We start from the raw sequence: 94,079 nt of genomic DNA on the forward strand, positions 1-94,079 counted from the left end.
TGACATTGTCTATCCTAATCCGGAATTTCAGGAAGGAAGTTTTAACAACGCCTTGACAGAAAACCAAGGATATAATACCGAGTGGACTTGGACAAACACTTTGAATTATAAACCGAAACTTGGTGATGACCACAGTTTGAATGTATTGTTGGGTACAGAGGCTTTTAAAAGCCGCAGTCGACAATTAACTGGAGGTAGGAATAACTTCTTTATCTTAAATAGCCTGGATTATCTTTATCTAAGTCAAGGAAGCTCTAATATTAGCAATAACAGTTTAGGTAACGTAGGTTCCCTATTCTCTTTATTTGGTAAGGCCGACTATGCTTTTAAAGACCGTTATTTATTAAGTTTAACTGTACGTCGTGATGGTTCGTCTAACTTCGGTCCAGATAATCTTTATGGGGTATTTCCTGCAGCTAGTGCAGCTTGGCGGCTATCTGAAGAGGAATTTTTGAAAGATGCTACTTGGTTGTCTGATTTGAAAATCCGTGCAGGGTATGGAGTTACAGGTAACCAGCGGATTCCAACCTTTCAATACCTCAATCGCTTTTCTTCCACTATTGCGCAATCTTCTTATCCGATGGGAGGAAGCTCATTTGTAACGGGTATTTACCAAAATGCTTACAGTAATCAAGGTATCAAATGGGAAGAGGTGAAATCGCTCAATTTAGGACTTGATTTTACTTTATTGAATGGTGATTTTGACGGGTCGTTTGATTGGTATAACCGTAAAACGAGCGACATGCTTTATCAATTGCCTTTGCCTGCCATTGCGATCGGTTTAGGAACTTCTCCTTATGTGAATGTGGGTGATATGCAAAACAAAGGAGTAGAATTGTCGCTAGGATATCATTATGGCAGAAGTCAACAAAAACCATTTACGTTGGATGTTACAGCAAATATATCGCGAAACGTAAACGAGGTGGTTTCTTTAGCGCCATCCGTAACGCAGCAGGTATATGGGAATTTTAGAAGCTTGCAAACCACTATTTTGAAAGACGGCGCGCCTTTTGGTTCGTTTTATGGTTACAATATGATCGGTATTTATCAAGACGAAGAGGATCTTGCGAATAGCCCGACTTATTCTGGTGCACGTGTGGGGGGACCAAAGTATGCAGATATTAGTGGAAACGGAACCATCGGTCCAGAAGACCGTGATGTCATTGGTAACCCACATCCTGATTTTGTTTATTCACTAGGTATTAATGCTGCCTACAAAAATTTTGATGTTCAAATGTTCTTTAATGGTTCACAAGGAAATGACTTATATGAAGCGACGCGTTATTTTACGGATTTCGGGACTTTCGCTGGGCAAACCAGTACTCGTTTGTTAAACGCTTGGAGTCCAACAAATACCGGCAGCATGACACCTTCGCCTTATCAAGGGGCTTCAGATTTTGAATATGCTTCCTCTAGTTATTATGTACAGGATGGAAGTTTTTTCCGAATGAAGAATTTTCAGATAGGCTATAACTTTCCTGTGAAGACGCTTTTTGGAGCCAATACTGAAATCAGTAGATTCCGCGTTTATCTCGGTGCAACGAATTTATTTACCATCACAAATTATACTGGCCTTGATCCGGAAGTCTCACAAACCAATAGCACCTTTCAAGCTTTGGGAGTTGACTTTGGTGTTTATCCGGTACCACGTCAATATATGATAGGGTTAAATATTGGCTTCTAATAATTAATGTTTCTGATGAGGCCTATAAGTTATCAGATTAATAACAAAAAACGTATCCGATGAAAAAGAATAAAATTGCAATATTGATAAGTATTTCTCTCTTAGCACTAGGCTCTTGTAGTAAGTCGTTTTTGGAGAAAGTTCCCCAGGGGCAGCTGTCAGACCCGCAGGTGATAAGTAGTGAAGGGGTGGAAGGCTTACTAGTTGGGGCCTACGCACTTTTGAATGGTAATCAGGATGGGACTTGGGGAAATTATGCTTCTGCACCAAGCCAATGGTTATTTGGGGAGGTAGCCTCTGATAACGCGCATAAGGGAAGTGATGGTACTGACCAGCCTAACATGAATCTTATTGAGGTATATCAGCCTACAAGTACCAACGATAACCTTTCTGTTATGTGGACCCGTTATTATGAGGGAATTGCTAGATGTAACAATACATTGCGGGTGTTAGCGGCTGATCAAGCTGGAAATAAGACAATTAGCGCCGATCGTGCTGCTCAAATTCAAGGCGAGGCACGTATGTTAAGGGCTCATTATTATTTTTTCCTAGTAAGAGTATTTAAAAACATCCCGTATGTGGACGAAAATACACCGCCGGATGAGGCGAAGACTAAACCAAATGATACCGATGTATACCCAATGATTGTTGCTGATCTTGAGTTTGCGGTGGAAAACCTACCCGTGGAAAAAATAAACGGACAGGTTGGTCGGGTAGATAAAATGGCGGCTGAAGCCTATTTGGGGAAAGTATTGTTGTACCAAAAACAATATGCAGAAGCTCTGCAGCACTTTACAAATGTAATGGCAGGAAAAGATATTACGTCCATGCCTTATGAGAATAATTTTGATGTAACAACAGAAAATGGTCCGGAATCTATTTTTGCTGTCCAACATGCTATTAGTCCAGACGGAACTGGAGATAACGCCAATGTAGGTGATATGCTGAGTGGCCTGTATGGCACTTCACCGGTAGGTTGCTGCGGATTCTTCCAGCCAACCTTCGACTTGGTTAATGCCTTTAAAGTGAATGAACAAGGCTTGCCGTATTTAGACGGATCTTATCGCAGCAATCCCTACAAGTCGGACTTTGGTTTGAGCGGGGCCGCAAAGGATAATTACCAATTAGACGTTAATTTACGTTTTGACCCTCGTCTGGATTATACGGTTGGTAGGCGAGGAGTTCCTTATTTGGATTATGGTACCATGCCTGGTGATGCTTGGATTCGTTTGGCTAGTTATGCAGGTCCCTTTGTGGGCAAGAAGAATCAGGTTCCGGTCGCGCAGTTCCCTTCACATACGGTTTCCGGTGCAGCCTACATTAATGATCTGAACGTGAACCTAATTCGACTGGCTGACGTTGTTTTAATGGCGGCCGAATGTCAAATTGAATTGGGAAATTTAAGTGAAGCACTTCGCTTAGTAAATTCAGTTAGAGCAAGGGCGGCTACCATAGCGCCGATTTCGATAGGAGATACACCAGCTGCTCAATACGATGTAAAACCTTATCCTTCCTTTCCAAGTGTAGAATACGCTCGCAACGCGGTGCGGTTTGAACGTCGATTGGAATTAGCTATGGAGGGACATCGGTTCTTTGACTTAGTTCGATGGGGCGTTGCCAAGGATGTGCTTGAAAGCTATTCGGGATTTGAAGGTGGATTTTTACAATCTTACCGTAATCTTACCTTTAGTTCACGGAACGAATATTTCCCAATACCGCAAGATCAGATCGATCAAAGTAGCGGAACTTTAAAGCAAAATGAAGGTTACTAATTCATACTTCGCTTGAACAAGAGGGCCGTTTCTATCTATGAAACGGCTCTTCTTGTTTAAATGGGACTAGTGCTTGCCTTTAATTTGGAAAAGAAATATTAGGTTTGTGGTAAAGGAAACGACTTGAATGAAACTAAACGATAAATCAACCATTAGGGCCTGGGCCATGTTCGATTGGTCGAACTCCGCTTATAATTTGGTAATCACTTCTACTATTTTTCCAGCCTATTACACGGCGATTACTACTACGCAGGATAAGGGTGATCAAGTTAATTTTTTTGGTTTTCAATTTATTAATACCGCATTAGCCAATTACTCGCTTGCCTGTGCTTATTTGATCATGGCCATCGTACTGCCTGTTCTTTCTGCGATTGCCGACAATAGAGGAAACAAAAAGTCATTCATGAAAGTCTTTACTTATTTGGGAGGCCTTTCCTGTATTGGACTGTTTTTCTTTAAACTAGATACTTTAGAGTGGGGGATTATCTGTAGTACGCTTGCTGCGATGGGTTATATCGGGGGTGTGCTTTTCAATAACTCCTACCTGCCGGAGATAGCAAGCATTGACGAACAGGATCGGGTAAGTGCACAGGGCTTTGCTTATGGTTATATCGGAAGTGTTTTATTACAGATCATCTGTTTCGTATTTGTTCTTAAACCGGAATGGTTCGGTATTCAGGATGCTACTTTTGCCCCCCGTCTTTCATTTTTATTGGTTGGGCTCTGGTGGATGGGTTTTTCTCAAATACCGTTCAAGAAGCTACCATCAGGAAAAGCGAAGCCGGCCAAAATAAATACACATATTTTAAGAAGCGGTTTTAATGAGCTGAACGCGGTGTGGATTAAAATTAAGGGGTTACAAAATCTTAAAAAGTTTTTAGGCGCTTTCTTTTTTTACGCAATGGGTGTGCAAACAACCATGTTGGTAGCGGCTGCTTTTGGCGAGAAAGTTTTGCATTTGGGAGCATCGAAATTAATTGCCACGATCCTGATTATTCAATTGGTAGCTATCGTAGGCGCTTTTTTAATGTCTACTTTGGCCAAAAGAATGGGTAATGTACGGGTCTTGATTATAGCCGTGTTGTTGTGGATCGTTGTCTGTTTTAGCGCTTATTTGATACAAACAGAGACGCAATTTTACATCTTAGCAGCATTGGTAGGACTTATCATGGGAGGAATCCAGTCGTTGTCTAGGTCCACCTATTCCAAATTAATACCCCGTGAAGAAGAGGATACAACGGCTTTTTTTAGTTTTTATGATGTAACGGAAAAACTCGCCATTGTCATTGGGCTTTTCTTTTTTGCTTTTATCGAAGAACAAACAAAAAACATTCGATATTCTGCGTTATCGTTAGCATTGTTCTTCGGCATAGGTATGTTCTTTTTGATTCGACTTCTCCGTCAGAATAATAAAGAGAATGTTTCGTTGAATTAGGGTATATTAAGATTAAAGGAACGTTTATTTTAACTTCTTTCTTTCTCCGCGAAAGAAAGAAGCAAAGAAAGCTCGCCGCTGCCTGCCTACCGCAGGCAGGCAAAATTTACAGGAGTGTTAGTGCCTCCCAGTGCTAGTTGTAAATTTTGGAGGCGGCATTTTAGTAAAACGGAGAGCTTTTGCGAGCAGCCAATAAGGGCTGGAGAAAACGGCCTTGGAGGACACCGGCTTTGACAACCGGAATAGAACCTATCAAAAACAATTATTACCTTTGAAACAAATGGAATACCTATGGAAGTAAGCTTATTTATACCCTGTTTTATTGATCAACTATATCCAACAACCGCTTTTAATACAATTAAAGTGTTGGAGAAGGCAGGGTGTAAAGTACAATACAACCCTGAACAGACCTGTTGCGGGCAGCCGGCCTACAATGCGGGGTTTTGGGATGAGGCTAAGGTTATTGGCAATAAATTTCTCGACGATTTCGCGGAAGCTAAATATATAATATCCCCTTCGGCGTCTTGCACAGGTATGGTGAAAAATGCTTATAATGATCTTTTTACCAATTCAATGGTGCATAATAAGTGCCGTAGCATTCAATCAAGTATACACGAACTATCAGACTTCTTAATAAATATAGTAAAAAAGGACTATTTTGGAGCAGAATTGGAAGGGCGAGCGGTCTATCACGACTCATGCTCAGCCTTGAGGGAGTGTAGAATAAAAGAAGAACCTCGTCAGCTATTGGCAAAAGTAGATGGGTTGGAGCTTGTTGAGATGCGCGACCAAGATACCTGTTGTGGTTTTGGCGGAACCTTCGCGGTTAAATTTAGTGGAATATCTTCTGCCATGGCTGAACAAAAAGTAAATAATGCGCTTGCTATGGATGCTGAGTATATCATCTCAACAGACGCTTCATGCTTATTGCATCTTCAGGCCTATATTGATAAGCAAAATCTTCCCATAAAAACGATGCACTTAGCGGATGTGTTGGCTAATGGATGGGGAAACGTATAAATAGTTTGTAAAAATGATTTGACAATTAGGCGTTCCATATTATTTTTGTCTTACAAAAGCCGACGTAGCTCAGCTGGTAGAGCAACGCATTCGTAATGCGTAGGTCGCAGGTTCGATCCCCGTCGTCGGCTCTCTTTAATAGAAAAGTCTCCCTATCAGTTTTTTGTGCTTTTTATGGGGCAAGTAATCTGTAAAAATTAACGTACATTATTTCTGAATAAAAGATTGTAAACGTAAGCCTAAGGTTCGTAATTGGCATTAAATATTCTTCGGCAATAGAAATCTTTCCTCTTTTTTTTCTAAATTGCCTGCCTATACAAACCAAAAAATCATGAGTAACAGAAGAGAATTCTTAAAGCAAATGGGGGCAGGAGCTTTAGGCCTTACCGCTTTATCTAATTTACCACTAGACCTTTTCGCATCTACCAACGGGAAGTATTTTTTTGATATATCCTTGGCACAATGGTCGTTGCATAAGACGTTATTTGGTAAACAAATGGATAATTTAGATTTTGCGGAAACTGCGGCAAAGAAATATGGCATTTTTGCTGTAGAATATGTAAATCAGTTCTTTAAGGACAAAGCGAAAGATCAAGCTTACCTTAAAGACATGTTAAAACGATCGAAAGATAATGGCGTGAAGAATGTACTGATTATGGTTGATGGAGAAGGAAGCCTGGGGGCGCCTGACGATGCGGAACGTAAGACGGCCGTGGAGAATCATTATAAATGGGTGGAAGCGGCTAAGTTTTTAGGCTGCCATGCAATACGAGTAAATGCTGCCGGGAAAGGCTCTGCAGAAGAGGTGAAAGGCGCTGCCATTGATGGTTTAGGAAGGCTAAGCGAGTTTGCGGCTAAACATAAAATTAATGTGATCGTAGAGAATCATGGGGGTATGTCTTCAGATGGACAATGGCTGAGCGCTGTTTTGAAACAAGTGGGTAAAAAGAACTGCGGAAGTCTACCGGACTTTGGTAATTTTTACGAATATGATCGTTATCAGGGCGTTACAGACTTAATGCCATTTGCCAAAGGCGTAAGCGCTAAAACTCATGATTTCGATAACGAAGGTAATGAAACGCAGATTGACTACCTGCGTATGATGAAAATTGTGAAAGATGCCGGATATAAAGGGCATGTAGGCATAGAGTACGAAGGAAGTAAATTGAGTGAAGACGAAGGGATAAAGAAAACCAAGCTTCTATTGGAAAAAGTGGGAGCTGCTCTAAGTTAGTTGAAAGATTGCATAAATTACAAAGATACTTTCTGTTGTCAAATCAGAAAGTATCTTTAGCTTTAAACGGCGCGCTATAAGGGCTCAAAATGAGATTGAGCGTTTTATGAAGACCGATAGATAACCAATTAATAAAAACATAACCTTAACGTAATATCTGAGGATTTTTTGTTTGCTATTTTGGCCGAATATTTTTTTCAACCTGTTTGATGAATAGTCGAATTTCGATCTAGAGATGGATAATCTAAACGAGCGTGCATTTTGGAAAGCATTTATCAAAGGCAACGACCGAGCTTTTGAAAATATTTACAAGCTTTATGCCGATCGGCTTTTTGCATTCGGCATGAAATATCATGCTGACCGCGATGTTATCAAAGACTGCCTACATGATCTATTTGTTAATCTTTTTCATTATCGAAGCAAGCTAAATCCAGACGTTAATCCGCTTTCTTATCTTTTTACTTCTTTGCGGAATAATGTTTTAGCTCGATTAAGAAAGGATAATAGAAGTCAAGCGCTCGTGGAACGGATCGATTATCCCTTTGATCTGGAATGGAGCCCCGAAACGGTGTGGATCAAAAAGGAAGAAGATAGGCAGCTTGTTGTTAAGCTTCAGCAGCTGATCAAACGACTGCCGGCACGTCAAAGGGAAGTCATCTACCTGAAATTTAATGAAGAGCTGTCATATGAGGAAATAGCAAGTATGCTTGATATTTCTATCGCGAGCTGTCGCACCTTAATATATCGTGCAATCAAGCAATTGCGAGAGCATGTAGAAGACATACCACTAGTGCAGGTATTTTGCCTTCTGTTATCTAATGTTCGTTATTAGCTGCTTCTTGATTTTAGTTATATTGATCCAGCAATAAATTTGTTTAGATTTGTCTAAGTGTTTTTAATCGCTTCGGAGATCTCTTCTCCCCTCTGTAATCCATCCCAACACCATAATTGTACTTTTCAGGTAATTGCTTCGAATTTACTACAAATACTATCTATGTGCCATCCAGGGTGAGTCCAGGTTTTTACCTTAAAAACCTGGACTCACCCTGGACCCAATGTGGACTCACCCTGGACTCACCCCGAAGAAAGTACCTAGCATGTCTTATCCTGTGTCTTGTTAAAATAGGCTGGTGGTTGTTTAATTCAAAAGAAATTCTTGACTTTAAAGTTCGATGAAAGGACGCAAACAAGATAACGATTTACAAGCTAAACTTGAAATTTTTATGATAGTATGCGTCTCATTATTTGTCAAATATTAAATCGTTTTTTTGAAAAAAATTAAAAATTTAGTCTATAAAAATTAACTGCTTTACTCTTACCTATAAAAGACAATCTTAAATGGGAAAGAAAAAGGCCGAAGATATTTTGAATGAGGATAAACCAGACGTGAACATGCCTAGCGATGATAAGCAGGCATCTTTGGCCAACGCGATTGTCGATACAGTAAAAAACGTTAAGAATGCATCTTTTTCGGAAGAGGAAAATGCAGCGCTTTGGCATGAAATTCACCATACGATTGAGCCTCGGAAAAATACAACTCCCTCTCTACGAAAAGGCTTGGTGGCCGCTATCGTGCTTTTTCTGATCGGTGCTGCTCTTTACTTATATCATGTCAATATACCAGAGGTTGATATTCAAAAGGTTGCGATTATTAATAAAGGATACCTTTCGAAATCAGATGATGTGCAATTTATCAACGCTGATAAAAAAACACGGGTGCTTCACGATACATTGGTTGTTTACAAACAATTTGTAAAACAAGAGCATGTTTCACAAAACGAGCAGGTGCGTTATAATTCAATTGGCGTACCTTACGGAAAACGGAGTGAAATCGTTTTGGAAGACGGAACAAAAGTTTGGCTGAATGCCGGTTCCATATTAACGTTTCCTGAAAAATTTAACGAAAAAGACCGAGCCGTTTATCTGGAAGGTGAGGGTTATTTTGAGATTGCTAAAGATGCCAACAGACCTTTCTTTGTCTTATCAGAGGTGATGAAAATACAGGTACTTGGTACGAGTTTCAATCTTAGTGCTTATGCCGATGATGATTATGTGTCGGTGCTTTTATTGACGGGGAATATCGCGTTGTTACCAAATGGAAATCGGTCTTTTGAACGCCGGATGCTAAAACCGGGGACAGAGGCTCGCTTCGGAAAAAGCCGACAAAAGCTGTTGATTCAACCGGCCTCTGAAAGCTCGATTTCATGGACTAATAGGAGATTGCTTTTGAATAGCATGAACTTAGAGGAGATGCTAAAGAAATTAGAGCGTTTCTATAATGCGGAAATTGAGCTGCCCAAGCCAGCCATCGAGGATGAAACCTTTTCAGGGAGCCTGGATCTGACTCAAACATTGCCTGAAGTGTTGCAAAATGTATTTGATGTTTCAAAATATACTGTCAATCAAATAGGAAGGAGGGTATACATCCAGACGAAGTAAGATAATCAACCAAAATTCAAATAGGGAAGGTGCTGCAACACCTCCCCATTCACAAAAAATTAACTGGAATAATTAATTAATCGATCTACTAAAGTATGAATTTTTTTTACACCTGCCAATCACCATCCAAGCAGGTTGATACTGTCATTAAAATTTTTCGAATGTTAAAATTGGCTGCATTTTTAGTTTGCATTAACATCGTGGTAGTGCATGCTAACTCGTACTCCCAAGGTAAAATCAGTGTTCGAATTAAAAACGGTGCATTAAGCGATTTTTTTAAAGAAATTCAAACACAGACGAAATACGCTGTTTTTTACAGCGATAAGCTTGTTGCCGGTAAAAAAATCAATATTGATGCAACGAACAGAGATTTATTGCAAACACTGGATCAGGTGTTGAAAGAAACAGGATTGAGCTATACGGTCTCAGGTAATCAGATCAGAATTCAGGCTCGAGCCATCGTACCGCTCCGGACTGGTGCTACACAAGATTCCGTACTTACTGTGAACGGGCGTGTATTTGATACAAAAGAACCGGCCACTCCTCTAATTGGCGTTTACGTTCGCAATAAAAATCGCCAAGGAGGAACTACTACAGATGAGAATGGAAATTTTTCGTTGTCCGTTAAGCAAGGTGATATCTTGGTATTTACTTCCATGGGCTATCAAGCGGTGGAACGAAGAATTACGGGAAATGATGCAAATTTCAATGTCTTCTTAGAAGAAGACGTAGCATCGCTTGAAGAGGTTGTTGTTGTGGGGTATGGCACCCAGAAGAAAATCAATCTAACGGGAGCGGTAACTGCTATGACCGCTAAAGACTTAGAAAGTAGGCCAATTACTAATGTTGGTCGCGGTATGCAGGGCATCCTACCCGGAGTTACCGTTAGGAATACAAACACAGTTCCAGGGGGAAACGCACCGTCCATTCGAGTAAGAGGCATTGGTACTTGGGGAGATGCATCACCCTTAGTGGTCATAGATGGGATTCCCGGAGGCGATCTTAATATTTTGAATCCGGATGACATCGAAAGCATTTCGGTATTGAAAGATGCTGCTTCATCTTCGATATACGGTGTTAGAGGAGCAAACGGCGTGATATTAGTCACTACCAAAACCGGAAAGAAAGGCACGCCACCCAATATTTCGCTGAATAGTTATTATGGTATACAGACGCCAACGGCTTTACCGGAGTTTTTAGGCTCTCCTGAATTTATGGAACTCCATAACGAAGCTACGCAAAATGCAGGGCAAACACCCGTTTACTCAGCTGAGCAAATTGAAATTGCCCGCAATGGATCCGATCCGAATTATTTCGCCAATACCAATTGGATAGAAGAAATTTACAAAGACAATGCGCCACAACAGAGCCATAATGTCAATATTAACGGTGGAGGCAACGATATGAGCTATTTCTTGTCTTATGGTTACCTAGGTGAAGGAGGTCTTGTGGTTGGCGATCAATTTAAAGCAAATAGGCATAATGTTCGCGCCCGTATTAATACGACGTTACTTGACCGATTGAAGCTAGATGCTAATGTGGGCTACATTGATCGCGATGTACAAAGCAACGCCGGAGGTGATGGAGGACGCGCTCTACTGGCTTCAGCAACAAGTATCACACCCCTTGTACCGGTTCGTTTTACAAATGGTAGCTGGGGCTATCATGGCGGTCAGGCTAACCCAGTGGCGATAGCAAATGATGGAGGATACAATGACTTCGGTTCGCAGGAAGTGACAGCCAATTTAAGCGCGACGTTAACGATTGCTGATGGTTTGGATATTAAGGGACAATATGGATTGGTTCGTTCGAATTCCAAACGAACTGTATTAAGTTCGACTATAAACTATTATAGTCCGGATGATAATGAGCTTATTTATCAAACGAACTATCCAAACTCCATTAATGTGACTGATTATACGAATCTCTATCAGACCTTTATTGGTACGGCGAATTATACGAAAACTTTTAACGAAAAACATGAAGTAAACGGTTTACTGGGAGTTTCACAGGAAGAGAATATCAATAATAGCTTTACAGCAAGTAGACAGAATCTCCCGGTAGATATTCCGTCTTTGAATCTAGGCGTTGATAATCCATTGAATAACAGCAGTGGTTATCAATATGCATTGCAGTCTTTTTTTGGAAGGGCAAACTATGCATATGACAGCAAATATCTATTTGAAGGAAATTTTCGATATGACGGCTCTTCTCGTTTTGCGCCGGAAGTACGTTGGAATTGGTTTGGATCAGTTTCAGCAGGATGGGTGTTCTCTGAGGAGGATTTTTTTGATAAATGGCGAACGACCTTTCAAACTGCCAAACTGCGGATTTCTTATGGTACGCAAGGGAATGATCGTATAAGAAGAGGGGATACCGATCTCTATTATCCCTATATGTCTATTCTGGAACCTGCACAAGTTGGATCCAATAATCCTATCGGAAATCAACCGCGTATTGGTTATCGTCAAACGGAGTTTGCCAACCGTATCGTCACATGGGAACAGGCCGAAAAATTCAATGTGGGATTGGATCTAACGATGCTAAAGGGACGTTTCGACGTGACTGCGGATTACTTTATAAATAATACGAACGATATTCTGTTAAATCCGCCATTGCCGGATGTTATTGGTATGGGGACAAACTATCCTTCCCAAAATGCCGGCGCAGTACAAAATAAGGGCTGGGAAATTAACCTTGCTTGGCGCGATCAAATAGGTGAAGTCAAGTATGGCGTTAATCTCAATTTATCGGATGTTCGGAACAAGATTACGCGCTTAGACGATTATGCGCAAAACCTAAGTGACCGCGTGCGTTTAGTGGGATATCCTATCGATGCGTTATATGGCTTTATTGCAGAACGTATCGCTCAAATCGACGATTTCGACTTGATTGATGGAGAATATGTGCCGAAATTTCCGTTTCAGGCAGGAGATTTGGTAGCTCCTGGAGATCTGATCTATCGCCCAGCTAGCCCGGAAGATGAAGCCATTACGGTCGGTAAGGATCGACATGTATTAGGCAGTGATATTCCACGATATACGTACGGCTTTAGGGGAGATCTAGCTTGGAAAGGATTTGATTTCAGTTTTTTCTTACAAGGAGTGGGCAAGGCCGATGGTTGGTTAACCGGTTCCGCTAGGCATCCTTTCATTAACAATAGCGCCATGCCTCAGCGAGTGCATTTAGACCGGTGGACACCTGAAAATCCAGATGCAAGTTATCCTCGTTTTGTATTCAATCGACAACATAACACCCGGTTGTCATCTTATTGGATAGAGAATGCAGCTTATCTGCGACTAAAAAATATCCAGTTGGGCTATACCTTACCTAGTCGGATTACCGAAAAATTTAGAGCCAGTAAGTTGCGCTTCTATGTGTCGGCGGAAAATCTTTTCACTTTGACCGATTTCTTTTATGGGTACGATCCTGAAGCACCGGTCGCGCAAGGGGCTAATTTTTATCCACAACTAAAAACGTTTGTTGTAGGCTTGAACGTAAATTTTCGATAGCAAAAAAATAGTTAAAAAATGAAGAGCTTAATGATCAGGCAGTGCGTATACTATACAGGGATACTGGTATGTTTTTTCAGTATAACCGGATGTAAAGATTATTTAGACCGTGAACCTTTGGATGCAATACCGAATGAGCGCTACTGGAAAAATACAGAGCAGCTCGAAATGGCAATGACGGCTATTTTTTCACGGGTAAAAGCAAAGAATACTGTTGATATGGAGAATATGGGCGAGAACACCATGTGGCCTTCTACAAATCAATATAAGGATATCGGTTCGGGAGTGTTTCCGGTTACACAACCGACAGTAAATGATGAATGGCGTAATATGTATCGAGACATTCGTGAGTCTAATACTTTTCTGGCAAATTATCGAACTGCAGCAGAGACAAGCCCTGGCGCGAACGAGCTGCTGGCAGCGGAGGTCAGGGTACTAAGAGCGCTTGCCTATAGTTTCGTCGTTTCTTTCTGGGGCGATGTTCCATTAGTTTTGAGGCCTTTAGAGCTTGGCGATGAAGAGGTGTATGGAGAACGTACGCCCCGTGAGGAAGTCGTGGATTTTATATTGGCAGATTTAGATAGCGCGGCAGCCATTCTGTCACCGACAATTCCGACAGGTAATCGCTTAGGAAGAATAAATAAAGGAGCCGCACTTGCTTTAAAGGCACGTATTGCCTTGGCGGAAGGGCGATACGATGTAGCTGAAGAGGCGGCGAAAGCTGTAATGGATTTGGGTGTGTATCGCTTGTATAGCAATGGTAATCCAGCCACATCTTATTGGGAATTGTTCACCAATGCCGGTAAATTGGCCAACGGCCGTAACCAAGAGACCATCCTTGCGCGGCTACATCTAATGGATATCATTATGCATAACCTTAGTAGGGAGATCCAAGTACCCGATCAGTCGGCACGTTTTGTACCAACACGCTCGTTGGTGGATTCTTACCTATGTACCGACGGTTTGCCAATCAATAAATCGCCTATGTACCAAGATAGTACCTACGAAAGTATTTTTCGAAATCGCGATCCTCGAATGACGCAAACGATTTTGGTTCCAGGCGATACCTGGGGAGGGCGTTATGACGGCAGACCGATTAATGAGAACGATAATCCAAGTGTTTTCATGCGACCGAAATTCAATCAAGATGGCCGTGGTTGTATGACTACGACAGGTTATTATTATAAGAAATATGTGACACCTTCAGCTGTTGGACTGGTTGGAAGGGACGACAATGATATTCATTTAATACGATATGCTGAGGTTCTGTTGACGTATGCGGAAGCCCGCTTTGAGCAGGGGAAATTGACCCAGGAAGATTTAGATAGGTCTATAAATCTTCTTCGAGACAGGGTAGGTATGGTTCATATGGATTTAGGCTTTATGGCCGCTAACGGCCTGGATGTTCGCACAGAAATCCGGCGCGAACGGCGTGTGGAGTTGGCATTGGAAGGACAGCGCTATTTTGATGTAAGAAGGTGGAAAGAGGGTGAACGATTGGCTGCACCCATTGAAGGAGTAAAAGCCACATGGTTTCCTGAATTGTCACGCGGTTCTTTCCGTATCAGTCCAGAAGGGTATTTGCAAGCGCAATGGAATAGGCGCTTTGAAGATCCGAAAAATTATTTATGGCCGATTCCGCAGCCACAACTCGATCGGAATCCCAAGTTGGGGCAGAATCCTGGATGGTAATAATTTAAAAACAGGTCGGAGCAGCGCTAAAACGCCCCGACCTGTTTTTTTTCTGCGGTAGACTTTATGTTTTTAAGTTTCCACCAATAAACATATAGGAAAAGATAACCGTATGTTGGATAAAAGCGATTTGTCTTGCATGCGATGATAAAATCGCTATATTTGTTTTCGTCAGATTCTACTGATATAACCAATTATGCCTGGTATTGACTACGGGATAAAGCAATAGTAAAATGTCGTATTCGAAGTTTTGCTGATTGTTCAACAAGGATTTTATGATATGGGTTAAAAGGAAATAACTTTTCCAATGAACAGCTATGTCCATAAAAACCATTTGAGTGAGTTTGAATCGTGTAAATTAACACAAATACATTGTTATTTATTGATTTTAAGAAAGGAGGTTAATTAAGCAACAAGAAAGTTCGGTACTAAAACTCAATTCAAACATTTTATCACTTATAAGCTCAAACCGTATGAACAAAACACATTTTAGATCCCGTAGCGTTAAATGGACCTACATGGGAACTTTATTTCTCTTTTGTCTATTTAACTTTTCATTCGTGGTTGCGAGTAATTACTCGCTCCATCAACAGCAAGATTTTGTGATCAAAGGAATTGTAAATGATAATGCGGAACCGCCCAATCCCGTCCCGGGAGTCAGCATTCGCGTAAAAGGAAGCAGTAAGGCAACTGCAACCGATGTAAATGGTACCTTTACCTTGTCTGTAAAAAAAGGTGATGTGCTTGTATTTACCTCGGTTGGTTATCAGGCCCGTGAACTTGTCGTTAGTAATCAAACTAGCTTAAATGTAACCCTTAATCAAGATTTAAACACTTTGGAAGAAGTGGTTTTAACCGGGTATTCAACCCAGGTTAAAAAAGATATTACGGGTGCCGTTTCAGTCGTTAATGTTAAAGAACTCACTAAAGTTCAGGCGCCTAACGTAGCACAACAATTGCAGGGTAGGGCGGCAGGTGTTACCGTAACCAGCAATAACACACCTGGTGGTGAAGCTACTGTTCGGGTACGTGGCTTTAGCACCATCAATAATAACGATCCCCTTTATATTATTGACGGTGTGCCAACGAAAGGTGGATTGAATAGCATTAATCCAAATAATATCGAATCGATGCAAGTACTGAAGGATGCTTCCTCTACCTCCATCTACGGGTCGCGTGCAGCCAACGGTGTCATTATCATTACCACCAAAAAGGGGAGTGCCGGTGATTCCAGAATAACTTTTGACACACGGGTAGGGGTACAAACCGGTCATGTAAATTTAGGCCTAATTAAAGATCCCTTGCAATTTGGCCAACTGCTATGGACGCAACGTCGAAATGCAGGCATCCTGACCAATGGCAATCCATCGCATCAACAGTATGGTAACGGCCCCAATCCGGTTGTACCGGATTATATCCTGGCAGGCTCCAGTTATGGCTTATTCGAGGGAGATCCCCGTGTTGATCCTTCCTTGTACAGTTATAACGCGGATAATTTTTATCAAATTGTCCGGGCTAATAAGGAAGGCACCGACTGGCATAAAGAAATATTAAGACCAGCCATTGTTCAAGAATATAACCTAGGAGCTACAGGAGGATCCGATAAGGGTCGCTATGCCTTATCACTCAATTACTTAAACCAGGAAGGGGTGTTGGAACATACATCATTCGATCGGTATTCACTTCGTTCCAATACCGAATTTAATATTAAGAAAATCATTCGCTTGGGAGAAAATCTGGAAGTAAGTTATACCCAGAATAAAGGGTATTATTACAATAATGGAACAGCAAGTTCAACCAACAATCAAGATGGCAATCCCATTGGAAACGGTTATCGGATTCCATCTATTATACCTGTTTACGATATCATGGGGAATTTTGCAGCAACGCGAGCTGCAGGCTTAGGACCAGCGACTAATCCACTTGCTCAGTTATATCGCACAAAAGACAATCAAGCCAAAACGTTGAGAGCATTTGGCAATGTTTTCGCGGAAGTGGATATTATCGAGGGTTTGACCGGTCGTACAAGCTTAGGGTTTGACTATACGAACACCAACCGAGTGAATTATGTATTGATGGATCGGGAAGAGGCGGAAATTGAGGCGGCAAACTCCATGACTAAAGCGAATATCAATGATATCAACTTAACGTGGACGAATACATTAAATTACAAAAAGTATTTAATGATATACACAGCCTAAATATTCTGGCGGGTACCGAAGCAATAAAAGGATTCGGTGAAGACTTCTCAGCAGTCAGGACAACCTATTTTTCGGAGGATCCGGATTTTATGGATCTTAATTCGGGAACAGCCGGGATCAACAATAGTGGTAGCCGATACGAATGGGCGCTGTTTTCAATATTTGGAAAAGTGAATTACAGCCTTAAGGATAAATATTTGCTGGAAGCGACTGTAAGAAGAGATGGCTCGAGTCGATTCGGTAGTAATAACCGCTATGGTACGTTCCCCGCATTTAGCGGCGGTTGGCGGATTTCTCAAGAAAGCTTCTTGTCGGAATTAAAATGGTTGGATAATTTGATGATTCGCGCAGGCTGGGGACAAACCGGTAACCAAGAAATCGGGAACTATAACGGGTTTAATACTTATCGCTCCTCGCTTAATTTATCTTCTTATGCCATTAACGGATCAAACAATGCAGTTAAGCCCGGATTTGATACGGATGCTTTCGGAAATCCCGATGCAAAATGGGAAACCACGACGCAAACCAATATCGGTTTAGATATGACGATCTTAAAGGGAATGCTTGGCTTTAATTTGGATGTTTATAATCGAACCACATCCGATATGTTATACCAATTGGCATTGCCTGCAACGCAAGGAACGGCAACCGTGCCCTTTGTTAATGTAGGCGAAATGAACAACAAGGGGATTGATTTCGCAGTGAACTTCCAGAATAATACAAGCAAAGATTTCACCTATGGTATTAGTGCTAATATTTCGGCTTATAAAAACAAGGTCGTTAAGTTGAACAACAATGAATCTGCTATCTTGCTAGGTCCGAATATCAGAAGTTATGTTTGGACACGGTCAACCGTAGACCAACCCTTGTATTCCTTTTATGGTCACGTAATCGATGGAATTTATCAAAATGAGCAAGATTTAGCGAATGGCCCTGCGTATCCCGGTTATGCCGCAGTGGGGAAATACAAATATAGAGATTTAGATGGAGATAACGTAATTACCGATAATGACCGCACTTTTATTGGAAATCCGCATCCCGACTTTACGTATGGATTGAACATTAATTTAGGTTATAAGAATTTTGATCTTTCTGCATTTTTTCAAGGGGTTCAGGGAAATGATATTCTAAACATGGTAAAACGATGGGTTGATTTCAATAACCAAGCCGGTAATCGCAGCTTACGCATGCTTAATGATTCATGGACTCCTGAAAATCCTGATGCCGTATTACCGATATTGGATGCCAATGATAGTAGAAGTCAACAACCATCATCCTATTTTATTGAAAATGGTTCTTACTTCCGCTTAAAAAATCTGACCCTGGGCTACACTTTTCCGGCTGATCTTTTACAGAAATTAGGATTGCAAAGTGCTAGGATATATGTGCAAGGGCAGAACCTATTTACTATCACTGATTACTCCGGTATTGATCCTGAAATCACATCGGTGGGTTCAACGCCAGGTACCACTACATTGGGTGTTGACCAAGGGAATTATCCATTAGCTAAAATGTATCAGTTAGGAATAAATGTTGGATTCTAAGGAATAAAAAGCATATTATGAAAAGATCAAATTTATCGATATATATACTGTTGGCCTTTTGCGTTATGCAGGGCTGTGGTAAAAGTTTTCTGGAAAAGAAACCATTAGGTTTAGCAAATGAAGAATTGCTGGCTACGAAGTCGGGCGTTGATGCCGTCTTAATTGGCGCATATAGTTTGTTGGACGGGGTAGGTTCCGGTTATACATTCACATCGTCAGCTAGCAATTGGATTTATGGATCGGTGGCATCTGATGACGCCTATAAAGGAAGCGATGTGGGCGATCAGGCGCAGATAACAACCATTGAACGCTATGTTAGTCAACCGGATATCGCTGCCTTTAATGAAAAATGGATTACAGTATATGATGGCGTCTCTCGCGCCAATGATGTGCTTAAGTTAATCAAGAAAACGACCGATATGACAGAGGCTGAGGTCGCACAGGCAACAGCGGAAGCACGCTTCTTACGTGCATGGTATCATTTTGAAGCAAAGAAGATGTGGAATATGGTGCCTTACGTTGACGATAACGTCACGGACTTTATCAACTTGCCAAATGACAAAGATATTTGGCCTATGATTGAAGCTGATCTACAATTCGCCGTAGATAATTTATCAGCTACAAAGAAAGATGTAGGGCGGGCAAGTCAATGGACGGCAAAGGCAGTGCTTGCTAAAGTACATATGTTTCAGCAAGATTATGAAGCGGCACGACCGCTATTGGATGATATCATCAATAACGGTCCTTTTGAATTAGTAAGTAATTTTCATGATAATTTTAAAGTGGCAACCGAAAATAATATTGAATCGATTTTGGAAGTCCAAATGTCTGTTGGCGACGGAGGAAGTGGACAAAACGGCTTTTGGGGCGATAATTTGAATTTTCCCTATGGCTCTGGACCAGGGGGGTGTTGCGGTTTCTTTCAGCCTTCTCAAAACTTAGTAAATGCTTTCAAAACCGATGAAAGTGGCTTGCCGTTATTGGACAATTTTAATGATGTCGATGTTAAGAATGATGAGGGCTTAGCTTCTTCTGATCCATTTGAACCCTACACAGGTAATTTGGACCCTCGTTTAGATTGGACCGTTGGTAGACGTGGTATTCCTTTCCTTAACTGGGGGATTCATCCGGGACGAAATTGGATCCGCGATCAAAGTTTTGCCGGTCCGTATACTTTCAAAAAATTCTTTGCGGCCAATGGCGATAATGCCGGAGCGGAATCACCCAGGGCAAATTCAAATAATTATCGCGCCTTACGATATGCCGACGTCCTGTTAATGCGTGCAGAAATTGCGGTGGAGGATGGCGACCTCACTAGCGCGTTGGATTTGGTGAATCAAATCAGACGAAGAGCAGCAAATGAAGTGGTAACAAAAGATGATGGCACACCGGCAGCCACTTATGTCATAAGAGAGTATCCATCATTTCCAAGTCAGGATTACGCACGAAAAGCCGTTCGATTTGAAAGAAGGCTTGAGTTAGCGTTGGAAGGACATCGCTTTTTCGATTTAGTACGTTGGCATGTTGCTGCTGAAACATTAAATACTTATCTTGAAAAAGAGAAGCAAAAACGAACCTATCTACAGGGTGCTAGTTTTACGGCTGGAAAGAATGAGTATTTTCCGATTCCGCAAGCACAGATTGATATTATGGGTGCAGATGTGTTGAAACAGAATCAGTAGATTATTTTTAACCGATAAGGGTGTCTCCTACATGTGCTTACAACAAACATAGGAGACACCTCATTTTTAAACTAAAAGATCATGATAAAAAGTATGCATGAACATCGAAGAAGTTTTCTGAAGAAAGCTTCGATGGCTGGATTGGGAGCCCTGATTAGCCCATACAATCAAGTTGAATCAACTATCGGGAAGTCGACAAATGTTAAGCGCAATCCGATCAGTGTATCCACGTATTCGTATTGGCATTTTAAAAAGGAAAAGTTTCCCATTGAGCAGGTAATTGAACAGGCAGCGACGTTGGGTTTTGATGGTGTAGAAATACTACATCGTCAAATGGAAAACGAAACTACCGGATATATGAATAAATTAAAGCGTCTTGCTTTCGAAAGTGGTTTGGCCTTACCTATGCTATCGATTCATCAGGATTTTGTATCACCTGATAAAGAAGACAGAAAAAAGAACATCGCACATACCAAGCACTGCATCGATCTGGCTGTGCAGATGGGAATCCCTTGTGTCCGGTTGAACTCAGGTCGATGGAACACAGCAGGAACCTTTGACGAGTTGATGGCCGTAAAAGGAAAGGAAACGCCCTTAGCGGGATATACCGATGATGATGCCTTTAAATGGGTAATAGATGCGACGGGAGAATGCCTGATAAAGGCAGAGCAAGAGGGTGTGATTTTGGCCATCGAAAACCATTGGGGACTTACGACACAGGTTGAGGGCTTATTACGAATATACGAAGCCTTAAAAAGCTCACTGGCCATGGGACTAAATCTGGATACCGGTAATTTTGCCGGCGACCCGTATAGTCAGTTCGAACAGTTAGCACCTTATGCTACCATTGTTCAAGCGAAGACCTATTACGGAGGTGGAGAATGGTATACGTTAGATTTAGATTATCAACGGATCGCCGGCATATTGCGTAAAGTGAATTTTAAAGGCTATATTTCATTAGAGATGGAAGGAAAAGAAGACCCATTAACAGCAGTTCCTAAGAGCTTAGCCGTTTTGCGGAAAGCTTTTTACTAACGCAACCGTTTGCGTGATGAATAAATTGGCAATCCTATTATTTTATTATTAAATTAACAGCCATTTTGGTCGAACATCATCATTTTATCGATCTTAAACTGCAATATTTAGCTAAATCAAACTTGGTATTATGAGCCATCTGGTTATTTATTGGTGCCACTGATCATGTCCTTCATTTATCGGATAAACGATAGTATATCCGAAAAAAAGGTCATTTTGTCTGTCCGGTTAATTAAATAGAGAATAATAAAGAGACTTTTAATTGCAGAGAAAATCATCAAGCATAGTCAATACTTAAAACAACAAATCGAATGGATTTTTCTTAAATCGAACTTATTTTTTGAGAGAGGATCCTGAAACCAAAAATTAAAGCACAAATGAAAGAAAAAAGTACCTCGAGAAGGGATTTTATCAAGAAGTCTGCCCTAGCAGCGGCAGCATTTAGCATCGTCCCGCGGTTTGTACTGGGAGGACAGGGATATTTGGCTCCGAGTGACCACCTAACAAAAGGTATTATTGGTGTTGGAGCTATGGGACGCGGTCATTTTTCCTATGCCGGCACCAAAACCGTTGCTATTTGTGATGTTGATACCAGACATTTAGCGATAGCTATGAAACAGCTGAATGATAGTGGTGTTAAGCAACTGTCAGATTTCCGTGAATTGATCCAACTTCCGGAAGTGGATATCGTTCATATCGCCACACCGCCTCATTGGCATGGTATCATGGCCGCTGAAGCTGCACGTGCCGGAAAAGATATATGGTGTGAAAAACCCATGACGCGTACAATAGGAGAAGGTAAACGTGTAAAAGAGGCTGTGCAACAACATGGGCGGATTTTTAGATTAAACACCTGGTTTAGATTTAAGGATAATTTCTACGGAATGGCCGTTCCGGTAAAGAAGATCAAGAAATTAGTGGATTCCGGTATGCTCGGCTGGCCACTGAAAGTTACTGTAAGTAGACATACGGGATTTGATTGGAAATTCTATTGGGTCGGAAAAGAGAATTTGACGCCTGAACAAGTGCCTAGCGAATTGAATTACGATATGTGGCTGGGGCCTGCTCAATACAAACCGTATAATGCACATCGTGTTCATCAAACCTTCCGGGGCTATTGGGACTATGATGGAGGCGGTTTAGGTGATATGGGACAACATTACCTAGATCCAATACAGTATTTCCTAGGGAAGGACAATGAAAGCCCGATTTCGGTTGAAGTAGACGCTCCACAGCAACACAGCGACGCAGTTGGCACGTGGCGACGAATTGAATATACCTATGCTGATGGATGTAAAATTATCCTCGACGGTGAAGGGAAAGATAAAGATGTGCCTTATATCGATGGGCCTAATGGTAAATTATATCCCGGGTTTAAATCGGATATCCCGGACATGGAACGTAAACTAGCGACATTCCCCGAACCGGAAGAGCAAGTGGTCGACTTTGTTGAAGCAGTGAAAAAGAGACAGAAATTTGCATTAAACGAGGATAATGGTTATCGTTCTTGCACCTTGGTAAATATGGGTTTAGCATCTGTAAGGTTAGGTAGATCCTTAAAATTTGATCCAGAAAAGCAGCTATTCGTTGATGATGAAGCCGCTAATCGTTTAATTGACCAACCGATGCGTGGCCCATGGACTATCTAATGTATTTAATTATCACGAACTATTAAAACCAATATGAAGAATTATATATATGCTTCTATCCTTGCTTTTATGCTCGCCAACCCACCGGCTTTTGCGCAGCAAGATGATAGGCGTACAGCGACGACCAAAATAGCAGACTTGTTAGCCACACAGCCCGCTCAGAATGCCGATAAGCTGAATGCTGCAATGGCCCAATTAGACAATTTTACGGCTGCTGATATCAGCGCACTGCTTTTATCTTTAAAGCCTCAAGGCGGAGACAACGCAAAAATCGAATATGCAACCAACAGCTATTCCTATTTTGTTATGCAGAATGGAAAGGAGTCAATGCGTTCCAAATTTGTCCAGGGCGCTTTGGATGCCTTGGGGAAAATGCAGGATAAAAATAATAAAGGGTACGTGCTGAATCTACTCACTAATGCAGGAAAAGACGATGCCGTGTCTGCCGTTTCTACGTATTTACAAGATGAATATTTAGGGGATCGTGCTGCACGGACTTTGGCACGAATTCGTTCCGATGAGGCGGGAAAAGCTCTTATGGCTGCGTTACCGTCTGCAAAAGGAAGAAATATAACCTACATACTGGAAGCTATTGGCGATGCCGATTATGTGCCTGCAGCACCCACCATTGTTTCATTTGCCACCGCAGAGGAATTAACGGTTAGGAAAACAGCGCTCTATGCATTAGCAAAATTGGCTGACCCATCTTCTGAGGAAGTTTTAAAGGCGGCAGCTGAAAAGGTTAACTTCGGTTATGATGAATCAAAAGCGACCGCTTCTTATATTAATTACGCAAATAACCTACTCCTCAAAGGGAATAAGGAGCTAGCTGAAAAAGTAGCAAAAACTTTGTTGAAAGTAGATGATGAACATACACCTACGCGCATTGCAGGGCTTAATATTTTAACGCACATTTACGGAGCCGAATATGTTCCGGATTTGGTAAAAGCGTCTAGGGATAAGGATAAAGCATACAGCATTGCCGCTTTAAAATTAGCGCAGCCATATTTAAATGGCGCTGCTGTCGAAAAATGGGGGAAAGCAGTAAAGAAAACGAATCCCGAAACGCAAGCAGCTATCATAAAAGCTTTATCAAATACAAAAGACGATAGTGCACTTCCTTTTGTTGAAAAAGCCCTAAAGAGTGATGATACCCTTGTGAAAGTTACGGCTATTAAAGCTTATGGAAAACTAAAAGGGGTAGAAGGTACGCCTGAATTGTTGAAGTTATTATCAGAATCCAACCAAGTAGAGCGAGAAGCAGTAAAGGAAGCCTTTTTTACATTGAAAGGCGAAGGTTTAACGGGTAAGTTAGTGACTTCCTTAGCTGCAGCAGTACCGGCAGATCAGGTGACAATTATGCAAGTACTAGCTAATAGAGGCGCAAATGAAAGTTTCACCGCAGTTACTGCCTTGCTGAAAAGCAGTGATCCGACGGTAAGAGATGCTGCATATAATACATTGCCCGCCATTTCGAAATCCGAAAATCTTGCCTCATTAACCTCTTTATTATCTACAGCAGGTAACGAAAACGAGATAAAATTAGTACAGCAAGCTATAGTTGCTGCCGTTCAGGGGAGTCCACAAAAGGAGCAGGATATCCAATCATTATTGGCCAGTTATCAATCGGCAAATCCGAACGGAAAAACGCTTTATTTGAACGTTTTTTCAGGAATAGGTGAAGGTAAAGCTCTACAGCCGGTTGTTGAAGTACTTGATGGAAATGATGCGAACTTAAAAGCTGCGGCAGTTGAAGCACTCGCTAATTGGAATGATCACGACGCGTTGCCTGAATTAATCAAGTTGAGTCGGACGACAAGCGACTCAAAGCAATTGAATCAGATCTTAAACGGTATTGTACGATTGACCGCACAAAGCGACTTCCCGGCAGAGCAAAAAGTATTACTCCTAAGGGATGCTATGGGAGTTGCACAAAATACGCAGCAAAAAAGAATGATATTGGGTGCATTGAGCAATAATTTTACTTATAATGCACTCATCTTTGCCGGAAAATATTTAGACGACCCGGAGTTGAAATCCGCTGCAGCCATGGCGGTGTTAAACATCGCATTATCAAATCCTAGCCTCTATGGTGAAGAAGTGAGCGCCATCTTGAATAAAACGGTAGACGCGTTAAGCGGACAAGATAGCGATTATTTAAAACAAGCCTTAATTAAACATATCAATGAATTACCCAAGGGTCGTGGTTTTGTGTCACTTTTCAATGGCAAAGATTTAACAGGTTGGAAAGGTTTAGTAGAAAATCCCATTAAGCGAGCCAAAATGAGTGCGAAGGAACTATCTGTCGCTCAGCAAAAGGCTGATGAATTGATGCGGCGTGGCTGGTATGTAAAGGACGGGGTGCTTTACTTTAATGGAAAAGGTGATAATATTGCAACCATTAAACAATATGGTGACTTCGAAATGCTGGTAGATTGGAAGTTGAGTACCGTTGGTAAGGAAGGTGATGCAGGTATTTATCTTCGGGGAACACCTCAGGTCCAGATTTGGGATACCTCCCGCGTAAACGTTGGAGCCCAAGTAGGTTCCGGTGGTCTTTATAATAACCAACAGAACGAAAGCAAACCTCTTAAAGTAGCGGATAATGCACTGGGAGAATGGAATACCTTTCGTATTATTATGAAAGGCGATAAGGTGACAGTATATCTTAATGGGCAGCTAGTAACTGATAACGTTACCTTAGAAAATTACTGGGATCGAAGTCAACCCATTTTTCCTATTGAACAGATAGAACTACAAGCTCATGGAACTGAAGTCGCCTATCGGGACATCTATATTAAGGAAATACCTAGAAAAGAGATTTTTACTTTAGGCAATGAAGAAAAGGCTGCTGGTTTCAAAGTACTGTTTGACGGTTCGAACTTAGATAGCTGGACAGGGAATACAACTGCTTACACAATCAGTGACGAAGGAACGCTGGCTTGTTATCCCGTTAAGGACTCAGGAGGTAATTTGTATTCAAAAGAAGAGTTTGGTGATTTTATCTATCGCTTTAGCTTTCGTCTAACTCCCGGAGCGAATAATGGCATTGGTATCAGGGCCCCTTTAGAAGGCAACGCGGCGTATGAAGGAATGGAAATTCAGGTATTGGATAATGAAGCGGACATTTATAAAGATCTTAAGAAATATCAATACCACGGATCGGTTTATGGGGTAATTCCTGCTAAAAGAGGCTTTCTTAAACCGGTGGGAGAATGGAATGAAGAAGAGATTTACGTAAAAGGAAATAAGATCAAAGTCACGCTAAATGGCACCGTTATTTTAGAAGGTGACATTGCCGAGGCATCAAAAAATGGTACGTTAGATAAACTCGATCATCCGGGACTTAAACGAAAATCCGGTCATATAGGGTTTTTGGGTCATGGATCAGAGGTACATTTTAAAAATATCCGTGTTAAGCGGTTGTAGTTATCTGGTTATTAGTTACTGGTTATTAGTTGTTAGTTATTTGTTTCTAGTTATTAGTGTCGTGTGTTACTATTAACCTCTGTGACATATAAATAACGATTCGTAAAACAAATTCTTCAACTTATTGTTCTACCAACAAGGTTTAGGTTGGATAAAAGCAGAAAGCCCGGCGTTCCCAAGCGTTTGGGCTTTCTGCATTTTTTGTATTGCCAGATCAGGAAGTAGTATCTTCTGTCATTAATGACTCGCAAAAAAATGTAGAATTATTTATCTAGCTACAGGGAATTCGCCTTTGGCCTATAGATGAAGGTGTATATATTAAAAGAGATTTCCCTAATCTAGCTAAAGTAATTTGCATTTAAAAAGCAATTTATCTAAGTTTGTTTAACTCATTTTATAGTCTTCCAAAAATAATACGCTGACCAATTATTTATCATATAAGCGTTGCGGGACCTTCGTGTTTGGTTAAAAATAGTAATGCAAATAATATCATTGACTTCATAAGGAAGCATGGTGACGTAACGAATTTTTTATGGTTTAAAGCTTGATTATGAAAGATTTAACAAAGTTTTCTGATGAAGAACTTTTCCATGCCTGTGTAGACGGGAGCGAATTATCCTTTGAAGAGCTATACAATCGTTATTGGTATAAATTATATGCCGAGGCGCTGAGACGGTTAAGAAAGGCTGAGTTAGCAGAGGAAATTGTACAGGATCTGTTCACTAGTATATGGCTGAACCGCAAACGAATACAGATTCATAGTTCCGTTGCTGCTTATCTTTTTACATCTGTTAGGTACTTGGTAATAAGTGCTATACAAAAGGAAATAGTTAGAAAGAATTACAAAGAATTCTACAAAGGCAATTTTAGGGATTACGATAATTCTACCGAAACACGGCTAGCCTTTAATGAGTTACAAAATCAAATTGAAAACCATGTTCGATTATTACCCGACCGCTGTCGTTATATTTATGAGCTAAGCAGAAAAGAGTTTAAAAGTAATAAGGAAATAGCTGATTTGCTTGGCATATCGGAAAAAACGGTTGAAAACCAGTTGACCAAAGCATTAAGTAGGCTGAAAGTAGCTATGAAGCTTTATTCGTTTCATCTTTTATTGCTGTATTATTTATGTTAGATATGTTTAGAATTTCGTTGTTAAACGAACTCTTCGCCTTTTGTTTCGATCTTAAGGGTGACCAAAACCCAAGAGCGAAGCGATGAGCTCCCTACAGTCGACGTTGGTTTTGTGGAAGAAGTAACACGAATTTTTAAAGAAAATTGACCAAAGAAAGCCTTTCCTTAATTCTAATATCGCAACCATTTTGGCTTGTAGCTTAAAAAGATAATTTTTTTTACAACGGCGTAGGGGATAAAGGGCTTTGGGCCGACTATACAAATGGAAGCTATTATAAATAAAAGATATACTATAAAATGAAGAGCGAAATTTCCGAGGCTTTAATAGAAAAATACCTTAATAAGCAATGTAATGCAGAGGAAGTGAAACTAGTGGAGGCGTGGTACGATGCGATGGGTAACTCGTTATCAGCCGAAGAATTCGATCAAATACGGAAAAATAGCCTTTTGAAAGCACGGATGTTGTATAATATCAAAAGGAGAAGTGGTCTGTCTCTCCATAATGACAGTGAGGGCGCGCCTTTTAAGAAAGTACATCGTAAAAATCGCTCTACCGGCGTTTGGGCCGCCGCTGCAGCAATTGTGTTAATCGCGTTCATATGGCTACTGTTGGGTGGCCAATTGGACAAAATTTTTAAAACAGATCCGGTGGTACTGGTTAAAAATGAAAGTAAAACCATACTGAAGCATCATTTGCCGGATGGAAGTGTGATTTGGCTAGCGCCACATTCGTCGCTGCAGTATAGCGGCACTTTTCAACAAGGGGTAAGAGAAGTAACGATGCGGGGTGACGTTTTTTTTGAAGTAGCCAAAGATCCGAACAAACCTTTTCTTATCAATAGTGGATCGTTGTTGACCAAAGTTCTTGGAACAAGTTTTCGCATAAGGAGCGCAGGCGATGCAGAAGAAGAGGTCTCTGTGGTAACAGGTATGGTAGCTGTCAGTCGCGTCGATGAAAATATAAGCGTCGCTGAAAAGATGCAAGGTAGCCGAGAGGTTCTGCTCGTAGCTGATCAGAAAGTACATTTTAATAAACACAAGGCCCATTTAGTTAAAACAAAAGAAACATCGCGTTCGTCAGTGAAAATGTGGAAAAAGAGGAGTATGTCTTTTGAAGATAAGCCACTTAAAGATATTGCTCACTTGCTTGACAGTACTTTCAATGTCCAAATTGATTTTCAGGATAAAAAACTTGAAAGTTATACATTGACTGCCGACTTTAATCAGCTAAACTTAATTTCCATTATGGAAATAATCAGTCAATCACTCAACCTGCAATATGAGATTTCCGGAGATCGCATCAGGTTAATAAAAAAGTAAATCATTCATGACCCTAATTACTATCCATATGAAAACTTAACAACTTATTATTAACTAATAATTAATACATAGTTACATGACGACAGTTGCGATATTTTAAATTATTAAAATATCGATATATGCAATTGTCATGGGCGCTATTTGCCTACATTTTAACCATCAAACAGCATTTATATGAGAATCAACCCGAGGACATCCACAACCATTCGATCCTGTCTGCTTGGACTAATAATTATACTTACGGCCATCCACGTCCAAACATTTGCAAAGCAACCTGAGAGCACATTGGATCTTTCTAAACGTATCAATTTAAGCGTAAAAGGGCAGGCTTTATTACAGGCGTTAAAGCTTATTGAAGAGAAAGCAGCCATTAAATTTATTTACAGTAAACAAATTATAGATTTATCGCAGCGCGTATTCATCGAAGTGCAGCAAGAGTCTTTGCAGCGAGTGCTTGATCAGCTTCTTACAGCCAAAAACATTCAGTACAAAGTTATCGAGAATCGGATTGTTTTAGGTAAATCCACCCCTAGTCTGAATCAAGAAATAGAGGTAAAGGGACTCGTAACCGATGCGCAAGGGCAGGGGATCCCGGGCGTGAGTGTACGCCTAAAGGGTAGTACCAAGGGTACAGTAACAGGGGCTGACGGTGCTTACCAATTAAAAGTGGAAGGGACAGGTGAATTAGAATTTAGCTATATGGGCTATGTGGGGCAAACCGTAGCTATTGGCGGTCGTCATGTAGTAAATGTACAATTAGTAGAAGATAATCAAGCCTTAAGTGAAGTAGTTGTTACCGCATTAGGGATTTCACGTGAAAAAAAGGCGTTGGCCTATTCGGTAGCCGAAGTTGGCGGTGACCAATTAACGCAGGCAAAAGAAGTGAATGTCGCTAATGCTTTGGTAGGTAAAGTGGCAGGTGTTGATGTTTCGGGTATGGCTACCGGCCCAGGTGGTTCGAGTAGGGTGATTATTAGGGGTAACGGATCATTGAGCGGAAACAATCAACCGCTGTATGTGATCAATGGAATGCCGATGGATAATTCGACACCGGGAGGTAGCACAAGTTCGACAGGAATGGGTTGGAATATTGACCGTGGCGATGGAATAGCGGGTATCAATCCAGATGATATTGAAAGTATCAGCGTTTTAAAAGGCGGTCCGGCATCTGCTTTATATGGATCGAGAGCCGCAAATGGCGTAATTTTGATTACTACAAAAAAAGGAGTAGCACAAAAAGGTTTAGGTATTGAGTTTAATAGCACCTCTACCTTTGAGCGTCCTTCCATGTACCCTGAATGGCAGTATGAATACGGACAGGGGATTGATGGACGAAAGCCTACCACACAGGACGAGGCGATTGCAACCGGCCGTTTATCCTATGGTGCGAGGATGGACGGGCAGCCCTATGTGCAATTTGATGGCGTAGAACGACCCTATTCGCCTGAAAAAAACAATCCACAACAATTTTATGAAACCGGGCAGACTTATATAAACTCGTTAGCACTATACGGAGGGAGTGAAGATCTGCGGTATCGTGCGAGTGTTTCGAACACGGATGCGCAAGCGATTGTACCGAACTCTACTTACAAACGACTAACTACCAACTTATCGGTCAATGCCAATATCGGCAAGAAGCTTCATTTGGAAGCCGTTTCACAATATAATTATGATCAAGGAAAAAACCGTCCTAAAGTTGGTTATGCAAATGATAATCCCGCTTGGGCTGTATATATGTTAGCAAATACAGTTGACATCATGTCGCTGGCACCGGGTTACGATGCTGAGGGAAATGAAGTCAGGTGGAATCCGGTGGCTGAAGCACCAAACTCTTGGTTTGTCGTAAATCGTTACCGGAATCACGATAAAAAGAACCGATATATTATGCAGGGAAGTCTTCAATACGATATTCTCGACAATCTTTTTATCAAGGGAAGCGCGAGTAGAGACTATTATAATTCAGAATTCGAAGCTATACAGCCCACAGGAACCGCTTTTAGACCCCTAGGTGCTTATCAAAGCTTAAGAGCGACCTCATCCGAAACAAATTACATGTTTACCTTGAATTACAATACAAGTTTCCGTGATTTCAGCTTGTCCGCGATGGCCGGCGGAAATATACAAAGGAATGAGTACGATCTGACAACGATTGAGGGAAGTGAATTCAGGGTGCCTAATTTCTACAGCTATACAAATTTAAATATTTTAACAACCACCCCTTTATATCAAAAAACGGGTATTAACTCAATTTTTGGATCAGCGGACATTGGTTATAAGGGCTTAGCGTATTTAACTTTCACGGGTCGACAAGATTGGTTCTCTACATTAAGTCCGCAAAACAATAGTATTTTCTATCCATCGGTAGGAGGAACCTTTGTTCTATCAGAAGCACTGAGCTTTCCCAAATCCATAAGTGGTTTGAAATTACGGGGCTCATGGGCACAGGTAGGTGGTGCGACACCGACCGCTTATATATTGAACGAATCCTATTCCATGGTACAGGGAGGACATAACGGAAGACCGGTACAGGAATTGACGTCCGATTTAGTTAACAATCCAGGCTTAAGACCTTTGACCTCTACCACTTACGAATTTGGTCTTGATGCGCAGTTTTTCAATGGGCGTCTAGGGGCAGATCTTACTTTTTATAATCGAAAAACAACCGATGATATTGTTGAATCCAATATTTCTCAAGCTTCCGGTTATAATCGAGCCTTATTAAATGTAGGCGAGTTAAATAATCGGGGTATTGAAGTACTCTTAAGTGGTGCACCTATCAAAAAGGAAAATTTCAGTTGGGATGCCACCTATAACATTTCTTATAACAAAAGTGAAATTCAACAATTAGCGGAGGGGTTAGATGCTATAGTAGTAGGCGATGGTGTTGGCGGAGGAAGTATACGCAATGTGGTAGGTAGGCCTTATGGCGCTTTGTGGGGTTATCGGAAACTAACAGACGAAAATGGTCAAGTGGTATACAATCCGGAAAGTGGGTATGCAGTAAGAGGCCCGCTCGAAGAGATTGGTCAGGGTGTTCCTCCTTTAATTATGGGATTGAACAATACGTTTCGCTATAAGGACTTTTCGCTGAATGTATTGATCGACGGGAAGTTTGGTGGTATGATGTACTCCAATATGTATCAGTATGCCTACCGTTTTGGATTGCCGGAAGAAACCTTACCGGGACGTGAAACCGGTTTAACAGTGACCGGTGTTGACCCCGAAGGTAATCCATTCAGTAAAACGTGGGCCCCTCAAGACATTGATACCTATTATGATAATGACAAGTTCTATACCTCCATGTTTATGTTTGACAACGACTTCGTAAAGCTCAGACAGGTTATTTTATCCTACAATCTTCCGATAGAAAAATTCCGATGGGCGAAATTACAGGGTGCCACTATTTCCTTGGTCGGACGGAACCTATTGACTTTATATCACGATAAGCGAAATAAGTATTTCGACCCTGAGTCTAGCTATACTAACAGTAATGCACAGGGATTAGAGGCATTTGGCGTTCCCAGAACGAGGAGCTTCGGTATCAACCTAATTGTTAAATTTTAATCAATAGACCAAAAGATATGAAAAAGCTATTTCTACATGTGTTAGCGGTTTCGTTGTTCTGCTTCTTTTCTGCCTGCGATAAAGGTTTTGAAGAGATGAATGTTAACCCAAACGCTTCAACCACGGTGGTGCCTGAATACATGTTTACGAAGGCGCTATTAGATGGTGTGAGTTTCAATTATGTCGGTGCTGCTTATTTAACAATTGGCGGATCGATGCAGCAGACGGCTACCTATAAAGAAGTACCCGCCGCAGGCGATAAATATTTTAATGAAACCTATTCATACAATAGTTGGGAGGCTTATTCTACAGCCGTTATTGAAATAAAAAAAGTGATCGATGCAGTAAGCGCCAATCCCGAAGACATTAATAAATTGGCTATTGCACGTATTTGGAAGGTTTTAATATTTCACAGGCTTACTGACTTATATGGCGACGTTCCATATACCGAAGCAGGTTTTGGTGCTAGTAACCAAAATTACACACCGAAATATGATGTGCAAGCCACGATTTATAACGATTTATTGAAAGAATTGGAAGAGTCGGCCAATACGTTGGATCCGGATTTACCAACTTTTGGCAATGGCGATTTGATTTATGCCGGAAACGTTACGAAATGGAGGCAATTTGCATATTCATTGATGTTACGCCTGGGCATGCGTTTGACAAAGATAGATGCGACGCTTGCAGAAAGTTGGGTAAGAAAGGCAATCGCGGGAGGGGTAGTTATGAATGATAACGATTTGGCACGCATTCAATATGTAGATGGATCGCAAGTAGCACAGCGTAATTTCATTGCAACAGCTCTTTTGAATACGGATTATCTCAATCCGCAAGCGGTGGATAATATAGAAGGGGGTAAACTGGCCAAAACCTTTATTGATCATCTGAAAGAGACGCAGGATCCGCGATTAAATGCAATTGCTGTCGTCTGGGTACGTAACGCAACAGGTACCTATGTAGCGGACACCAGTTCAGCGATTCAAAAGGGGATGCCCAATGCTGCTTTTAATTCATTTCCTGCCGATTTTGCAAGTTATTCGGAACCGAATCCAAACACGATTCTACGTTACGATGCCCCTCATCTGGTTTTAACAAATGCCGAAACGAATTTATTACTCACGGAAGCCGCTCTCCGCGGATGGTATGATGGTAATCCCGCGCAAACTTATGAAGCTGCGGTACGCGCAGCAATGCATCAATGGAGTTTATTTGGTCAACATGGGGAAATCAGTGAAGCTCGGATTAATTTCTACTTATCACAACACCCATTTAATAATCAGGGCACTTTCGAAGAAAAGCTTGAACAGATTTATACCCAATTATGGGTGTCCTTATTCTTACAAGATGAATATGAAATTTTTGCTAATTGGCGCCGGACGGGTTACCCCAGCCTGACTCCGACTAACTATCCGGGAAACCTGACAGGAGGAACCATCCCCCGACGTTTTGTGGTGCCACTAACTGAAGAAAGTTACAATCGCGATAATTTTAATGAAGCAAAACAACGGCAAGGAGGAACAAATGCCTTAACCAGTCGTGTATGGTGGGATCCCGCGAACTAATCAGCAGAAGCATTATGTATAAAAAGATCATATTTTTTATTACGCTAACCGTTCTTAGCGCAACATTATGCGCGCAAGACTACGCGATACTTATTAAAGGTGGGCACGTCATCGATCCGAAGAATGGTATCGATGAAGTCATGGACATTGCCATTAAGGACGGGAAAATTGTCCAGGTGGCTAAAAATATTCAAGGAAAGGCTACACAAGTTGTCCTCGCGGAAAAACTGTATGTAACACCTGGTTTAATCGATATTCACGCGCATCATTTTTCGGGACCGAACCGCATAGTTACCTGAGAAATAGTTATACGGCTATTCCACCGGACGGCTTTACTTTTCGCAATGGCGTTACCACGGTCGTGGATGCCGGAAGTCCCGGTTGGAGAAATTTTCAGCTTTATAAGGATCAGACAATAGATCACTCAAAAACCCGTGTACTTGCTTTCTTAAACATTATTGGTGAAGGAATGCGTGGCGGTGCTTATGAGCAGGACTTAAAGGATACCGATCCAAAAATGGCCGCTTTGGTTGCTCGGCAATTCCACCCTTATATCGTAGGCTTCAAAGTAGCTCATTTTGAAGGCCCGGATTGGACAATAGTTGATCATGCCGTAGAAGCGGGGAAGCAAGCGGGTAATTTGCCGGTTATGGTGGACTTCGGTGGTAGTATACCCCCACTACCTTTGGAAGACCTGCTCCTGAACCATTTAAGAAAAGGTGACATTTTAACCCATTGTTTTGCACAGATCAAAGGGCGCGAATCAATTGTCGATCCCACTGAAAAGAAAGTGAAGCCTTTTGCATGGAAAGCGCGAAAGGAGGGGCGGTATTTTGATGTGGGCTACGGAGGGATTAGCTTTTCCTTTAGCCAGGCAATTCCAGCTATCAAAGAAGGCTTCTATCCGGACGCTATTAGTACCGATATCCATACAGGCAGTATGAATAATGCGATGAAGGATATGTTGAGCGTGATGTCTAAGTGTTTGGTAATGGGAATGAGCTTGCAGCAGGTAGTTGCCGCCAGTACTTGGCAACCCGCTCAAATAATAAAACGACCGGAACTAGGTAGTCTGAGTGTAGGGGCAGAGGCTGATATTGCTATTCTGAATGTACTTAATGGAAATTTCGGATACTTTGATTATACAGGATACAAGATCAACGGAAAGCAGAAGTTAGCCTGTGAAATGACCGTGCGAGGTGGAGAGATTGTATACGATCTCAATGGGATCGCTAACCCTATAGTCGTTGCTAAAAAGCAAACGGAACATTAACAAAAACCATATAACAGTTTAACAATCAAATTTATTCATTATGAAAACAGAAAGAAGATCAGTCATTAAAAGATTGTTTGCCTCCATGGTAGGTCTATTAGGAGCTAATGCCGTGCTTCGAGCTGAAAGCAAGTCGGCTACAAAAGAAACCTTCAATATAACTAAGCAGGACAATGTGCCTTTATTCTCGGGATCCACCAAATATAACGGATTAGTGTTCGTGGCCGGTAAAGGGGCACATTTCGATGGTGATATAAAAGCACATACAGATCATGTATTAAAAGAATTGGAAGCGGAACTAAAAAAGGCAGGATCATCGATGGAAAAGGTGCTGAAAGTCAACGTCTATCTGGCAGATCTTGGAGATTACAAGGCCATGAATGAGGTGTATCAAGGACGATTTGGCAGTAAACCGCCCGTACGCACTACCGTGGCGACTTATGGCGGGGTGCCCGGTGATTCGCTCGTGGAAATGGATTGCATAGCCTATGTTTAACATGAACAGAATGTACGTTAGGAAAAGTTTTTTTATGCTTATGATGCTGCTCTTTTTTGTTACTACCGGCGCAGCTCAGCAAATAACAAAAGAAGAACTTCGTTTTCTAACTTCCTCCTGGAAAGGGGAGCGCTACAGAGATGGGCGCCCGAAGATTCCTGATTCACTCCTTTTAAGAGCCGAGCGTATTGGTTTTGATGATGCTTGGACCATTCTGAGGAATGCGGGCTATTATAATCAATTTGAGGATGGGTGGAAAGCGATTCGTGAAAATGAGGTCTTTGCAGGGCGCGCTGTAACGGCCGCGTATATGCCAAGGAGGCCCGATATAGAAGATGCCATATTAGAGCGCGGGCATGAGAAAGGCCTTAAAGGAAGCACCAATGCGTGGCCCATTGAGCTACTGCAAAAAGGAGATGTGTACGTCGCTGATGGCTTCGGGAAAGTAGCGGGTGGAACCTTGATTGGACAAACCCTGGGAACCACCATCTTTCAGCGTACCGGTAAGGGAGTAGTTTTTGATGCCGGAGCACGTGATTTTGATGGTTTAGCCGACATAAAAGGTTTCAATGCTTTTGTACGTGATTTCCATCCGTCTTTTTTAGAGGAATCAATGTTAATGGGACTTAATACACCGATACGTATCGGCAAAGCGATTGTGTTACCTGGAGATTTAGTGTTGTGTAATAAAGAGGGGGTGCTTTTTATACCGGCCCACCTGGCAGAAGAGGTCATCGTCACTGCCGAATTTATCCAATTGAGGGATGCCTTTGGAAAAGATCGAATTCAAGCGGGGAAATACAGTGTAGGACAGATCGATAACCAGTGGGATGATCCGATAAAACTTGATTTTCTGAACTGGTTAAAGGAACAAGAAGATCGGGTGAGGCTTACCAAGAAGCAGCTGGATCAACTAATGGAAAAAAGAACCTGGTAAACATAATGAACCTAAATATTTGATATGAGGCAATTTTCATTTTACAAAGTCACTTTGTTGATTGCAATGGTGACGGCAATCCTGGGCATATGGGCTTACTGGACCCAGAAGCAATCAGTATGGGGCCCGAGCCTTATTATATGTTTGCTAGCAACGGCCTTATCTTTTCGGACCATTAAGTCGTTACAAGGGTATGCTTATTCAATGATGATATTTGCAATGGTTGCGGCGGCGCTGTGCTATCCCCAACACTTTCTAAGTGTTAACGGTTTTCCATTGGCTGAGCTGATCACTCCTTTGATACAGCTGATCATGTTCGGCATGGGGACTTCCATGAGCGTACACGATTTTGTGGGGGTGATTAAGCATCCAAAGGGCGTTTTTATTGGTGTAGTAAGTCATTTCATCATTATGCCCTGTGTTGGCTTTTTCCTGGCCAATGTAAGCGGCTTTTCTCCGGAAATAGCAGCTGGAATTATTCTGATTGGCTGTTCGCCCAATGGAATGGCCTCCAATGTGATGTCTTATATGGCTAAGGCCAATTTACCATTATCGATTACGATCACAGCGGTATCAACATTACTATCACCTTTGGTAACTCCGACGCTGATGAAGCTATTAGCCGGTGCATTTGTAGAAATCCACCTATTAGACATGATGTGGGATATTTTGAAGATGGTTATACTACCCATAGGTGCCGGTTTGTTATTCAATAGACTATTTCATGGCAAAGTAAAGTGGTTAGACGCATTTATGCCTAAAATCTCGATGGCAGGTATTGCTATTATCATTGCCATCATTACAGCTGCCGGTAGAGATAGTTTACTCCATATTGGTCCGCAATTGATCCTGCTCGTTTTAATACACAATTTAACAGGTTATTTCTTAGGCTATAGTTGCGGTAGACTTTTCCGTATGTCTGAGCGCGACTGCCGAACCATGGCAATTGAAGTGGGAATGCAGAATGGAGGCCTAGCCTCCGGTATTGCAAAGGAAATGGGTAAGCTAGCTACAGTGGGACTAGCACCTGCCATCTTTGGGCCTTTAATGAATATCACAGGATCATTGTTAGCTTCCTATTGGCAAAATAAACCACTAGCTACTCCTGACGGTGCGCTTAAAACGGTTAGCGAGCTTAAAAATTAAAAAGAATTTATCATGAGAAGAAGAGAACTATTAAAATATTTGTCGATGCTGCCTGCCGGTGGATTCATCACCCCTTATGTAGACGGGAATAGATTATTATGGCTGGATAAGGAGCGGCGGGGTCGAGAGCTATTCAAAGAATTGGGCGTACGTACTTTTATCAACGCTGCCGGAACCTATACTGCTATGACGGGATCCCTTATGCGACCGGAAGTACTGGAAGCGATAAACTACAGTGCAACGGATTTTTGCATGCTGGATGAATTGCAAGATAAAGTAGGTGAAAAAATTGCGAGTTTGGTACATGCGGAATCTGCCGTCGTAACAGCAGGATGTTTTTCCGCTATGACTTTGGGATTGGCCGGAATATTAACGGGCCTTGACGAAGAAAAAGCAATTCAGTTACCCCACCTAATGGGAACCGATATGAAGTCGGAGGTGATCTGTCAAAAAGGGCATGAAATTGTTTATACCCATGCGCTTAAAAATACGGGTTGTAAAATTGTGATGGTAGAAACGAGGGAAGAGCTTGAGCAAACCATTAATGAACGAACGGCGTTGATGTTCTTTCTTAACGTACAGGCTGACAAAGGTAGCATCATGCACGAGGAGTGGGTCTCGATTGCAAAAAAACATGGTGTTCCCACCATGATTGATATCGCGGCTGACGTACCACCTGTTTCCAACTTGTGGAAATTTCATGAAATGGGCTTTGATTTAGTGTGCGTATCTGGAGGAAAGGCGATCCGCGGACCGCAGAGTGCCGGCTTATTGATGGGTAAAAAGAACTTTATACAAGCAGCGAGATTACATATGCCTCCACGTGGGTTTAATATTGGCAGAGGGATGAAAGTGAATAAGGAAGAAATTTTAGGTATGTATGTTGCGTTAGAGAAGTTTATCAACCTTGATCATCAACAAGAGTGGAACTTACAACAGGCTCAAATTGATCTGATCGCAACGGCAGCGCAAGCGGTTGAAGGTGTTACGACGGAGGTGAAGGTGCCTCCTTTGGGAAATGTGACACCAACGCTATATATCCATTGGAATGCAGAAAAGGTGAAAATATCGGGCAAGGAATTACAGCAACGTTTACGGAATGGAACACCTTCTATAGAAGTAGGTGGAGCTGAGGATACTTCTTTGATTTTAACTGCTTGGATGCTAAAGCCGGGACAAGAAAAAGTGGTAGCCAAGCGGCTGCGTGAAGAACTTTCGACAGCGGTTTAGTCGAAAGAGGTTGCTTAAAGGGCATAAGCAACAGGATAATTTGGTTGAAAGTCCGGTATTTAAATGCCGGACTTTTTTTATTAAGCGTATTTTTGACTGTGCATTAAACTGCTGGCAGAAATCACAAGAATGAACCAACTCGCTCTTTTGACTTTTGACTTTTTACTTTTTAATTTTGACTTTTTACTTTTTAATTTTTACTTTTTAATATCTTTGTCGTCACAAAAATCACATTGTAGGTGATTTAGAAAACAATATTTTTTAGAACATTAAAATCATAGTTGTAGATGTTCTATGATGAATGTTTGTAAAAATGGTCATTTCTGCCCAATAGACGCTAAAAAGCCGCTTTATCTATCCCTAGGCCACCTTTGACTTGTCAGAAAAAACAGCTATTTTTGTACTTCTTATCAAACTAAAATTTACAACTAATTTACAACGGATGGCAACGGTCAGTGCAGTGATCTTAAACCACCATCAAAAACAGGATGGTACTTGGAATGTAAAAGTCAGGGTTTCTCATAACAGCAAATCAGCATATATTGATACAACGCATTTTGTTTCGACGTCTCATCTCACAGCAAAAAAAGGCAAGGACAAAACAACTATATACAAACTCAAGCAAGCATGGCTCGATAAACATATGGCGGAAACCCTAACCAGGTACCGGGACAAAATAACCGAACTGGGCGAACGGCTTTATTACATGGATTGCCATGCGATCAAAGAGTACCTTACAGCGAAGGAAGGTGTGATTGATCTGTTTGCGTTCGCCGATGAATTTTTCGAACGAGAAACGAAAAAAGGGAGGATCACATCAGTGATCACCATGAGGTCGTCCATCCTCAGTCTCCGCGACTACTGGGGAGAACGACCATTGCCTACCGACATGTTTACCTCCAAGCTTCTACAGAATTTTGAAATGCACCTGAGAAGCAATAGGACGGTTGAACGAACCAAAAGGAACGGAGGCAAATATACTCGCGAAGTAGCCGGGTTATCCCACAACACAATTGTAAACAGGATGTCCAACCTTCGTACGGTGTTCAATGCCGCCAAATCGTATTATAACGATGAAGACAGCGGAATAATACGTATTAAAAACAATCCGTTCAGCAAATACAAGATGAACGAGATCAAGGCTACCAGGAAGAGGAACCTAGACCCTGAACAACTTAAAGCAATCCGTGACATAGAGGTCTATGATATACGTACCGTTATTGCAAGAGACCTGTTCATGTTAAGTTTTTACATGTGTGGCATGAATGCAAAGGATATGTACGAGTACCTTACAGGTCCAATTTCATCGGACAGACTTGAATACAACAGAAGTAAAACAAAAGGGAAGCGAAAGGATGATGCGTTCATCAGCATTTTTATACCGCAACAAGCTAGGAAAATCATAGATAAGTATTCGGGCCTTATTCAGGAAAGGTACGCGAATAATCTTATACTGAACCGGACCATAGGTTACGGTATGAGAAAGATAGGAGAAATTCTTAAGATAGAAAGAATGACCTTTTATCATGCTAGGCACACATTTGCAAGCTGGGCACGAAACCACTGCGGCTATAGCGTATCAGATGTCGCGGAAGCGTTGAATCATACCGACTTGCAGCATCGGATTACCAAAGACTACATTGATTACGATTGGAGTCTCATAGATCGGATACAATCCGATGTCATAGCTATTCTTGAGAAAGAACAGCCTTGATGCTCTTTTCCATCCGGTCAATACGGGCTTCAGTGAGAGCTATTCTTGCTAATAAGGTAGAAACATCGGCGGATTTTCCGGCTTTAGGGTGAACCTTCCTATCGCCGGCACCGGTTAAGGCCCAGTTAATATTGAGGTCATACTTCTCGTTGAGATAAAGCAGATAGTTTATGTTGGGCAGAGCCTTTCCATTTTCAACGCGTGATGTGTGTGTGAAAGCTTGGCCTATCGCTTCCTGAATGTCGGTTTGTTTTACCTGATTCTCAATTCTAAATTCTTTAAGACGTGTTCCGATAGCCAGATATGGCTTATCATTCTGTTCTTTCATTTTTCTATTTTTTAACTATGTATCTGGTATTATATAGCCACAATGTCCGTGAAACTTTAAATGATTCGTTCGATTCTCTCGTGAACAGAAAGCCGTTCAGATATAAATTGTCTATAATATCCCATAGGTAATGTTGTAGCTCCTCTATCCAGAGGATGTCTTCATCTTGGATATTTACATTTATAACGCCGTCGTATATTCCGTTAACCTCTCCCATGCAAAGGCACCCTATCTCCACGAAACCTCTTCTCACGTAGCCTTTTCTTCCTTGTTTAACTCGACTCATTCCTGGAATAATATCTAAGAAAAGATAAATTCTGGGAACTCTCGCATCGTCAAATGCCGGCAAGTTCGATAGTAATTCGTACAAGCTGGCGATCAAAGCCCTGCATTCAACGGTACCTTTGTTGATACGCATAGGAGGGGGCATAGAACCGCATCATCAATTAACCGTTATATCAGGGATAGGAGGTCTAAACGACACTATCTTCCTGTATAAGAATATTTGGAGCACATCTGATAACGGAATATTATAATCTTTAAATTTCGGATTATAAGAGTGGCAGCGTATGTACCCCTCTTCCAAATTGTGCTCTATAATCTGCTTAAGCACAACTCCGTCCTTACTGACAATGACAAACAAGTTGTTTCGGATCGGAAGTGCTTGGCCGGTTGTTAAGGGAAGCTCTCTTATTAATATCTCGGTTCCATCGGGAATAGACATAGAGCTTCCGTCGTCCATTGAATGCCCGTCCACTCGGACCACAAGATATTTTCCCCTTTCAAACTCTTTTGGTATAAGCCTTTTCTTTGTGTCAGGTAATGTTTCTAGATCGTTGACTCCCAAATAGCCAGCCGATGTAGATAGATCTTCATATTCGACCATCATGTAATTTTCAAATGGTATAGGTGTAAGTTTTCCTTCTTCTATTTTATTATCTAATTCTGCTGAGACATCTTCAGTTGTCGGTTTTTCACTACCAGTTAAGACAAAACCTAGTTCTAATCCGAATGTTGCCGCAATCTTCTCGCCAAATTGTTTACCTATTGGTTTACCTTTCTTCAGATTGCTGATATATGCTTTTGATACACCCAATCGTTTCGATAATGCCTCTTGATTGATGTTGTACGTCTCTAATAAATATTCAATAATATTAAAATTTTTATTCACTGTAAACCAATAAGTTAACTAAAAATATACCAAAAAGTAAACTAAACTATTGTGAAAGTTAACCAAATGGTATACATTTGTATCAACAGAACACAACAAAGGTAAAGATAGAAAAATAAGAGACATCAAAACACCTAATAAATCAATTTGAATAAAGACATGGAAATATCAATTGACAAAAACGTACCGATCCCTATGTCGCTTTCGTGGAGCGATAAGTTGGACAAGCTTGAAGTAGGCGACTCAATTCCCGTTTTAGCCGGGAGTGAGGAAACGGTTAGACAGACGGCATGGAGCAACTTCCATAAGCTGGGGACGAAATTTTTCACAGTCCGTAAAGATCCTTCTGATCCTAAAAACTATCGTGTTTGGCGGGTGACCGAGGATAATTTTAAAAAGATAAGAAACAGAAGAGCATCGTAAAACTCCACACGAAATGAGAGAGCTGCTATATAATAGAGAATTTAGAAACGTGTTGGTTGAAGTAGCGAAGGTGGGTGCAACACAGGCTCTAACCGAGATCGGTAAACTTACTCCTTTCATCAGTAAATCCGAAGCATACAGGAAATACGGTAGAAAATATGTCGATAGATGGATCAGATTGGGAGTTCTTACCGTGAAGGGAGAAGACAATCAGAAGAAACAAATCGACAGGGTCGAGATTCAGGCAATAGCATCCAGTACTTCACTTGCGGATTATATCAACAGTCAGGAATTCAAGGCAAAGGGTATCAAAATAAACATAAGTGAAGCCCTTGAACAGGATAAAATAAAATAGGGACGTTGTGCAGAACATCCCTAGCAAATTAAATAACCTCTTAAATCATTTAATCATGTACAAAGGTAACAAAAAATCATCACTATTTGAAAAGAACAAGGAAATAACTCACTACGTGGGGTCTGACGGGTTACTGTACACATCTAATGGTCAACTGGATCGACGAGTTGATGTTCGCGATGCAATGGAGACGTACAGTCGAAAAATGCGGGACGAAAGAAAGCGATTTATGATAATCGTAGGTGTAAAGTTCTTGGCCGTCCTGGGTATGTTATTATTCCTTTTAGTAAACCATTCACGATGGAATTAACCAATGAAAAACGGGCCAAACTGATGGAGGTCCTGAAAGAGCTTGCACTCATAAGAGAAGAGCTTAAAGACATCAAAGAGTCAGCAATAAATCTATTAACAAACTAAAAACAAAACAATGAATATCTTTTTGAAAACCCTTACCATAATCAATTTTAAAGGTATAAAGAACTTTACGGTTAACTTCAAGGAAGTTACCAATATTTACGGTGCAAACGCTACCGGCAAGACAACAGTTTTCGACGCGTTCACTTTTCTCCTTTTCGGTAAAGACAGTTCGGATAAGAAGGACTTTAATATTAAGCCGCTTGACCAACAAGGAATAGCAGCCCAGCGTCAGGAAAACGAAGTGTCCGGTGTAATAGAAGTTGACGGACAGCAGATCACCGTCAGACATGTTCACAAAGAGAAATGGGTAAAGAAAAGGGGGGAAGAGGAGCACGAATTCACCGGTAACGAGCACATTTATTTCTGGAACGAAGTGCCTGTGAATGCAGGAGAATATCAGAATAAGGTTAACGAAGTTCTTAAAGAGCATGTGTTCAAGCTTATAACCAATCCTCTTTACTTCCCGTCACTGAAATGGCAGGATCAGCGATCGGTATTGCAGGACATTGCCGGGGAGATAACGGATGAGGATATCGCGTCAACGGATAAGAAGTTTGCTGCGATGATAGACCAGTTGAGCGGTAAGTCTTTGAAGGAATTCAAGACGATGATATCGGCCCAAAAGAAGAACATTAAGCAGCAGCTGGTTGAAATACCCGGAAGAATAGATGAAGCTGAGCGGTCGAAACCTGAGCCTGTCGATGTGGAAAGCGTAAATAAGAAGCTTGAGTCACTTGAGATCGAATATTCCAACTTAGAAAAAGCAATACTTGATAAAAATGAAGCGAATGAGTTGGAAAACGCCGAGGTCAGGAAGATTCAGCAAAGAATACATTCACTTAAGCTCGATAATCAGTCTATAGAAGCTAGAATACGTCAGGAACACCAAAAAGAAATTATCGATTCAAAAAGTGCCTTAGTTGATGCCTCTGCCAAAGTTGATAAACTCCAATCTTCCCTAAGGGTTCAGCAATCACAACTTGACCAATTGAACAAGAGCCATGCCGACCATATTGAGCGTATCAATCGTGACATTGCAGACATTGAGTCAAGGATGGATTCTCTGCGTGTTTTGTTTACGGCGACCAACGCGAAGGAAGTACAGATTAACGACGATGACTTTGTTTGCTATGGATGCGGACGACCATATGAAGATCATGATATCGAAGCCCGTAAAGCGAAACAGATTGAACTGTTCAACCAAAACAAAATCAATGAACTGAACAGCATAAACGAGCGTGGTTTATCGCTTAAATCCGATTTGGCAAAACGTCAGCAGGAAATCAGTGATGCGGAAAGTCAGGCAAACAGCCTCAGAACTACGTTGGAGGCCACCATTGAAACAATATCTCGCGACCTTTCCTCAGCGAAAGAAGAGCTTGAGGTAATAAAAAACAATGGATCTGTTCACGTCTTATCCGTCGAAGAAAGATTGCTTGACGAGCATCAATATCAAGACAACGCCAAAGAAATTTCTGACCTGACAACCTCCCTTGAAAATAGGCCACAGACTGATTTCGGAGACCTCAGAGTCAAAAAATCGACAATAGGCGCTGAAATAGACAGTCTCCGTCGAAAGCTTAATGTCTCTGAACTTATAGATAAAGCCGAAAAGCGCATCGAAGAACTGAAAGATCAGGAGAAGACTCTTTCCCAGGAGCTAGCAGATTTGGAAAAACAGGAGTTTACAATCGAGCGATTCGAGAAGGCCAAATCCGATGAGCTTGAATCCCGTGTGAACGGAATGTTCAAATATGCCAAGTTCAGACTTTTCAACAGGCTGATTAACGGAGGTGAGGAGCCAACTTGTGTAGTTACTTATGAGGGTGTTCCTTTCCCTGATCTTAACAACGCGGCCAAAGTTCAGGTAGGTATTGACATCATCAACACCCTGTCGGCCTATTATGGTGTAACGGCACCGGTATTCCTTGACAATAGAGAAAGTGTGTCGAAGATACCAGATACGGCCGCCCAGGTGATCAATCTCATAGTATCTCCGGAAGATCAAGAATTGAGGGTAGCATGAATCGGGAGCCACTATGGCTAAAGGCAGCATCTGTATTGCTGCTGCCCGTAGCAATCATCGGTGCTCTCCTGGTTGGATTGGGTACCATGATCAGAGGAATAGGGACTATGCTAATGTTCGTCCCAATGAATAAAAATGCCGACTTGAAGATGCTTGTAAAATCAATGCGAAGGTAATGGCAAAGAAACTCACACCACAGAAACAGATAAAGTTCGTCAGCTGCAGCGGCTGCATTTACAGTTATCCGAGTGACAACCCTGCTGTTCTGTGGTGTGATAAAATAAGGATGCCGAGGCCATCGGCGCCACTTAAACAGTGTATTCATAGACAATTAAATTCAAATAGATAAATGACACAGGTATCAAAACAAAACAACAGCGAGGTGCAGTCACCGAAAAGCAAAATCGATGCACTTAAAGGCATTATGGCGGCTCCATCCGTTATGCAGCAATTTGAAAACGTATTGAAGGAAAATAGCGGAGCGTTCGTTGCGTCGATAATTGATCTGTATAACTCCGACACTTACTTACAGAAATGTGACCCTAAGGCGGTAGTGTTTGAAGCTTTAAAAGCGGCTTCTCTAAAGCTTCCGATAAACAAGAGCCTTGGCCATGCATGGATAGTTCCATTTAATGGAGTTCCAACATTCCAAATAGGATATAAGGGTCTGATTCAGTTAGCCATGAGGACAGGGTTTTACAAATTTCTAAATGCTGATGAAGTATACGAAGGCGAGTTTGTAAGAAAGAATAAACTCACGGGAGAGTTTGACCTGACCGGTGAAGCCAAATCTGACAAAGTGATTGGGTACTTTGCGTACCTACAACTGACAAATGGCTTTGAGAAAACGCTGTACATGACCAAGGCTCAAGTAGAAAAATGGGGGGCCAAGTATTCAGCGTCTTATAATCATGCTTCCTCTCCATGGAAAAAAGAGTTCGAAAAGATGGCTATCAAAACAGTGCTCCGTAACCTTCTAAATCACTGGGGGTACCTAAGTGTAGAAATGGCAAATGCTATGCAGAACGATTCCGATTATCAGGAAGACGTAGCTGATCAGGTTTCTGATGAAATCAATGAGAAGGCCAATAGGAAGAATATGTCTTTCGAAGACGCAGAGGTTGTTGATGATAACGGTGGTCAGGCCGAGAAAACGGAAGAATCGGGAAATAAGTCCGGAAAACCTGATCCGGCAGCAGGTATGCAACCTCAGATGAATTTCTAAGAATGAGATTGCACGTCATTAATAGCAATAGTGAGGGTAACTGCTATCTCTTCACCGACAGTCAAGGGTATACCTTGATTGTCGAGTGCGGAGTTCGCTTCAACCTGATAAAAGAAGCCTTGGGATTTGATCTGGCTCGTGTTGTAGGGTGCATTGTTACTCACGAGCACGGAGATCATAGTAAAGGAGTATTGGATGCAACTAAGTCGGGTATCGACGTGTTTGCGACGGCCGGTACCATTAAAGGATTCGGATTTAAAAGCCATCGGTTTAATTACCTTAAGATCGGTGCAGCGATCAAAATTGGTAGTTTCGAAGTTCTGGCTTTCGATACCAGACACGACACGATAGAGCCATGCGGCTTTCTGATCCGACATCCTGAAATGGGTACCACGTTGTTCCTGACCGATACCGTATACTGTGAGTACCAATTCCCGGGCTTAACTAATATCCTTATCGAAGCAAACCATAGTCAGAAGATTTTGAATGAACGCCTTGAAATGGGGTACGAACCGAAGTTTCTGCGTGATAGGGTTATAAAGTCGCATATGAGTCTAGAAACAACCATCAAGACGCTATTATCATATGATATGACTAAGGTAAATAACATAGTACTCATACACCTTTCCGACAGAAACAGTCACGCGATAGAGTTCCAAAAGGAAATAGAACTGGCTACAGCAAAAACCGTAACTGTTGCTTCTAAAGGACTGACAATAGAAAATTTCAACGTAACGCCTTTTTAACTGAGTCTTATGAAAAAGAGAATAATCTACATAGCGCATCCGATCAGCGGAGACTTTCACAACAACATGGAGTCTATCCGCAAGATTTATGCAGCAATAAGCAGAGAGTATCCTGAATGCATTCCTTTTGCCCCTTACTGGATTACATGCTACGCTTTGAGCGATGTAATACCGACCGATCGCGATTTAGGATTCAGTCACAACAGGGAGTTTTTTGCGCGTGGCATAATAGACGAAATATGGGTGTTCGGTATGAGCAAAGGCGTTGAAACCGAAATAGAATGGGCAAATGAATTTGGTATTAAAGTAGTTGACAGGAGGGTGACAATATGAGCAACATTAAACTGATTCACGGTGATTGCATGGACGTAATGCGTGAATATCCCGATAAGTATTTTGATTTGGCCGTGGTGGATCCACCTTACGGGATAAACGCGCCTAAGCAATCAATGGGCTCCAATAAGTCAAGAAAGGGCGACGGGTATCCAGGAATAAGCGTTGCCGAAAAGCTAAGGAAAGGCCGACTTAATCAGGGAAGCGGAAAACTTAAAAATAGGGCACTCAACATGATGAATTGCGATTGGGATATTGAAATACCCTCTCTTGAGTACTTTGCCGAGCTTATGCGCGTTTCTAGAAATCAAATTATTTGGGGAGGAAATTACTTCCCGTTGCCTCCGACACGTGGTATTTTATGCTGGGACAAAATGCAGCCTTGGGACAATTTTTCGCAATTTGAATTGGCTTGGACATCGTTCGATAAACCTGCAGCCATGTTTCGATATAGCAACACGGGAGGAGCGAACGCGGAGACTAAAATACACCCTACACAAAAGCCGGTCAAGCTGTACTACTGGACGTTTAAGAAGTTTGCGAATGCAGGCTTCAAAATACTTGATACTCACCTAGGCTCTGGTTCTTCTGCTATTGCAGCACACGAGTTTGGAGTTGAAGAATTTGTCGGTGTCGAGATTGATAAGAGCTATTATGGGGATTCCGTTAATCGATTTAAGCAAGCTACAGCCCAAGTCTCAATATTCGACGTAATACGGGAGGTGTCATGACCCACGGATCACTATTCAGCGGGATTGGAGGTGCCGAACTAGCGGCCGAGTGGGTCGGATGGGATAATGTGTTCCATTGTGAGATGAACCCATTCGCACGAAAGGTACTAGATTATTATTGGCCAAACGCAACAAGTTATGAAGACATTAAAACAACAGATTTCACTTTTTGGAGAGGAAGAATTGACATCCTCACAGGAGGATTTCCCTGCCAACCATATAGTGCAGCAGGGAAACGAAAGGGAACGGAAGATGACCGCCACCTCTGGCCGGAAATGCTTAGAGCAATTAGAGAGATTGAACCACGTTGGATTGTGGGCGAAAACGTTTTCGGCCTTGTTAATTGGAATGACGGGTTGGTATTCGAGCAGGTGCAGGCTGATCTGGAAAATGAAGGGTACGAGGTCCAACCGTATATACTTCCAGCTGTATCCGTTGACGCCCCGCACAGACGGGACAGAATATGGTTTGTTGCTTACTCCCAGCGTAACGATGATCTCAGAACGCAGCGAAGAGTCAATGGAGAAGAGAAAAGCATGGAGGGAGTCGACGGGACGGAAAACAGTTCCACCAGGGAATCTAGCAGAACAGATATCAGGCATAATGAAGGGGGCAAAAATGTCGAACATGTTGCTGCCAACTCCAGTAGCGCACGACAGTCATTCGCCGCGGAGCATGGATTCAATGAAGAATCGAAATTCATTGGAATTAACGGATATGGCAAGCTTTGGACTTCTACCAACTCCGAGAGCGAGAGCAGCAGGAGGAAATTGTTCGAACAACAGGGGAAAAGGAAATTTGGAGGACAAGATAGCAGAGCTGTCTGGCTTGCTCCCCACCCCAACAGCTATGAGCGATGTGAAGGGAGGCTGCACGAGGACAAATCCAAGGAGGCAAAACGACACTCTGGCACATTCGATACACGGAACCATTGGGGAACCTGGCAAGACTTCCCAACTCAATCCCCTGTTCGTCAACGAGATGATGGGATTTCCAGTAGGATGGTTGGATTTGTAACTATAAATTTATATGAAAGAATCATCAATACAAACAAAGAAAACAGAATCGAAGACCTGCCTAAAGTGTGGAAAGAGATTCAATCGAAGGAGATTTGGGAAAAGATTAGAAGATTATACTCGCTGGAAAGCAAGGAAATATTGTTCCAAACAATGCAACTATATACGACCGGCTATAAGCCACAAATCCAGCTTTCACCGTTTAGCGAGAAGTTTTGCGAGCCAGTCCTGCAATATTTGTGGAAGCACGGAGAATTTAGACGTTCACCACAAGGACAAGAATTGGAGAAACAACGATTTGGACAATCTACAGACCCTTTGCCATTCTTGCCACATGAAGTTGCATTGGCAGCGAGGCGATTTGAGTCCGCAGTTACAAAATTTGATTCGTGGCACGCGAAAGAGTCAATAAAGGGATACGGAAATGCATGGGTACCTCAGGTAGCATTTCAGATTTTTAAAGCAATTGAAGAGTATGAATCCACTTACTCTAGTAATCGTTGAATTTCGTCCGAAAGTTGTTTTAATACCTCTTTTGCCCTTGCAGCGTCCTTATCTGTCCAAGGCCTGTCTCCTTCTCCGCTAAGCTTTCTGCTAAGATATGTTTTTGCCGATTTATTAGTGGGCCACATCTTCGAAGCAATACTTGCGAGATTGATATCAGGGTTAGTTTTTAGAAACTCTTTTACGTCCATACAGCAAATATATGTAAAAAATAATGTACAACAAAAAATGTACAAAATATTTTGAAATGTAAAACATAAGTTGTACATTTGGATATGCAATTAAGCATAAGTAAAACGTAAATAAAATGAGCTACATTAAAACAAAATCAGAAACTAGCAGCCTAATCATCGTAGATGAGCAATTGTACGTAAGCAACAATCCAAACATCGAAGATGGTGAAACAGCAGACGGAGAGATAGTCGTACAGCTAATTGACAACGGAAGGAAGCTATTCATCAATGCAGGAGGCAAGAATGACGGCATCGAGTTAAATGAAATACAGTTGTCAATTCTAAAGAACTTCCTTAGCGGAGTATTTAACTAACAAGAATGGCGGTGTAACAGCCGCCTTTTAAAATACAATATTATGTTCAATAAAGATTTTTTTCCGACACCTAAAGAGGTTGTAGATATAATGCTAAGGCATGTCGACCTGAGAGGTAAAACCGTACTGGAGCCAAGCGCTGGTAAAGGCGATATTATAGACGTTCTAAAGGAGCGGGGTGCAAACGTAATATGCTGCGAACTAAACGAAGACCTTGCCGTTATAGCTGGAAATAAAGCTAAATTAATAGCAAAGGATTTTCTCACAGTTACAAGTGAGCAAATTAGTCATGTAGATTACATTATAATGAACCCACCGTTTAGTGCAGATGACCAACATATAAATCATGCTTGGGATATCGCACCAGACGGCTGCGAAATTATTGCCCTTTGCAATTGGCAGTCTATTGAGAATGATTACTCTCGGTCAAGGAGGATATTAAAATCAACAATAGACACTTATGGAAATGTTGTAAATCTAGGTGATGTCTTCCAAACTGCTGAAAGGTCAACCGGTGTTGAAATTGGTTTTATTAGATTAGTTAAGCCAGGATCTTCAAATGACTTTGCCGATTTCTTTACCGACGAAGAGGACGACATAGAAAAACAGGAAAACGGATTGATGTCATACAATGCGGTTAGAGAGGTAGTACAAAGATACGTTAACGCAGTGAAACTATATGACGACGTCTTGGAAAACGCCGTCAAAATGAATTCACTGACGGACGGCTTGGGTGTCAAAGATTTGGTATTTACCTGCTCTCAGAAGGATGTTCCTCTATCCCGTAGCGAATTTGCCAAGGAGCTTCAAAAGAAGTCGTGGAGTTGGGTTATTAACAAAATGAACCTAGATAAATACTCTACTCGTGGATTAATGCAGGACATTAACAAGTTTGTAGAGCAGCAGAAATCAATGAAGTTTACGATGAAAAATATCTACCTCATGCTTGACGCTATTGTGCAGACGGCAGGGCAAAGGATGGACAAAGCAATGATCGAGGTGTTCGACAACCTTACGCGTCATTACCATGAGAATAGGTGGAACTTGGAAGGCTGGAAGACCAATAGCCATTATCTAGTGAATAGAAAATTCATCATGCCTTACATAGCGCCCGAAACGAAATGGTTCGGTATCGAGGTAAACGACAGGCAAGCAGAAATTGTCGACGACTTCAACAAAGCATTGTGCTATCTCACCGGCCACTCATGGAACAATGAGGATAGGTTTGCGTATTGCGTTCGAAAGAACAACGTGACACATGGCGAATGGTTTGACTGGGGTTTCTTCGACGTTAAATTATTCAAAAAGGGAACCGGCCATTTTAAGTTTAAGGATGAAAATGTTTGGGCATTATTCAACCAGCAAATAGCAAGAATCAAGGGTTTTCCGTTACCCGAAAACTTAAAAAAAGCAGCATAAAAAAGTAAAGGAGGACGAATAATATGAATGATAACCAAACTCTTGCAGAAAGGATACTTCCCCTGTTAATGGATGGTAAAACTCAAAAGGAGATATCCATCATATTAAAGGAACAAGGTGTTAAGCCATACAGTCTCAGTTCCATTGAGAAAGAGCTAAAGATGATAAGGGAGTGGTATGACGCAAAGACAATGTTTCATCTGGGGGTTATTCTCGCTAGAGATGAGATGCGAAGGAAATAGTAAAGGTATAGTGTCAATAATTGAAATTAAACAAGTTATATGTTAACGGTAAATAGTATTTCAGGAGGAGGAACGAGTGGATACATCTACGCAAATTACCCTGCAGATATAGATGTATTCGCTCTGTGTTGTATTGAGGATCGAAATGCAGGGCGCGACCTGGATAAAAAGCTTGTTCAGATGGCAAATGACCGATTGCAAAAATACTGTTCCCATTGGCCTGAATTTGTAGCTACTTCTGAGGACCCAATAATATTGAAGACTATATTTGATTTGGAGCAGATGGTAGGAAGGGAAATTATATGGGTTCGCGGAATGGGATGGGAGACAATGCTAAGAATTAAGAGGGCAATACCGAACATGGATAAACGATTTTGCACGACAATAATGAAGATGCAGGCAATCTTCGAACTATTGTACATGCATTTCGAACTTCCCGTAAAAATGAGACTTGGATATAGGTGGGACGAAATGGAGCGGGCAGACAGGTTGAGAGAGACATTTAAAATGTCTACGCATTGTGAAATTTATGATGATCCCGAAGAACTTAAAAATCCGGTTATGAGAAAAGCTCTAACAAAACACCCGAAGGGATTCTATTATATGCATCGGTGGAAAGATGTATTGTGGAGAATAGGAGAATTTCCATTGATCGAAGACAAGATTATTCATTACCACATTAAGGAGTATTGGAAAGACAAAGGCATACCCTTTCCTGTTGATAGCAACTGTCAGAATTGCTTTTGGAAAGACCCACAGCAATTGCGTAAAAACTTCGAAGCGAATCCTCCGATCATGTATTGGGCGGCCATTCAAGAAGAAGTAATGGGTAATACATTCAAGGAAGACAACTCCCTGCTTGAAATTAGGAATATGGGTATTCAATTGGATTTCTTTTTTGGCACCGGAAGCGGATGTAAAGCGGGTTTTTGTACAGATTAATATGAGAACATACCAGACATACGAACACCTTTGCACGGTCAATAAGTATTTGATCGGGCAGATGGAGGAATGTACGCCCATGATCAGGATGTTGGAATCTCAGGGATTGGACGCTTCATATTGGCGAAATAAGTTTACACGTATGCGAAGCCGCCTATATGAGAATCTATCAGATTTTGAAACTATCTATGCCATTCATGAAATGGAGAATAAAAAAATTTAAATCAACACTTATCTATAATGATAATACGAGATAAGATTTACTTTTGTGTATATAAACTGGATGATAGTAAACTCTTCGCTAGCCTTCGAATATTAAAGCGAAAGATTAATACATAATTGTACCCTAACATCAGGAGTAGCGAGTTCGAAGGCGCGAAACTGGTGTTAGGGTTTCTACTTTAAAATCCTTCTATATGATTTATAATTTGAACTGGATAGATGAATATTGGGACATGATTCCTGAAAAATGGTGGGATTTCGTTGCAGCTAATCCAAGAAAAACCGTGTCCTATCATACCGGTTTACTTGAGTGGGTGATTTATCTACAACATAGCTTTCAAGGCAGCAAAATTTTTACTCTATCAACTGTCTTCGCAATGTATGCATGTAAAATTACAAGCTATAAATCATATTTATACATCTTGCGTGGGTTAGATGAGTTTGGTTTCATTAAGATTCACTGTATGGACGAAGGAATAATGGGTTATTCTTTAATTGAAATTTTATGAGTGATAAATTAGGATTTACCTTCTACCCCAAAGACTGGTGGGTATCGGATTCTTTCTTCGAACTGAATGCTATTCAACGATACATTTATCTTGAATGCTTGTTTCTAATGTACTCGAATGATGGGTATATAAAAACCCAAAAAACCCAAATGGAAAACCGAATAAGAACCGAAATAAAAAATGAGGATTGGGAAATTGTAACCGAAAGATTTATTCATGAAGACGGTTTCTATACGCATCCATCGGTAAATAAAAGATTGAGGAAAACACTTGCTAATAGGGAAAACGGCAAGAAAGGGGGGCGTCCACCTAAAGACGAAAAACCCAAAAAACCCAATTTAGAAACCCAAAATAACCCACCTTTAGAAAGAGAAAGAGAAAGAGAAAGAGAAAATGAAATAGAAGAAGAAAGAGAAGAAGAAAGAGAAGAAGAAAAATCCATCACAACCAATGAATCAAAATCAGATATTCCCAAGCCAAACGCATGGGGTACATACGAATCTCTAGATGACCTGAAAGAAGTCCTACAATCATCTAAAATCTGGAAGGATGAGCTTGGACAATCTCTTGGAATTTCCAATCCTGACGACGTCCCGAAATGGATTGATAAGTTCTTTGTCTTTGCCAAAGCTGCCGGTGCAGATCATAAAACCCAAAGGGATGCTAAATCTCATTGCCACAACTGGATCAGAAGGCAAATTGAGCTTGGAAAAACTGTAGACGAACCGGTTAAACGGAAAGCAGCCGAACAACCGGTTAGGCTTTCTGCGATCGCTAGGGCAAATCTCAGATTGGAAGAATTGAAAAAGCAGAATGGAGGTCATAATGGGCGGTAAAAAGAATCAACTTGACACGCTTGGCAAAGTACCTCCACAGGCATTAGACCTTGAAGAAGTTGTCCTCGGCGCTTTGATGATCGAGAGGAATGCATTCGATGTGGTTGCTGAAATACTTCGGCCTGAAACCTTCTACAAAGAAGCTCACGTTAAGATTTATTCCGCTATTCAGGCGTTGATGATCAACTCTGAACCTATCGACATAATCACTGTCACGGCAGAACTGCGTGCCAGAGGTGACCTCGAATCTGTAGGAGGAGCGTACTACATAACCCATCTCACCGATAGGGTGGTTTCTGCCTCCAACATAGAGTTTCATGCCAGGATACTTCAAGAACAGTACATCAAGCGAGAACTGATCAGGACGTCTCAGGAACTGATATCGCAATGCTACAGTCCGGAAAGCGATGTGTTCGAGATGTTGAGCAAAACCGAATACGAGAAAGACGAGATGCTCAACACGATAACCGTCCGAAAGGAGATTAGCAGCGCTGACCTCTTCATGAAGAATGTGGAACGGCTGAAAAAGATCGGGGAAGCCAAGAACGGAATTACGGGCATTACAACGGGATTCGTAGATGTCGATCGGATAACGGGAGGTTGGCAGCCATCGGATCTTATCATCGTGGCCGGTCGTCCAGGAATGGGAAAAACATCATTCGTGCTGTCTTCCGCAATCAACGCGGGATTACGTAACAAGATACCTGGCGCTATCTTCTCGCTTGAGATGGCCGATATTCAGCTGATGGATAAGGTTACTTCGATCGTTAGCGAAGTTCCTTTGGAAAAGTTCAAGAAGGGCAATCTGGGAGACGTAGAGTGGATGCAGATTCATCGTGCCGCGATATCCATTCAGGAGGCGCCTATCGTTTTCGACGATACCCCGGCTATCTCTTTGATCGAATTCGCCGCCAAAGCAAGACGATTGAAGAGAAAGAACAACATCCAATGGATTGTCATAGACTACCTGCAGCTGATGATCGGTAAAACCAACAAAGGGGGTAACCGCGAACAGGAGATAGGCAGTCTATCACGGGGATTAAAAGCTATAGCAAAAGAACTTAATATCCCCATTATCGCCCTATCACAATTGAGCCGCGCAGTTGAATCACGTGCAGGTCACAACAAAAGACCCATGCTATCCGACCTCCGAGAGTCAGGATCTATCGAGCAGGATGCAGATGTCGTTTGCTTCCTTTACAGGCCCGAATACTATGGGATAACGGAGGATGAAGAGGGTAGACCGACTGCCGGGATGGCCGAGCTTATCATCGCGAAGCATCGAAACGGAGCCACGGACGATGTCGCTTTAAGGTTTGTCGGTAAAACGACCGGATTCTATGACCTCGACTCGGGATTCAGCGACAACGTACAGGCATCGTTTGAAGACAACCCTTTCGATTCTCCGTTCAACGGTATCATGCCTAACGGACGGTTCGTTGATATGACTGATGACTCGGAACCATTCTGATTGATCACAAATCAATACTTATCAATTTAGATAAATATAGATAAGTTATAGCTTTGCACCATGACGGAAGCAATGCTACTCAAATTTGTGGTAAAAGAGCACCCTTACATCGATGTCGATCGATATAGGAAGCTGTTGTCGGCTTCCGAGGTGGACGAAAGAATAGTTCGGGAAATCTACGACCAGACAGTGGGTTGCTCCATAACCGGAAAAAAGAATCGCGACGAAATCATCTTCGTCGCATCGATTCTAAAGCTTTATTCCCCTCAATCACTGTTCATCGGTGATAAAACCAAAAATTCAGTATGCGACCTGATATATCGGGTCCTCGACCTAAGCTACAATCAGAAGGCATCTTACCGAATCAAAGTTGCAAAAGAACTATTCGAAGTGGATAAGGTTTTCCGTTTCCAAGTTGACCAGATAGTGAGGAGGTATCGCGATGGAGAATAAAGGATTGACTACCAAGGAGACTCGCTTCATTGAAGAATATCTGAAAGACTTTAATGCTGCTCAGGCTGCAATTCGAGCGGGTTACTCAGCGAACTGCGCAAAACAGATCGGATACGAAAACCTTACGAAACCTTACCTGAAAACCATCATAGACCGTCGATTGAAGGAATTGAGCCTTTCGGCCGAGGAAACTGCTAAGATGATGAGTGATATAGCCAGGTCATCTCTTAACGATTACCTGGTTATTCGGAAGGTAGAACGAAGGAAAAAGGTAAAGAAGAAGCTATCTGTCGTAATCACGGAAAAAAGGGAAGAGATGATGTTTGAACAGGAATTCGCGGCGCTAGCAGACCTCAATCCAAAAGAAGCTAAAGCCCACGAAGAGAATATGAAGCATATGCAGAGGGAGATACTAAGGCTTGAACTTGAATTGAAAAGAAACCCTAAGGCTTACCGAATAGAGTACGGTGATCCCGAACTCGTTGATGACGTTCAAATTGACTTGGTGAAGCTGGCTAAAGACAAGGAATTTGGTAAGATCAAGAGCTTGCAATGGAGCGAATTTGGGCCTAAGGTCGAATTGTATGCTGCTGATGCGATGCTAGATAAAATTGCACGCGTCCACGGGATGTACAAAGATAGCTTAGAGATTGAGGATAAAAATAAAATCGATCCCGACAAGCTATCGGATGATGTGATAAAGGCTTTATTGGCCGCTAGAAAGCAAAATGGTTGATGAAAAATTACATGAGCTTCTATCACAGCTGGATGTAACGACTATCCAGGGCATATCCTTCAAGAGAGGGATTTTCGACTTTATAGTCGATACCCCAAAGGGAAGGCACGTAAAGCAGGAAGAAGCTTTACGGATTTTGACAGACGATGTAACCGAGGAGTTTCTGTATGGTGGTGCGGCAGGTGGTGCAAAATCTTGGACCGGATGCTGCTGGCTCATGTACATGTGCCTTAATTACCCGAATACAAGATGGTTTATCGGTCGCGAGGAGTTGAAGAGGATCACCGAATCAACCCTCATAACGTTCTTTAAAGTAGCAAATGAATACGGCATCCGTAACGGAATAGATTTCAAGTATAATGGTCAAAAGAACTTTATACGGTTTAAGAATGGAGCCAGAATTGACCTATTAGAGCTTAAGTTCCTTCCTCGAGATCCTGTCTATGAGAGATTTGGTTCAACGGAGTACACAGGTGGTTGGATAGAAGAAGGCGGGGAGATCGATTTCGGAGCCTATGACGTTCTTAAAACCCGTATAGGTAGGCAGTACAATGAAAAGTACGGATTGATAGGAAAGCTCTTTATCACCTGCAACCCTAAAAAGAACTGGATGTATACCACGTTCTATCTGCCTAACAAGAAGGGAACATTGCCGCCCCATATGAAGTACCTAGCGGCTTTTGTTCAGGACAACCCTCACATCGATAAAGGATACCTTGAAAGGCTTAAAAGAACAAAAGACAAGGCTAAAAAAGAACGTCTCCTCAACGGTAACTGGGAGTACATGATGATCCAACGTCGATGTGTACTTACGATAACATCATGGCCATGTTCACAAACAGCCATGTTAAGCCGATTGGAGAAAGGTTCATCATATGCGATGTCGCGAGGTTCGGTTCGGATAAGGCTAGAATAACCGTATGGGACGGATGGATCATGATAGAACAGCACTCATTCGACATTTCAGCAACAACACAGATACAGGATTGTATCAATGCGATGCGAGCCAAATACGGTGTTCCTGCTCACAAGTGCTTAGCGGACGAAGACGGGGTAGGAGGCGGAGTTGTCGATAATTGCGGAATCATAGGATTTGTTAACAACTCGTCGCCGATCATTTCGGAAGAGGCTTTGGAAAACGAGGAACGATTTGCAGATGGAAGGGCTAGTCAGTTCGACCCGTTCAAAGAAAACTATCAAAACTTACAGACCCAATGCGCATATCTGGTTGCTCAGAATATCATCGCTAAGAACCAGATATGGCTTGCGTGTATTGAAAGCGAAGAGGATAAACAAACTATTCAGGAAGAGTTCTCATGGCTGAAAACTTATAAGACTGATGATGAACGAAAGCTCAGAATTCTACCAAAAGCAGAGGTGAAAAAAAATATAGGTCGTTCTCCTGACTGGCGTGATGTCGTGATAATGAGATACTATTTCGAATTGGTGCAAGAGCCAGGAATAATTAGCGACGACGTTTACGATGCATTCAACTAACCCTTACCCATAATCAATTTAAAAATGGCAAAGAAGAAAGAAACAACACAGCAAGCAGATGTACAGTCGGAAGAAAGCAACCTGCCCGTACCTCATCTTCCATTGATCGTTGAAACAGTGGGTAGGAGCGTTGAACCCAGTTATTCAACTGCCAAGCAGGAATACGATGTCACCCAACACGATGTTTTCAAAGAAGCAATAGACAAACGTCCGAAGAAAAAGAAAAAGGACGGAACCTATCAAGAAGTTAACCGCATCGGAATTCCTTTTCAGAAGCTTATTGTTGACCGTCGTGTTTCTTTTATGAACGTGGGTAAGATTCAGTTAGAAGCAAATCCTAAGGACGAAACGGAGCAACGTCTATATGACATGGTTAAGTTTATCCGAGACGACAATATGATCGAACTTATCGAAAAAGAGGTGGCTAGGAGAATGCTGTACGAACTTCAGGTTGCTAAGCTATGGTACAGTCAACCGGTTGAATCGGGATACTATGGTGACCTTGTTAAAAAGGGTGGTCGGTTTAGGATGAGATGTAAAATACTTTCTCCGGAGTTAGGCGATACTTTGCTGCCTGTCTTTGACGACTATGGTAAGCTTATATACTTCGGAAGGCTGTATGAGGCAACACGAAGCTATAGCGACCTAGTTGGATCCGCTGATCTTATCAACGGCTATGGGGATAACAAGGACCAGCGATTTGATATATATTCCAGTACACATATTTACAAGTTTAGACAAGCCCGTGCCGGCGAAACTATAGTCAGTACTACCGGAAATAACAATGGTTGGATTATCGAGTCGGTAAAGCCCCATTCATACGGAAAAATACCTGTCACTTACTACTCGAAACCTACACCGCCATGGGCAGACGTTCAGTCGGCTATTGCGAGACTGGAAACCGTTATTAGCAACTTTGCAGATACCAATGACTATCACGCCTCTCCAACACTCGTATTCATCGGTAATGTGAAAGCGGAGATGTTGAAAAAGGGTGAAACAGGGAAAGCAGTCGAAATTAAACCTGTTGGTAACGATAGCAAGGCAGATGTTAAGTACGTTACCTGGGAACACGCTCCTGAATCTATAAAATTGGAAATTGAGCAGCTGACGCAGTTTATTTTCACTTGTACAAGAACACCCCAGATGTCGAAGGAAGACATGAAAGGACTAGGAAGCTTATCAGGGGTAGCGTTCGATCGAGTATTCATGGATGCACACCAAGCCGCCCAAGACGAAATTGACGGTGAGTACGGCAGAGGTACCCAAAGGGATATCAATCTTCAGATCGCTTTCGCAGCAGCCATTGATACTACACTATCAGTCGCGGCCAAATCGATGCAGATAAAATATGATATTCCACTTTATCGTATAAACGACGACGCGGAAACGGTGTCCTTGTTGCAGAAGGCTTCCGGTGGTGCCAAGATTTTAAGCCAGCGTACAGCGATCGAGTATTCTCCTCTTACAAAGAATTCAGATGACGAATTGAAGTTGATCGAACAGGAGCAGAAGGCGCAGGATGAAAGGAATAAAGCCAATGAGTCAAATCAAGAAATATGAACTAGATAGATGGCGATACTATCCTGGTAATCATCACCACTCAGTAATCGCTGTCCTTACCGGGCTTCCAATTGAAGAAATAATTGCCGCCTCCCCAAAAAACAACTGCTGGGGAGGCCAAACCTTTGTTAAGACGTTTAACAAACTCGGATTCAACACAAATCACCGTTTCGTTAAATTCGATAGCGAATCCTATTACCCGTGTCTAATGCGAACAAAAAGAACAGATATCAAAGAGCCATATTGGTATTGCTTTCCGTATTACGATGGATGGATTTACTACGAGGGATGTGCTTACGGATTCGACTACTTCTTTGCAATGTTTAGCAATCTGCGAGTAACCTCAATGCTCCAAGTTTGGATATAAACTAATTCTTTTTTGTAATCAGTCTATTACATATTATTGAACTTATCTATAGTTATCATTATAGATAACTTTACCGCATCAATAGCACAGAGGTGCGCACGGTGGGGCAGTTACCCCATTGGACACAACTCAAATAAATTCTTATGTCATTAAAAGCAAAAATTATCGCAAAGTTAAAGGCAAAGGCTAAGAGCCTCAATGTTAACTTATCAAATGTCAGAATCAACGGACTAGCGGACAAGTTGGACTCTCTAGTGGACAACGAAGACGATATCGACGGGGAAATAGACAAACTGGATGCTGTAATTCCCTTCAAGGAGTTGGCAGCTTTGGACGATGCCAAACGGAATGCCGACAGGGCTAGGGCTGAGCAAGAGGACGAGAACGAAGATGAGCAGGAAGACACGCCCAAACCTAAACCGGCAGCGGTTGCAACGGACAAAGGAAATGGCAAGGATGGTGAGATGCCTGCTTGGTTCAAAACGTATTCTGATCAACAGAATAAGGTCATAGAAAGCTTAACAAATAAGCTGTCTGCATTTGAAAAACAGGGCGCCACACAGACTCGTCGTCAACAACTCGAAGCAAAATTGAAAGATGCGCCTGAAAAGTTCAAAGCTCGTACACTCCGTGAGTTCGACAGAATGAAAGACGTAATCGTTTCAGATGACGATTTCACCAGCTACCTAGCTGATATCGAACAGGATGTTGCTGATGAGATTCAGGCACAATCAGATGCAGGTCTGGGCGGTGATGAGCCGACAAGAGGATTTAGTACTGGAGGATCAGGGAAAGTTAAAGAGGCATCCAAAGAAGAATTGGATGCTGTTTCACAAGCACTTAACATTTAGAAAGATGGCAGTAGTAAATCTAGCTAACGAGCCGGAAGAATTATATGGCGGTAACGATTCGATCGTTATCGTAGATAACTTCCAATCGATTCGTGGCGGTCGCTCTCTTGACGTTACCGGCTATACCCCAGAGGTGTTAAAAGCCGGTCATGTTATCATAAAAGAAGATGCGACTAATGAGTACAAGCCAATGCCTTTGAATGCAGGAGGAACCGCTTATGCGGCTTTACCATCTGGGCATTCGTATGCAGGCATTCTCATAGCCACAATATTAACCAAAAAACCTTTTGCCGGTATCATGGTGAGAGGCACTGTAAACCCAGCGGCGGCACCTTTTCCGATGACATCGATCATGACAGCGGTAAAAGCTGCATTACCGCTAATAGACTTTAGGGAGGACTAATACATGCAGGAATCATTATTTATTCAATGGGCCAAAAAATACCTCCCAGGTATTGTTATCAGAACGGTTACCACTTTAAACGGTGAAAAACCGCCTTTACCTTATTGGCACCGTAGGCTGTTGAAGAAAGATTTTTCAATAACCGGTAAATGGGAGTCTAAAAACATTTCGGACAAAATAGTTGCGGCAGATTACGTCGCAATGGATTCTAGCCTTCCTTTGAAGTCAAGACCAAAAATTCGTTCAGCAAGTGGCGACATTCCTAAAATGGGAATCGAGTTCACATTAAATGAACAGCAATTGACTGAGCTTGACGATATGGTCGCGTTGAAACGTCCGGAAAGTCAAATTGTGGCTAAGCTATTCGAGGATACGCCTAGAGCAATCGGGGGTATTTATGAGAAAAACGAGCTAGCTTTTCTTCGCGGTTTCTCCACGGGAATAACGCTGATAGAGGACGCGGATAACGTCGGTACCGGAGTTCGTGTTGACTACGGATACTTAGCAAATCACAAGTTCACAGCGCCAAATAACTGGGGGGCTAACGCAAATCCACTAGCGTATTTTGATACGGTACTGGATCAAGTTCAAAAGGACCAGAATGCCGTAGACATTGCGTACATGAATCGCAAAACGTGGCGATCGATAGCGGCAACAGACGCTATTAAGCAACTTTATGCTTTCAGCATCGGGTATGTTGGTTCTAACGCAAATATTCCGACTCCTTCTTTGACTCAAGCCAATGCGGCCTTAAAGGATCAACTTGGTTTTGAGATTGAGATTGTAGAACGTAAAGTTACTGTTCAGAAAAACGGTGTTGATAAGGACGTAACGCCTTGGGACGATGGGGCAATCATATTCACTAAATCGGGACTGGTAGGATCATTGGTGTGGGCACGGCTAGCAGAAGCAAGCAGACCGGTACCTGGAGTTACCTATCAAGTAGCTGATGAATACATTTTAGCATCGAAGTTCTCAACAAATCGCCCTTCTTTGAAGGAATTTACCACAGCTCAAGCTAGGGCAATTCCTGTTATCGGCAATGTTGACAACATTTATTTGTTGAAATGGGACCCTAACACTCCGGCCACCTAATACTTAGGACATGACAAACAGAGAAGCCCTCAAATCGAAGATTGCACAACCAGTTCCAGAAGACACCATTGATTTGAATCTTATCGAACAAAACCTGCAACCAGATAGCGAGTACGACCCATCCTCAGACATTAACCGGAAAGGAATCGACCTGGCTTTAGCGGGGCTTATTCTGTTTGTCTGTTTTCAACCAAAGTCGGTTAGGGAACTTGATTACCAGATTACACAGCAAGACGTGTCAGACCTCTTAAGACTTCGATCAGGCCTACTGGCACGGTGGAACGAAGAAGACGACATGGACGGCGTTGCGATCATTAATAGTATTTCTGACAGATGGTAGTTCCTGAGCAATATCCTGATAGGCTGGTCTACGGAAATAAGGAGGTAAAATGCCGATTCCGACCAGCAAGAGGCACCAAATACTTAAAGAAGCAAGACGGATCGGAAGTTCTTTTCCGTTTCGATATTGCTTTTCCTGTTGGAACGGAGCCGATACTGACGGGAACAATAGTATCGGCATTCGATAAATCGGGATCGGTGATAGTTTATGAACAGGAGTTGTTGGATTTCCACATCGGGCAGCTTCATTGCTTAGGAGGGATGTAATATGTTCAGTTTGGTCCCACAGTTCTCAGCACAGCAGTTGGATGCGCAGATCAAAAAGGATCTCGATGAGCTGACATTACAGGCTTTTATCAAGGTTTCTGAAAGAGCCATTCAAATTGCAAGGGAAAGAGCTGCAGCGGAAAAAGTGTACGATAACCATACAGGCAATCTGGAAAGTTCAACAGGCTTCATCGTAATTCGGGACGGTCGAGTTGAATATCGGGATTTCAAACTTGCGGATATCGGGACGGATAAATCAACAGGACTCCAAACCGGACTTAATACAGCGCTCTCAGTTCTGAGAGAATCGAAAGGATGGGCAGTGATTTTGGTTGCTGGGATGGAATACGCCAGCTGGGTCGAAGGGAAGGGATTCGATGTATTGTCAGGAGCGATGAGAAACTACGAACAGTACTTTGAACAGGCTCTTAATGAAATCTTTGTAGACTGATGGATAAGACGATAAAGACAGCATTTGACGGAATAAACGAAATCTATCAGGTATTCATTGCCGGGAATTTTGCAGCTACTACGGGTTTGACAGGCCAGGTCAGTAAGCAAAGTCGAATGCTCAACAGTAAAATGGAGGATGTTGTCATCAGCTGCCTTGTATTAAGTGCAGAGCAGATTCAGGACGGCATTTTTAATGTGAACATTCACGTTCCGAATCTTGAGAATCTACCGTCGGGCATACCGAACGCAGTAGACAACACCCAGCCAAATTACGATCGACTTAACGAACTAGGGAGTGCTGCAATTGAACTACTTGATGATAGTTGGCTATACAACAGCCATTTCTATCTAGAGCGAGCAGGTGAGATTATTCCGGAAAGTAAGGGCCATTTCTTCAATATCAGGATCAGGTACCATGCATTACGTCAGGACAGGAACAATTAACAAAATAATTAATCGCCTAATAAGGCACAAACTAAAATATTATGGCAGCTGTAACAGGGATAGAATCGATGGAGTTTGCTTTAATGGCCGCAAATGGCGCCATGCCAACCACAGGTTGGGTTAAGGTAGACGACATCGAAATGGGTTCTGTGAACCTCAATATACCTCCACTTGAAAAAGTACGTGTACGTGTCGAAGACAAGGCAGGTGTACGTTGGGTATTACCTGGTGAAACGGATCCTCCAACAGTGGTAGGAAACTCATTGAACCTTAAAGTTGACAATGCAAACCTTCTGTTCAAAGGTGAGATCACCACAGGAGCGACTGAATTCAATGCTTCAGCGGATGATGAGTCTATCTACTACTTGGCGTTCAGGCTTACTTCTAAACCTTTCGAGGGTCAGAAATTCGTTTTCGAGGCACCGGCCCTGGCTATGAGTGCGGGATTTACAAATCCTCTTACGAAGACAGGATTTCTTGCATTGAACTTTTCAGGCGATGTAACCACTCCTTCCGATGCAAGCGGAAACGCTGTATCTCCATGGGGTTACAAATTCGTTGCGGCCAATCCGGCCACTTAAAAAACTGAACCGAAAGCCGAAGGTAAGGCGGTGAGTAGGTTCTTAATCCTTACCATTTATGAAAGAAGATAAAGAATTCCAAGGGGAAGACGCTACTCCCCGTAAAATAGCCGAGGCAATTACCGATCGTCCTACCGAGCTAAAGAAAATCAGAATAAAATACACCACATGGTGGAAAAAGGTGCTCGCCTTTCTCTGCATATTGCCGAAGACTCGGATGCTTACGATAAAAGCCCCATGTGCTGCGACTATGTATGATATCGTTGCAATCTATGATGAGCTTAAAATCACCAAAGATGTTGTCGAAGACATTGACGGTCTATTATACGGTATCGTAAAAGAGAATCTGCCGTCAATAATCGAGTCCATCGCGATAGCTGTTCACAATAAGGAAGGTAAACCGCCGAAATGGTTATTGGATGCGCTATGGTATCAATTTGAGCAATACGAGCTTGCAACAGCATGTAAGATAGTCTACCGGGGGTTAGACTTCGACTCTTTTTTCGGTATTATGACATTCGTACGGAACATAAAGATGGTGGACATTATAGGGACTCAAGCCCGTGGTCAAGGACAAGGAACGTAATCAAATATTACGGTTTATCCTGGCATGAAGCCATGTATGGCGTCAGCTTTCTCAATTTATTGATGATGAACGCTACCATTCCACCGGAAGAAAAGAACACGGACTCCTCCGGAAACAACGAATCAAACAAAAGTTATTCACCAAACGCCACTATGTCCTTATGGGAAATAGGGCAACGGGTATCTCAAGGGCTAGGGGTATAGGACATGACTAACCTTTTCATAAACATATACGATGATGTTTCCGCAGCACGAGCCGAAGAACTACAGGATTGTTTAAACCTAAACATAGGTACGTTCGATAGGGTATTTGCTATAAACAACACAGGGAGGAACGTAACTGGTGTAGAAAACATAATTACCGACCGTCGGCCTACGTTCAGAGATTATTTCTCATATATAAACGAATTTACCTATGATGAGGATATCAACGTAGTCGCCAATTCGGATATCTATTTCGATCGTAAGTCTATTAGTCTGCTGGGAAAGGTTCAAAAGAATCAGTGTTTTGCGCTAAGCAGGTATAATGATGATGCACTATTCATGCGATGCGATAGTCAGGACGCATGGGTTTTCAAAGGATGGGTGAAGCACGTCGCTAACTGCGACTTCTATTTGGGTCTACCGGGTAGCGACAATTCTATCGCACATAGATTGTCCGTGTCAGGTTACAGTGTTCTAAATCCCTGTTTCAGCATAAGAACGCAGCATTTTCATGGTAGCAACGTCAGGAATTATTGTTCTTATGAACAGACCCCCACGCCATATAAAAACGTTTACCCGTCCGATCTTGATGGCTGCAGGCTGTTTTATGCCACTTCAATAAATCCTTATGACAGGCTAAAGGAGCAAATTGAGGCAATTAAAACATGGACTAAAGGGATTGTAATAAGCTTCAATACAGCCAAAGAGATAAGAGATTTGGCACACATAGAGGGTGTCACCTTCGTAGAGCTTGATGTCGAGGATATTGCAAAAGGAAAATATCCACGCGTTGCAGCAATTACCAGGTGGGCCAAGTATCTTGATTTCGATCGTTTCGTTCTCATTAATTCAGACATAGCCATTGAAGACATCAATTGTTTCTCAAAATCGCTTCTGTCCGATAGGTTCGTCATGGGTGTACGACACGACAACGGATCAAATCCTTTCCCACACGGTTACGATGTGTTTGCATTCACTAAGAATCATATAGATAGAATAACCGATACGGGGTATGCGCTAGGACTTCCTTGGTGGGATTTCTACGTGCCTTTGGCGATCCTTAAGTCAGGATATGATATTGATGTAATCAAAGAAGCACCGGTATTTACCCATAAATGGCATGAAACGAGATACGACTACTCCAAGTGGAACGAGATGGGTGAATACTTCCGAAGGTGTGCGGCCTTTATCGATCATATTGGCTCATATGCGTCCATTCCTGAGATGTGTACCGCAACAAAGAAATTCATTGATCAGAATTTAAGAACAATAGCATGAAGGTATATACCTATTACCACGAAATATTCGATTCGCTGCATGGAAACAGCGATCAAAAGCAGCTTATTGAGGTTTGGAAGGAAAATTGGCGGCGCAACGGATGGGAACCGGTTGTCATCGGTTTGAGTCAGGCGAAAGAGAATCCAAAGTACGAATCCTATTTGAAGTGTTTCAGTAAGTTTCCGTCTAAAAATAATAAGGAGTACGAATTGGCATGTCTACTCAGATGGGTTGCAATGGAACAGATCGGAGAGGGCTTTATGTCAGATTATGACGTAATGAGTTACGGTTTTAATGGACATAAAGAAGGAGACCTTACTTTTTACTCCAAAAATATGGTCCCCTGCTTTGCTTACGGAACAAAGCAAGGATGGTCACGCCTGTTAGAGCTGTTCATGTCATACGAACCTAAAGGGAAAGACCATGTAAGCGATCAAACCATATTAGTTGAGTATTTCGATTCTTTTAAGTTCAGAAAGCAATACATGTGCCCCGAATACAACGAAGAGGGTAACTGGTATGAGTATCCCCTCGTTCATTTCCCGTATGCGAGAACCGATTTTTATGGCCTTTCACCAAGATGGAAGTTCGTACGGGAGTTCAATAAGATTATTTACAGCTTAAAACAGATTTAGAATGAGGATCGCAATCTGCATAACAACGCGTAACCGACCCGAAGAATTTCGAAAATGTATCATGGCCATGCTTAAATATTGGCCGGTGGATATCGAAGATAAAGACACTGAATGTAGGCTGTTTATCGTCGATGATGCCAGCTACGATGATTACTATCTAGAGGGCATAATGTTTCCCCACGGCACAGTAGGCTTTAAGTTCCCGGAACGGGTAGGGATTCCACGCGCTAAGAACAAATGTTTTGAATTGGCTTACCATTGGGGCGCCGATCATTTGTTCCTGTTCGATGATGACTGTTTCCCCAAAGCGTATAATTGGCATAAGTCTTACATAGATTCAGGTATAAACCATTTGTGCTTCACTTTTACAGAAGGTTGGGACGGTACCGAAGGTTGGGGCAGTCCAGTGCAACAAGGATCATTTATGATTCATCAAAAAGGATGTGGATGCATGATGTATTTCAGGCGTAAATGCTTGGAAGTGGTGGGCGGATTTGATACTACATTCGGTTTGGGCAAATATGAGCACGTCGACTTATCTAGGAGAATCCATAATTCGGGGCTTACACCTCACAGGTTTATAGATGTTGTTGGAAGCGATAAGTTGTTCCACTCCATGGACCAAGCTAGGGAAGTGACCAGAACCTTTAATGAGGTCGAACGCAGAATGCTATTGAACGCTGGCGAAGATTATTATTGGAAAAACGAAAATAGCTGCGAGTATAAGCCGTTTCTATGAGTAAGTGGGAGAACGCACTGGTTAAGGAGATTAAGTCCCGTGGATGGGTTGAAATTGAAGGAGTTTTCTATCGTCCCGACTCCAAGGAAGCACTGTCTTATAAGCCTCCCAAAAAGAATAAGTCTAAAATAATTCGAACGGGATGGACTGATGATACCAGGAACATCCGAAACAAAGAGAAGTATGCAGATCCTTTTGTTCAACTGGTCAAACAGGAGTTAGGCTTGGATGTTTGGCCTGAGTTCTATTTCGCTGTAGAACGCCAGTACCGAATCGACTACGCGATACCGACTCACAAAATAGCAATAGAGGTTGATGGGGGAATATGGATGAAGGGGAATAGCGGCCATAGTTCTGGGACCGGTATAAAAAGAGATATGGAGAAGGGTAATTTGTTGCAATCGATGGGATGGAGGTTAATTAGGGTGCAACCAAATGAGCTATTAACAGATTCGACTTTAAAGCTTATTCTATAAAAAAAAGCCCAGACATCTGGCGATGCTGGGCTTCTGTCAACCAATTAAACCTAAATTATGAAATAAACCTATAGATGGGGCACGTTAATATTCCGTCAATGTGGGCGTTTCAACCTTCACAGCTACAAAGTAGAATCTGCTATTTTACATGCGGAATTTCTTCTTTACATTAGGGGCCTTTCACCCCTTCGATGTCTTTCCATTGCCATGCCGGACTTTACGTTGTGTCAACTCCTAAATTCACAACCTGGGCTTCCTAAACTTATGCCTAAGCTTCCAGCATCTCCCTCGGTATTTCTTGTAATGGGGTATTTTGCTACTAATCTATTGCTTTCCTATCTTGATTCGACTGTCCCTACCTTTTTATAACTCCTCAAACAGTGTTGGAGTAACCAGCGTATTCTGGACGGCCTTAGCCTCATGCTTTATGCCCTCCCTCAAGATCATACTTACAATAAATCAAATACCCCTCTCTCAAATGGTTGTACACTGCACGGGATTTGAACCCGTAATCTCCGCCTTGAAAGGGCGACGACTTAACCAATTTGTCCAGCAGTGCCTTAAAAATTAGGGGTGTTTCACAACAGCCCTAATCCACAAACGTATTATAACTACCTAAACAAACTCGTGGAGCGAGTTGGATTCGAACCAACGTTTCAGACCTTTAGTTGTCATTTATGACCTTACTATGCCTGCGTCCTCACCTCTAGACGATCTCCCCGCCTGCTTTCACTTTTGACCCAAAGGAAAGTTTGCACACACATAACGAAGGGAATGCTGACCAACATTTAACGTGTTTTATAGCATCAATTCATTTACACGCTCTTTACGCTTTATTGAAAGGTCATTACCTAAAGAGTAACCACCGACCTCGTGGAGAGTTGAGGAATCGAACCTCGTGCCTTCTGTCGAATTATCTGTCTAACAGCTTCGCTGATCACCGACAGTTTTGCAAACGCTCTACCGTTGAGCTATATCCCCATTATATCTGGTTGGGCACTAATTATAAGATATCATTATCAATCCAAACTAACTGTGTTCCAACCCTTTTTCGCATGTCAATGAACTATCGTGATGCAATATTAATAACTTATCTTAACTTATCAAAATAAATAATAAAATATTTTGTAATAGGCTGTATTACAAAATGATGGATTCGCAGTGAAAGACGCCTTATATCGACTTTTGTTGCATGGCCGATATCAAGTATAAAGTACAGCTAGATGATGCAGAAGCATATAGAAGGCTCGAGCGTTTTCATAAAATATCGGCCGAAGGTTCTAGGGAATTCGCCAAGATGTTTGAGAACATCACGAAGAATTCAAAAGTCGAATCAGGCTTAAACGAACTGGCTAAAGCAGCGAAACGGGCTACATCCGGAGTAGACGATCTTAATAAAACACGTCTTCAATCTGCTAATATCGAAAAGCAGCAGCGTCAGGCCAGACTAAAGGAAATAGAGGATCTTGCCAATCTCCGTAGGCAGATAATGTTGCAAAAGGAAGAACAGGCAAGATTGTCTACTGAAGTCGCCAAAAGCCATCTCCAATCACAAAGGTACAAAGAGGCTATAAATGAGCTTAAGGTAGCCGAACAGCAACTTAATTCTGAGCTAAAAAAGGGTGCCATTACCGCCCAGGAATATGCATTGGCACAGAGGAAGATTGAAGATGCTCATAAGAATGCTGTTGCCGCCCAAAAAGAGGCCGATCGACAAGCTAGAGAGCATGTAAAGCTACTTAACGAACAGTTGCGGCTACAGAGACAACAGGAGGCGCAGACGGAACGTAACAGGAGAAAGTTACAGCAGCAAAGCAGCGAGTATTATCAGCTTAATCAGGCATTGAATGCTATTCGGAGAAGAAGCAAAGATGTGCTTGCTGAGATGTTCAATCTGGAACGGCAAGGGCTTAAGAATTCAGCTGCATACAAGATGCTAGAACAGCGTTCTAAGTCTCTCGTTTCGCAAACTCAGGTTCTTGATCGCGGGATAAAAAAGATCGATGCTACGCTTGGTCTGCATCAACGAAATGTTGGTAACTACGGAAGCGCCTTAGACGCTATTTCTCCACAGTTCGCTAGGATCAATGGCCAGTTGGCTATGATGGGAGTAAACCTAACGGAAATAGCTTCCAAGCCAGGTGGATTCAGAGAACTAGGCACCTCACTGATAGGAATAGGTAAGAATGTGATGGCATTTCTTGTTACTCCTATAGGTCTGGCAATAACAGGTTTGGCAAGCCTTTACGCTCTTATAAAGGGAAATGCTTCCACCGTCATACAATTTAACAGCGGCCTATTGAATGTGGGTAAAACTACGGGTATCGCTGGACAGCAATTGGATAGGTTAGGTGAAAGTATTGTTGAATTGAGCCGTAGGTTACAAGTGGTCTCAAGCGATAAGTTGTTGGAATACGCTACGGTAGCCGGCCAATTGGGAGTAAAGGGAACAGAGAACATACTTCGGTTCACCGAAGCCTTGGCAAAGTTGGAAACTGCTTCTAATATTCAAGGAGAAGAGGGAGGATCTCAGATAGCAAGGCTTCTAACATTGGTAGATGGAGGTGTTCAGAATGTCGCAGACTTTGGTGACGAAATAGTGAACCTAGGCAACAATTTCGCTGCGACAGAAAAGGAAATATTGGAGAATGCGACCCAGATAGCTCAGAATACAGGTCTATACAAAATAGGGCGCAGAGAAGTTCTCGCCTATGCGACCGCAACTAAAGCTGTTGGGATTGAGGCCGAATTGGTAGGTTCAACGTTCAACCGTACGCTTGGAGTATTTGAACAGTCTATTCGTACAGGGAAAAACCTTAGTACCATTCTTCAGGTTACGGGAAAAAGCGCAGAGGAGCTAAAAAGGCAATTTAGAGAAAATGCGTCCAGTGTGTTCAATGACTTCATCAAAGGATTAAATCAAATTGATAAGTCAGGCGGTAGCGTTAATCAGGCCTTGAATAATATTGGTATAACCGCTGTTAGGGATACAAGAGTCATAGCGTCTTTAGCTACCAACGGCTATAGGGTGTTGACTGACGCTTTGAATACCGCCTCGGAAGCCGCAGGTGCCATGGATAGGGAGTTTGAAACTGCGGCTGGAAAGCTGGAAAACCAACTTTCTCGAATAAGTACTGCTTGGAACAACTTAGTCTTATCTATAGAAAATGGCACAGGTGTTCTAGGCCGAGCTGCCGCTAAGATATCAGGAATATTCGCCGATACGTTGGAATGGATAACAAAGCAAGTAACCGCAACAAGTTCAAATGAGTTCTTTACTCGGATGAATCCCTTTGGAGGAGATGTAGCCGACGAAATTAGAGCCGGAAATAGCAGACTTCGCGAGACTGTTAACGTATTGAATGAAGTTCGAAAAATAGACTTTTCTACTGCCAGTGCAAAGATATTGTCGGAACAGGTAGACGTATTGTCGTCTGCATTGGAATCAGCCGAAAAGCAAATAGCAAAAACCGATAAAGCAGTTAAAGACGGTCTTCTTAAGGAAGGTAGCGGTAGTGGACTTAAAAGAGCTGCCGATGAGCTAAGGAAATTCAAAGATGCAGCCGAAATGCTGATAGCTGTCCGACCCAAAGAAGAAATTATCCCTATTCAGTTGTCTGAGGAAGAAGATGCTAAAGCCAAAAGAGCAAGGGAAGCTGCTTTGAAAAGGCAACGGGAGTTACAGGCTAAAATAGATGAGATCAATAAAAAAGCTCAACGTCAACAACTGAGCCATGATGAGGAGGAAATACAGGCAGTAAAGGATAAATATGCTGAAATACTCCGTACTGTAAATGACTTCTACAAGGAATCCAGGAACAAAGGCCTTAAGGTGACACGAGCGGTTTGTCAGTTTCTCAACAATTGGAGATAGATGAGCTGGTGTCCAAGCAGCAACTTGAAATTGAAAAGCAGACGATCGAACAAAAGAAGGTTCTGTTTGAACAGTACGAAGAATACAAAAAGCAGGTGGGTAAAGAGAAAGCAAACGAAGCCTTTAGAGAAGACATTCAAGGGTTTGAGAGTTATCTTGATTACTTACGTTCTTTAATGCCTGCGAGTTCTGACACCAGCGTTAAAGCTAATAAAACACGCGATTACCTGAATAGAACAGCTATTCCAGCAGCTCAAAAAGAGATGCAGAAACGGGATGCTGAGCTATATCGTCGTTCGTTGCAGGAAGCTCAGACATATGCAGACAGAATCAGGTCTGTCCAGCAGCGTCTAGAAGATGACATCACCAGACTAAAGGGCAAGGCTTCTGAGGACCAGTTGAATGCTTTGAGGCGGAATGCCAAGGAAGAAATAAGCGAGATAACCGCGTCTGCTATAAAGCAGGAACATCAATGGGATGAAACTTTTAATGTCCTTAATGTTTTAGGTCGGAAAGCGGCAATCGATTGGTTAAAAAATGCTGAAAGGCGAGTAGATTTTGAGCGCAGGACGGGGAAGTTAACTGTAAAGGAATATCAAAATATGATGGCTCAAATTAAAGATGCCACATTGCAACTGGATTTATCCAGTCCGTTTATAGGCTTTGCAAAATCCTTAAAAGAGTATAAAAATATACTTAAAGACACATCAGCATCGGAAGCCGACAAAAAGCTATCTCTTCAAAAACTTGGTTCTACTGGTGCGGAAGCTTTTGCTAGTATTTCAGCAATAATAGGGTCAGTAGGTGATGGACTGGAACGAATAGGAGTCGGAAGTGAGGGATTGATAGAGACAATTGGAAAACTGGCCAACATAACAGGAGGGTTGTCTGAGTTTTCTAAAGGACTTGCTGATTTCGCTACCACAAAAAATCCCACAGGAATCATAACTGGTGCAATAAAGACCATCACATCTGTAATTGATTTATTTAATACAAAAGACAAACGTCTCCAAAAGCAGATCGAAGGTTATCAAAAGGCATTACGTTCCCTTGAGCAGCAATATAATCAGCTTCAACGGTCCATCGAAAACAGCGTCGGATCGTCTTACTATGATGATAGTGCGGCCGCTGTGAAAAATTTACAGGAGCAGGTTAAGAACCTGACAGCTGCGAGAGATGCCGAAAGCAAGAAGAAAAAGGCTGATAAGGACGCTATCGACGCATACAACGATCAGATAATCGCAGCTAACAACGCTATTCAGGACCTGCAAAAAACGGTAAGCGAGCAACTGTTGCAGACTAATTTCAAGCAACTATCAGATAATCTTGCCAATGCATTATTGACAGCGTTTGAAGCCGGGGAAAACGGAATAGAAGCGTTGAACGACACCTTTGATCAGTTTATTAAGAACGCGTTAGCAAATAGCTTAAAGCTAAAGCTCATCGAGCCTCTCATGAAGAAGATGACGGATGACCTTACCAAATATATGCTAGGCAATGACAATTCTCTTGTAGGCTACGATTTCACTTCTTGGAGAAAGCAATTGGAAGACGCCGGTAAGGATTTCAATGAAGCATTGGATGAAGCTTATAAAGGACTCGGACTGTCTAAAAACTCGCAGGAAAGCGATAAAGGTATTACGGGGCAGATCAATAGATCGATAACGGAAGACACTGCAAACAAGTGGATGGGAGCGCAATTAAACATTTACTCCATCACTAAAAACCTGTACAGTGAAGCCCAGTTGCAATCTAAAATACAGCAAAACTGCTTGAATATGGCTACAAAGAGTTTGAATACAGCACTTAACATTGAAAAAAATACCGCTGCTACTGTAGATAGGCTCGATACGGCAGTGGGTTACTTGATTGCGATTGCTAAAAACACTGGGGATAAAGGTAAAACAGGGAGGGACTTAGGATAATGAAAGGGTTCTGCGAAATAAACGGTCGTGACGCATACGAAAGCTATGGGATAGTGTTCGAGCCAGGGACTTACAATGAGGTGTTTACGCTCCCTGTTCCCAAAGATAGATATACCTATGATTGGGGTGGTGAGGATGGTTTAGAAGTGGACGAGGTGTCACCAATAGTGCTACAAGCGCGTCAATTGACATTACCTATGCTACAAATAGCCGACACGGGGGATGATTTGAGGGATTACTACAATGCGTTCCGAACCGAACTTTACAGTAAAGTCTATCATGACTTCGTATTCAAGCCGGTAAATGTCCGTATGCGATTAAGGATGATCGGAGGAGGGGGGATTACTACAATAGGAAGAGTATTCCGAACTGGTCAATCTGCCATGAGAATACCTGTTCAGTTTTCCGATGACTTTCCGAATATACTGCCGATACTACCGGCTACTGTATTTAACCAAATGATTTTTAACGACATAATTCTATTCTAAAATGGCTTTAGACAACATACCAGTAAAAAAAATTGGCGATCCGTTTCTGTATCAAGAAATGAACGATATGGTGGATCAGATCAGAAAAAATACACAGACTATAGACGGTGCTGTTGGCGGATTCCAGGGAAACATTGCTCCTACTGACAATTTCGTTCCATCACAAAGGCCTAAAGGATATTATAATCCGACAATTTTGGGTGCATCTTATGGACCTTCAGGTGACAAGTACTTATATGTTCCATCCAATCCTGATGGAAATGGAGACAGCTTTATATATCAGGTCGTGAACGATGGTTCTTCCCTAGTTCTGTCAAAGACAATTATCCCCAAGGCCGACTTTTTAACTAAGTCTGACATAGGGCTTTTGGATTCTGTAAATATCGGGCCTTACCTTCAGCAAGGAAAAGCAATAACAACACAGGGGGCCGTGGTAGATGGAGCTGGATATGCATCGTTTGTAGAAGTGCCTATTGAGGGTAGTACCCGTTATACTATATATGGTATTAATAATCCGATTGCCGCAAGTAGTAAGTCGTACGTACAACTAGATTCAAATAAGAATATTATATCGGGAATGGCTGCCCCCATAACATCATATCCACATTTATTTACTTCTCATGTCAATGCAAGATTCTTGTCTTTCACGGCCAAAGAACCTGCTGAAACGGATAACGACAGCATAACAAACGCAATACTTTACCGACCATCTATTACTAATGATCCTGAAGTGTTCGCTATTAATGGTTACAACATAATAGACGAAGTATCTAGAAATAAGCTTATAACTTTAAGTGAGCCTACGTCTGCTGTAAATATATCTGAATATTTGAAAGACAACACAGCTTTACAAACTTCAGGTGCGATTATACCAGGAGCCTCCGGATACAAAACGGTTGTTTATGCTCCGATCAGGCCTAACGTCAAATATGTGTTGTATGGTCTTAGAAATCCGATACTATACACTGCAAAGAACATCGCTATCTACAATGCTAATGGTCAAGTTATAGTTGGATACAATAAAAATATTGGCATATACCCATACTTTTTTACGGCTCCTTCAGACGCGGCTTTTGTTTCTTTTACTGTCAAAGAACCTTCTGAGACCGATAATTTCAGTGAGCAAAACGTGATGTTATCCAATGTCACAAGTAAAATAGCCGGCGCTATGGTTATACCTGAATCTAAATGGGCGGGAAAAACGTTCGTTTCTTTTGGAGATTCGATTACATGGTATGATGGCCGAGTATATAATACCTCAAATGTTGAAAATCCGAAAATAGCTGTTGGATACATTTCATACATGCGCAATCTGCTAAGATGTAATGTCGACAATCAGGGGGCTAGTGGTTACGACATGCCAGGTATTAGAACTATTATAAGAGGATACTCTAACTATGCAAATGTTCAGGCGGCAACCATAACTAGCGGAGCAAATGACCACAGAAAGGCCGTTCCTATCGGGACGTTACAGCCAATAGGTGGCACATTTACAGTGACAACCTTCCTAGGAGCTTTGCAAGATTCAGTTGAATATATTTTGAGTCAGAATCCTAGCATTAGAATATATCTAATGACTCCCATAATAGGGTATTATAATGAAAGCGGAACATCTGATGTTCCGGGGCCTTATAAAGGTGAGCCGGTTCTTTCTGTGGATTATGTTAATGCTATAAAAAGCGTAGGTGACCTTTATAATTTACCCGTTTGCGACTGGTATCACACAGTGGGGATAAACAGCATTAACAGACCAATATTTATCGGAGATAAGGAAGATATTCCGTATTACTTGCACCCAACTCTTTCAGGGTATAAAAGGATGGCAGATGTGTTAATACCTTTTTTGAACAACTTTTAGATGGTCACACTCTACAGAAATAATGCTCTTATTGAGACTATTCCATTAACACGGGATATATCTTTCCAGCACGCTTTAATGAGCGAGCATAAGATAGTTATATCCAACCTAGTAGTTCCCCGAATCCTGAATGTTCAGATCGGGGACTACCTTGTTTACAACGGAATCAAGTATACGATTAACACGGTACCTAACTACGAGAAAGTCGAGCACACTACCAACCATGCATATAACATTACGTTCGAGCATCCTATCTATACATCGTACAACAAGATATTCATGATCGAGGGGGATAGCAACGCGCCCTTTTTCGGGACACCGGATGACTTTGTCAATCTGTGGCTGGAAAACATGAACTCTATTGACCCCACATGGACAAAAGGTCAAGTAGATGTGATGGACGAGATTCACTTAACTATCAGTGACTCATCGTGCCGTGTTGCGTTGACAACGTTTACCGAGCAGCAAAAAATGGAGTTCTTTTTCGATGGTCCTGAGGGCAAGCGGATTAATCTTGTGGCAAAAGCAGGTGTTGACACGGACATCGTGTTACAATACGGAAAGGGTAACGGTCTTTACAGTCTTGCGCGTTCTTATGTCGAGGATAAGAATGTGGTAACACGTGTTTATGGTATTGGAGGTTCACGAAATCTCCCAACAGGTTACACAAAATCACGGTTGCAATTAGACTCCCCATTAGAAGCTAATATCGATTTATACGGAATTATTGAAGGTCAATATGTCAACGAAGATATTTACCCAACCCGTACCGGTACAGTAACCAGCGTTACCCCTTACGACCCAGAAACAAAGTTCAACATGTTAGTGGATGCTGATTTGCCTTTCAATATTAAAGATCAATTAGCGCCTGGTTTAACAGCAAAGATTAGTTTCGATAACGGTGAGCTAGCTGGGTATGAGTTTGAGATTACGGAATATGATCCTGTTACGAAGACCATAACTTACTTAACGAACACCGATACTAGTACGGGATTGTCTATGCCCAACTCCAATTTTCAAGCCAAGGCAGGTGACAATTACAAGCTATTGGATATCGTGTTGCCTCAATCATATGTAGATGAAGCAATATCTCGACTAACCACTGAAACGCAAGCTTTTCTTGACGAGAGTAAATTTCCTCGGGTTGCATACGATCTTACTATTGATGTGCTTCACTTTAAACGTAATGGTTATGTACTAAACCCTGGTGACAGGATACGAATTATAGACACTGATATAAATGTTGACATGCTTATTAGGGTAACTTCAGTTAACTACCCACTCGCATTCTATCTAGATAACTCACTTTGGTCAGGAATGCAGTATAGCGTCGAACTTGCAAACGATTTTATTCCATATACAACACAGGAGCGTATCCAGATTGAAGTACGGGAGAACAAAAAAGCAATCAAAGAGCAGAGCAAAGCTAGTAAGCATACTCAAGCGGCTTTGGATGAGATCGCACGGGCTGCAGCTATTAACCAGTTTGCGAGGACTTACATAGGTCAGTTGGCCATTCTTACCGGAGCGTTGGTCGTTGGAAATCCAATATCAGGCCAAACCGCATTTGTTAGCGGTTTGGGAGAAGAATTGACCGATTTACGGTTTGGGGCTGGTGGAACGATAGACGATCCGGAATCCAATAAATTCCGTGTTAATCATGGAGGACAAGTATGGATGACAGATGCGTTCATTAGGGGTGTAATCGAAGCTCTTAGCGGAAGAATAGGGAACTGGATTATATCTGATGGTGGGATAATTAATGAAGACGGATCAGCTTACATTATTGCCCGTGAAAATCTCGGTGTAGATCAAGAAGCGACCGCTATGATAGGAGCGAATGTGCTATCTGCTGTTACAGGACTTCGTGCCGTTGGGTTATTCAGGAATACCGAAGAAGCTCCGCTATTTACGAACTACGGACTTATACTGGAGGTTAACGGTGGTGGTGACAATATTGCTCTGGACATACTTTCAGGTCAAATTGCATCACTCAACCTTAGGTCGAGGCAATTAAACTCCACGTCAAATTTAATGCGAACCGATGTGTGGATTTCATCTTACAATACATCCCCCATAACCTTAACACTTCCAGCTTCACCAAATAACGGGAAGGTATTGTACATAAGACAGATGAACAGTTTCGGTATAACGTTCAACGGTAATGGTATAAACATACACGTAGCGGGGGACGTAGGGACAACTTATACTAACGCAAACGCGAATATAGGGGACTGTCATCAATTCGTTTATGACGGTCAATTCTGGTGTTATAATCAAATTTATAGGGAGGTACCAGCGTAATGGAAACAAAAAAACTAGCGTTAATTGCTAAAGAGAATGGAATTTGTTCGACTGGATTAAAGCGAATACTGTCCAGCAAAACCAAAGAAGAACTTATTCAATATTATATAGAGGGCTTGGATTTTTGTCTTGAACATGACTTTCCAAGTAAGGACTATCTCAGGCTGAATGGCGGGACCTTATTGGCAAAATATGGAATTCACGTAGACGAAAAACGTACTTTGATCAATCGAGCCAGATCTATTTTACTTGGTACCTGTGACGCTTCAATTTCTCATGACGGTTTTTCGGTATCCGACATATTTATCAAGCATGAAAGTAACGCGAAAGTATTCTGCTCGGCAGATTCTTTTGTGAGAATAGACTGCTTCGATACGGTTAATGTCCGAATACATGCCAGCGGAAATGCTAAGATAGTCGTGAACGTATACGGATCGGCCAAAGTCGCGTATGAAAAGAAGGAGAAAGCCCAAATAAAAATAATCAATAAAGGAAAGGAGACATACTAATGGCTGATATAAACAAATTGGCACCAAAGATTGCCAAATGGGAGGGTGGTTACGTAAATCATCCGCTCGACAAGGGAGGATGTACTAACATGGGAGTTACCATTGCAGCCTACAGGCAATTTGTAAATCGAGACGGAACGTGTGAAGACCTTAGAAAAATGACCCATGCAGAATTTTCAAAAGTGCTACGAAAATACTGGGACATGTGGAAAGCTGATGAGATTAATGATCAACAGGTTGCCGAAATATTGGTCGACTGGGTTTGGGGTAGTGGTAGGTATGGCATAACGATCCCTCAACAGCTGATAGGAGTGGCCGACGATGGGGTTGTAGGACCAAAAACACTGAGTAAGATCAATTCTTACGATCCTAACGTATTGCATGAAGCTATTTGGAACCGTAGAAAATTGTATCTGGAAAGACTTGTGGCTAATAACCCCTCGCAGAAGGTTTTTCTAAAAGGATGGATGAACAGATTAAATGATTTTAAGAGGAAATAAAACCTACAACCTATGGCAGAAGATCGACAAAATAAAGAATTAAACACGTTCGGATTTACCGGAAAGCTCAGAACAGGGTTGGTTACTGCCATTATAGCTATCCAGTTTGGTACAATAGCAGTACTATGGAATGACAATCGAAACCAGAGCAAAGAGATGTCTTCTATGCAGGACAGACTGTATCAGCAAATGATTAAAGAGATCAAGGGTGAAGTTAAGTCCGAGGTAGGGCGAACGGTTACACCAACAACCCAAAGGCTTGATACGGTAGCTAATAAATTGGATAGAGCTACGACACAGTTACAGCAAAAAATGAATGTAAAATGAAAGCAATAATAGCAACTATCATTGGAATCGTCTTGTTGACGAACCCAATTGGAAAAGCGGCAATAAGCCCCTTGAAGGAATCGCAGCCATTAGAAGAAATGGCAAGCAAAGCAAATCTACTAAAGAATAAAGTTGAAGAACTTGACTCTTTATTAAGTACGCCAAGATAATCTAGGATATATGAAAAACATAACCATATTAGCGGTATTCTGCTTGATTCTATCTTCATGTGGATTATTTAAATCTACCTTTAAGCATAAGTCTCAACATTCCGAAGTTACCAAAGTTGAAATATCGGATCGAAAGGACAGCACTGGAACTAAGATTGATAAAAGCAAAATACAGACAACTACCACAACGACGGTAACAGAGGCCATGCCTGATAAAAAGGTTTATGGACAGGTAAAAACAGATAAGAATGGTTTGCAAAACGGAGTTGATATAATCGATAGTGCCGGCGTTACCGTTAAGGTTTACCTAGATTCGGTTACGCAACTACTCAAGGCCATGGCTTCCATAAAAGGGGGCACAAAGACTATAGAATCAAGAAAGGAAGAGTTAAGGAGCAACGATATTCAGGAACATTCAGGCTCTACGGAAACTCATAATGAAAACAAACAAATTGCTGTTGAAGATAAAAACAAGACAGTTGAAAAAACACCAAATTGGAAGGTTATAATTTCAGTATTAGTAGTGGTGTTTTTGTTCGTTTTTGTATTGGTGTACCTGCGCCGAAACAAAAAATAGAGAAATATAACCTTACTTTGATTAAAAATTCTTCAAGAAGGGAATCAAAACATTCGCAATTCTCTGATACCCTTCTTGTGTAGGATGGAGGTAGTATGGGACATCTACTTTATCACCGATTAGGGTAGTTCTAGTTAGTTTATTAATTCCAGTTGTATGATAAACGTCACACACAGGGATATTGTATATGTTTCCTACTTTTTTAATTGCAGCTACGTAATCTTCTGATAATATCCTCTCACCTTTATAAGGCCCCGGAACATCAGATGTTCCACTTTCATTATAATATCCTATTATGGGAGTCATTAGATATATTCTAATGCTGGGATTATTGGTAAGGATAAATTCGATAGATGCCTGAAGAGACCCAGTAAAAGTTGTAGTATCAAATTTTGCAGCAATAGATTCTGTGTCGCCAACAGGAACAGCTTTCCTGTGATCATTTGCGCCACTAGTTATAAGGATGGCGTCGACTTCATCAAAATCGTCGTAATTCTTGATGACCTGGTAAATCTGAGTCATATCATAGCCGCTTACACCTTGATTGTCTACATAGCAACCCAGCTCACGTCTCAAATAGTATTGATAACCTTTTACTACATTACTACTCTCAGCGTGGGATTCGTTGAACTTTTTGCCATCGTACCAAGTTATACTATCTCCAAAGGTAACAATCGTTTTAGACAACCATTTTTCTGACTCAACATTGTTTTTTTCTGTTTTGCAGCCATTAAATATAAGAAACAATAAAATTGGTAATAGTTTTTTCATTGCACCTTTTTTGTTTCAAATATAAAAAACTTTATGTCTTTCTCACTTTTTCACAAAAAATAGCAATCACATCATTTGAATTTGTTTTACTAACATATGAAATTGTTATTTAGTTTTGCTAAAAAAATTGGCAATGAAACAGATTAATCCTGACCTCCCGAAAATACGCTTTCAGTTCAAAGGTAGGCAGATAGATATACCGTATTACTACCCAGAATCGGGCTTGCAGCGAGTATTCATCCTCGATAAGAACGGAGACGAACACGTGTTTTATAAGGGGATGTACGTGCCAGGAGAATGGCATGGCAAAGAGACCGAAAAGTGGGATAAGGAGTTTAAAGACATGCTATTCGCCGAGTTTGAAAAGCTGTCTCCTAAAGATGACACACGAGAGGAAGGAAAACGAATGTGGGAGTACAAAAGCTGGTGGGAGATATAGGGGATTTAACCGATAGCATTATTTATCGGTTGATAAGTCTATTTTATTTTACCCTGAGTAATATCATTATAAAGCTCGAGCAGGTGCCAGTAATCGGGGCATTTCTCATACGGTCCCTTAAAAATAGCAATGCACAGGAAAGCATTATCGATAAACCGTTTGCTATTAATGATTTTAGCCCAAGGTTTCCAGTCGATCTCGAATGGGGGAGGGTTGCTGTCGAAGTATTCGCGAAGTTGTTGAGGAGTCATGGTGCGAATATAGTAAAGTTCAGTATAATATTTTATGGAAAATAAAACTACGCTTTATCCTGATTTAGGATTATGACGGTCCTATTCTGTATGTCGATTTCCAATAAAGAGCCGCAATCGCAACGTACAGGAGAATGCCTGTTAGCGTCCGACATTACATCATCAGGGGCATTGTCAAGGGAATATTCGGCCAGAATGCAATCTCCGCCCTTACTCTGAAAGTAGTGCTTTCTTCCGCATTTTGGACAGTAAGCGATTATTGAATCAAACATTCCCATATCATAACTTTTATTTACTCTCGGGAGTTACACGGTAGGTTTATCAGGTAAAGGCATCCAGTAGGTGACCTCGTCTCCTGTTTCATGAGCATCAATATTTGCCAACTCCCATGACTGATTATCAAAATCATATTGGCCTAGGACTATGCCCTCTAGTTCATTGTATACTAAGACAATTTCTGAGAAACCAAAATCTGTTTCTGTAGGCAGTCTATCATTTACGTTTATCCAGTTCATAGTCTATTTCCCTTTTTATTTTCCAGCACATTTCGTAATCTTCAATATTCTCATAATGTTTTAGAGCTTCCTCCAGCGTTTCGAAACCTTCATCAAGCATTAAAACTTTGAAATAATTGTGATAGCTCAATCTACGTTGCGCCATTTCAAATTCACCGATCGGAACAATTGATATGCTCTGTAGTCCTCTTACTTCCATAATTTAAATATTAATGATCAACACCGATCTCTATTGTGAACCTTTCAGCTAAAACAATGTGATAGTCATCATCCATTATCGGTTCCTTACTGATTGTCACCCTCTTCTTACCTTTGTTTTCCTCTTTAACTCTCGCTTTGAGAATATCAAATAATTCGTCAATTTGTTGGTCAGTAAATTCCATACTAGTAGTTTTTGTCATATTCAAAAGTGATTATCTTCTTATTTGCAACACATCTAATATTACCGTTCTCATTTTGGATTCGGGTACTAATGATGTCTTCTGATACTTCAACTGGACTACCTCGGTCAACGCTGTTATAAAACATACCCCTGAGAAGATCTAAAGCATTGTCGACGTCTTCCTTGTTTTTTATGATTGTTGTTTTCATATCCCTAAGCTATTGAATTTTCCCTAAAATCCCTATTCAATTCATAAGTCAAAAAGTAGAAGAAGAAAGCGGCTCTTTGACTCTTTGTCAAGCCCCGATCTCCGCTAAACATGCTGCTTAAAGTAGACTTATCGATCGCGAGCTGCTTAATAAGATCATTCCGCTTGATACCAAATTCCTTCATCCTACCTTCAATCCATCCGAGGTCGATCAGGTCAACATCAATCGAGTGAACTACCGGCACAATATTGTGTTCAGGAAAAATCTCTTTTGCCCTTTCTACCAATTGCTTTTGGTTCAGGATAAAACCATTAAGAAGTCTGGACTGGGTTATCTTAACCGTTTTTTCGTCCAGAACTTCTATTTCGATACCCATTCGCTTGTAATTAGATATCGACCTTGCTTGCTCCTTTGTTAATTCCAGTGTAGTCATAACATTATATTTTAAAGGGAGGGGGATTATTCCCCCTCTATCCTTATTTCCCTTAAATTAGTCAGATCAAAGATCGCAAGCTGTTTGTTTTGTTTCGCGAACCTGATCGCTTCGTCCATCTTACTAAAGAGCTTTATCGAATCGAAGTAGTAGAAGCCGTTTTCATCGTTAAGCCATCCACCTACTATTTTTTCGTGCTCTAAGGCATGCTTTATCACTTTCTCTAATCCTTCTCTGTTAAAGCTATCCTGCGTTTCCAAGTAAGCGACACATATTCCAAATTTCACTGGTTTCATTGTCTCGATGTTGAGTGTGAAACCGTACGGGTTGTTTTTCGAGTATTCCCAAACTCTGTCAATTAGTGTTTCCATTTTTTCAACTTGTTTTGTTAATCTGTCAAAGAACGTCATCCCCTGATGACATAACAAAGATAGTAATAAGTTTGCGAATCGCAAACTTTATTTGAAAATATTTAATTAGTTCATAGCTATGTTTCCCGCAACTTTAATTAGGTTATTTTGCAGTCGTTCGCCTAACAACTCCCCATCGATAACGAGATATCCCATGCCGTTGGAGTAGATATAATCCTCAGCTTGTTCCCAGGAGTTGGCAAGGATGTATGGACCTTCAAACATTGCAAGCTCCTGCGTGTCGGGATTGATCGCTTGAAGATGTGTTGTAAATGTTTTCATTTGCAAATGTTTTTTAATATTGGCAATCAATTAGTTATGTTTGAAATTATCTTTTTTCTGGCTATATTTGCTGTCATGGCTAAGCTATATTTCGCTCCAGATAGAGGACTAGGTATTTCTACAGAGCAATTAAAAAAAATAATTAACCGGAATAAAATGATTTTATCCAACTCATTACCATTTTCAAGAATGTTCGATATTCCTGACGGTGCGAAACCATTTTTGGCTGACTCATGTAAGCCTGATATTTCACGGGAATTAAAAGAGAAAAGGGAAAACGTATTAGAATCAATATCTTGGCAATTGAACAGTAGAACAAATTCTTCTTCCATTAAATCACTCAATCCTGAGTATTTCGATCGGTCGATCACAATTAAGATTATTTAGTAGTTAAATTCAAATGATATGGAAACAGGGGACATTACGGCCCGTCATTCATTGGCGGGCTTTGTTACTAATTCCTGTCCCGTAAGAGCGTAAAACAGATTCTGCAGCTGGTGGACGTGATTAATCACGGACACGTACTTTCCTTTAAAATAAGCTTCCCAGTAGCCGTCACTTAGCTTAAGATTTATTTCTCTGCCATATACAGCATAAACTCCGAATATTTCATGGAAACCTAGCTTTATTAGCCATTCTTCTGTTAGGGGGATGCCGTGCAGATTCTCTACCGATATATTGAAAATAGCCGTCCTTATGGTTTTCTTTTCGATACCTTTTACTTTTACTTGTATGGTGTCGCTAACTTTAGTAGCGTTAAGTAAATTACCCAAACGCAGTTCTTGTGGGTGTATCATCTATTTAAAAATTAGGCACCTCCGCTATGAGGAAATGAGTGAATTGGCCTTTGATCGCTCCTTGCATTAGGGCTGCTGCACCTACTTTTAGTATTAAGAATCCGCCGAATAAAGTAGTGACAGCATATTGTATGCTCCCGTCTTTACTTTTAACATACACTCCCACACCTTTATCCAGCTCAAAAAGCTTCTCAATAGGTTGCGGTATGGTACGCATATTGTTCTTCTCCACTGTTTCCCACACCCTTTTCGCTGCCTCATCAGTTAACACTCCACCTTTGCTGAGTGGTATCAAATCAATGGGATCGTTGACAGGCTCCACCCTTTCCAACTCCTTCAATATGTCTTTAAGCTCCTGTATTCTGACTTCAAGTGTCCGTATTGTCTCCCAATGTGGGAACGGTTGGCTCTTGACCGCGTCAAGGTTATACTCCGCCACTTCCAGTCGGTGTTCTATTAGTTGTTTCATATCCATTTCAATCTGAATGTATCTTTTCTATTAGGATCGGGATGGTTTTGTGTATATCCCATTCTTAGCATATCATTAATACAGCTTTCATCCACATTCACAAATGGTTCTGCTTTATTATGCCCACAGCATGAACCGTATGTGACTATTCCGTTAGCCCACAGATATTTTATCTCATCGAATATACACGGATCAATGCTTACCGTATCGGATAGACCTGATTCTAACCTTGCTTCCCTATAATCACTCATGTGATCGGGAATTTGAACCGTTATGGCCTGAGCATAATTTTCCGGTGAGCCAAAATCAATGTTTACGCAATTGCATTTCATTCCACCTCATTTTTTAGTCCCTAATTCAAAATAAACACCCGTTTTCAGCCATCCGCCTGAGCTAAAGGTTACATGTCCGCCAAAAAGAGATATAACCAAGAGTATAAGCAGAAAAAACCACATCAGGGCTACGCTTATCCAGTTAAGTATGTTCAATAACTTCATTCCGCTACGTTTTTGGTTTTCAAAATAATAGAGGGGTCAAAGTATATACCCCTATCCCTGCAAGAATTAACATCCTGCCTCTTCTGCTCCTCACACATGGCTATGGCGTAACTGTTGGCAACTTCATCAAATGCTTTAAGTATGTGTTTATCGGATGATAATTCTATCAAATGGTCAATCCCTAAGTAACCTTGATCTCTAGACACCTCATCCTTTATCTTCTGTAGTAGTTCTTCCTTATTCATAGCTTTCAAAATAAAATTTAACTTCTATGCCTGTTTCTTCAACTAACCCAAACTTGCTAGCCATTCTGTATTGCACACTGTACCGATTGAGGCTTTGGACATATTGGGCGATAGAAGATCTGAATTGCTCAACAGTCATTTGGTGCTTATTCGTATTACAAGATGGACAGGCGGGAACCAGGTTTTCAATACAGTCACGTTCGGGATGTTCCATGTAGTCCTCATATATCTTAGACCGATCATCGATACAACTTGCTACCCACCTTTGACCTCTCCTTATTGGCTCCATATGATCTGCATGCCAGTTTTTAGGCAAAGAGCAACCGCAATAAGCACAATTGCCTCCGTATTTAAGCCTTATCTCTTCGCGTTGGGATTTTGTTAGTTTCATTCGTAAATCCCTCCAAATTGTTCAATAAAAGGTGCCTCTTTAAGTTTTCCCTCCTCATCTATATGAAGCGGCCTATCGCTATCCAATCCAGAAATACCACTCGCATAAGAAATATGCGCATATGTAACCTTAGCCCCATATTCATAGACTGTCTTATATCCGAAAAACTCACATATTCGTTTGGCTTGCCCATGGATATCGGACTTCTTCATTTCTTTAGGGAAGAAGCCAGCTCTTCGAAGTTCATAGAACGGAATATGCTCGTCTAAGAAACTCTTTAACAACTGATCTGCTTTGGTTAGTTTCATAACTTCACAAATAAATAGCAGTTGCTAAGGTTAATTACTTTTTCTTCCATTCTTGCGTATTGATCAAAGTCTTCATGTGAAGCACCGTAATACACATAACCATCACCTTGCATCATGGTTAACTCTGGATCAGGTAACGGATTTTCAGTATACCACCCCTCGGCCTTTATTGCAGAAACGAAAGAGTCTTTAGGGGTTAAGTACAGATATTTTTCTTTTACTGATTTAGGATTATAGTCTTTAAACCCGTTAATAGGGAACCAATACTCTTCATGCACCAATCCCTCAAAATCTATCCTTTTCAGGTCAGTGAATTTGCCTAGTCTTTTAAATGAATCTCGTGAATTTTCTGACAACTTTATCTGCCCGTGTTCTCCAATACATCCTTCGAACTCATCGATTTGACCGTCATGCCATTGTAAGTAAATACCATCGGAACCACACCCATACTCAAAGTGAGTAATCTCTCTAGGCAATTCTACTAGTACGCACTCACGTTTTAGGTTGAGGTGTATTATTTTCATTTCTTCCTCCTTTCTTGAATCGCATATCCTATCATGGCAATTATTACCATTGCGTAGGATAAAGTAAATGCTAATGCTTGGACGAATTCTATTGACATATTTTGAATGTTTACTTTAATTTACCCTATAAATAACCGCTATTTTAGCTTTGATGATTTCACCTATTGTCATGCCTGTAACAGTTGATATCTTCTTGGGAACTATGCTAGTGGAAAACTCACCTTTGAAGTAAGTGGATATGTAATACTTCATCCGTTCACAATCGGATAAGGGTATGACGGTGAACTTATCGATGCCTTCTAACAGTTCTACTGCTATTTCCTTGGATGATTTAACCTGCTTCTTGTCAAACGACAGACAATACTTTTCGGGATTTCTGATCACTTCAAGCATACCTATGCGAACCCCGTCAATTCCTAAGTTGCTTGTCGATACTTTTGCCATCCTGGCAACATGAAGCAGGTTATCTTCGATCGCTTTTTGCTGTTGGTTTGTCATTCTATAAACTCGGTTAACCTATACACCGAAAGGTTCAATACTACTGGATGCTTTTAAAGAAAGCAGGAGAGTTACTGTACAAGGCACTCTTTCCGTCCCATTTCTCTATAAACTGTTGTTGAATGAGTAGTGGAGTAAGTGTGCGTTGTCTAAGCTCGTTCGCTCGAGCTTCTGCTTCGGCTTCAACAATTTTGATTTTGGCATTTGCTTCGGCAACCCTTAATTGATTAGTAGCTTGTGCCGCCTTTTGGACCGCTTCGTTCTTCGCGTCTATCGCTTTAGTGATACTTGCCGGATACTGTATACCACTTGTCATCTGCTCAAGGGTGAAGCCTTCCTTTTCGAGGGCTATGGATATATTTGACTGTACCGCATTCTCGAAGCCTTCGCGACTGCTTATGATGCTGTCCGTGGTATATTTATTAAACTCAATTCGGAACGCGTCGCGTATGTAATTGTAAAGGGTAGTTTTCGTTATCTCCTCTATATCTTTCCGATACTTTCTAAATATCTCCGGGCTTTTACCGTTTTGGACTTTAAACGATAGGGTGGGGTCTACTTTAAACACCGATCCGTCTTTAGCATTGACAGTGAACAACTCGTAGTCAACTGTCTGAACGAATGTTGGAAACTGATAAACGTCTTCTGTGAATGGGTTATACCAAACACGGCCAGTGACTAAGCTAACATCCTGAACCCCCTTGGAAGATCCATATTGCTTTACTAAAATGCCTTCGTGTCCCGCATCAATTCTTGTACATGATGCGCATGATGCTACCGCCAGAATGGCGAAGAAAATTAAACCTAAAATAAATGGTGCTCTCATTTTTTCGTTTTGTTTTTAATTGTGTTAATGATTCTGTTTATTATGAATAATATTGCCATAACGAGTAGACAGGCCATGATAAGACCTATTAAAACGCCTACATCGTTTGGTGCGCTGATCAATTCCAACATCGTGCTTAGATACCACATTATGGTTACCAAGACGATTGGTGAGAAAGCTGCCCAATAGATTGTTTTTTTCATGATGATTATATTATTGGAAACTCTTTGTACTCTTTGCCTCCCAGTAGATTACCGGCTTTCTTTTTTCCGATTTTAATCATGTACTGACCGTAGTAATCGCTTTTGTCTTCGGTATAGGTTACGAAAGCATCTGAGTGCTGATAAGCGCCCTGATAATCTCGGTGAGATACCGACTCATGATGTTCGGATACCCATTCTCCCCATTGCTTAAAGAAGAATGGAACGCCTGCGGCGAAACATTGATCTCGGAGATTAGTTGCCCAGATAGGGTTCATAGGTCTGGCGCCATGGCCGCTTTCTCCACCACATATTACCCAATGGATAGGACTTTCTAAAGAAAAAGAATCGCCTATAGTACGACCAGTTCTAGCATCCCTATATTCGCCACAGTAGTAGCATTTTACATATGGGTCGTCTCCGTCAAATAACCATGAATGGCCTTTTCCGTCAACTCTCTTGCTTTTAGGACATTGTTCAAGCCAAGTTGATAAGTTGACTTCGCCAAGCAAAGGTTCACAGGATAGAAACCGTTTTCCATTTACCTTTAATAATTCTGGAATCATCTTGTTAGAGGTTTCCTGATTTACCACGGAAGTGCCGAACATCACATTTGCCGGAGCATTAGACTTCCAGGAATCGGGAATATATTTATTGATATTAGATGGCCTTTTAGTGAGAAAAAGGAATAATAGGTTAGGGTAGAGGCCTGCAGTTATTTGCTGAAAAAGCAAATCCCTTAAATATCCGGTGTCTTGGCCTTCGATTTCTCTACCTGATCCGTCAACCAAAGGCATTGGCTTTTCGAATATATCCATCATAGACCCAACGAATACCCTATGTGTTTCCCCTTTGTCCTTAGCCGATCTTTGAAACTTCAGAAGGTCGTTAAAAGACTTCCTGATAATCAGTCTGGGCACCTTATTGCCCCAATGAGGATTTTCGTGGTGGTATCTATTGTTTAATACACGTGCGTAACAGTTGTCACAACCTTCATGAACCTCAACGCAACCATGCCAGAGGTTTACCGTGTGGTGTGTCCACTCAATTTTGGTGTTCTCCATGGGATTATTTTTTTAAGATGTTGTAATTAGTATCTAAAATCAGTAAAGTGAATAATACCACCTGAGAACTCTACGGTACCCGTTTTGAACCAGCTTATAAAGTCTTGCGTGGTTAGACCGTCGTTTGATGGAATCAAGCCCATATATGAAGGATTGGCATATTCTCCGTCAATATATATGGTTCCATAGCTGCTAATTTCAAAAGACTGCCATCCTAATTTTTCGAATCTCGCATATTCATCTTGCTTGGAGGCATATGGCTTTCCAGTCCACTCGCGAACTGATAGTATTGCTATTCCTTTGTTAACCTCTTCTACCACCTTTTTCCAATGTTCACCGGCTCGGATCGTGTGTATCTTTTCTCCGGACAGTATCTTGTCACGGAATCCTGTTGGCTCACCGGCACGTTGGTGACCTTTCATAAATACCTTACTGGTCGTGAGAACGTAAGTCTTCTTGGGGAGAGGCGCGATATTAATGACTCCATTGTTATCGCTGTAAACTAAGTCGCTCATAATTATATCTCTCTAAAAGCGTTAAGGATTCGTTTTACTTCCCGTTTAACCAACTGCAGGTGATCATTCACCTGAAACATTTCAGGTTTGGTATAAAGATTATCCGTAATGAACGGGACTCCCAATACAAAGCTGTGATCAGTTTCGAAACCAAGTTCTTCGACAATCCAAATTGATCCCTTTGAACATGACATCGTATGAAAGGCAGCAGTGCTTAACCTCACAATTGATCCAATAGGCATTTTGTATGATTTAACATCGACACATAAAGGTTCCAATTCCGAAAGTCCTGTTCCGCCATTTAAGGGAGAGAAGTATTTCAGTAGAGGTAATATTATTTCTCCACCGGGATGTGCCATGTGATGAGTTATATCTCCCTTAATTACCGTCAATCGGATGGGATAGCGATGAGTATGCAACTGAACATCGTAAGGTTTGAGCTTCTTATTTGCTACGAAGACACGAGTTAACCTGCCGAATTCAGTTCCCCCGATTACAAGCGAGAATATTCCGTCACCGTGGACATTATTAAGAGACAGTTCTAAACTTTCCCTTTTCGGATTGTTCAGTAAATCATTAATAGATGATAGGATTTTTGTTAGCTTATCCATTGCTTCCTCCTTTCAATTTAGATAACTCGTTTTTAAGACGTGTAACGTGTCCTTTGTAGGTGGCGAGTCGTTTCTCAAGTTGCGATATGCGATCCCCTCTTTCGCTATAGACTTCCTTATAATATTTCAAATCCGATTCTAATTTGAGTCGGTCCTTACACATGATTTCCATTGAATCAGCAATTCGGAGAATTGCTCCTAATTTTAACTCTTCATTAGTTAAGTTCTCTGTATCTGGCAGGTTCCTTCCCCAATCAACTCTCGATTGCTTTCTAAATGATTTAGCAGGCATTTTGACCTCCTTTCAATAGTTCTGGATTGTCGTGGATGTTGCCTTTAAAATGTAGTTTTGTAATGTCCTCTGATTGCATTTCAAATCTGAATCCTTCGAAATCATCTTTTATAGCATCAATACCTCCACCTCCTGTATAAGCCAACCATTCGCCTGCAGAAAGCATAGTAAATGCACATCTCTCGGTTATATATGTTGCAATGAAAAACGTTCTTTCGTCTCCTTCATCGTATTCTTCTTCATGAAAGTAAATATCGCCTTCATACATTTCACGATTACGTTTGGTGTCATGCAATATGAACTGCCCAAGTGTTTCCCTGTCTACCAGAACATATCTACCTTCATCCTCCACGTCATCTGTATCTACCCATATGTAGTAACGATTACCACCCCGTCTATTATCGTTTACACGTTTAAGGTCGCCGTATACCCACTTACCTTCGGTAGTTTTTCCTCGGAATTTTATTTCTCTATTCATGCCTTTAAATGCTTAAAAATTTTCGACTTAGTTCAATTACCTTATTGCATTGAGAAATGTCGAAATAACCTATATGACATTCCTTTTTTACGACCCTAAGCTTTCCAGATAACCATTCGTAAGCCTTGCTTCTTGACATGTGTTTTCTTCTCCAGATGATATCAAAATAATAGTGAGCCGCCTGCTTGGCCAATCTCAATTCGGAATCGGCTAATCTGCCAAGTGCCACTTTGGGATTCGTTGAATGAACACCTACCCAAGCCTTACAAGGTCTGCAGGCGTAAACCATACCGTAAGATTTGCCATTATAAAACTCAGCGCTATCAACGTACACAGTCGCTGCGTCGCAGTAGGGGCAAACCAGACCCTGATTTATCAATTGTTTCTTGATTTTATCCATGGTTGTGATCGTTAGGGTTGTCGGAAGAAACAAACTGTCTTTAATTCATAATACACAGTATCCGAAGTCATATAAGCACCTTCATTTTCCTGCTCAATAGGTCTGCTCGATATTGATGAAATCTTGTAGAGTTGCCCATTGTAGTCTATCAGTTGATTTTGATAGATCGGAACGTTGGAATGAATTGCAAAGGAATTAACTGATGAAATGAATCTATGGACCCGGGGATACTTGACCCTGTCCGAAAGGTTGTGAACCTGTCTGGTCAACCGGTTATTGTAACCGGAAATGGATAATTTATTAGCTGCACCCATAATAAATAATGTTAATAAATAAAGCAAGTCAGGGTTCGTGCGGTGCAGACACTCCCCCCAACTTGCTTCCAATATTTTTCCCTATATTTGCTCTCCGATTTCTGCACCCTCGGATAACATGTAGCAAAGGTGCAACTTATTTCTACTTATCTATATTGATAAGTGTTGATTTTTTATATTCGGGGTCTATTTGAGAATAAATTCACAAATAGTTTACAATGAAAACAAAAGCAACCTTGTAAGTTGCTGATATATAAATTGATAACAAATATAAATCATAGTTGTAGATG

101 protein-coding genes, 3 tRNA genes and 1 pseudogene (1 of these 105 running past the window's edge) are annotated in these 94,079 nt (G+C 41.5%); 74 read left to right on the top strand and 31 right to left on the bottom strand.

Annotated features, from left to right (window positions below; translation table 11 throughout):
* The 26 genes and pseudogenes from QT327_RS10240 to QT327_RS10365 form a co-directional block, all read left to right on the top strand.
* Window positions 1-1,684, top strand: partial view of a SusC/RagA family TonB-linked outer membrane protein gene (locus QT327_RS10240; protein WP_013666206.1) — the end only. It extends 1,835 nt beyond the left edge of the window; only the last 1,684 of its 3,519 coding nucleotides appear in the window; the start codon falls outside the window, past its left edge; the stop codon is at window positions 1,682-1,684.
* A 59-nt stretch (window positions 1,685-1,743) separates the two neighbouring features.
* Window positions 1,744-3,456, top strand: coding sequence for a RagB/SusD family nutrient uptake outer membrane protein (locus QT327_RS10245; RefSeq protein ID WP_013666207.1), 1,713 nt, complete (start codon window positions 1,744-1,746; stop codon window positions 3,454-3,456).
* Window positions 3,457-3,583: 127 nt separating this feature from the next.
* On the top strand, window positions 3,584-4,891 hold the full coding sequence (locus QT327_RS10250) for an MFS transporter (protein ID WP_289552768.1): 1,308 nt from the start codon (window positions 3,584-3,586) through the stop codon (window positions 4,889-4,891).
* A 291-nt stretch (window positions 4,892-5,182) separates the two neighbouring features.
* Window positions 5,183-5,911, top strand: coding sequence for a (Fe-S)-binding protein (locus QT327_RS10255; RefSeq protein WP_013666209.1), 729 nt, complete (start codon window positions 5,183-5,185; stop codon window positions 5,909-5,911).
* Between the two features lie 58 nt (window positions 5,912-5,969).
* Window positions 5,970-6,042: transfer RNA gene (locus tag QT327_RS10260), tRNA-Thr, on the top strand.
* A 200-nt stretch (window positions 6,043-6,242) separates the two neighbouring features.
* The gene (locus QT327_RS10265; protein WP_013666210.1) at window positions 6,243-7,145 is read left to right on the top strand and encodes a sugar phosphate isomerase/epimerase family protein; all 903 of its coding nucleotides are present in this window, start codon (window positions 6,243-6,245) and stop codon (window positions 7,143-7,145) included.
* A gap of 235 nt (window positions 7,146-7,380) precedes the next feature.
* Window positions 7,381-7,977, top strand: a complete 597-nt coding sequence (locus QT327_RS10270; RefSeq protein WP_149105556.1) for an RNA polymerase sigma factor — start codon at window positions 7,381-7,383, stop codon at window positions 7,975-7,977.
* Window positions 7,978-8,483: 506 nt separating this feature from the next.
* Complete coding sequence (locus tag QT327_RS10275) at window positions 8,484-9,584, top strand: FecR family protein (protein ID WP_289552771.1); 1,101 nt, start codon at window positions 8,484-8,486, stop codon at window positions 9,582-9,584.
* A 161-nt stretch (window positions 9,585-9,745) separates the two neighbouring features.
* Complete coding sequence (locus tag QT327_RS10280; RefSeq protein ID WP_289552772.1) at window positions 9,746-13,096, top strand: TonB-dependent receptor; 3,351 nt, start codon at window positions 9,746-9,748, stop codon at window positions 13,094-13,096.
* An 18-nt stretch (window positions 13,097-13,114) separates the two neighbouring features.
* Entirely contained in the window at window positions 13,115-14,788 is a 1,674-nt protein-coding gene (locus tag QT327_RS10285) for a RagB/SusD family nutrient uptake outer membrane protein (RefSeq protein ID WP_242627311.1), read from the top strand.
* A gap of 518 nt (window positions 14,789-15,306) precedes the next feature.
* Window positions 15,307-18,533 (top strand): annotated as a pseudogene (locus QT327_RS10290) (SusC/RagA family TonB-linked outer membrane protein).
* Between the two features lie 17 nt (window positions 18,534-18,550).
* Window positions 18,551-20,215: a RagB/SusD family nutrient uptake outer membrane protein gene (locus QT327_RS10295; RefSeq protein WP_130857317.1), complete on the top strand. Its 1,665-nt coding sequence runs from the start codon at window positions 18,551-18,553 to the stop codon at window positions 20,213-20,215.
* 81 nt (window positions 20,216-20,296) lie between these two features.
* Window positions 20,297-21,250 carry a sugar phosphate isomerase/epimerase family protein gene (locus QT327_RS10300; protein ID WP_289552774.1) on the top strand — a complete coding sequence of 318 codons (954 nt, stop codon included), beginning with the start codon at window positions 20,297-20,299 and terminating at the stop codon, window positions 21,248-21,250.
* Window positions 21,251-21,627: 377 nt separating this feature from the next.
* A complete protein-coding gene (locus tag QT327_RS10305) occupies window positions 21,628-22,899 on the top strand; it encodes a Gfo/Idh/MocA family oxidoreductase (RefSeq protein ID WP_289552776.1) in 1,272 nt (423 codons plus the stop codon).
* A 33-nt stretch (window positions 22,900-22,932) separates the two neighbouring features.
* Window positions 22,933-26,328: a DUF1080 domain-containing protein gene (locus QT327_RS10310; RefSeq protein WP_289552777.1), complete on the top strand. Its 3,396-nt coding sequence runs from the start codon at window positions 22,933-22,935 to the stop codon at window positions 26,326-26,328.
* Window positions 26,329-26,878: 550 nt separating this feature from the next.
* A complete protein-coding gene (locus tag QT327_RS10315; protein WP_013666220.1) occupies window positions 26,879-27,463 on the top strand; it encodes an RNA polymerase sigma-70 factor in 585 nt (194 codons plus the stop codon).
* A 296-nt stretch (window positions 27,464-27,759) separates the two neighbouring features.
* Window positions 27,760-28,782, top strand: a complete 1,023-nt coding sequence (locus QT327_RS10320; protein ID WP_289552779.1) for a FecR family protein — start codon at window positions 27,760-27,762, stop codon at window positions 28,780-28,782.
* Between the two features lie 174 nt (window positions 28,783-28,956).
* Window positions 28,957-32,346, top strand: coding sequence for a SusC/RagA family TonB-linked outer membrane protein (locus QT327_RS10325; protein WP_289552781.1), 3,390 nt, complete (start codon window positions 28,957-28,959; stop codon window positions 32,344-32,346).
* Between the two features lie 17 nt (window positions 32,347-32,363).
* Complete coding sequence (locus QT327_RS10330) at window positions 32,364-33,911, top strand: SusD/RagB family nutrient-binding outer membrane lipoprotein (protein ID WP_130857322.1); 1,548 nt, start codon at window positions 32,364-32,366, stop codon at window positions 33,909-33,911.
* 14 nt (window positions 33,912-33,925) lie between these two features.
* Complete coding sequence (locus QT327_RS10335; protein ID WP_289552782.1) at window positions 33,926-34,210, top strand: hypothetical protein; 285 nt, start codon at window positions 33,926-33,928, stop codon at window positions 34,208-34,210.
* A gap of 62 nt (window positions 34,211-34,272) precedes the next feature.
* Window positions 34,273-35,184: an amidohydrolase family protein gene (locus QT327_RS10340; RefSeq protein ID WP_289552783.1), complete on the top strand. Its 912-nt coding sequence runs from the start codon at window positions 34,273-34,275 to the stop codon at window positions 35,182-35,184.
* 40 nt (window positions 35,185-35,224) lie between these two features.
* Window positions 35,225-35,680 carry a RidA family protein gene (locus QT327_RS10345; RefSeq protein ID WP_013666225.1) on the top strand — a complete coding sequence of 152 codons (456 nt, stop codon included), beginning with the start codon at window positions 35,225-35,227 and terminating at the stop codon, window positions 35,678-35,680.
* A 10-nt stretch (window positions 35,681-35,690) separates the two neighbouring features.
* Entirely contained in the window at window positions 35,691-36,617 is a 927-nt protein-coding gene (locus QT327_RS10350) for an RraA family protein (protein WP_242627315.1), read from the top strand.
* Between the two features lie 24 nt (window positions 36,618-36,641).
* Window positions 36,642-37,763: a bile acid:sodium symporter family protein gene (locus tag QT327_RS10355; RefSeq protein ID WP_289552785.1), complete on the top strand. Its 1,122-nt coding sequence runs from the start codon at window positions 36,642-36,644 to the stop codon at window positions 37,761-37,763.
* A gap of 12 nt (window positions 37,764-37,775) precedes the next feature.
* On the top strand, window positions 37,776-38,993 hold the full coding sequence (locus QT327_RS10360) for an aminotransferase class V-fold PLP-dependent enzyme (RefSeq protein ID WP_130857326.1): 1,218 nt from the start codon (window positions 37,776-37,778) through the stop codon (window positions 38,991-38,993).
* 442 nt (window positions 38,994-39,435) lie between these two features.
* The gene (locus tag QT327_RS10365) at window positions 39,436-40,707 is read left to right on the top strand and encodes a site-specific integrase (protein ID WP_289552787.1); all 1,272 of its coding nucleotides are present in this window, start codon (window positions 39,436-39,438) and stop codon (window positions 40,705-40,707) included.
* Here the strand turns inward: QT327_RS10365 and QT327_RS10370 are convergent.
* Genes QT327_RS10370 through QT327_RS10380 form a run of 3 tightly spaced genes read right to left on the bottom strand, consistent with a single transcriptional unit; the run spans window position 40,682 to window position 42,206 of the window.
* On the bottom strand, window positions 40,682-41,035 hold the full coding sequence (locus tag QT327_RS10370) for a helix-turn-helix domain-containing protein (RefSeq protein WP_289552788.1): 354 nt from the start codon (window positions 41,033-41,035) through the stop codon (window positions 40,682-40,684). The genes QT327_RS10365 and QT327_RS10370 overlap by 26 nt on opposite strands.
* 4 nt (window positions 41,036-41,039) lie before the next feature.
* On the bottom strand, window positions 41,040-41,465 hold the full coding sequence (locus tag QT327_RS10375) for a hypothetical protein (protein ID WP_289552789.1): 426 nt from the start codon (window positions 41,463-41,465) through the stop codon (window positions 41,040-41,042).
* A 12-nt stretch (window positions 41,466-41,477) separates the two neighbouring features.
* Window positions 41,478-42,206, bottom strand: a complete 729-nt coding sequence (locus QT327_RS10380) for an XRE family transcriptional regulator (protein ID WP_289552790.1) — start codon at window positions 42,204-42,206, stop codon at window positions 41,478-41,480.
* 159 nt (window positions 42,207-42,365) lie between these two features.
* Here QT327_RS10380 and QT327_RS10385 point away from each other — a divergent pair, with 159 nt between their 5' ends.
* From QT327_RS10385 to QT327_RS10400, 4 genes are all read left to right on the top strand, one after another.
* Window positions 42,366-42,629, top strand: coding sequence for a hypothetical protein (locus QT327_RS10385; RefSeq protein WP_289552791.1), 264 nt, complete (start codon window positions 42,366-42,368; stop codon window positions 42,627-42,629).
* Between the two features lie 13 nt (window positions 42,630-42,642).
* Window positions 42,643-42,984, top strand: coding sequence for a hypothetical protein (locus tag QT327_RS10390; RefSeq protein ID WP_289552793.1), 342 nt, complete (start codon window positions 42,643-42,645; stop codon window positions 42,982-42,984).
* Between the two features lie 55 nt (window positions 42,985-43,039).
* On the top strand, window positions 43,040-43,294 hold the full coding sequence (locus tag QT327_RS10395; RefSeq protein WP_289552794.1) for a hypothetical protein: 255 nt from the start codon (window positions 43,040-43,042) through the stop codon (window positions 43,292-43,294).
* A 117-nt stretch (window positions 43,295-43,411) separates the two neighbouring features.
* Window positions 43,412-45,427 carry an AAA family ATPase gene (locus QT327_RS10400; protein ID WP_289552796.1) on the top strand — a complete coding sequence of 672 codons (2,016 nt, stop codon included), beginning with the start codon at window positions 43,412-43,414 and terminating at the stop codon, window positions 45,425-45,427.
* Here the strand turns inward: QT327_RS10400 and QT327_RS10405 are convergent.
* The gene (locus QT327_RS10405; RefSeq protein ID WP_289552797.1) at window positions 45,387-45,752 is read right to left on the bottom strand and encodes a hypothetical protein; all 366 of its coding nucleotides are present in this window, start codon (window positions 45,750-45,752) and stop codon (window positions 45,387-45,389) included. The two genes, QT327_RS10400 and QT327_RS10405, sit on opposite strands and share 41 nt — an antisense overlap.
* Before the next feature lie 24 nt (window positions 45,753-45,776).
* On the opposite strand from QT327_RS10405, the gene QT327_RS10410 reads away from it, so the two are divergent.
* Genes QT327_RS10410 through QT327_RS10430 form a run of 5 tightly spaced genes read left to right on the top strand, consistent with a single transcriptional unit; the run spans window position 45,777 to window position 49,982 of the window.
* Complete coding sequence (locus QT327_RS10410; protein WP_289552798.1) at window positions 45,777-46,652, top strand: recombinase RecT; 876 nt, start codon at window positions 45,777-45,779, stop codon at window positions 46,650-46,652.
* 2 nt (window positions 46,653-46,654) lie between these two features.
* On the top strand, window positions 46,655-47,398 hold the full coding sequence (locus QT327_RS10415; protein ID WP_289552799.1) for an MBL fold metallo-hydrolase: 744 nt from the start codon (window positions 46,655-46,657) through the stop codon (window positions 47,396-47,398).
* A gap of 9 nt (window positions 47,399-47,407) precedes the next feature.
* Window positions 47,408-47,731 (top strand): DUF7768 domain-containing protein, encoded by a 324-nt coding sequence (locus tag QT327_RS10420; RefSeq protein WP_289552800.1) that lies wholly within the window; start codon window positions 47,408-47,410, stop codon window positions 47,729-47,731.
* Entirely contained in the window at window positions 47,728-48,462 is a 735-nt protein-coding gene (locus QT327_RS10425; RefSeq protein WP_289552802.1) for a DNA methyltransferase, read from the top strand. The genes QT327_RS10420 and QT327_RS10425 overlap by 4 nt, the downstream gene beginning before the upstream one ends.
* Window positions 48,459-49,982, top strand: a complete 1,524-nt coding sequence (locus QT327_RS10430; RefSeq protein ID WP_289552803.1) for a DNA cytosine methyltransferase — start codon at window positions 48,459-48,461, stop codon at window positions 49,980-49,982. The genes QT327_RS10425 and QT327_RS10430 overlap by 4 nt, the downstream gene beginning before the upstream one ends.
* Here the strand turns inward: QT327_RS10430 and QT327_RS10435 are convergent.
* Complete coding sequence (locus QT327_RS10435; RefSeq protein ID WP_289552804.1) at window positions 49,964-50,173, bottom strand: hypothetical protein; 210 nt, start codon at window positions 50,171-50,173, stop codon at window positions 49,964-49,966. The genes QT327_RS10430 and QT327_RS10435 overlap by 19 nt on opposite strands.
* Before the next feature lie 116 nt (window positions 50,174-50,289).
* On the opposite strand from QT327_RS10435, the gene QT327_RS10440 reads away from it, so the two are divergent.
* The 27 genes from QT327_RS10440 (at window position 50,290) to QT327_RS10570 (ending at window position 69,136) form a co-directional block, all read left to right on the top strand.
* Entirely contained in the window at window positions 50,290-50,529 is a 240-nt protein-coding gene (locus tag QT327_RS10440) for a hypothetical protein (RefSeq protein ID WP_289552805.1), read from the top strand.
* A gap of 42 nt (window positions 50,530-50,571) precedes the next feature.
* Window positions 50,572-51,948 carry a DUF4942 domain-containing protein gene (locus QT327_RS10445; RefSeq protein ID WP_289552806.1) on the top strand — a complete coding sequence of 459 codons (1,377 nt, stop codon included), beginning with the start codon at window positions 50,572-50,574 and terminating at the stop codon, window positions 51,946-51,948.
* 68 nt (window positions 51,949-52,016) lie between these two features.
* The gene (locus tag QT327_RS10450; protein ID WP_289552808.1) at window positions 52,017-52,190 is read left to right on the top strand and encodes a hypothetical protein; all 174 of its coding nucleotides are present in this window, start codon (window positions 52,017-52,019) and stop codon (window positions 52,188-52,190) included.
* 39 nt (window positions 52,191-52,229) lie between these two features.
* Window positions 52,230-53,132 (top strand): hypothetical protein, encoded by a 903-nt coding sequence (locus QT327_RS10455; RefSeq protein WP_289552810.1) that lies wholly within the window; start codon window positions 52,230-52,232, stop codon window positions 53,130-53,132.
* Window position 53,133: 1 nt separating this feature from the next.
* Window positions 53,134-53,355 (top strand): hypothetical protein, encoded by a 222-nt coding sequence (locus QT327_RS10460; RefSeq protein WP_289552811.1) that lies wholly within the window; start codon window positions 53,134-53,136, stop codon window positions 53,353-53,355.
* A gap of 193 nt (window positions 53,356-53,548) precedes the next feature.
* On the top strand, window positions 53,549-53,863 hold the full coding sequence (locus QT327_RS10465) for a hypothetical protein (protein ID WP_289552812.1): 315 nt from the start codon (window positions 53,549-53,551) through the stop codon (window positions 53,861-53,863).
* On the top strand, window positions 53,860-54,699 hold the full coding sequence (locus QT327_RS10470) for a DUF7833 domain-containing protein (protein ID WP_289552813.1): 840 nt from the start codon (window positions 53,860-53,862) through the stop codon (window positions 54,697-54,699). Before QT327_RS10465 ends, QT327_RS10470 begins: the two co-directional genes overlap by 4 nt.
* Window positions 54,689-56,170: a replicative DNA helicase gene (gene dnaB, locus QT327_RS10475; RefSeq protein WP_289554424.1), complete on the top strand. Its 1,482-nt coding sequence runs from the start codon at window positions 54,689-54,691 to the stop codon at window positions 56,168-56,170. The genes QT327_RS10470 and dnaB overlap by 11 nt, the downstream gene beginning before the upstream one ends.
* A 60-nt stretch (window positions 56,171-56,230) precedes the next feature.
* Window positions 56,231-56,623: a hypothetical protein gene (locus tag QT327_RS10480; RefSeq protein WP_289552814.1), complete on the top strand. Its 393-nt coding sequence runs from the start codon at window positions 56,231-56,233 to the stop codon at window positions 56,621-56,623.
* A complete protein-coding gene (locus tag QT327_RS10485; RefSeq protein ID WP_289552815.1) occupies window positions 56,613-57,359 on the top strand; it encodes a terminase small subunit in 747 nt (248 codons plus the stop codon). Before QT327_RS10480 ends, QT327_RS10485 begins: the two co-directional genes overlap by 11 nt.
* Window positions 57,352-58,275: a phage terminase large subunit gene (locus QT327_RS10490; protein WP_289552816.1), complete on the top strand. Its 924-nt coding sequence runs from the start codon at window positions 57,352-57,354 to the stop codon at window positions 58,273-58,275. The genes QT327_RS10485 and QT327_RS10490 overlap by 8 nt, the downstream gene beginning before the upstream one ends.
* Before the next feature lie 20 nt (window positions 58,276-58,295).
* Window positions 58,296-58,856: a hypothetical protein gene (locus tag QT327_RS10495; protein WP_289552817.1), complete on the top strand. Its 561-nt coding sequence runs from the start codon at window positions 58,296-58,298 to the stop codon at window positions 58,854-58,856.
* 24 nt (window positions 58,857-58,880) lie between these two features.
* Window positions 58,881-60,419, top strand: coding sequence for a phage portal protein (locus tag QT327_RS10500; RefSeq protein WP_289552818.1), 1,539 nt, complete (start codon window positions 58,881-58,883; stop codon window positions 60,417-60,419).
* Window positions 60,420-61,040: 621 nt separating this feature from the next.
* Window positions 61,041-61,637: a hypothetical protein gene (locus tag QT327_RS10505; protein WP_289552820.1), complete on the top strand. Its 597-nt coding sequence runs from the start codon at window positions 61,041-61,043 to the stop codon at window positions 61,635-61,637.
* Window positions 61,638-61,641: 4 nt separating this feature from the next.
* Window positions 61,642-62,040, top strand: coding sequence for a hypothetical protein (locus tag QT327_RS10510; protein WP_289552821.1), 399 nt, complete (start codon window positions 61,642-61,644; stop codon window positions 62,038-62,040).
* A 3-nt stretch (window positions 62,041-62,043) separates the two neighbouring features.
* Complete coding sequence (locus tag QT327_RS10515; protein WP_289552822.1) at window positions 62,044-63,135, top strand: major capsid protein; 1,092 nt, start codon at window positions 62,044-62,046, stop codon at window positions 63,133-63,135.
* 10 nt (window positions 63,136-63,145) lie between these two features.
* Window positions 63,146-63,475 (top strand): DUF6706 family protein, encoded by a 330-nt coding sequence (locus QT327_RS10520; RefSeq protein WP_289552823.1) that lies wholly within the window; start codon window positions 63,146-63,148, stop codon window positions 63,473-63,475.
* Window positions 63,469-63,741: a hypothetical protein gene (locus QT327_RS10525; RefSeq protein WP_289552824.1), complete on the top strand. Its 273-nt coding sequence runs from the start codon at window positions 63,469-63,471 to the stop codon at window positions 63,739-63,741. Before QT327_RS10520 ends, QT327_RS10525 begins: the two co-directional genes overlap by 7 nt.
* A gap of 1 nt (window position 63,742) precedes the next feature.
* Window positions 63,743-64,192, top strand: coding sequence for a hypothetical protein (locus QT327_RS10530; RefSeq protein WP_289552825.1), 450 nt, complete (start codon window positions 63,743-63,745; stop codon window positions 64,190-64,192).
* A complete protein-coding gene (locus QT327_RS10535; RefSeq protein WP_289552826.1) occupies window positions 64,192-64,638 on the top strand; it encodes a hypothetical protein in 447 nt (148 codons plus the stop codon). Before QT327_RS10530 ends, QT327_RS10535 begins: the two co-directional genes overlap by 1 nt.
* 41 nt (window positions 64,639-64,679) lie before the next feature.
* Window positions 64,680-65,219 carry a hypothetical protein gene (locus QT327_RS10540; protein WP_289552827.1) on the top strand — a complete coding sequence of 180 codons (540 nt, stop codon included), beginning with the start codon at window positions 64,680-64,682 and terminating at the stop codon, window positions 65,217-65,219.
* Between the two features lie 58 nt (window positions 65,220-65,277).
* Window positions 65,278-65,805, top strand: coding sequence for a hypothetical protein (locus QT327_RS10545; RefSeq protein WP_289552828.1), 528 nt, complete (start codon window positions 65,278-65,280; stop codon window positions 65,803-65,805).
* Window positions 65,806-65,837: 32 nt separating this feature from the next.
* Complete coding sequence (locus tag QT327_RS10550) at window positions 65,838-66,008, top strand: hypothetical protein (protein WP_289552829.1); 171 nt, start codon at window positions 65,838-65,840, stop codon at window positions 66,006-66,008.
* 3 nt (window positions 66,009-66,011) lie between these two features.
* Complete coding sequence (locus tag QT327_RS10555; protein ID WP_289552830.1) at window positions 66,012-67,286, top strand: hypothetical protein; 1,275 nt, start codon at window positions 66,012-66,014, stop codon at window positions 67,284-67,286.
* Complete coding sequence (locus QT327_RS10560; protein ID WP_289552831.1) at window positions 67,283-67,921, top strand: hypothetical protein; 639 nt, start codon at window positions 67,283-67,285, stop codon at window positions 67,919-67,921. Before QT327_RS10555 ends, QT327_RS10560 begins: the two co-directional genes overlap by 4 nt.
* 1 nt (window position 67,922) lies before the next feature.
* Window positions 67,923-68,660 (top strand): glycosyltransferase family 2 protein, encoded by a 738-nt coding sequence (locus QT327_RS10565; RefSeq protein ID WP_289552833.1) that lies wholly within the window; start codon window positions 67,923-67,925, stop codon window positions 68,658-68,660.
* A complete protein-coding gene (locus QT327_RS10570; RefSeq protein ID WP_289552835.1) occupies window positions 68,657-69,136 on the top strand; it encodes an endonuclease domain-containing protein in 480 nt (159 codons plus the stop codon). Before QT327_RS10565 ends, QT327_RS10570 begins: the two co-directional genes overlap by 4 nt.
* A 485-nt stretch (window positions 69,137-69,621) precedes the next feature.
* Here the strand turns inward: QT327_RS10570 and QT327_RS10575 are convergent.
* Both QT327_RS10575 and QT327_RS10580 read right to left on the bottom strand, forming a co-directional pair.
* Window positions 69,622-69,695: transfer RNA gene (locus QT327_RS10575), tRNA-Glu, on the bottom strand.
* A gap of 69 nt (window positions 69,696-69,764) precedes the next feature.
* Window positions 69,765-69,857 (bottom strand) — tRNA-Thr (locus QT327_RS10580).
* 471 nt (window positions 69,858-70,328) lie between these two features.
* On the opposite strand from QT327_RS10580, the gene QT327_RS10585 reads away from it, so the two are divergent.
* From QT327_RS10585 to QT327_RS10630, 10 genes are read left to right on the top strand one after another with little or no spacing between them, the layout of a single operon-like run.
* Entirely contained in the window at window positions 70,329-73,010 is a 2,682-nt protein-coding gene (locus tag QT327_RS10585; protein WP_289552836.1) for a phage tail tape measure protein, read from the top strand.
* A complete protein-coding gene (locus tag QT327_RS10590) occupies window positions 72,983-74,935 on the top strand; it encodes a hypothetical protein (protein WP_289552837.1) in 1,953 nt (650 codons plus the stop codon). The genes QT327_RS10585 and QT327_RS10590 overlap by 28 nt, the downstream gene beginning before the upstream one ends.
* Window positions 74,935-75,423, top strand: coding sequence for a hypothetical protein (locus tag QT327_RS10595; RefSeq protein WP_289552838.1), 489 nt, complete (start codon window positions 74,935-74,937; stop codon window positions 75,421-75,423). Before QT327_RS10590 ends, QT327_RS10595 begins: the two co-directional genes overlap by 1 nt.
* A gap of 1 nt (window position 75,424) precedes the next feature.
* Window positions 75,425-77,281: an SGNH/GDSL hydrolase family protein gene (locus tag QT327_RS10600; RefSeq protein WP_289552839.1), complete on the top strand. Its 1,857-nt coding sequence runs from the start codon at window positions 75,425-75,427 to the stop codon at window positions 77,279-77,281.
* Window positions 77,282-79,585 carry a hypothetical protein gene (locus QT327_RS10605; RefSeq protein WP_289552840.1) on the top strand — a complete coding sequence of 768 codons (2,304 nt, stop codon included), beginning with the start codon at window positions 77,282-77,284 and terminating at the stop codon, window positions 79,583-79,585. It begins immediately after the preceding gene.
* Complete coding sequence (locus tag QT327_RS10610) at window positions 79,585-80,094, top strand: hypothetical protein (protein WP_289552841.1); 510 nt, start codon at window positions 79,585-79,587, stop codon at window positions 80,092-80,094. Before QT327_RS10605 ends, QT327_RS10610 begins: the two co-directional genes overlap by 1 nt.
* Window positions 80,094-80,594, top strand: coding sequence for a glycoside hydrolase family 108 protein (locus QT327_RS10615; RefSeq protein ID WP_289552842.1), 501 nt, complete (start codon window positions 80,094-80,096; stop codon window positions 80,592-80,594). The genes QT327_RS10610 and QT327_RS10615 overlap by 1 nt, the downstream gene beginning before the upstream one ends.
* A gap of 12 nt (window positions 80,595-80,606) precedes the next feature.
* Window positions 80,607-80,921: a hypothetical protein gene (locus QT327_RS10620; protein WP_289552843.1), complete on the top strand. Its 315-nt coding sequence runs from the start codon at window positions 80,607-80,609 to the stop codon at window positions 80,919-80,921.
* Window positions 80,918-81,091: a hypothetical protein gene (locus QT327_RS10625; protein ID WP_289552844.1), complete on the top strand. Its 174-nt coding sequence runs from the start codon at window positions 80,918-80,920 to the stop codon at window positions 81,089-81,091. Before QT327_RS10620 ends, QT327_RS10625 begins: the two co-directional genes overlap by 4 nt.
* A gap of 10 nt (window positions 81,092-81,101) precedes the next feature.
* Window positions 81,102-81,668 carry a hypothetical protein gene (locus QT327_RS10630; protein WP_289552845.1) on the top strand — a complete coding sequence of 189 codons (567 nt, stop codon included), beginning with the start codon at window positions 81,102-81,104 and terminating at the stop codon, window positions 81,666-81,668.
* Between the two features lie 21 nt (window positions 81,669-81,689).
* Here the strand turns inward: QT327_RS10630 and QT327_RS10635 are convergent, their stop codons facing one another.
* Window positions 81,690-82,439: an SGNH/GDSL hydrolase family protein gene (locus QT327_RS10635; protein WP_289552846.1), complete on the bottom strand. Its 750-nt coding sequence runs from the start codon at window positions 82,437-82,439 to the stop codon at window positions 81,690-81,692.
* 133 nt (window positions 82,440-82,572) lie between these two features.
* On the opposite strand from QT327_RS10635, the gene QT327_RS10640 reads away from it, so the two are divergent.
* Entirely contained in the window at window positions 82,573-82,878 is a 306-nt protein-coding gene (locus QT327_RS10640; RefSeq protein ID WP_289552847.1) for a hypothetical protein, read from the top strand.
* 38 nt (window positions 82,879-82,916) lie between these two features.
* On the opposite strand, the gene QT327_RS10645 is transcribed toward QT327_RS10640, so the two are convergent.
* From QT327_RS10645 to QT327_RS10675, 7 genes are all read right to left on the bottom strand, one after another.
* The gene (locus QT327_RS10645) at window positions 82,917-83,129 is read right to left on the bottom strand and encodes a DUF6965 family protein (protein ID WP_289552848.1); all 213 of its coding nucleotides are present in this window, start codon (window positions 83,127-83,129) and stop codon (window positions 82,917-82,919) included.
* 305 nt (window positions 83,130-83,434) lie between these two features.
* Window positions 83,435-83,644, bottom strand: coding sequence for a DUF551 domain-containing protein (locus tag QT327_RS10650; protein WP_289552849.1), 210 nt, complete (start codon window positions 83,642-83,644; stop codon window positions 83,435-83,437).
* Window positions 83,622-83,843: a hypothetical protein gene (locus tag QT327_RS10655; RefSeq protein ID WP_289552851.1), complete on the bottom strand. Its 222-nt coding sequence runs from the start codon at window positions 83,841-83,843 to the stop codon at window positions 83,622-83,624. The genes QT327_RS10650 and QT327_RS10655 overlap by 23 nt, the downstream gene beginning before the upstream one ends.
* A gap of 10 nt (window positions 83,844-83,853) precedes the next feature.
* Window positions 83,854-84,027 carry a hypothetical protein gene (locus QT327_RS10660; RefSeq protein WP_289552852.1) on the bottom strand — a complete coding sequence of 58 codons (174 nt, stop codon included), beginning with the start codon at window positions 84,025-84,027 and terminating at the stop codon, window positions 83,854-83,856.
* Window positions 84,028-84,239: 212 nt separating this feature from the next.
* Window positions 84,240-84,668, bottom strand: coding sequence for a hypothetical protein (locus QT327_RS10665; RefSeq protein WP_289552853.1), 429 nt, complete (start codon window positions 84,666-84,668; stop codon window positions 84,240-84,242).
* Window positions 84,669-84,694: 26 nt separating this feature from the next.
* Entirely contained in the window at window positions 84,695-85,039 is a 345-nt protein-coding gene (locus QT327_RS10670; protein ID WP_149105624.1) for a hypothetical protein, read from the bottom strand.
* 105 nt (window positions 85,040-85,144) lie between these two features.
* Window positions 85,145-85,360 (bottom strand): hypothetical protein, encoded by a 216-nt coding sequence (locus QT327_RS10675; protein ID WP_289552854.1) that lies wholly within the window; start codon window positions 85,358-85,360, stop codon window positions 85,145-85,147.
* A 36-nt stretch (window positions 85,361-85,396) separates the two neighbouring features.
* On the opposite strand from QT327_RS10675, the gene QT327_RS10680 reads away from it, so the two are divergent.
* Window positions 85,397-85,747 (top strand): hypothetical protein, encoded by a 351-nt coding sequence (locus QT327_RS10680; RefSeq protein WP_289552855.1) that lies wholly within the window; start codon window positions 85,397-85,399, stop codon window positions 85,745-85,747.
* A gap of 44 nt (window positions 85,748-85,791) precedes the next feature.
* Here the strand turns inward: QT327_RS10680 and QT327_RS10685 are convergent, their stop codons facing one another.
* The 16 genes from QT327_RS10685 to QT327_RS10760 form a co-directional block, all read right to left on the bottom strand.
* On the bottom strand, window positions 85,792-86,157 hold the full coding sequence (locus tag QT327_RS10685) for a hypothetical protein (RefSeq protein WP_289552857.1): 366 nt from the start codon (window positions 86,155-86,157) through the stop codon (window positions 85,792-85,794).
* A gap of 4 nt (window positions 86,158-86,161) precedes the next feature.
* On the bottom strand, window positions 86,162-86,626 hold the full coding sequence (locus tag QT327_RS10690) for a hypothetical protein (protein ID WP_289552858.1): 465 nt from the start codon (window positions 86,624-86,626) through the stop codon (window positions 86,162-86,164).
* Window positions 86,623-86,958: a hypothetical protein gene (locus tag QT327_RS10695; protein ID WP_289552859.1), complete on the bottom strand. Its 336-nt coding sequence runs from the start codon at window positions 86,956-86,958 to the stop codon at window positions 86,623-86,625. The genes QT327_RS10690 and QT327_RS10695 overlap by 4 nt, the downstream gene beginning before the upstream one ends.
* 6 nt (window positions 86,959-86,964) lie before the next feature.
* On the bottom strand, window positions 86,965-87,123 hold the full coding sequence (locus QT327_RS10700; protein WP_289552860.1) for a hypothetical protein: 159 nt from the start codon (window positions 87,121-87,123) through the stop codon (window positions 86,965-86,967).
* Window positions 87,120-87,368, bottom strand: a complete 249-nt coding sequence (locus QT327_RS10705) for a hypothetical protein (protein WP_289552861.1) — start codon at window positions 87,366-87,368, stop codon at window positions 87,120-87,122. The genes QT327_RS10700 and QT327_RS10705 overlap by 4 nt, the downstream gene beginning before the upstream one ends.
* A complete protein-coding gene (locus QT327_RS10710) occupies window positions 87,361-87,759 on the bottom strand; it encodes an HNH endonuclease (RefSeq protein WP_289552862.1) in 399 nt (132 codons plus the stop codon). The genes QT327_RS10705 and QT327_RS10710 overlap by 8 nt, the downstream gene beginning before the upstream one ends.
* A complete protein-coding gene (locus tag QT327_RS10715) occupies window positions 87,756-88,067 on the bottom strand; it encodes a hypothetical protein (protein ID WP_289552863.1) in 312 nt (103 codons plus the stop codon). The genes QT327_RS10710 and QT327_RS10715 overlap by 4 nt, the downstream gene beginning before the upstream one ends.
* On the bottom strand, window positions 88,064-88,591 hold the full coding sequence (locus QT327_RS10720; protein WP_289552865.1) for a hypothetical protein: 528 nt from the start codon (window positions 88,589-88,591) through the stop codon (window positions 88,064-88,066). The genes QT327_RS10715 and QT327_RS10720 overlap by 4 nt, the downstream gene beginning before the upstream one ends.
* Window positions 88,592-88,705: 114 nt before the next feature.
* Window positions 88,706-89,089 (bottom strand): hypothetical protein, encoded by a 384-nt coding sequence (locus QT327_RS10725; protein ID WP_289552866.1) that lies wholly within the window; start codon window positions 89,087-89,089, stop codon window positions 88,706-88,708.
* Window positions 89,090-89,129: 40 nt separating this feature from the next.
* The gene (locus QT327_RS10730) at window positions 89,130-89,915 is read right to left on the bottom strand and encodes an SPFH domain-containing protein (protein WP_289552868.1); all 786 of its coding nucleotides are present in this window, start codon (window positions 89,913-89,915) and stop codon (window positions 89,130-89,132) included.
* Between the two features lie 208 nt (window positions 89,916-90,123).
* Window positions 90,124-91,179, bottom strand: a complete 1,056-nt coding sequence (locus tag QT327_RS10735) for a DUF5131 family protein (protein WP_289552869.1) — start codon at window positions 91,177-91,179, stop codon at window positions 90,124-90,126.
* Window positions 91,180-91,205: 26 nt separating this feature from the next.
* Entirely contained in the window at window positions 91,206-91,694 is a 489-nt protein-coding gene (locus QT327_RS10740; RefSeq protein ID WP_149105635.1) for a hypothetical protein, read from the bottom strand.
* 2 nt (window positions 91,695-91,696) lie between these two features.
* Complete coding sequence (locus tag QT327_RS10745; protein ID WP_289552871.1) at window positions 91,697-92,305, bottom strand: hypothetical protein; 609 nt, start codon at window positions 92,303-92,305, stop codon at window positions 91,697-91,699.
* Entirely contained in the window at window positions 92,298-92,597 is a 300-nt protein-coding gene (locus tag QT327_RS10750; RefSeq protein ID WP_289552873.1) for a hypothetical protein, read from the bottom strand. Before QT327_RS10750 ends, QT327_RS10745 begins: the two co-directional genes overlap by 8 nt.
* On the bottom strand, window positions 92,587-93,075 hold the full coding sequence (locus QT327_RS10755; RefSeq protein ID WP_289552874.1) for a YopX family protein: 489 nt from the start codon (window positions 93,073-93,075) through the stop codon (window positions 92,587-92,589). The genes QT327_RS10750 and QT327_RS10755 overlap by 11 nt, the downstream gene beginning before the upstream one ends.
* 4 nt (window positions 93,076-93,079) lie before the next feature.
* The gene (locus QT327_RS10760; RefSeq protein WP_289552875.1) at window positions 93,080-93,475 is read right to left on the bottom strand and encodes a zinc-finger-containing protein; all 396 of its coding nucleotides are present in this window, start codon (window positions 93,473-93,475) and stop codon (window positions 93,080-93,082) included.
* Window positions 93,476-94,079: the final 604 nt, after the last annotated feature.

This window comes from Olivibacter sp. 47, assembly GCF_030372825.1.
Lineage (GTDB): Bacteria > Bacteroidota > Bacteroidia > Sphingobacteriales > Sphingobacteriaceae > Olivibacter > Olivibacter oleidegradans.

Excerpts from the sequence above, each read along its gene's own strand:
- QT327_RS10545 (WP_289552828.1), top strand. The coding sequence starts at position 65,278 with ATGAAAGAAGATAAAGAATTCCAAGGGGAAGACGCTACTCCCCGTAAA.
- QT327_RS10330 (WP_130857322.1), top strand. The coding sequence starts at position 32,364 with ATGAAAAAGCTATTTCTACATGTGTTAGCGGTTTCGTTGTTCTGCTTC.
- QT327_RS10445 (WP_289552806.1), top strand. The coding sequence starts at position 50,572 with ATGTTCAATAAAGATTTTTTTCCGACACCTAAAGAGGTTGTAGATATA.
- QT327_RS10320 (WP_289552779.1), top strand. The coding sequence starts at position 27,760 with ATGAAGAGCGAAATTTCCGAGGCTTTAATAGAAAAATACCTTAATAAG.
- QT327_RS10660 (WP_289552852.1), bottom strand. The coding sequence starts at position 84,027 with ATGGAATTTACTGACCAACAAATTGACGAATTATTTGATATTCTCAAA.
- QT327_RS10490 (WP_289552816.1), top strand. The coding sequence starts at position 57,352 with ATGGTTGATGAAAAATTACATGAGCTTCTATCACAGCTGGATGTAACG.
- QT327_RS10640 (WP_289552847.1), top strand. The coding sequence starts at position 82,573 with ATGAAACAGATTAATCCTGACCTCCCGAAAATACGCTTTCAGTTCAAA.
- QT327_RS10735 (WP_289552869.1), bottom strand. The coding sequence starts at position 91,179 with ATGGAGAACACCAAAATTGAGTGGACACACCACACGGTAAACCTCTGG.
- QT327_RS10460 (WP_289552811.1), top strand. The coding sequence starts at position 53,134 with ATGAGAACATACCAGACATACGAACACCTTTGCACGGTCAATAAGTAT.
- QT327_RS10310 (WP_289552777.1), top strand. The coding sequence starts at position 22,933 with ATGAAGAATTATATATATGCTTCTATCCTTGCTTTTATGCTCGCCAAC.
- QT327_RS10525 (WP_289552824.1), top strand. The coding sequence starts at position 63,469 with ATGGTAGTTCCTGAGCAATATCCTGATAGGCTGGTCTACGGAAATAAG.
- QT327_RS10325 (WP_289552781.1), top strand. The coding sequence starts at position 28,957 with ATGAGAATCAACCCGAGGACATCCACAACCATTCGATCCTGTCTGCTT.
- QT327_RS10360 (WP_130857326.1), top strand. The coding sequence starts at position 37,776 with ATGAGAAGAAGAGAACTATTAAAATATTTGTCGATGCTGCCTGCCGGT.
- QT327_RS10425 (WP_289552802.1), top strand. The coding sequence starts at position 47,728 with ATGAGCAACATTAAACTGATTCACGGTGATTGCATGGACGTAATGCGT.
- QT327_RS10670 (WP_149105624.1), bottom strand. The coding sequence starts at position 85,039 with ATGGAAACACTAATTGACAGAGTTTGGGAATACTCGAAAAACAACCCG.
- QT327_RS10335 (WP_289552782.1), top strand. The coding sequence starts at position 33,926 with ATGTATAAAAAGATCATATTTTTTATTACGCTAACCGTTCTTAGCGCA.
- QT327_RS10300 (WP_289552774.1), top strand. The coding sequence starts at position 20,297 with ATGATAAAAAGTATGCATGAACATCGAAGAAGTTTTCTGAAGAAAGCT.
- QT327_RS10760 (WP_289552875.1), bottom strand. The coding sequence starts at position 93,475 with ATGGATAAAATCAAGAAACAATTGATAAATCAGGGTCTGGTTTGCCCC.
- QT327_RS10570 (WP_289552835.1), top strand. The coding sequence starts at position 68,657 with ATGAGTAAGTGGGAGAACGCACTGGTTAAGGAGATTAAGTCCCGTGGA.
- QT327_RS10270 (WP_149105556.1), top strand. The coding sequence starts at position 7,381 with ATGGATAATCTAAACGAGCGTGCATTTTGGAAAGCATTTATCAAAGGC.
- QT327_RS10530 (WP_289552825.1), top strand. The coding sequence starts at position 63,743 with ATGTTCAGTTTGGTCCCACAGTTCTCAGCACAGCAGTTGGATGCGCAG.
- QT327_RS10415 (WP_289552799.1), top strand. The coding sequence starts at position 46,655 with ATGAGATTGCACGTCATTAATAGCAATAGTGAGGGTAACTGCTATCTC.
- QT327_RS10510 (WP_289552821.1), top strand. The coding sequence starts at position 61,642 with ATGGCAGTAGTAAATCTAGCTAACGAGCCGGAAGAATTATATGGCGGT.
- QT327_RS10480 (WP_289552814.1), top strand. The coding sequence starts at position 56,231 with ATGACGGAAGCAATGCTACTCAAATTTGTGGTAAAAGAGCACCCTTAC.
- QT327_RS10585 (WP_289552836.1), top strand. The coding sequence starts at position 70,329 with ATGGCCGATATCAAGTATAAAGTACAGCTAGATGATGCAGAAGCATAT.
- QT327_RS10610 (WP_289552841.1), top strand. The coding sequence starts at position 79,585 with ATGGAAACAAAAAAACTAGCGTTAATTGCTAAAGAGAATGGAATTTGT.
- QT327_RS10410 (WP_289552798.1), top strand. The coding sequence starts at position 45,777 with ATGACACAGGTATCAAAACAAAACAACAGCGAGGTGCAGTCACCGAAA.
- QT327_RS10250 (WP_289552768.1), top strand. The coding sequence starts at position 3,584 with ATGAAACTAAACGATAAATCAACCATTAGGGCCTGGGCCATGTTCGAT.
- QT327_RS10700 (WP_289552860.1), bottom strand. The coding sequence starts at position 87,123 with ATGAAGTTATTGAACATACTTAACTGGATAAGCGTAGCCCTGATGTGG.
- QT327_RS10690 (WP_289552858.1), bottom strand. The coding sequence starts at position 86,626 with ATGAAACAACTAATAGAACACCGACTGGAAGTGGCGGAGTATAACCTT.
- QT327_RS10560 (WP_289552831.1), top strand. The coding sequence starts at position 67,283 with ATGAAGGTATATACCTATTACCACGAAATATTCGATTCGCTGCATGGA.
- QT327_RS10495 (WP_289552817.1), top strand. The coding sequence starts at position 58,296 with ATGATAGAACAGCACTCATTCGACATTTCAGCAACAACACAGATACAG.
- QT327_RS10705 (WP_289552861.1), bottom strand. The coding sequence starts at position 87,368 with ATGAATAAGGAAGAACTACTACAGAAGATAAAGGATGAGGTGTCTAGA.
- QT327_RS10245 (WP_013666207.1), top strand. The coding sequence starts at position 1,744 with ATGAAAAAGAATAAAATTGCAATATTGATAAGTATTTCTCTCTTAGCA.
- QT327_RS10625 (WP_289552844.1), top strand. The coding sequence starts at position 80,918 with ATGAAAGCAATAATAGCAACTATCATTGGAATCGTCTTGTTGACGAAC.
- QT327_RS10420 (WP_289552800.1), top strand. The coding sequence starts at position 47,408 with ATGAAAAAGAGAATAATCTACATAGCGCATCCGATCAGCGGAGACTTT.
- QT327_RS10520 (WP_289552823.1), top strand. The coding sequence starts at position 63,146 with ATGACAAACAGAGAAGCCCTCAAATCGAAGATTGCACAACCAGTTCCA.
- QT327_RS10390 (WP_289552793.1), top strand. The coding sequence starts at position 42,643 with ATGAGAGAGCTGCTATATAATAGAGAATTTAGAAACGTGTTGGTTGAA.
- QT327_RS10295 (WP_130857317.1), top strand. The coding sequence starts at position 18,551 with ATGAAAAGATCAAATTTATCGATATATATACTGTTGGCCTTTTGCGTT.
- QT327_RS10280 (WP_289552772.1), top strand. The coding sequence starts at position 9,746 with ATGTTAAAATTGGCTGCATTTTTAGTTTGCATTAACATCGTGGTAGTG.
- QT327_RS10695 (WP_289552859.1), bottom strand. The coding sequence starts at position 86,958 with ATGAAATGCAATTGCGTAAACATTGATTTTGGCTCACCGGAAAATTAT.
- QT327_RS10605 (WP_289552840.1), top strand. The coding sequence starts at position 77,282 with ATGGTCACACTCTACAGAAATAATGCTCTTATTGAGACTATTCCATTA.
- QT327_RS10265 (WP_013666210.1), top strand. The coding sequence starts at position 6,243 with ATGAGTAACAGAAGAGAATTCTTAAAGCAAATGGGGGCAGGAGCTTTA.
- QT327_RS10710 (WP_289552862.1), bottom strand. The coding sequence starts at position 87,759 with ATGAAACTAACAAAATCCCAACGCGAAGAGATAAGGCTTAAATACGGA.
- QT327_RS10715 (WP_289552863.1), bottom strand. The coding sequence starts at position 88,067 with ATGAAACTAACCAAAGCAGATCAGTTGTTAAAGAGTTTCTTAGACGAG.
- QT327_RS10500 (WP_289552818.1), top strand. The coding sequence starts at position 58,881 with ATGGCAAAGAAGAAAGAAACAACACAGCAAGCAGATGTACAGTCGGAA.
- QT327_RS10655 (WP_289552851.1), bottom strand. The coding sequence starts at position 83,843 with ATGGAAGTAAGAGGACTACAGAGCATATCAATTGTTCCGATCGGTGAA.
- QT327_RS10375 (WP_289552789.1), bottom strand. The coding sequence starts at position 41,465 with ATGCCCCCTCCTATGCGTATCAACAAAGGTACCGTTGAATGCAGGGCT.
- QT327_RS10600 (WP_289552839.1), top strand. The coding sequence starts at position 75,425 with ATGGCTTTAGACAACATACCAGTAAAAAAAATTGGCGATCCGTTTCTG.
- QT327_RS10665 (WP_289552853.1), bottom strand. The coding sequence starts at position 84,668 with ATGACTACACTGGAATTAACAAAGGAGCAAGCAAGGTCGATATCTAAT.
- QT327_RS10645 (WP_289552848.1), bottom strand. The coding sequence starts at position 83,129 with ATGACTCCTCAACAACTTCGCGAATACTTCGACAGCAACCCTCCCCCA.
- QT327_RS10255 (WP_013666209.1), top strand. The coding sequence starts at position 5,183 with ATGGAAGTAAGCTTATTTATACCCTGTTTTATTGATCAACTATATCCA.
- QT327_RS10395 (WP_289552794.1), top strand. The coding sequence starts at position 43,040 with ATGTACAAAGGTAACAAAAAATCATCACTATTTGAAAAGAACAAGGAA.
- QT327_RS10515 (WP_289552822.1), top strand. The coding sequence starts at position 62,044 with ATGCAGGAATCATTATTTATTCAATGGGCCAAAAAATACCTCCCAGGT.
- dnaB (WP_289554424.1), top strand. The coding sequence starts at position 54,689 with ATGGGCGGTAAAAAGAATCAACTTGACACGCTTGGCAAAGTACCTCCA.
- QT327_RS10620 (WP_289552843.1), top strand. The coding sequence starts at position 80,607 with ATGGCAGAAGATCGACAAAATAAAGAATTAAACACGTTCGGATTTACC.
- QT327_RS10630 (WP_289552845.1), top strand. The coding sequence starts at position 81,102 with ATGAAAAACATAACCATATTAGCGGTATTCTGCTTGATTCTATCTTCA.
- QT327_RS10595 (WP_289552838.1), top strand. The coding sequence starts at position 74,935 with ATGAAAGGGTTCTGCGAAATAAACGGTCGTGACGCATACGAAAGCTAT.
- QT327_RS10555 (WP_289552830.1), top strand. The coding sequence starts at position 66,012 with ATGACTAACCTTTTCATAAACATATACGATGATGTTTCCGCAGCACGA.
- QT327_RS10720 (WP_289552865.1), bottom strand. The coding sequence starts at position 88,591 with ATGAAAATAATACACCTCAACCTAAAACGTGAGTGCGTACTAGTAGAA.
- QT327_RS10435 (WP_289552804.1), bottom strand. The coding sequence starts at position 50,173 with ATGGACGTAAAAGAGTTTCTAAAAACTAACCCTGATATCAATCTCGCA.
- QT327_RS10440 (WP_289552805.1), top strand. The coding sequence starts at position 50,290 with ATGAGCTACATTAAAACAAAATCAGAAACTAGCAGCCTAATCATCGTA.
- QT327_RS10370 (WP_289552788.1), bottom strand. The coding sequence starts at position 41,035 with ATGAAAGAACAGAATGATAAGCCATATCTGGCTATCGGAACACGTCTT.
- QT327_RS10350 (WP_242627315.1), top strand. The coding sequence starts at position 35,691 with ATGTACGTTAGGAAAAGTTTTTTTATGCTTATGATGCTGCTCTTTTTT.
- QT327_RS10315 (WP_013666220.1), top strand. The coding sequence starts at position 26,879 with ATGAAAGATTTAACAAAGTTTTCTGATGAAGAACTTTTCCATGCCTGT.
- QT327_RS10565 (WP_289552833.1), top strand. The coding sequence starts at position 67,923 with ATGAGGATCGCAATCTGCATAACAACGCGTAACCGACCCGAAGAATTT.
- QT327_RS10740 (WP_149105635.1), bottom strand. The coding sequence starts at position 91,694 with ATGAGCGACTTAGTTTACAGCGATAACAATGGAGTCATTAATATCGCG.
- QT327_RS10540 (WP_289552827.1), top strand. The coding sequence starts at position 64,680 with ATGGCAGCTGTAACAGGGATAGAATCGATGGAGTTTGCTTTAATGGCC.
- QT327_RS10730 (WP_289552868.1), bottom strand. The coding sequence starts at position 89,915 with ATGAGAGCACCATTTATTTTAGGTTTAATTTTCTTCGCCATTCTGGCG.
- QT327_RS10535 (WP_289552826.1), top strand. The coding sequence starts at position 64,192 with ATGGATAAGACGATAAAGACAGCATTTGACGGAATAAACGAAATCTAT.
- QT327_RS10285 (WP_242627311.1), top strand. The coding sequence starts at position 13,115 with ATGAAGAGCTTAATGATCAGGCAGTGCGTATACTATACAGGGATACTG.
- QT327_RS10345 (WP_013666225.1), top strand. The coding sequence starts at position 35,225 with ATGAAAACAGAAAGAAGATCAGTCATTAAAAGATTGTTTGCCTCCATG.
- QT327_RS10405 (WP_289552797.1), bottom strand. The coding sequence starts at position 45,752 with ATGAATACACTGTTTAAGTGGCGCCGATGGCCTCGGCATCCTTATTTT.
- QT327_RS10430 (WP_289552803.1), top strand. The coding sequence starts at position 48,459 with ATGACCCACGGATCACTATTCAGCGGGATTGGAGGTGCCGAACTAGCG.
- QT327_RS10485 (WP_289552815.1), top strand. The coding sequence starts at position 56,613 with ATGGAGAATAAAGGATTGACTACCAAGGAGACTCGCTTCATTGAAGAA.
- QT327_RS10680 (WP_289552855.1), top strand. The coding sequence starts at position 85,397 with ATGTTTGAAATTATCTTTTTTCTGGCTATATTTGCTGTCATGGCTAAG.
- QT327_RS10465 (WP_289552812.1), top strand. The coding sequence starts at position 53,549 with ATGATTTATAATTTGAACTGGATAGATGAATATTGGGACATGATTCCT.
- QT327_RS10650 (WP_289552849.1), bottom strand. The coding sequence starts at position 83,644 with ATGAACTGGATAAACGTAAATGATAGACTGCCTACAGAAACAGATTTT.
- QT327_RS10355 (WP_289552785.1), top strand. The coding sequence starts at position 36,642 with ATGAGGCAATTTTCATTTTACAAAGTCACTTTGTTGATTGCAATGGTG.
- QT327_RS10365 (WP_289552787.1), top strand. The coding sequence starts at position 39,436 with ATGGCAACGGTCAGTGCAGTGATCTTAAACCACCATCAAAAACAGGAT.
- QT327_RS10275 (WP_289552771.1), top strand. The coding sequence starts at position 8,484 with ATGGGAAAGAAAAAGGCCGAAGATATTTTGAATGAGGATAAACCAGAC.
- QT327_RS10455 (WP_289552810.1), top strand. The coding sequence starts at position 52,230 with ATGTTAACGGTAAATAGTATTTCAGGAGGAGGAACGAGTGGATACATC.
- QT327_RS10635 (WP_289552846.1), bottom strand. The coding sequence starts at position 82,439 with ATGAAAAAACTATTACCAATTTTATTGTTTCTTATATTTAATGGCTGC.
- QT327_RS10685 (WP_289552857.1), bottom strand. The coding sequence starts at position 86,157 with ATGATACACCCACAAGAACTGCGTTTGGGTAATTTACTTAACGCTACT.
- QT327_RS10615 (WP_289552842.1), top strand. The coding sequence starts at position 80,094 with ATGGCTGATATAAACAAATTGGCACCAAAGATTGCCAAATGGGAGGGT.
- QT327_RS10745 (WP_289552871.1), bottom strand. The coding sequence starts at position 92,305 with ATGGATAAGCTAACAAAAATCCTATCATCTATTAATGATTTACTGAAC.
- QT327_RS10750 (WP_289552873.1), bottom strand. The coding sequence starts at position 92,597 with ATGCCTGCTAAATCATTTAGAAAGCAATCGAGAGTTGATTGGGGAAGG.
- QT327_RS10450 (WP_289552808.1), top strand. The coding sequence starts at position 52,017 with ATGGATGGTAAAACTCAAAAGGAGATATCCATCATATTAAAGGAACAA.
- QT327_RS10305 (WP_289552776.1), top strand. The coding sequence starts at position 21,628 with ATGAAAGAAAAAAGTACCTCGAGAAGGGATTTTATCAAGAAGTCTGCC.
- QT327_RS10470 (WP_289552813.1), top strand. The coding sequence starts at position 53,860 with ATGAGTGATAAATTAGGATTTACCTTCTACCCCAAAGACTGGTGGGTA.
- QT327_RS10675 (WP_289552854.1), bottom strand. The coding sequence starts at position 85,360 with ATGAAAACATTTACAACACATCTTCAAGCGATCAATCCCGACACGCAG.
- QT327_RS10550 (WP_289552829.1), top strand. The coding sequence starts at position 65,838 with ATGTATGGCGTCAGCTTTCTCAATTTATTGATGATGAACGCTACCATT.
- QT327_RS10400 (WP_289552796.1), top strand. The coding sequence starts at position 43,412 with ATGAATATCTTTTTGAAAACCCTTACCATAATCAATTTTAAAGGTATA.
- QT327_RS10755 (WP_289552874.1), bottom strand. The coding sequence starts at position 93,075 with ATGAATAGAGAAATAAAATTCCGAGGAAAAACTACCGAAGGTAAGTGG.
- QT327_RS10725 (WP_289552866.1), bottom strand. The coding sequence starts at position 89,089 with ATGACAAACCAACAGCAAAAAGCGATCGAAGATAACCTGCTTCATGTT.
- QT327_RS10385 (WP_289552791.1), top strand. The coding sequence starts at position 42,366 with ATGGAAATATCAATTGACAAAAACGTACCGATCCCTATGTCGCTTTCG.